Origin of the sequence: Oceanobacillus sp. FSL K6-3682 (assembly GCF_037976165.1) — a bacterium.
Taxonomy (GTDB): Bacteria; Bacillota; Bacilli; order Bacillales; family Amphibacillaceae; genus Oceanobacillus; species Oceanobacillus sojae.
Window position 1 is genome coordinate 4322896 of the sequence record NZ_CP150263.1, and the last position, 115343, is coordinate 4438238.

Below are 115343 nucleotides of genomic sequence, written 5' to 3' on the forward strand. Positions count from 1 at the left end.
AGCCCGCTTGTTAAAAAGACGCGTGGATTACTCCTGTCTGATACAGTACCCATAATAAATTTACTGATTCCGTATGCTAAGGATACAGCAGATAGCGCAATTCCAAGCTCGCCTTTAGAATACCCTTCTTCAATTAATCCAGGCATTGCCAGGGAAAAGTTCTTACGAAGTAAATAGTATGCTGCGTAACCAATAAATATTCCCATAAACACTTGAAAACGGAGTCTCTTATAATGGGAATCAATTTGATCTTCAGGCAGCCTCTCTTTTTCCGGTGCTGGCTTAAACATCTTAAACAAAACAATTTCCTCCTTATGCCTCTTACTTTCTATGTTGAACTCGAACAGTATACACCTAAGTCACAATTTTATGAAGACAAAAAAGGAAAATCCAATTATTATTAATTATTAAATAAATGTAAAATTTTATTTGAAGAAAAAAGGCCTTTTCTTAATGAATTTTCTCCTCTAATATTAGTTCCTTTAGAAAAACTAAAAACCCCTATAATAGATTGACTTTTTTGAATAAATTATCCTTTTACGATTAACAAACTACTGCCTTAATCTTAATGACATCGCCTTCATAATTTGTTACGCTAGTATCTGGAAGAGTTTCAAATTAAATAAGGGGTGTAACACAATGAAGCGAGTTGTTCTTGTTGGAGGTGGATATGGCGGTGTTAAAACGCTGCTTGGCCTTCTTAGCCAAACATTATCCGATAATATACATATAACTGTAATTGACCGTAATCCATTCCGTTCACTGAAAACCGAGTTCTATGCAATTGCTGCTGGAACTTCAGCAGACCATGATGTCCGCGTTGATTTTCCAGATGATTCCCGCATAAAATATATTTTTCGGGAAATCACAAAAATTGATGTGGATAATAAACAGATTATTATTCAAGATGAAGATTCCATTGTTCCCTACGATTATTTGATTATCGGATTAGGCTGCGAGGACAATTATCATGGAATCCCTGGAGCAGAGGAATACACAGAAAGCGTTCAAACCTTTGCGAAAGCAAGAAAAGCTGGTGTTGCAGTAGGGAACTTAAAGGCATATGGAAAAGTATCTGTTATCGGGGCGGGCTTAAGTGGTATTGAGGTTGCTTCTGAAATTCGTGAAAGCAGACCAGACTTAAATATCCGCCTCCTTGACCGGGGAGATACCGTATTAAAAACCCTGGACAGCAAAATCCAGGCTTATGTAGAAAGATGGCTGACAGAAAATAATGTGGATGTGATACATAATTCAACGGTGGAATATGTAGAACATGATGGCGTATGCAATAACGGCGTTTGCTATTTAAATGATGTTACCATTTGGACTGCCGGAGTACAGCCTAATTGGCTTGTGCGTGAGCTTCCATATACTAAAGATCGGCACGGTAAAGTAGTCGTCAATGATTTTTATCAGGTTCCGGAAGATCCTTCTGTATATGTTTTGGGTGATTGTGCTTCCAGTGAATATTCGCCAAGCGCCCAGCTTGCCGGTCTGCAGGGAGAACAAATTGCAGAAATTCTTCTCGCTGTTTTAAACGAAAAGCAGCCGAAGAAGCCGAAACCTCTCAAATTAAAAGGAACTTTAGGTTCCTTAGGAAAATCAGACGGATTTGGAAATATGGCTAAAAAGCCAATGACAGGATTATTGCCGAGACTCGCAAAATCTGGTGTACTATGGTTAAGTAAAAGACATTAAAATAAAGATGCCAAGCTAATTCTCAGCTTGGCATCTTTATTTTATTTATCCAATTCTCTTAACATCTCTTCAATAGCTTTTGCTACACCGTCTTGATCATTTGCCACCGTTTCATAATCGCATAGCTTCTTGATTTTATCAGAGGCGTTGCCCATAGCGACACCACGTCCAGCCATTTCCAGCATACTCGCATCATTCCAGTTATCACCCATTGTCATGACGTCTTCCATTGACCAGTCCTTATCCTCAATATACTTCTGAATAGCTAAACCTTTTTGAGCTTTTGGATGGTTAAATTCAAGATTCGTATCTCCAGAAGAGGTAATCACTGCTCCTGTTTCATCGCGAAGCTTTCTCTTAGCCTCCTCCAGCTGATTTTCCTCAAACGCAAAGGTGAGAATTTTATAGATTTCTACATTCTCATCTTTTAATGCTGTCTGCAAGCTTTCCACAAAGGAAACTTCCTCTAATTGAAATCGCTGTTCTACCATTTCGCGCATTTCTTCCTCGGAAATATCTGGATTAGCTGAACGCATAATATCGATAAGCACATCTAAAAAATGCTCCCTGCTTTCAGAAAGAACTCCTTTATTTGTAAATAACTCTACATACATCCCCAGCTTGCTGCACTCATTGGCAATTCGCGCAGCTACCTGCTTGTCCATAGGAATACTATTTATTTGCTTCCCGTTCTCCAGGTATGTTACAGCTCCATTTAAGCTCACTACCGGACAGGTTATCCCCGCCGCCTGCAGAGGGATATTCGCAGCATGATAGGATCTGCCTGTTGCTACAATAAACTCAATACCTTTCTCCACAGCTATTTTTACTGCTTCCGCATTTGCCTCGCTAATTTCTCCATTTTCATTAAGTAATGTTCCATCCATATCTGATGCAATTAATTTCATTATACCTAACCGCCTTTTCTATAAAATAGAACTTAAAAAAACAAGGAATTCAGGATATTCTCTAAAGGAAATCCTGAAAATAGCTGCTATATTAAAAAGGAAAAAAACAGTACTCTTCTGTCTTATTGCTTTTATTTTCCCATTTCCAGATATTTTTAATCCGTTCTATTTTATTTTTCGTTACAAAATAACAGAGCTCATCAGCAATTGATATGAGCTCCACGTTATTTTATCTCACTTATCTACTATACCTCATTTACTTAAGACGATTCCAATAATTGCTCTGCCTTCGCAATTTGCTCCAGCACACTTTGTTTTGCCGTCCCGCCGGCAGCAGACCTTGCATTAACAACAGTTTCCGGCTTCAACGCTTCATAAATATCCGCTTCAATAACCTCTGAATATTGTTTAAACTCTTTTAAGCTCAGGTCAAGCAGATAAGTTCCTGCTTGAATACAATTTAAAACAACCTGTCCGACAACGGCATGTGATTCACGGAAGGTAAGCCCTTTATTCACCAGATAATCTGCTAAATCAGTGGCATTGGAGTAATCATTCGTAACAGCGTTGTACATACTTTCCTTATTTATTTCCATTGATCCAATCATCCCGGCAAAGAGCTGTAGCGCGCCTTTCAGTGTCTCGTGAGAGTCAAACATCCCCTCTTTATCCTCTTGCATATCTTTATTATATGCCAAAGGCAAGCCCTTTAAGGTAGTCAGCATCCCGATAAGATTGCCGTAAAGACGCCCGGTCTTGCCGCGAACAAGCTCTGCTACATCCGGGTTTTTCTTCTGTGGCATCATGCTGCTTCCTGTTGTATAGGAATCATCCAGCTCAACAAAATTAAATTCTGCGCTTGACCACTGTACCAGTTCTTCACAAAGACGGGACAAATGTGTGCCGATTAAAGAACCGTTGGAAAGGAATTCCACTACAAAATCACGGTCACTTACAGCATCCAGGCTGTTTTCACAAATCCCGTCAAAATCAAGCTGCTCAGCTACAAAACTACGATCAATCGGGAAGGTTGTACCTGCCAGTGCTCCTGCACCTAATGGTGACTTATTTACGCGCTTCAAACTGTCCTCCAGACGTTCCACATCGCGTTGAAACATAAATACGTACGCCATCATATGATGCGCAAATAAAACAGGCTGAGCACGCTGTAAGTGCGTATATCCAGGCATAATGACATCTATGTTTGCTTTTGCCTGCCCAATGAGTGCCTGCTGGACTGTTTTTAATAGTGATTTTAATTCGGAGATAGCTTCCCTTGCATACAGACGCATATCCAAAGCTACCTGGTCGTTTCTGCTGCGTCCGGTATGAAGCTTGCCACCCACTTGTCCAATCTCTTCAATCAGCAGCCGTTCCACATTCATATGAATATCTTCATCTGCCTCAGATAGCTCTGCTTCCCCTGCTTCAATCTTACTGAGAACCTTTTTCAAGCCCTCAGCAATCTGGTCGGCTTCTTGAGCAGGTATGATACCGCATTTTTTCAACATAGCAACATGAGCCAGACTGCCTTTAATATCATATTTTGCTAACTTCTGGTCAAAACGAATCGACGAGGTATACTCGTCGACTAATTCATTCGTTGGTTTTGTAAATCTTCCACCCCATAATTTCACGGATTAACAGCTTCCTTTACCTCTAGTTTTACTTTCTCAATCGATTTCTTTCCCTGAGGACCATTTACTGAAGCATGTACCTGTGTAGGCAGTCCCCATAATTTAATAAATCCTAATGCTGCATCATGGTCAAATGCATCGTCCTTATTGTAAGTTGCTAAGTCAAAGTCATATAAGGAGTTTGCAGACTCTCTTCCGACAACATGTGCATGACCTTTATACAGCTTCACTTTTACTGTACCAGAAACATGCTCCTGTGTCTTCTCAATAAAGGCTTGCAGCGCCTCTGTTAACGGTGAGTACCATAAGCCGTAATAAACAGCCTGCGACAGCTTCTGCTCAACAATCGGTTTAAATTCTGCTACTTCACGAGGCAGAGTTAATGCTTCCAGTTCCTGATGTGCGTTAATCAATGTCATTGCTGCTGGAGCCTCATAAATCTCTCTTGATTTAATTCCAACTAAACGATTTTCCACATGATCAATTCTTCCAACTCCATGTTTTCCAGCAATCTCATTCAAAGTTAAAATTAATTCATCCAAATCTAATTTTTTGCCATCTAATGAAACTGGCTTTCCTTGTTCAAAAGTAATCTGAACTGTTTGAGCTTCATCAGGTGCATCTTCTGGATCCTGCGTTAAATCATAGGCATCCTTTGGCGCCTCTGCCCACGGATCCTCTAAAATACCACATTCGTTACTTCTGCCCCACAGGTTCTGGTCAATACTATATGGACTTTCCTTTTTAATTGGAACTGGAATATTATGTTCCTTTGCATACTCAATTTCTTCTTCCCTGGACATTGCCCATTCACGAACCGGTGCAACAATTTTCAATTCAGGATTTAACGCTGTAAATGCAACATCAAAACGAACCTGGTCATTCCCTTTTCCCGTACAGCCATGCGCTACAGCTACTGCTCCTTCTTCTCCTGCAATATCCACTAGTATTTTTGCGATCAATGGACGGGATAATGCTGAAATTAACGGATATTTTCCTTCGTACAACAGGTTAGCCTGTAATGCCGGCAATACATATTCTTCTGAATAAAGCTTTTTCGCATCAATCACGTACGACTTAATTGCACCAACATCCAGCGCTTTTTGTTTCACGAACTCTAAATCTTTTCCTTCTCCTACATCCAATGCAACTGCAATCACATCATAATTATATTTATCCTGCAGCCACTTTACTGCTACAGATGTATCTAATCCTCCAGAATAAGCTAAAACGATCTTGTCTTTTGCCACTTAAAAAATCCCCTCTCATAAATGTGCTATTATCGAATTATTATGCATGATTATGTATAATAATGCAAGAGGTATTTTGAAATTTATTTATTTTTTCGGGAAAGTCAGCTTTTCCCCTGTCCGCACAAGTAATTCCAAGCTTTTTTATTTGTTTACAGAAACATATAGAGCGGAATAAGTGAGCGTTTGTTCAGAAAAAAATCCTTTTTAGGGCAATAGATTTATGTATATTTTTCTTATTAAGTTATGTTTCATTTTTATATTTGTATTGTTCGGGAAAGTTAAAGTGATTTCCATTTAATACTTTTCCCATAATCACCTGAAGGTTATCCTTTGAAATAATGGGTGCATCCTTTTTTATAACTTCCCATCCTTTCTTCTTATACAAATTTAATGCAGGCTTGTTCTCGATAGCAGTTGTTAATACAGCAGTTCCACAATTCGTATTCGCCAATAATTCATCATGCAGTTTACTTGCAACACCGAGACGTTTATAAGAGTGATTTACTGCCAGCTCCACAAACTCAAAACAATCAGCTAACCAAAAGTCTATTTTATCGTCTGATAATTGATTAGCAATTTTTTCTCTGTAAAATTGTTTGGACAAACTTGTATAGCCATATGCAAAACCAATTAATTTCCCTTTTGCACCCTTGCATTTCAAACCGATAAAACCTTCATAACCGGTATGCTTTCTTATATTTTTCACTGCATTTTCTTTATCTTCCAGCAAAATATTATCCGTTAAAAAAGTCATACAATATAGTTTTGCAATTTTTTCTATATCGGAATCATTGCTGTTGAAGTAATCAATTTCTATGTTTTCTAACATTTTAAATCCCTCTCTTCTTCACTATTATAAATATAACTTTCCGAGCTCCACACTAATACTTAACAATCAAAAAAGACGCCCTGAAAAGAGCGCCTGAATAAGCATTTAAATTTTCTTAACAGCATCGCTTACTGAATCTTCCCCGGTAATTAAATCGAAGCCCTTTCTATACGTGTTTTTCGCTTCCAATACTTCGACAATGACAGCTGCTACATCTTCGCGGGGTATGCTGCCTCGTTCCAGATTTTCACTCGCCTGTACTTTTCCTGTACCCGGTTCATTCTGCAAGCCGCCTGGACGAACGATTGTATAGTCAAGGCCGCTGTGTATCAACGTTTCATCAGCAAAGTGTTTAGCAACCATATATGGTTTAATTGGACTGTCTGCCCAGCTGTCACGATTATGCGCCTGGAATGCACTGACCATAACAAAACGTCTCACATTCGTATTTTTTGCTGCTTCAATTGATTTTACAGCTCCATCTAAATCAATAAGCAATGTTTTATCCAGACCGGTATGGCCGCCAGAGCCTGCTGTAAATACTACTGCATCTGCGCCCTTCAAAGCATCCTCCAAACCGGAAATACTGCCTTCTAAATCTGCTAAAACAGCATGAACTCCATTTGCTTCCAGTTCTTTTTTCTGTTCTTCTTTTCGGACCATTGCCGTAACCTCATGCTGTTCATTGATATGAAGCTGATTAACAAGATGTCTTCCAATTTGTCCATTCGCTCCAATAACAACTACGTTCATTCTTAACAACTCCTCTTCATATAATGCTTCTATTTTAAAATGTTCCCTTCCAGAAAGTATCCAAACTTGTTTTCTATCCGGTTAAGACTTGAGTTGCGCGAAAGCTACTGCATCTCCTTGATCACATGACTTAAATCCATTTTTCTCATAAAAATATCTGGTATTAGGAGCTTCCTCTGTTAACAATACTTTTTGATTGACACCTGCATATTTATTTAACACACTTTGCATTAATTCAGAGCCTATTTTTTGATTATGGTATGCATTTTTTACAAGCAAATCTTGAATATAAATAATAGATAGACCGTCTCCCACCACTCTAATTAATCCAATTAATTCATCTTCATGCCAGGCCGTTAAAACATATAAAGAGTTTTCTACAGACTGCTGCAGCCTATCCACATCTTTTGTGTAAGCAGACCAGCCAACGTCTGTATACAAATCCTCCAAAGGCCTCTGATCCAGCTTTTTCATTTCTTGATAATTAATTTGCATACTATTCACCTTCTTATTTTTAAACTAATCTTATTATAACCTGCAGACCAAAGTATACATAAGATAACGCTTTCCTAATTATATACAGTACGTTTTACCTTTTATATTAAGGGAAGAATGATTATATGCTTAGCAGAAGGTGGGATTAATATGGATTCAGCTAAAAAAGGATTTATTCTGAGCGGAATTATTTATTTTTTCATTTCTATTCTATATGAGCTTTATCCGACAAATTGGCTGGCTTTAATCGAGCTATTGGTTGTGGCATCTTTTATTCTATTATTATTATGGACTTATACCAGTTTCACAACCAGAAGGTATATCCATCTCTTTATAGCATTGGTCATACTTGTGCCAGCTGCATTTAGAATTATTTATAGAATAGTTTCTTAATAGTAAAACTTTATTCAGCGGGCGTTTTTCCCACTGTTCTTGTTAAGGAAATCTTACACCCGATTGCACCGTGATAAATATAAAGAAAACGAGTGATTTTACAAATCATTAAAGACTTTTATAGTTTCCTGGGGCAGAAAATTAGACAGAACAAGATTTTTTCCAAAATAAAGAACCAAGCTAACAAAAATGGATCTATTATAATGAATCCTGCGTTATCCACACGATGTGGATAACTTTAAAAACCCTCTTCTGGAAAGGCCATATAAAATATTCTCTGTCCTTCTATCATACATTGAATTTATCCATTTGAAATACAAAAAAGAATGACCCGGAAAGCCATTCTCATAGAAGTCTTATTCACTTATCCAAATCGTCCAGAGATATAATCTCCTGTGCGCTCATCCGTAGGATTATTGAAAATATGATCTGTTTTATCATATTCAATAATTTCTCCATTCAGGAAGAATGCTGTCTTGTCAGAAATCCGGGCTGCCTGCTGCATATTATGCGTTACAATAACAATGGCATAATCCTTCTTCAATTCCTGTACAAGCTCTTCAATTCGCAGAGTTGATTTCGGATCCAGCGCAGATGTCGGCTCATCCATTAAAATAACATTCGGCTCGACGGCTAAACAGCGGGCAATACATAGACGCTGCTGCTGTCCACCTGATAACCCATACGCATTATCATTAAGACGATCCTTTAATTCATCCCAGATAAATGCGCCACGCAGGCTTTTTTCAACGATCTCATCAAGTATCTTTTTATTTTTAATACCATGGATTTTTGGGCCATAAGCAATATTTTCATAGATTGATTTTGGAAATGGATTTGCTTTTTGAAATACCATTCCCACCTGAGTCCGCAGATCTTCTACACGAAACGATTTATCTAAAATATTTTTTCCTTTATACGTTATCTGACCAGATGTTTTTACAATTGGAACCAGTTCCACCATACGGTTCAATGTCTTCAAATATGTTGACTTTCCGCACCCGGACGGCCCAATAATTGCTGTTACCTCTTTTTCCTTAATATCCATATTAATATTTTTTAAAGCATGTGTTTCTCCATACCATAAATTTAACCCTTTTGTATCATAAACTACTTCTTTTTCCACTTCCGGTTCGCTTCTTTCGTTTTCATTTCTTACAAGTTTCAAGTTAATTGCTTTTGTCATTACAGTACTCATTTAGGATAATCTCCTCTCTTATATTAAATCTCTTTTCATTTATTTAGTAACGCTGCTGAAATTTATTTCGAATCAGGATTGCGATAGAGTTTAGCAAAAATAGCAAAACTAATAGTACAATAATTGTCGCTGCTGCTAAGTTCGCATATTCTGCTACAAGAGAAGCATCAATAGTCCAATAATAAATTTGCATTGGTAATGCCGTAAATGTATCAAAAATACCTTCTGGAAACGGGATTAATAAAGCTGGTATACCAAGAACGGTTAATGGAGCTGTTTCCCCTATTGCACGCGATAATGCTAAAATTGCTCCCGTTAAAATCCCAGGTAATGCTGCCGGCAGAATAATACGACGTACAGTCTGCCATTTTGTTGCTCCCATGCCGTAGGACGCTTCACTCAAGCTACCCGGCACTGCCCGAAGAGCTTCTTGTGCTGCAACAATTACGATTGGAAGCACAAGCAAAGCTAATGTTAACCCGCCAGCTAAAATAACATTTCCAAATTCTAAAGCACGGACAAATAATGTCAGGCCTAATAGTCCGTAAACAATGGATGGAACACCTGCTAAGTTAGAAATATTTGTTGCAATAAAGGATTGAAGTTTTCCTTTCTTTGCATAAAGCTCCAGATAAATTGCTGTCCCTACTCCAATTACCATTGTTACCGGAATAACAACTACCATCAGCCATGCAGTTCCTAGAATTGCTCCCATAATACCCGCTCTGCTTGCATCCGTTGATAGATGGTTCTTTAGAAAGTCAATATTGATATATTCTATTCCCTGCGTAAAAATACGGACAAGTAATACTGCCAGTACAATCAGACCAAATAATGTAGAGGCAAAGAAAAGGCCTTTCCAGCCTGCATTCTTTCGTACACGAGATGACATACGCTTTCCAACCAGTTCTGCATCCATATATTTTGTTGCCATCTTAGTACTCCTCTCTAAATTTACGTGAAATATATTTTGCTAATAGATTCATAATTAATGTGAAAACAAATAACGTTAATGCCACAGCATAAAGACTATAATAAATTGTTGTTCCTGCTGCTGCTTCTCCCCCAGCTACCTCTACAATATAAGCAGTCATTGTCTGCATAGACCCAGTAATGTCAAAGGAGAAATTCTTAGAGCTTCCACTTGCGATAGCTACAATCATCGTTTCCCCTATTGCCCGGGAAATACCAAGCACAAAGGAAGCAATAATTCCTGATAATGCTGCTGGGATAACTACTTTAAATGTTGTCTCCAGCTTCGTTGACCCAAGTGCTAAAGCTCCTTCTCTCATAGAGTTAGGAACAGATGACATCGCATCCTCTGACAGCGAAGCAATCATTGGAATAATCATCACACCCATGATAATTCCCGGACTAAGAATATTTGTCGCTTCAATAGATGGGAAAATCATTCTCAGTAAAGGTGTTACAAATGTAAACGCAAAGAACCCGTAAACAATTGTTGGCACTCCTGCCAGGATCTCCAATAACGGTTTTATCACTCTTCGTACGTTATCAGGAGCATATTCACTTAAATAAATTGCCGACATCATCCCGATTGGCCCAGCTACCAGCATTGCAATAACTGTTGAGATAATCGTTCCATTTAATAAAGGTAATACACCAAATTCAGGGTTTTGGCTTAACGGCTTTAATACCGTTCCTGTAAAGAAATCAAGAATCGGCACATTCCGGAAAAACGCAACTGATTCAGCAAACAAAGTATAAATAATCCCGATTGTTGTAAGAACCGATATGGAAGCAATAATCAATAATAGACCCGGTATCATCCGTTCTAATTGATTAAAAAATTTCCGCTTCTGCTTTTGTTGCTCAATCATTTCACTAACCGACGTACGGTTCTTATTATCTGCAGCCATTATTCAAAAGCCACCTTTCCTCATTAAAAAATAAGAGGAAGATGAGAGGTGAAGCTGCACCACTCATCTATCTTCTTTTCTTATTCTATTCCTTCTAAAGCTTCCAGCTGAGACTGAACTTCCTCATCAGGAATTGGTGCAAATCCAGTCTCACCGGCAATATTATTCGCATTTTCTAAAACATATTTTGCATAATCAAGAACTTGTATTTTTTCCTGTGCATGATTTACATTCAAGTAAGTGAATACCGGACGTGTATAATCTGCATAAGGTCCATCCTCTGCAATGGTATCCAGTGAAGGTTCAACTGCTCCTTCTCCAAAATCAATGGGTACTGCGTTAATCTTATCCTGATTACTTTGATAGTAACCAAATCCGAAGAATCCAATTGCATTCTCATCTTCAGAAACCAGTGTTACTAATGTTGAGTAATCTTGCTGAAGATCAATGCCATTTACTAAGTCTTGTTCTTGTAAAATAGTTTCGTAAAAGAACTCATATGTTCCATGATTTTCATTTGGACCATACGTTTTAATATCTTCATTTGGCCAAGAATCATCAATATCTGACCACTTTGTATATTCACCAAGGAAAATCCCCTGTACCTGCTCCGGAGTTAACTCTGTTGCCCAGTCATTATCTGGATGCGTTACAATTGTCAAACCATCTAATGCAACCTTTAACTCTTGAACCTCGATACCTAATTCATCTGCTTTTGCCTGCTCTTCTTCTTTTATTTCTCTCGATGCATCATTAAAGTCTGTCCCATTTTCAACTAGGAATTTTTGAAAACCGGCACTTGTTCCAGCACGACTTACTTCTATTGAAACGCCCTGCTGCTCATTTAACATATAGTCTTCAGCTAAACGTGCCATTAATGGAAATACAGTACCTGAACCATCAATTGCGATATTTCCTGTCAGTTCTTCTCCATTATCAGATCCAGAATCTCCTGCACTATCTGCATCATCTGAACCACATGCTGTTAAGAAAACTAAAACAGAAACTAAAAAGAATAAAGTAATACGTTTAAAGCTCATCAAAGGGCCCCCTTAAAATTCATCCTATATTTACTGGACATTTCTTCTCTGTCCTTACTTTGAAGTATAGAGAAGAATTATTAATATAGTTTGTTGTTAATGTAAAGAGTATGTAAATTATCTTAAAGAGGGCTTAATAAAGTTAGAAAATCCAACTGAAGAAAAGATATACAGCTGCTACGTTCTACGCTCTTTTGTATGCTTGTCCCGTTTTAAATGAAAAATATCATTTATTTCTTTATTAATATCTTATGCACGGATATTCCATTTATCATTTAAATGGATAAACTTCCGAAATATCTTATATTACCATCTCAGCTTTCACGTTATCATTTTGCTACAACCGCTTGCATTTTATATGACAATTACTTATAATGACGATAATTCACATTTGTTATTTATCAAAAGCGTTGAAGAGGAAAAGTAAGATTCACCTATTTTTTCACAGAGAACTTCGGTAGCTGAAAAGAAGTAAAAATAAGAATCTGAACAATGGTCTCTGAGCTTCGTGCTGAAAGTATCCCTTAGATATAAGTAGGTTCCGGCGAGATTTGGTACTCGTTATCAATACCACAGTATAAAAGCTCCATGCTTTCGTACTTGATGAGGCTGTATGTGTGAGCATACAGTAAAATAAGGTGGTACCACGTAAATTCCAGCCACGTCCTTATCGTTTATTCGATACGGGCGTGGTTTTTTAATTTCTTATTAGAAAAGGAAACCAGCTACTCATCAGCGAAAATAAAGGCTAACATACAGGAGGGTTTTAAATGGGCAGAAATTTAGTAATTCAAACAGACTTTGGTATCAGTGATGGTGCAGTCAGTGCAATGTATGGGGTGGCACTTACTGTAGATTCCAATCTCCGGGTATTTGATCTGACACACAATATCCCGCAATATAACATTTGGGAGGGTTCTTATCGTTTGTATCAAACTTTACCATACTGGCCAGAAGAGACGGTTTTTATTTCTGTAGTCGATCCGGGAGTTGGTACTTCGAGGCTGAGTGTTGTTGTGAAAACGGTGAATAACCAGTATATCGTGACACCAGATAACGGAACACTTACTCATATTAAGAAGGATATCGGCATCAAGGAAGCAAGAATTATCGATGAAAAAACAAATAGGCTGCCCCAATCAGGTGAATCCTATACGTTTCATGGCCGGGATGTTTATGCGTTCACCGGAGCAAGACTGGCATCAAATACAATTACCTTTGAAGAAGTCGGACCGGCTATTGATACAGATGATATTGTCGAATTAACAAAACCGGAGGCATTTATAGAAGATGATATTGTCTACGGTAATATTGATATATTGGATATCCGTTTTGGTAATCTATGGACCAATATCAGCCGAGAGTTATTCCAAAAAATCAATGTTGCACACGGTGATGCTTTTGAAGTTACCATTGCCACTAATCGTCAGCAAGTATATAAAAATATCATGACATATAGACATTCCTTTGCCGAAATTCGGCTTGGTGAGCCTTTACTATATGTGAATTCATTAGATAATTTAGGCGTAGCTATCAACCAGGGTTCCTTTGCCAATGCATATCATGTTGAAACAGGACCTCATTGGCAGATTATTATTCGTAAAGCGTCGAAAACGGATTGATTTTAAATAGATAATAGTATTTTATTCTATGAGGATTTTTTAACAGCAGAGCTTTAAATGATATGAAATATTATTCAAATAAAAAGTGATCCATTGCCGTAAACCGGCTCTGCATCACTTTTATTACGTCTACTATAATGTATCATACACTCTTTCCTGTAATTCCATCTTACCGTCTGTAATCTTATATACTTTATCACAATCATCAATCAGTCGCGTATCATGGGTCACAACAATGGTTGCTGTCTGCTTTTCTTTGGTTATTTCTTTCAGCATATTCATTACCTCAAATGCGCGATCAGAATCGAGGGATGCAGTTGGCTCATCCGCTAAAATGATACTTGGGTTGGTATAAAGTGCTTTGGCAATTGCAACCCGCTGCTTTTCCCCGCCGGATAAGTCCTTCGGAAAGTTACGGGTTAAATGGTCAATTCCCAGTGACTGATAAAGCTCCTTCGCCTCCTCCTTTTGCAGATTCCCTTTCTTTACCTTATCTAGCAGCTGCATCTGCTGTCCGACATTTAAAAAAGGTATGAGATTAGATGCCTGTAATACAAAACCGACTTCCTTCAGCCTTAATGCAGCACGTTTTTTCTCCTTTAAATCCGTCAAAGCTGTTCCATTAATCATTACTTCCCCGTCAGTTGGTGTCTGCAGTCCGCCTGCAATAGTTAAAAATGTACTTTTTCCTGATCCGGAGGGACCAATCACAGCAATTAATTCTCCTTTTTCAGCTTCAAAATCCGTTTCTTTCATTGCTTCCACTTTTGTTCTGCCGGTTCCAAAAGTTTTCTGTACCTTCTTCAATTCTAAAATAGCCATGCTCTCTTACCCTCCTATCGCCTTTAATGGATCAATTCGTACAATGGTCTGTACGGAGATTAATGCTCCAATTACTGACACAACAATCAGGATGATTCCATAAATCAACATTTCGATGTAATTAAAGGCTACCGGTACTGCCGCAGGTAAAAATAAGCCTGTGATTACCGCCAAAAACAGCCCGATCATAACACCAGCTAAAGAAAGTAAAAATGTCTGGGCCACTACAGAGCCGGCCAAGTACCCGGATGATATCCCCTGCGCCTTCATTACCCCAAAAATACTTATCTTCTGAATGGTAAGTACATAAAGAAAAATTGCCAGTACAACAGCCGATATAATAAATAAGAAGTATATCATCAATGTCAGCGTCAAATTTTGTTCTGTATAGCCTGGTAAATTTTCTATAAAAGTTTCTGTATCAATAACCTTTAATGTTTCGTCTGCTTCCACATTATTTAAATTATCTGTACGAATGATGAAGGCATTAATCGCATCACTATCTTCTTCAGCAAATTCCCCGTATTGAAGGGTCTCCAGTGTATCCTGGTCCGTGAACAGTACTGGCGCTGCATTAAACCTTGCTTTATCAGTAAATCCGACAATTTCTAACGTTTCATCTGTAGAAGACAGAGAAAGCTCGTCACCGATTTCAAAGCCGTCTTCTTTTAATGTATCATCAGCTATGACTTCCCCTTCATCCACAAAAGCATTTCCTTCAGTAACATCCGGCATGATAAAGGAAGATGGATCTACTGCAAAAATATATACATTTTCTTTTTTATCCCCGTTACTGGCAATCGCACTCAGCTGAGATAATTCGGTATATTCATCAACGCCGCTCCCATCAAAATCATCCTTGGACAGGATAGATTGCTGCAGCCGCAAATCCGATTCTTCTGTCAGAATAATCCCATCTGCTTCCCATTTATCAACAGCTTCACGGTTTAATTGCTCTAATCCATTTGCCAGCCCTGATAAAAAGAAAACCAGGTAAGAAATAAGCACCAAAACACCAATAACCAATGTAAAACGCAGCTTGTTATTCCTTATTTCGTTCCAAGCTAAAAACATAAATTCACTTCCCTTTGGCTTCATTACAACACAAATACCTTTGCCTATTCCCTTTTTATAGTGTGTTTAACCCGATATCATAAAGATTTAGTTTTCAAGATCTGTTAATTCTTTTAAGTAACCAATAATTTCATCTTTATCCTTTGTACTAAGCTCTTCATATAACAGCTGCTCGGTAAACTCCCAAATATCTTCAAGTTTCCTTTTTAACTGATAAAAAGTGAGAGCATCTTTATTTATATGATAATTTTTATGATATTTCCGATAAATTTTCATAAATTGCTTGAAATACGGCTCACTTGTCAGAAACATCATGTCTGCTTCAGCAGGAGCCAGTTTTAAACCCTCCCAATCGATTACCAACAGGTTCTCTGCCTGCATTAAATTCCAATGATGAAGGTCCGTATGGCACAGCACCCTGTTTAATGAGGCAGATTTCAGTTTTGCTGAGAGCTCTTTTACGTTAGTAATCCACTTGTTTATACGCTCCTGGTTCTCATGCAGAAATAAATGCAATTCTTTTGGAACATGCTCCTCACTGTAATCGAGCACCTTTTCCAATTCTCTTATAAAGGGTACCTCAAAATCTTCTGTCAGGGCTCCTGTTGGAAAAGGGATTTCCTCACCAAATGAATGAAGTGCAGCAATGATATGTGCCAATTCTTCTGTCTGCTGCTCTGTTAAATCCTGTTCACCAATTGTCTTCCCATTAATAAAAGGATACAGTAAATAAATATTTTCCTCATCGTCACATTTGTAGTAGCCTTCCTTTGTCTGCATCGGAACAGGAATTCTACCTTTTAAATTACTGTTATGTTCTATCCATTCGACTATCGGAACATATTGATCAATCAATGCAGTTAATTTTGGTGTCGACGCCCGGTTCTTTTCATATACCTTTAAAAAATAAACAGCTTTACCTGCTTTTATCTCAAAAGCAAGCGATGCCCATCCCCCTTGTTTGGATTGTATTTGTACCGGGTGGACGTCATATTCTTCTTGTAACATGGCAGTAAATTTGTTCATTTCCAAACCTCTTTTCCGAGAATTTTGTCCTCCTATTGTAAATTCAAAAATGGTTTTTCTTTATCAATACGGTCAAAAAACATAATTCCATCCAGATGATCCATCTCATGCTGAACTAGAATAGCGCTATATCCTTTAAAGGCATAGGTATGCTTCTTTCCTTCTATGTCAAAGGCCTGCACCTTTATTTTTTCATAGCGCAGCACATGCCCGCGTATTTCTCTATTTACAGATAGACATCCCTCTCCCTCCGGAAGGTAGATTGTATTTGCAGAATGGCTGATCAGCTTAGGATTAATCAGCTTTAATTCTATTGTTTCACCCTTTTCCGTCTGGTAAAGTGCTGCAAACATTCTTTTGTTGATACCCACTTGATTCGCTGAGAGCCCAGAGCCTGGCCTTAACTTATATTTCCTTGCCAGTTCAGGATTCTGACTGTTTTTTAAATAGGTCAGCATACATTCCAGTTCTGTTTTCGTTTCTTCCGTAACAGGCATGCGCACTGGATCCAGCTGTTTTCTTAAAATAGAAGCTCCTTCTTTTTTAATGTCTTTCATTGTAATACGGTACCCTTTATGGAATTTCGTCATAAATAAACACCTCTTCCAGATTTTTATCCAGCGCTCTGGATATTTTAAATGCCAGCACTAAAGCAGGGTCATATTTATCATTTTCAACACAGTTAATTGTTTGTCTGGAAACGCCGCAAAGAAGAGCCAGCTTTGCTTGAGTTATATTTGATTGCTTCCTTATTTTTTTGATAAAATTTTTCAATGTTCAAGCTCCTTTTGTCAAAAGTATTTGACAAAATTATAGCATTACTCCCTTCATAATGTCCAAAGCCTTGGACATTATGAAATACCCTCCTCCTTTTGGTACATACTAAAATAAGAAGGTTATGCATCTCCCCTTTGCTTTATACCGGAAAATTTTTCGAAGTTGTATGTATCTCCTTCTAATTAAAAGTGTTATCATAGTATATGTTTTCAGAAATACAAATAGGAAACCCTATTTTTGGAGTGATCACATTGAAAGCATGGTTAAAAAACCGGACAAAAAGCCAAATAATTACCGTTTGTTTATTACTGATCGGTTTTATTGCGTCTATGATTTTTATCAATAATAATTATGATTTATATGATAGAACGATTGTTCAAATAACCGATGTGCAGGAAATAAATAGAGAAGATCAGGTTGATACACATGGAAATAAAGACGAGCATGTTACACAGCATATCGTCGGGGAAGTAAAAAATGGACCTGATAAAGGAAATTTAACTGAATTTGACAATGAATATATCCAGTCCCTGGCATTGGATTATGAACTGGCTGCTGGAGACGAGATTTTTCTTGCCCAGGATGGCGAGGCCACTGGTGATATCAAACGGGATAAATATTTCATATTTGTAGCATGGATATTCCTGGCTATTTTATTAGCTGTCGGTAAATCCAGAGGAGCTTTATCTGCACTCAGTCTGCTCGTCAATGCAGTCATCTTATCGGTTGCTTTAGATATTTATATTCAACATCCAAGCATCAGCTTGTCGCTCATTACATTAATCAGTATCATCATTTTTACGGTGCTGTCTTTACTGATGGCAACAGGCTTTAATGAAAAGACCTATACAGCTATTCTCACGACACTGATTGGTACAGGTGTATCTCTGGTTATTGCTTATGTAGCACTACAGTTCACTGCTGAACAGGGCTTACGCTATGAAGAGATGGCATTTCTAACCCGGAATCCGCAAACTATCTTTATGGCAGGACTTTTGATTGGCTCATTAGGAGCCGTCATGGATGTTGCTATTACCTTGTCTGCTTCCATGTTTGAAATGTATGAGAAAAATAATCATATTAGCCTAGAAACATTAAAAAAAGCCGGATATGAAATAGGCAAGGATATTATGGGTACAATGACAAATATTCTATTTTTTGCCTATGTCAGCGGATCGATTCCAATGCTGTTAATTTATTTTAAAAATGCAGCTCCATTCGGTTTTACTGTATCCATGAACCTTTCTCTTGAATTAGCACGTGCTTTAGTTGGCGGAATTGGTATTGTCCTGACTATTCCTATTGCTGTGTATATATCTATTTTCTTCATCCGCAGAAAGCAGGCGAAATTATGAATGTACTCGTATTACTGGCAATCGTATTATTTGCACTAATGGCTTGGGTTGGCGGAATGAAGGGTGTTCGGTCCTTTATCGCACTCTTTATTAACTTTCTCATTGTTCTGATGGCTGTTTTCGTCATGAATGACCCGTCCGGAAATCCGATTATTATTGCGCTTATCGCGGTCGGCTTTATCAGCGCGGTCAGCCTCTTCTTCATTAATCAGGTAAATAATAAAACAATGCTTGCTTTTTTAGCGACGATTGCAACGACGGTTATCTTAATCTTTTTCATTATTATTCTGACCGAACAATCCATGATTTACGGACTCGGAGAAGAAGAGTCTGGCGAAATAACCACGTTCAATGTGCATATCGGTCTTAATTTTGTTCAAATTGCTACAGCAGTTATTCTGATGAGTACCATTGGAGCAATTGTGGATACGGCCATTTCCATTACCTCTCCAATGCGTGAAATTTATGAGCAGAATCCGGAGATTTCCAGAAAAGATTTATTTTTAGCGGGTATCCGGATCGGCCGAGATATCTTAGGGACAAGTACAAATACATTGTTCTTTGCCTTTTTCGGAGGCTATATGGGGCTGTTAATCTGGTTTAAGGATTTGGATTACTCGGTAGGCGATATTATGAATGCGAAAGTGTTTAATGATGAATTGCTGACAATCTTTATTTCCGGTGTCGGAATCGCCCTGGTTATTCCAATTGCCGCTCTGATGAGTGCGTATTATTTGAAGAGAAAAAAGAAGGATATCGTGTTAGAGGATAATGAATAAACAAAAATATAATCTAGTTATAAGAGAGCCTAGCCGCTGCAAAATCAGTGTCTGGGCTTTCTTATATATTTTATATTATAAAAATTGAATTATCCTTCTTGAAAGAAAACTTTCAAAGTCTCTCACTCAAAAGTACCGAAAATCACTACCATTGCCAGAAAATTCATTATGAACAGCAACACTAATCCAGTTTAGGTTACATACGTTTTTTTGTTTAAATGTAAATATTAAATCTATTTATATAGTAAAAACATGATTTTTACATTAGAATAAAAAAAAGACATAAGGGAGGCCAAACTAAATGATTAAAGACTTCAAAGAAAACTTTCAACGTCATGCGATACTCCGTGCAGTTATATTTATATTCATCGGTGCAGCTATTTTTATTAATCCAAATGGATTCTTGCATTTTGTGGGTTATTTGATTGCAGGGTATCTAACTTTACTAGGTGTTATTAAAATATATCAAAGCTACAAATTAAAACAACAGACCGGCACTTATGATATAGGTTTAGCAGGCGGCATTCTTTTAATTGTATTGGCTGCTGTCTTCATTTACTTTGCACCAACACTTTTCTCGATTTTACCGTTTTTATTAGGTTTAGCGATTATCATCAATGGACTAATGCAACTGATTGTAGCCTTGAATATAAAAAGTACTGGCTGGACTATTTTTTGTATTCTCCTCATGGTTGGAGGAGCTGTTCTTGTTTTTAACCCTTTCAAAAGCACGCTTATACTATTTCAAACCTTTGGCGTCATTCTGACATGTATAGGAATCTCTGAAATTGTGGGACATTTTCAAAATAGAAGAAAATAATAGATATTAAAGATGTAACTTATTATTTCTGCTTATATATCTATATTTAGCACTCTTTCTAAAGCCATTGACTTTTCATATATTTCATATTAAGATATAACAACAGTTACATAAGAACTCTTATTGAGAGTGGCGGAGGGACTGGCCCGACGAAGCCCGGCAACCTTTCTAGAATTCGTTCTAAAAAAGGTGCTAAATCCTGCAAAGCGCATTATGCGCTTTGGAAAATAAGAGAGGACGTTTAGTAAATAAACTTTTTCAACCTCTCTAGAGCAAATAGAGAGGTTTTTTATGTAACATTTAAAGAGGTTGTTCAAAAAGTCCAATAAATATAATACGGTGAATTTCTCCGTACTTTTTGAATTCTATTTAAAGTTATTTTAAAAGGGGACATCTTATCATGCAAATAGCTACTATAAAGGGCTCACCAGGCCATTATCAAATTGGTGAAGGTGCTCTGAAACACCTTGCAGAAAACTTGAATGATCTGCATGTGGAACGAATTGCAGTCGTTACCGGCAGAACTGCCTGGGAAAAGGCAAAACCATATCTTTCAGCTGCAATTACAGATAACATAAAAGAGAAAGATATACATTTTGCAGATGGGCATTGTACTGTCGAACGAACCAGCAGACTTGCAAAGATTTATCAGGAACAACAGGTTGATGCTGTCATTGGTATTGGCGGCGGAACAGCTTTAGACATAGCGAAAGCATCCGCTATAAATGCACAAATAAAAAGCATCTTAATCCCAACCATTGCAGCAACTTGTGCAGCATGGACCCCGTTAAGTGTCTTTTATCAGGAAGACGGAGCGCATTCTCATTATACAGAATTTCCTGAGACCAATACATTGGTCATAGTAGAACCGGCAATTATCGCAGAAGCTCCTGTAAAATATTTAAAAGCAGGGATTGGCGATACGTTGGCAAAATTCTATGAAGCCCGTTCTTTAGTGGAAGCCTTCTATCCTGCTGGTACACTTCCAGTCTGGCTGCAAATTTCTCAGTTCGCAGCCCGTTCCTGCAAAGATATTTTGCTTGCTGACAGTAAAGCAGCAATTAAAGCTTGTGAAAATAATCAGGTGACAGATGCACTCATTCGCGTTATTGAAGCCATTATTGCAACAGGTGGTATGGTTGGAGGCTTTGGCGGGAAAGCTGGACGTATTGCCGGTGCACATTCTATTCATAATGGTTTAACAGCAGCACCGCAAATCGCTGATTCCCTTCATGGGGAAATCGTATCCTACGGTATTTTAGCTCAACTTGTCATAGAACAGGATATTGAAGAGCTTCATATGCTCTTGAATTATTATGAAGCATGGGGCTTTCCAACAAGCTTGGCAGACTTCTCCATACAGACAGATGATCAGGAGCTGTTGGAAGCTATTGCGAAGAAGGTTACCCGTGAAGAGGAATCTATTCATTTGATGAAGAAAGAAATCAATGCAGATAAAGTTATTAGTGCATTCTTACAACTTGAAGACTATTCAAAATAAAAATGAAAGTAGGAAGATCTATCATGAAGAAATATTTACTTAGTATTACAGCTTTATTACTCGTTTTCCTTGCTGCCTGCGGCGGAGATGACGAAAGCGGCAGTGAATCAGACTTACTTGAGGATGGTGTACTGACAGTCGGTGTAACAGCCGGGCCGCATGAAGAAATTGTTGAAAAAATAGCTGAAATTGCAGCTGAAGATGATTTAGAGATTAAAACGGTTGTGTTTAGCGATTATGTCATGCCGAATGTTTCTTTAGACGAAGGTGATATTGACATCAGCAGCTTCCAAACAGAACCTTTTATGGACAGTATGGTTGAAGAAAGAGGCTTAGATATTGTTAAAGTAGCAGATACTGTAACTTTCCCGATGGGGGTTTATTCTGAATCTGTTGATTCGCTTGAAGATATTCCAGACGGTGCAACATTAGGTCTTCCTGGAGACCCTACCAACAGCGGACGTGCTTTATTATTATTTGAACAAGCTGGACTTATCAAATTAGAAGAAGGTTTAGGTGTTAACGCAACAGTAAATGATGTTGTTGAAAATCCAAAAAATCTTGAGCTGCTTGAGTTAGATTCTGCGCAAATACCAAGGCAGCTTGGTGAAGTAGATGCAGCGGCAATTAATTCCAATTTTGCAATTGAAGCTGACCTTTCCCCTAAAGATGATTCTATCTTTATTGAGCAAGACTCTACCTTTGTTAACTTAATTGCAACCCGCACAGAAAATAAGGATGATGAAGTAGTTCAGCAATTTATTGATCTTTACCACACAGATGAAGTAAAAGAATTTATTGAAGAAAACTTCGACGGCTCTGTTGTTCCAGGCTGGTAAAATCAAATAATTTAAGTAAGCTGAAGCCTGATTATTACAATATAATCAGGCTTTAAAGTACAACATGGAAAAGGAGAAACATCTTATGAGAATACAGAAAAAAATATATGTGCTCGTATTTATAGCTCTGTTGAGCCTCGTTTTGGCTGCTTGTGCCAGTGAGCCAGATAGTAATACGAATGAATCTGACAGCAACGATTCAGCTGGAGGAACAAAAGGCGGTGATTTAACCATTACCACACCTTCAGATGCTGTTTCACTTGACCCGGCAGCGTCCAATGACACTCCATCCAGTGATGTACAGCGAAACATTTTTGAAACACTCGTTACCCAGGATGAAAACATGGAAGTTCAGCCTTTGCTTGCAGAGGAATGGGAGCAAATCGACGATACTACGTGGGAATTCAAGCTGCGTCAGGATGTTAAATTCCATGACGGCTCTGATTTTAATGCAGATGTTGTGAAAGCAAATATTGACCGTACGCTTGATCCGGATGTAGGATCTCCACGCGCAATTATGTACAATATGATTTCTGAAGTCGAAGTAGTCGATGATTATACTGTTCATTTTAAAACAGAATATCCTTTTGCTGCATTACCGGCTCACCTTGCTCATCCAGGTGGAGTGATGATTTCAAAGGATCAGATTGAAGAAGACTACGCAGCTATGGAAGATGGAGAAGATGCTGGAAATGTTATCAGTGCAAATCCACAGGGCACCGGCCCTTTCAAATACGATGAATGGCAGCCTGGTCAATACGTCCGTTTAGTAAATAATGAAGATTACTGGGGCGAGCCGGCATTGCTTGATTCGGTAACCTTCAAAGTAGTTACTGAAGATTTAACTCGTATTGCAGAGTTACAGACGGGAGACTCTCAGGTTGCGAACGCACTCAGCCCGTCTGATGTAGCTCAAATTGAAGGATCCGATCATTTATCCGTTCAGGCTCAAGACAGTCTGGCTCTATCTTATTTAGGCTTTAATATGGAGAAGGAACCATTTGATGATGTGCGTGTCCGCCAGGCAATAGCAAAAGCAATTGATAAAGAAGAAATTCTTTCCGGTATTTATGATAATGTCGGCATTCCTGCACATACGCCAATTGCATCTAGTGTGTTTGGTTACAGTGACGATGTAAAGGACCATGAGTATAATGTGGAAGAAGCGAAAGAATTACTGGCTGAAGCAGGGCTGGAGAATGGATTCTCCACAACGATTTGGACAAATGATGATCGTCAGCGTATTGATACAGCAACAAATATTCAGGCACAGCTGAAGGAAATTGGTATTAATGCAGAAGTAAGGACTGTAGAATGGGGATCTATGCTTGAACAGACTGCTAACGGTGAGCACGATATGTTTGTCTTTGGCTGGACAACCGTTACCGGCGATGCAGATAATGGCTTATATCCTCTATTCCATTCAGATAATCTAGGTGAATCAGGAAATAGAACTTTTACAGTTGATCCGGAGCTCGATGATTTATTAGACCGGGCCCGTCAGGAAGGCGACCCTGATGAACGATTAGAGCTTTACCGTCAAACACAGGAATTACTGGCTGAAATTACGCCAATGGTTTATATTCACCATCAGCAATATTTATTAGGTGTCGATGACAGTGTAAAGGGATTAACTCAATCACCAACACAGCTTTTAAATTTAAAAGAAGTATCTATCGAACAATAATAGAATCTCCTCTTGCTCCTCAACCGGGGGCGGCAAGGGGAGTTTTTTATTATAAAAAGCTTACATATCCCAAATGAAAAATTTTCTTTAATTCTCTTAATTATCTCTGGAGTTTGTTTGTATCTAGTTTCGAATAAATAATGTACAACCCTATTAATCCTTAACGATATCTAAAAAACCATTAAGTTTTTTTCATTATTCATCTCCTTGTAACTCCTTATTTCTTCCACCATTGCAATACTTCAAAAAAGGAATTCTGTTATATATCTAGAATTTGTTATATAAGCATTTTTTTACTATGATTAAACTAAACTTATCTGAAGATTCTCATCCTGATAAATGAAGGGAATGTGTCCAATTTGATGCTCTATCGTTTACCCATATTGATTCTGACTACAGGAATTGTCTATATATTTATTTCACCATCAGAGCCGTTAGCATTCAGTATTTTCTTTAAGGTAATTCCAATGGTGCTTATTCTGATCTATGCTTTTGAGCAATCACTGCCAAAACGAAAGGCTGTACATTATTGGATTATTGGCGGTATTATATTTTGCCTGATTGGGGATGCAACGTTGCATTGGTTTTTAATCGGCTTAACTGCTTTTTTTGTTGGTCATGTATTCTATACAATCGGCTTTTTAAAAGAATGGCGCTTTTCTTTACCAAGATTTCTTTCTTCTATACCACTTATTCTTTTTGCCTGCTGGATTGGTTATCAGCTTATAAGCAGACTGCAGACTGATGGGGAGACAACCCTTATCATCCCTGTCATCGCTTATATTGGAATCATTACCCTGATGACATTTACGGCTGTAATGACGGGGAACCGCTGGGCTGTTCTAGGAAGTATTTTATTTATCATTTCCGACGGTATGCTTGCCTGGAATATGTTCATATCCAGTTTTGCAGCCGCAAATGAAGTTATTATGCTTACTTACTATAGTGCACAATTTCTTATTGCCCATAGCCTGTTTACCATTGACTCCAAACACAAAGGAGTTGCCTGGTAACAGCTCATGAGAAAAATATGTCTATAAATACGTAAAAAGCCCTTTTGCGAAAACATAATTTCGTAAAAGGACTTTTTAGATTACAGCATAGTATTCCTAAAGCCTCACTTTATATAAATGGCGTTATTTCCGGATGCTTCTGCAGGATATCCACATAATGAATAAGATCATCTGATAATTTATTTAAACGATCAATAACATTTTGATTCGTGATTATATAGTTTGTATAATCCTTTTCTTCAACAAATACATATTTGGGAATTACCCATGCATGCATATAGTGAAGAATCGGTTTTAAATGCTGTTCCGGCACTAAATAGTGCTTCGTTGTGCCCGCAGTTGCTACAATTGCAACCATTTTATTCCGAAAAGCATCGACAGGAAGCAGATCAAAAATATTCTTTAATGTTCCTGGAATAGATGCTTGAAAAACAGGCATTCCGATCAGGATTCCATCAGCCTGCATAATTTTTTCCAATAAGACTTTTGTGTCACCTGTATAATCTTTGTAAGGGCGTCCGTCACTGAATACCACATTGTAGTCCTTTAAATCTAACAGTTCTATATCTACTCCAGTATGTTCTTTTTCCATATACTTTAATACATGGTCCACTGCAACTCTTGTTTTTGAGCCGACCGTTGAACCAGAAATACCAACTATTTTCACGGAGCATCCTCCTATATTATCAATTTATTTCTTTTTGTCCAGGAATGTTTATCTGATTCTTAATCAGTCTATGCAAACATATGGATGCACATTTACTTTGTTCGCCTATAAATAGACTTCTTTATAACGCGAACCTTCTATATTGCTCATATGATTACAAAGGAACATATAAACAGACAGGAATGAAAACGCTTTTTAAAAGCAGTTATTTACCTGTATTATACCTAGTTGACAAATAGAAATACAGTTAGATGCTTATTAGTCTGGAATCCATTGGTACTCTTTTAAATTCACACGCCCGGCAGAACTTACATGAATATCTTCCGCCTCCAAACGGGTGCGCTGCTCCCAATTTGCCTCTTCATTTGGAATTGCCAGCTGGCCTTTTGCATTGATTACACGGTGCCAGGGCAGGTTATGCTTTCTGCTCATTGAATGGAGGATCCGGACAACCTGTCTCGCAGCTCTAGGATTACCGGCCTCTCTGCCTATTTGTCCATAAGTCATAACCTTTCCTGGTGGTATTTGCTGTATTATTTTGATAACCTCATGTGTAAAAGGAGTCATCCTTTATCATTCCTATTCCAATTTTTATCGCAGTACACCGAAAAGAAACTGCTAAATGAAGTTTTACTTTACCTCACATATTTTCGCGGTACACGTTTTCCAATTAAACAAACTGTTTCATAATGAATGGTTTGCATTTGTTTTGCTACAATGTCCAAAGAAACATATCCTTCACTGGGGGCGCCAAAAATGGTAACAATATCATTCTCATGAACATCATCTATGTTCGAAACATCCACCATCGTCTGGTCCATACAGATGCGTCCGACAATCAGACATTCCTTCCCACGAATGGTAACATGCCCCTGGTTGGATAAGAGACGTGATAATCCATCTGCATAGCCGATTGGTAAGGTAGCAATTTTTACTTCTTCCTTTGTTATATAGGTTCTGCCATAGCTGATAGATTGTCCAGCCGGAACAGGCTTAATAAGTACAGGCTTTGTTTTCAAGCTCATCACCTGCTTCAGCGGCAGAATTCCCTTTAAATGAGGCTCCGGATAAAGACCATACAGGCTTACTCCTACACGAACCATATCCAGGTGCATTTCCGTATATGCAATCGTCCCGGCGCTGTTACAGCAATGCTTGATAGGAATTTTGTACCCATTCGCTTCTACTGCCTGATAAATCTGCTGGAATCTTTCAAATTGCTGATACGTATACTCACTTGACTTGCCATTATCCGCCTCCGCAAAATGAGTAAAGATTCCCTCTACTTCTATTTCTTCCTGGTCTAAGGCTTGACATAACTCCAATGCTTCTTCCACTGACCGGATACCAATACGCGTCATTCCTGTATCCACTTTGATGTGAACCTTTGCCTTTTTCTCTAAAGTTTTTGCTGCCTGGCGAATTGCTTCTATTGTTTCCTGCGAATAGACTGTCAGTGTTATATCCTGCTCTATTGCTTTATGGACTGCATAACCCGGTGTATAGCCTAGTATTAATACAGGTGCAATAATCCCTGCTTCTCTTAAGGCCAGTGCTTCATCTAAAAAAGCAACTCCAAGCCAGTCCGCTCCATTAGCTAATGCTTCTTCAGCAATTTCTACAGCTCCGTGACCATATCCATCTGCCTTCACAACAGCCATAAAGCGTGCTTCTTTATGAATATGCTGTTTGAATTGTTTTACATTAAAGGCTAAAGCCTGCAGAGATACTTCCGCCCAAGTATCTCGGAAACTTGTTGTTTTCATGTTTTGCCACCTCGTATTTGTCGTCATTAATTCTATATTTATTCTCTATTTTCAGTTCACAATGTATCAATCTGATTTTATCACTTTCATTCTTTAAAGAGAAATGATGCTGCTTAAAAGGAATATTAAACCTCATAAATGTTTAGTCGCATATGTACCCATTAAAGAAGTGAGCCGTTTCTTATGAAACAGCTCACTTCTTTAATGTTTCTTTAGATGACTTTGTATCTTCCCGATGAACAACATTCCACTTGCCGCCAAACAATTGTATACTTTTTTCTATCTTCTTTATCACTTCATCTGCTCTCTCATAAATGATTCCACGTAAATCATGGACCTGACGCATCAATTTCTCAAGCCATGCCTCCTGTGTATCGATTCTTTCATGGAGCAGCGTGAGTTCTTCTTCTCTTTGTCCCGTCTGATTATAAATTTCTTCTAACTTATTTCCCTGCTCCTCCACTTTTTTTGATATTATTGCATTTACATCCTCTATTTTTTCAAGCTTAACATGAATAGATGCCTGGTTATTCTTAATATCATCTGTCTCTGCCTCAGCCTTCTTTTGAATAGCAAGAACCTGTGCAAGCTGTCCGCTTTCACTCCTTGAATTTTCATCAAGCAAATCTAATCGATCTAATACCTTCTCCTGCACCTGCTGATGATTCTTTCTATTTTTGTCCATCTCCTTTAATCTTTTCGCAATGCGTTCCAGCTGCTGATTTTTTGCAAAAACATCCCGCTGAAGCTGCTGTAATACTTCTGTAGATTCCCTTTGCATTTCCAGCTGTTTTTGTTCTCTCTCACTTGCATGAGCATAAATAAATGTTTCCTGATTAGACGAAGCACCCTTTATATCATCTGCATAAATGCGCTTTTGCCGGTTCAGATATACCATTTTCATCACCTCTAAAATCAGCTTATGCACAAAGAAAAAAATAGGACGAATTTTGGTTATTCGCCTAGTATCATATGATGGACCTGTGATAGAGAAGAATTGAGAAAAATAACTCCTCTTCATTATTAGAATCATCTTCTAACCGCATAATTTTTTTATATTTCATTTTCACTTCTATCAGCATTTTTCTATAAATAAGTTAAAAACCCCAAGTGACATCTCATTCACTCAGAGTTTCCTTCATAGGTTATATTATTGAAAGTGGATAAAACCATATAAGCTCCGAGGAAGATGAGCTAAGGCTTTGGGCGCAGAAGAATCAGCCCGAAGGAAGTTTCTTGTAAAAACTTCGAGCTGCTCATTATATTCCCTTAATTCCGATGGGTGGTACTATGTGTTCGAGCTTTAAACGCATCGATAAACTGTTCCGGTGAAGATTTTATAATGTAGGCATAAACTCCTTTAAGAGTGTGTAAATAAAGCATTCCTTTTTCTTTTTTTCCAGTGAGCCGGTATGAAATATCCATAACATCTTCAATTGAGAATTCCCGGTATCGTGTGACAATCTTATCTTCATAAAGATACATATAACGTTGTTCTTCCGTATCCTTTTGTTCTAATACGCTTACTTGACGGACAACTTTTACATACGGTTGTTTGGCAATAAATTGCATTGTCTCCTCCGTTAATTCATCATTCTATCAGCTTTCCGCAACACGAAGATGATTCTTTCTCCATTGCAGCCATTGGCTTTCTCTCGTTTTCCGCGGTAAAAACTGGCGGATATCCTCTTCATGATAGCCAACTTGCAATCTTTTCGCGTCTACCATAATCGGACTGCGTAAAAGACGGGGATATTCTTGAATAATCTCTAATAACTCCTGCAACGGCAATGCTTCAATATCAAGATCTAAATCTTTATAAATTTTAGAGCGTGTAGAAATAATTTCATCTGTTCCTTCTACTGTCATACGAAGAATATTTTGTAATTCATTGACTGTCAAAGGTTCTCTGATTACATTACGTTCTGTATATTCAATTCCGTTTTTCGTAAACCATTGTTTTGCTTTTCTTGTTGATGAGCATGCTGCACCATAAATTGTTACTGTCATTAATCATACCCCATTTTTATATAGTTTCTTTTCCTAAATCATTAGAAAACTTGACCTTTGCTAAACATTTGGGTAAATACCAAATTATGACCGGGTCATCGCACCCGTCGCACAAATGGAAAAGTTTATACTTGCTTCTTTACCTTTGATAAACCTTTGCTTAACAGGTCCATTTCAATACGAAAATTCTCTATAGCTTTTTCATGAGAAAGATTTCTGGATAGCTGATCCACAATATTTCGAAATGTGACAGATGTTAAAATCTGCATAACATGGAAGAACTCTTGTTTATTATCAATATTTAATTTTTTAAAATCCACCAGATCCTTTACTTGATTCACTGCATCTACCTCTGGCTGTTTCCCTAAGAATAACTCGGTAAATGAATCTTCAATTTCATGCGTGACATTAAGCACGGCATTTTTTAAGAATTGTAAATGCTCCTCTTCAGAAAGCTCGATAAGCATTGTGCGAAAAACCTGATCCATAGAAGCCATCAGATCTCCGTCCTTTTCCTGTAACAGCTTTAAAAAGTATGCCCGGCGCTTATCTGTATGGATCTTTAATAAATAATAAAATGCATCTTCTTTACCGTTAAAATATTGATAAAAACTTCCTCTTGAAACACCTGCAAGCTTTACAATATTCGCAATGGAGGCTTGTGGTAACGGAGCTCTTGCAAATTCTTTTTCTGCTGCTTGCAATAATTTAGCCCTTTTTGAGTCGTTCAAATTAAAAAATGTAGATGTAGGCATATTCTTGCTCCTCCATAAGCTCATGTGACACAATGTCATGTTCTATAATTCTATATTAAGTGACACGATGTCATAAGTCAATTTTTTTCATGACATCGTGTCACTTTTTTTTATAAAATGTGACTATTGTATGGCAGGCAGGAGCCAGGTTTTCTATTAATAAGTGTTTACTATTTCTCTTTCCTGTAAACCTTTTATAAAAAATTTATTCTTACATTCGTTTAACCTCCGACCTAATAATCATATTCCCCGATTCTGCTATTTCATAACCTTAAATATTGAACAAAATATGAGAATTTCAAAAATTAATTTGATTATTTATTTTTCGGTATCGTTATCTGCTTTTTCCTTCAAAATAATACCTTAAAAAAATTGATTTCAAATGATTTATTTTCGTGTATAATTATTTCGAATCTGATAAGAATGGTAGCACTCCTTTATGTTCACACGTGAATATATGCAAAGGATTTTTTATTAGATATCTTTATGTAAAAAGGAGTCTGAAATGGCAAAAAAACCAATTATTCAATTCAATCATGTAATGAAACAATTTGACGATGATGCACCTGTTTTGGATCACGTCAGTTTTGAAATAGAAAAAGGAAAGTTTTATACCCTGCTCGGTCCTTCCGGATGTGGGAAAACAACAATTCTCCGCTTAATTGCCGGATTTACAGAAGCGACCTCAGGCGATATTCTTTTTGAAGGAAAAAAGATTAATCATGTACCAGCCAACAAGCGTCCTATTAATACCGTTTTTCAAGATTACGCCCTGTTCCCCCATCTTAATGTATATGAAAATGTTGCTTTTGGGTTACGGATTAAAAAGGTTAAAAAAGCAGATATGGATGCCAAGGTCAAAGAAGCGCTCAGCTTTGTAAATTTAAAAGGCTATGAAAACCGGGAGATTACGGATATGTCCGGCGGTCAAAAGCAGCGTGTAGCAATTGCCCGCGCCATTGTCAATGAGCCGGCCATTATCCTGCTGGATGAACCGCTCTCGGCACTGGACTTGAAGCTTCGTTATCAAATGCAATATGAATTGCGGGAGCTGCAGAGACGTCTTGGGATTACCTTTATTTTCGTGACACATGACCAGGAGGAAGCTCTTGCTATGTCGGATGAAATCTTTGTATTAAACAAAGGAAAAATTCAGCAAAGCGGCACACCTAACGATATTTATGATGAGCCGATTAACCGGTTTGTTGCAGACTTTATCGGCGAGTCAAATATTATCCGGGCAACAATGATTCAGGATTTTCTGGTCGAATTTGCCGGTAAACAATTTGAATGTGTAGACCAGGGGATGGACCCGAATGAAGCTGTTGAAATTGTCATTCGGCCGGAGGATATGGAAATTACTTCTGTAGAACAGGGAAGCATTCGCGTTACGGTTCAAGCTCAATTATTCCGCGGGGTGCACTATGAAATTACTTGTATGGATGATACCGGCAATGAATGGCTTGTTCAATCGACCAAAAAAGCAACTATCGGCGAGGAAATCGGGCTCCGCTTCACACCTGAGGACATTCATGTTATGCGGTTAAATGAATCAGAGGAAGACTTCGACCGCCGCCTCGATGCCTATAGTGAGGATGAGAACGATGCAAAATAAAACCTTCCGAAATTTGTTTATGCTCCCTTATGCACTGTGGATTATTATATTCGTTATTGCGCCGATTCTTTTGGTTGTTTACTTTTCTTTTTTTGATATTAATGGAAATTTCTCTTTAACAAATTATAAAAACTTTTTTACTGCAACTTATTTGCAAATGACCTTAAACTCGTTTTGGTACGCTTTTTTGATAACCGTTATTTCGCTGCTCATAGCATATCCGACAGCTTATATTCTGACGCGTACCAAGCATAAGCAGCTATGGCTTCTGCTCATTATTGTTCCTTCCTGGATCAATTTATTATTAAAAGCCTATGCCTTCATTGGAATTTTTGGCACGCATGGAGCTGCCAATCGATTTTTAGAGTGGGCCGGAATCGGATCCAGACAGCTCTTATTTACCGATTTCAGCTTTGTATTTGTTGCTGTATATATTTTTATTCCGTTTATGATTCTGCCTATCTTTAATGCCCTGGATAAATTAAATCCCAGCCTGCTTTATGCAGCAAGTGATTTGGGAGCATCTAAATGGACAACATTCCGAAGAGTTATCTTCCCATTGACTCTGGATGGTGTCAAATCAGGCTGCCAGGTTGTTTTTATTCCGGCATTGTCACTATTTATGCTGACACGTCTGATTGCGGGAAATCGGGTCATCACACTGGGTACCGCAATTGAACAGCAGTTTCTCGTGACACAGAACTGGGGAATGGGTGCAACCATCGCCGTCTTTTTAATCATCATCATGGTCGGCTTTATGGCGCTGACTTCGATTAGAAGGAGAGGTGTGTAATATGGAGAAAAAATCTTCTTCGTTCGCAAATCTATTTTTGCTGCTTATCTTTTTTATTTTATACGCACCTATCTTTTACCTGATTTTCTATTCCTTTAACAGCGGCGGTACTATGAGCCATTTTGAAGGATTTACCCTTGATTGGTACCGGGAATTATTGCATGATACCCGGCTGTTAATTATCGTCTTGAATACAGTAGTCATTGCTTTATTATCTGCACTTATTGCTACAATAACAGGTGTACTCGGCGCTATCGGGATACGCTCCTATAAACGGAGACAGACTAGAAATACATTGCTTTCATTAAATAATGTCCTTATTGTCAGTCCTGACGTTATTATGGGAGCAAGCTTTTTGATTCTCTTTACCATGGCGGGGATTCAGCTCGGATTTTATTCTGTTCTTTTATCTCATATTGCATTCAGTATACCGATTGTTGTACTGATGGTTTTGCCGAAGCTGATGGAGATGTCGCCCTCTTTAGAGGATGCAGCGCGCGATTTAGGAGCAAGCCATTGGAATGTTTTGACGAAAGTAACACTGCCCTATATAGCACCAGGAATCTTTGCCGGCTTCTTTATGGCTTTAACGTACTCCCTAGATGATTTTGCAGTGACCTTCTTTGTAACTGGAAATGGATTTTCAACACTGTCTGTAGAAATCTATTCCCTGGCTAGAAGAGGTGTTTCCTTAAACATTAATGCATTATCAACACTGATGTTTGTGATTACTGTGATTTTTGTTGTTGTTTATTATTACCTGGCAAGCCGCTCAGGTACAAAGGGGGCGAGCCTTAGACGATGAAAGCTTTAAACCGTTCGTTTCTGATTATTCTCGTTGTGTCTGTTGTTTTACTCATAGTTATTAACCGTCTGAATGCTGCACAGGGTTTTTCCGGCGACAACACACTTACCGTATATAACTGGGGAGACTATATTGACCCGGATGTCATTCAGCAATTTGAAGAAGAAACAGGAATCACTGTTATTTATGAGACCTTCGATTCCAATGAAGCAATGATGACCAAAATTGAACAGGGCGGCACAACATATGATATCGCAGTTCCTTCTGAATATACTATTGAAAAAATGAAAGAAGAAGACTTGCTCTTTGAGCTGGATCATGATAAAATTCCAAACCTGCAATATATTGATGATCGCTTCTTAAATCTGCCTTTTGATGAGAATAATCGCTATTCAATCCCTTATTTTTGGGGAACAGTAGGCATTATATTCAACCCCGAGCTGCTTCCGGAGGGAATGGAAATAACAGGCTGGCATGATTTATGGGATCCGCGTCTGGAGAACCAGATTCTGCTTGTTGATGGAGCCCGGGAAATTATAGGTATGGGCTTAAACACACTCGGTTATTCTCTGAACGACACAAATCCAGAGCATCTATATGAAACATTGGATCAATTGGAAAAGCTGACTCCTAATATCCGTGCCATCGTCGGGGATGAAAACAAAATGCTGATGGTGAATAATGAAGCCGCAGTGGCAGTCGGCTGGTCCGGGGATGCTGCAGATATTATGTGGGAAAATGAAGCAATGGACTATGTGGTTCCTGAGGAAGGCTCTAATCTTTGGTTTGACAATTTTGTTATTCCCAAAACTGCCAAAAATATCGAAGGTGCACATGAATTTATTAACTTTATGCTGGACCCTGAGATTTCTGCACAGAACACAGAATATGTCAGCTACTCTACGCCGAATAAAGAAGCTTTGAAATATATGCCTGAAGAAATGGTGAACGATGAACGCTTTTACCCGGATGCTGCATTGACGGATAAGCTTGAGGTTTATGAAAATCTCGGGAAGGAAAATCTGGCGTTTTATAATGAGCTGTTTTTACAGTTTAAGATGTATCGGAAGTAATTGATAAATTATTTTGGTGTTTTGATATATCTATTTAACGCTTGATAAAATTGTTCTCATATTCCAACCAAGGCAATGATAACATTTCTGCCATCTTCACCCTGGCCGATTGTATAAGCGATCTCATAATTTTTACGTTAATAATATATGTCGTAACCAAAAATATTAGCTAAATCTCTTTTTTTCAACAACTCCAAAGGGATTTAGCTGAATTTCTTTAAAAGCTTCTTTTAATTTTTTAATAAATTTAACGGCTTGAAAGGGAATAATCAACTCATTCTTTTTTATTGCCTATTTTAAGTTCACTCCCCTATTTTTACTTCTTTGCGTTGCCTCAATTTTTCTATCAATATTTTTAACCCGTTGTTATCTATATCCTTTATATGTACCCAGGCAACTTTATTATTCTCTATGTTCTCCAATATAACTTCCGTGTTTACTTTCACGATATACCTGAAATCGTAATGCTGATGAGTCCCTTCCCCTTTTTTTGGATTGGCAGGAATCGTATGAATATCAATATCTAAAGGGATAAGAGAAACTGCTGCATCCACTTCCCCATCCATTCCTGTTTCTTCTTTCAGCTCTCTGACAGCTGATTCAACCGGTCTTTCATCTGGGTCTACATGACCGCCTGGCTGCAGCCATTTTTTCAAGTTTTGATGAAGCATCATTAACATATAATCAGGATTGGATTCTTTTATTATAATTGCACTTGCAGTGATGTGTCCCGGGAGTGATTTTCTCGAAAAAATATCTGTTTTATTTTCGTTAAGCTGATGAATAAGTGGTGCTAACCTTTCCTGCTCTTCAGGATAAAGAGATAAATAATTTTCTACCTGTTTGTTAATTTCATTTGCAATTACGCTTACCCTCATAAAATCCTCTTGCCATATAAAAAATTATATTGATATCATTTTAACATTCTGAATTCACAAAATAAACATATCGTTCCTGCAGAGATTCAGAAATGCTGATGAATAAAGTAAAAAACACCGTATAAAAGGTCTCCCTCTATACGATGTTTTCTAAATGGAATCAAACCATAATCTTACTCATATCATTCGTAAATGCCACCGGATCTTCAATCGGCAGCCCTTCAATTAACAGCGCCTGGTTATAAAGTAGATTTGTATATAATTCTAATTTATCCTGATCATTTCCCTGTGCTGCTTCGAGTGCTTTAAAAATACTATGATCTACATTAATTTCAAGTACTTTGTCTGCTTTAATCTGCTGGTCATCCGGCATAGCGTTTATAATTTTCTCCATCTCCAAGGAAATCTCTCCATCTGCAGAAAGGACAACCGGATGTGATTTCAGACGTTTGGAGGCTCGTACATCCTTCACTTTATCTCCGAGAACCTCTTTCATTGCTTTGAACAGCTCATTATGGCTTTCCGTTTCTTCCTTCTCTTCCTCTTTATTATCCTCTTCAATACCCAGGTCTCCGCTGGAAACAGAACGGAATTCTTTCTCCTGATATTTCATCAGCATTTTAATTGCGAATTCATCAATCTCATCTGTGAAATAAAGGATTTCATAGCCTTTATCGGCAACAATTTCAGTCTGTGGGAGTTTTTCAATACGCTCATTGGAGTCCCCTGAAGCATAATAAATATATTTTTGGTCCTCCGGCATGCGTGATACATATTCCTCTAAGGTTACCAGCTTCTTTTCCTTCGAAGAGTAGAACAGAAGCAGATCCTGCAGTTCTTCCTTATGCTGGCCAAAATCACTGTACACACCAAATTTAATTTGCTGGCCAAATGCTTTAAAGAATGTTTCATATTTCTCTCTGTCATCGCGCAGCAGGCTGAGCAGCTGTTGTTTTATTTTCTTATGAATATTTTTCGCAATGATTTTCAGCTGACGGTCATGCTGAAGCATTTCCCTGGAAATATTTAAGGACAAGTCTTCTGAATCAACCATCCCTTTCACAAAGCTGAAGTAATCAGGCAGTAAATCTGCACATTTTTCCATAATCAACACACCATTAGAATACAGCTCCAGACCTTTTTCATATTCTCTGGAGTAGTAATTAAAAGGTGCCTGTTCTGGTATAAACAAAATAGCATTATAACGGACGGTACCATCCACATTAATATGGATATGACGTAATGGCTGATCAAATCCGTAATGTTTTTCCTGATAGAAGTTCTGATAGTCCTCATCTGTCAGTTCGCTCTTATTTTTCTTCCAGATTGGAACCATTGTATTGAGCGTCTGTTCTTCAATGACATCTTCATACTCATCTTCTGTACCTTCTTTTAACTTACTTTCAGTAACATCCATTTTAATTGGATAACGGATAAAGTCAGAGTATTTCTTTACGATTTGTTTTAACTTGAATTCATCTAAAAATTCATCATAATTTTCTTCGTCTTCATTTTCTTTTATTTCAAGAATAATCTCTGTTCCAACTTCTTCACGTTCAATTGGTGTAATTGTGTAGCCGTCTGATCCCTGTGAAACCCATTTATACCCTTCTTCACTATCAATTGATTTCGTAAGTACAGTTACTTTATCTGCCACCATAAATGCAGCGTAAAAGCCAACACCAAATTGGCCGATAATATCATGACCATCTTTAATTTCATTTTCAGATTTAAAGGTGTGTGAGCCGCTTTTAGCAATCACCCCAAGGTTATTTTCCAGCTCTTCCTTTGTCATTCCAATCCCCGTATCAATGACTGTCAGTGTACGCTTATCTTTATTTGGAATCAGTTTAATGTAGTAGCTGCTCTGATCAAAAGTTAAAGAATCGTCTGTTAATGCTTTATAATAAATTTTATCAATCGCATCACTTGCATTTGAAATTAATTCACGCAGAAAAACCTCCCGCTGTGAATAGATTGAATTAATTACCATATCTAATAACTTCTGTGATTCTGCTTTAAATTTCCGCTTTGCCATGACATTCCCTCTCCTTTTTCTTTTTTTAGCACTCTTGCACGCAGAGTGCTAAACCTCTATTACATGTAATACCATATTCTATTTTACCTGTCAATATTAGTCGCATATAGCTCCAACAACATGTATAATAGAAAACATATAGAAGAGGAGGGGTCTCGATGCTTCATGAATGGTTAAAAGATTCCAATCATACCGTTATTTTCACTGGTGCAGGAATGTCTACAGAAAGTGGACTGCCTGATTTTCGTTCAACAAACCGAGGAATTTGGAGAAAAAAAGACCCGAGTAAAATCGCAAGCGTAGATGCTTTAAATCATCACGTAGAAGATTTTACCGAATTTTATCGGGAACGTGTTCTTGGTGTAAAGGAATTCGGTCCGCATAAAGGCCATCAAATTCTAGCCGATTGGGAGAAGAATGGACTTATTCAGGCCATCATTACTCAGAATGTAGACGGCTTCCATCAGGATGCAGGCAGCAAACATGTTCATGAGCTTCATGGAACGCTGCAGAAGCTTCATTGCCAAAGCTGCGGAAAAGTTTATGACAGCTCTGCTTATGTAGATGAAGATTACTACTGTTCCTGTGGTGGAATACTCAGACCTTCTATTGTGTTATTTGGAGAAATGCTCCCAGAGGATGCCTTCTCTGCTGCTTTTGAACTTGCAAAGCAGGCTGATTTATTTATTGTACTGGGATCCTCCCTATCCGTAACGCCTGCCAATCAATTTCCGGAAATCGCAAAACAAAATGGTGCAAAGCTCGTCATTGTGAATCAGGAGAAAACACCATTAGATAATTATGCAGATTTAGTTGTATTTGACCGGAAGATTGGAGCTTATTTAGAGGAAACGAATAAATTATTATAAAAAAACAAAAGGCAAGGAAGCGCTCGTCGCCTCCTTGCCTTTCTTAATATAAAAACATAATTTTGTTCTTATGCCATCCATTTTGGCGGTGTATTTTTATCCCAATAGATATCCCCGATGTGATAATGCTTTTGGAACCTGTCTTTATTTAAATGATAATGAAAATTAAAATAATGTCCTTCTAATGGCCGGTTTTCACGACGGACATGAAACTTTACCAATGTTTCATTTGTGTTGTTATTAGAAACATTAAAGATTCGTTCTCCATAGCCTTCTGACGGCTTTTCCGTAATAGCGATATCTTTATATTCCTCAGAATGTTCAACAAGATCTGCAAGTAATGTTTCCATTTGCGGCAAAATAACTGCGGCAAATTCGTTCTCTACTTTATCAGTGATTCTTGGTCCAAACTTTTCCAGACTCAATTCTTTTGCCTCTTTATGCAGATGTTCCAGATAAACTTCCTTTGGATTCCCTACAATATATGATTGGGTGGTTTCCTCAATAACAGATGTTGTTTCTATATCAGATGAAGAAGATAAATTACTGTCGCTCCGTTTATCTGCATCAATTTCTAAAAGGTTAGTCGGTGTATATATCCCCAACGTTAAGATAGTTATAAATACGACTGCTATTCTTCTCCACCAGAGCTTCATCTGCTTCACCCATCTTCCGTATCCGTTTTCTTTATTTTACCATGAATCTATTCATTGTCTATCCAACCATTCTACTTTTTTCAATTTTATAGACAATATTGTTATACCAAACATCCTATTTATACACTATTTCACAAATGGCTTATATCTTATAGGTAATCTCTTTGCCATTAAACCGGCCAGCCTTCACGCTTATACGCCATATCCCAAAACATATATTCATAGCGGCTGGTATTCAGAAAAATAGCTTCTAAATCATTCAGTTCTGTTTTCGTACAGCCTTCAGCAAGTTCATCCAATTTTTCAATCAGCCACTTACCGATGGAACCAAATTCATCCGAGCTGTACATTTTCACCCATTCTCCGTACTGCTCATGCTCCAGCGCACCCGGCTTCTTCGCCAGCTCCAGACCAATTTCGTGATAACTCCAGGCACACGGCAGAATTGCTGCAATCAAAGCTGCTAAAGAGCCCTTCTGCGCTTCTGCAAGCATGTTACTGCTGTAAGCAAGAGTTACAGGACCTGGAACAGTAGATTCCAGTTCATCCCTTGAAATACCAAGATGTTCAGCATACTGACGATGAAGATCCATTTCAAAATTTAACGTTTCGTCCAATGATTTAGCAAACCCGGACATCGTATCTAAATCTTTTGCAAGCACCGTTCCCAACGCAATTACTTTGGAGTACTCTATCAAATACTTGTAATCCTGACACATATAAAATTTAAATGCCTCTATATCGAGTGTTCCATTACCAATCCCTTGTACAAATGGATGCTGATGACTTTTCTCCCAAACCGGGTCTGCTTTCTTGCGAATACGCTCTGAAAATTTCATGTTATAAAAGCTCCTTTTATATATTTTTTATGAACAACGCTATTTCTGTTTTTTTGTATTACACCATTTCAAAATAAACCGCAGTAATGACGCTGTATAGTCTAATAGCTCATCTATATCTATCTGTTCATCGACTGCATGAGCGTGCTTTAATTCTCCTGGGCCATAGCAGACAGTAGGAATACCATAGGCTGCAAGCCATCCCCCATCTGTTACTGTTTCAGACATACGACTGGAAGCTTTCTCACCGAATGCTTCCTGATGACTCTCCTGTAAAAGAGCAAAGGCTGCATGCTCCTCATCTACTGAGAATGATGGGAAAATTTCACCCCGGTCAACAATCATCGATTCGCCCCCCCACTCAAATTCCGGCGGATTGTCTCTCATCCAGACGTCTGCTTCCGCTGTTTTTCGTAAATGCAGCTCAATTTCTTCTGCGACCTGTTCAGCTGTCTCATCCGGATAATAGTGAACGGTAATCCACAGGCGGCATTCATCTGCGATAAATGCGGCATGTCTACCTCCCTCAATAACTGCAGGGTTAATCGTATTCGTGCCCGATGGGAAACCTGGATAAGATTTAGTCACTGCCCAATGGCGCTCCAGCTCCTGCAGGGCAGTAATCAGCTTGTTCATCTTTTCAATCGCACTCGCTCCCTTCATTCCGCCTCCTGCATGAATAAGTTGTCTACGTGTACCATCATGATGCGTGGTTGGGCTTTTCACTATAACCCAGCCCGTAATAACACCGCCCTGTCCATGAATTTCACAATGACTAGTGTCTGCAACAATGGCATAATCTGCTGTATAACCACGCTCACCACATTGCTTCGTTCCTGCTTCGCCAACTTCTTCACCAATGACTGATTGAAGAATGACATCTCCTCCCAGCTCAATCTGATGGTCATGCAAAATTCTCATAGCAAATAAACAAGCTGCCAGTCCACCTTTCATATCCGCTGCGCCACGTCCGTATAATGTACGGTCTTCTACTGTCGGTTGAAATGGCGCATGCTTCCATTTTTCATCCTCTTCAATAGAAGCGACATCGACATGTGCATTAAGAATCAAACTATTATATGCATCAGAAGAAGTTCCTTGTAGACGGCCGACGACATTTGGATCTCCCGGATAAACATCCCATTGTTCTGTTTCAAAACCCATTTTCTTCAAATACTTTGCAATATAAGCCTGGATATCCGCTGTATTTCTTGCAGGCGGCGCCGGTGTCCTGAAGCGAATCAAATCGCTGAGTAGCTCTACCAGCTCTTTCTCCCGGTTCCATACATCCTGAACTATTTTATCCATTAAAATAAACCTCCTTTAAAGCACGCAAAAAAGCCATCTCCCCAGGAAGGAAGATGGCAGAAAGTTTTATTTCATTTGCCTATAGGCATATCCCGCCCACTTCCCTCCGCTAGTACAAACTAGATCAGGTTGGTAAGGGTTAAGGCAGTATATACATGCCTCTCTCAGCTTTATAAGCACCCCTAGTGGATCATTGCGTATTTACTTGTCAGCTTTAGATTACCATAAGGGTTTACAGGCGTAAAGCAGGATTTTATCAAAGATTATTCTGTACCTGTTTGTCTTTTTGCTATTGGGAATCTTTTCTCTCTTATTTTTAATGTCATATGTTTTTATGGGAAAAGCTGTTATAAGTGTTGTTCAATCCTATAGTGGCAATAAAATAGAAACCGAGGCTTTTATTTTCAATAAAGAGCGTGATTATAATGCCGGCCTCCATAGCACAAATTCATACTATTTGCATTTATCCTTTTACGCGGAAGATATAGAAGAAGAAACTTTTATTTCCAAACAAGTATCCTCTCGTATTTTTCCTCAAAATCATGATTTAATAAATATCCGTTATCCTGAAGGCCAGCCTTATAAAGCGTACATATCAGGAACCAAATTCAGTGATTTTATAGGATCTAGTTTTATTATTTACAGCTGTGTTATCATCGTTACCGCTTTATTAATATATGCAGCCATATTAATGCGAAGAAAGAAGAAAACTGGATCTTATTATAAAAAACAGAAAAAGGATTTCTCAAATAAGTAACGAATACATAGTATATACCATTCACAGAAAGGAGCCTCATTTATGCTTATTCAGTCAAAAAAATTATCGCCTGGTGATAAAGTAGCAACTGTCAGCCTTTCCTGGGGAGGAGCTGGTGAACCATCACTGCGTTGGCGCTATGAACAGGGCGTGGAACGCTTAGAATCCGTCTTTGGACTTGAAGTTGTGCCAATGCCCAACAGCTTAAAAGGACAAGCTTACATAGCTGAACACCCCGAGGCACGGGCTGAGGATTTAATGACCGCTTTTCAGGATCCTGAAATCAAAGGGATTATTTCTAATATTGGCGGAGATGATAGTATCCGCCTGCTTCCTTATATTGATTTTGATATTATCCGTAAAAACCCAAAGATTTTTATGGGTTTCTCTGACACGACGATTGTCCATTTATTCTGCTTCCATGCAGGATTATCTTCCTTCTACGGTCCGGCAATTATGACAGACTTTGCAGAAAATGTTGCAATGGATGATTACACAGTGAATGCCATTCAAAACATGCTTTTTAAAGTGGAAGCAGTCGGCAATATCTCTGCACCGGAGAAATGGACAAGTGAATTCCTGGAATGGGATATTTCCAATAAATCCATTGCAAGAACAAGATATCCTGATCGGGGTTATGAACTCCTGCAGGGAAGCGGTATCGCAAAAGGAAACCTTATCGGAGGCTGTATCGAAGTACTTGAATTTGCCAAAGGAACAGAAATCTGGCCACAGCAGGGAGCATGGAAGAATAGCATTCTCTTCTTTGAAACATCCGAGGAGCAGACAGAGCCCGAGTTAATAAAAAGATGGCTTAGAAACTATGCAGCTCAAGGAATACTCCACCAGGCAAATGGAATGATTTTTGCAAAACCTTATGGGGAGGTACATTATGAAGCATATAAGGAAATTATCTTATCTGTTCTAGCAGAAAACGGGCTGGTTGACCTTCCTGTTCTTTATGGTGTTTCTTTTGGACATACTGAACCAAAAACACCTATCCCATATGGAAGATTAGCACAAGTTGATTGCCATCAAGCATCCTTTTCGATTATAGAAGCAGCTGTTACGGATTAAGGACAGCTGCTTTTCTTTAGTTAGAATAGATTTACACCTCTCTCATTATTAAATCAAATAAGACAGTGATATACTATTGATATACTTCCTGTTTAGAAATGTTAGTTAAACGAAGTAATGACTAAGCTCTTCTGAGGCTTCGCGCTCTCTCCATTGCTCTTTTTCCCATAAAGGTTAACAATAAAATTATCCTGATTAGAAGAGTCAAGAGAAAGATTATGCCCTATAACTACTTCCTGCTTCATGCAAATAGGGAATTTGTAGTAAGATAGAATAGAATGGGCACCATCGCTAAAGGCGGATATTAAATAAGCCTTCCAACCATATGCAGGAGGAATTTGAGGTATGCAAAAACTTATTATTCCTGAAGAGGATATTGTGCTTGCTATATGTATGTACATTGCTGAAGAACAGAATATGAATGCAGATGACGTCCAGGTAGAGTTGTTTTATGATGATTACACTGGTTTTTCAGCAGAAATCATAACGCCGTCCGGAAAACAGGAATGGATGACCAAGCAAATTATTACTGCATTAAGAAAATGGATCAAAGAGAATCTTCATGCTGATCCATATGCAGGCTTAAAGCTGGATTTAAACAGACGAAACGGCATTTACGCGCGCCTTCGCAGTGATAGCTAGTTTCTCATAAAAACTTGATAATATTTTTTAAGCTTATTTACATATTTTCAAATGATTCAAGGCCAACAGCCTCTATTCAATTGAATATAGCATTTATTTTAATTTTTTCTTAACAAGTTTTCTTTTGACAAAAAAGAGCAGGAAGGCCTCCTGGCATGTACGTACATATAAAACAGTTAACAACCCTTTTATTTCCTTTGGATAAAAAAATAAAAGGGTTTTCATTTGCCGTTCTTTATTTTTTTCTCTCCTGTTCTGATTCCTCGTACAAGCTCATATACTAAAATATCGAGCAGACAGGAAAGGAGAGATATGTTGGAGTTTATACAGACAGTCGGACAAATTCTCCTTATCAATATTTTATTAAGCGGGGATAATGCTATTGTCATTGCGATGGCGAGCCGAAATCTTCCGGAACATCTTCAAACACGCGCTATCCGCTGGGGAACTTTTGGAGCGATTGCGCTTCGTATCCTCTTTGTTTTTATCATGATTTACTTGCTACAGCTGCCTTTTATTCAACTAATTGGCGGATTTCTCCTATTGTATGTAGCATATAAATTACTGGTTGATAAGCAGGATCAAAGTCAGATGAAGAGCGGGAATTCTTTGCGTGAGGCGATAACAATTATTATTTTTGCAGATGTCATCATGAGTCTGGATAATGTACTGGCCATCGCTGCCATTGCAGACAGCGATTTGCTGCTGGTAATTGCCGGAATCATTTTAAGTATCCCGATTATTTTAACAGCCAGTGAACTCATTCTAAAATTAATCCAGCGCTTCCCAATTATTATTTATATCGGTGCAGGCTTACTTGCTTGGACAGCTGGAAAGATGCTGTTAGAAGAGGCATTTGTACAGCAGCTTTTCGCTTCAATGAAATATGGACAGCTTATCTTCCTCAATATCCTTACTATTTCCATTCTATTTATTGGTAAGTGGCGCAGAAATCAATTAGAAATGACCGTATAAAAAAACCTCTTATGTGACAAAACATCGCATAAGAGGTTTTTTTAGCTGCAGTTTTACAAACTTTGATAGGTTTTTGCTTTTCTAAATAGCACTGTTGTAATAATCAAGCCTATCGCCGCAAAGCTTAGCAGGATAACTTGAATAGAAATATCAGCAGCTGACAATCCAGAAACAAGAGCATATGAAATTGGATCGAATCCATTCATAGCCAGAAAAATAATACTCATGACTCTTCCCATAATATAGTCTTCTGTCTGCTTCTGAGCAGCTGTAAAGAACGGAATAAATACAAACGACATAGAAAATCCAATAAAGAATACAACAACCGTAAGCATTGTTAAATTAGGGACAAGTGCAAAAATAACGTACGATATTAACGCCCCCAATAAGCCGAACAGGGAAGTTCTGCCTTTCCTTTTTATCAGCACGGTACTGAGTACCCCTGTCCCGGCAACCAGACCTATACCCAGACTGGCTTCCATGTAGCTTAGATTAAGCGGTGTTCCTCCATAGCTCTCCACTAAGAAGGGAATCGCAATATGCAGGGTTCCGAATACAAAGAAGTTCAGTGTAATTAAAACCGCTAAGCCTGTCAGCAAAAAGCGTGAATTACGAATATATGCCAGACCTTCTTTGATTTCCTTTATCGGTTTTTGTTTTTCCTGCAGTGCAACAGGGCCTTCATTAATAAAACGCGGATAAATAATTACCGCAGAAAGCAGCGCTAAAATCATTGCCACAAAATAACTTCCGCTGACTCCAACAGATTCCATCAGTATTCCTGCAATAATTGGACCTGCTACAAAGGAAACCTGGTCCACTCCCTGGAATAAGGCATTGGCACGCTGAAGCTGGCTTTTCTCAACAATTTTAGGAATCATCGAGGAACTTGCTGGACCGAAGAAAGCATCCAGCATCCCAAAACCGGCTGCAATCACTAGAAGCAGGCTAAGAGATAATCCATCATTTTTAATGAGGATATATAAAATAAGCAGAAGAACTGCTTGCACAAAATTTGCTAAAAACATAATCGTGGTCTTCTTATAACGGTCTGCCACCACTCCGCCGAAAATCATCATCGCAATTCTCGGAACCGTCGCAGCAATTAATACAAGCCCTAAAGAACTTGCAGATCCGCTCTCGCTGATAACAAACCATGTTGTTGTCGTCAAGAACATACTGAAGCTGACTACGCCAAAGATGCCAGCAACGAACAACAGCACAAATGTACGATTTTTAAATAACGCTTGTCCTTCCATATTATCTTTCCTCCGACTTTTTTACTGGCGAAATAAAGCTATACTGGTAACCGAAAGCTTTATATTTATCTTTTTAGATGACATGCCGCTAAGCATACTCTATAATATGAATCAACGGAACCTACCGACCGTTCGTTTCTAAGAAAATTCTACCCTAGTATAACTATTTTGTCAAAGGAGAATCACACCATGCACACAAAAGAAAAAATTCTAATGGAAGGAATGGAGCTGTTTGCAACGCTCGGTTATAACGGTACTTCCATGACAAAGATTGCTGACCGGGTCGGACTGCAGAAATCCTCGCTCTATGCACACTACAGCAGTAAAGAAGAATTATTTATGGATGTGACGACAAAGATTGCTGCCGACTATGTGCACTTTGTAAAGTCAACCTTTGAAAATGATGGGCAAACAACAGCAGAAAAATTCCATCTCTCCTTTCAAGCACATGTAAAGGATCTGGCAAATCATGACAGCAGCATTGAATTTTATAATCGTTTCTCTTCTTATCCTCCAAAAGGATTTGAGAACAGCATTTTAGGGTTGCTGCGTAATAGTGAGGAGCAGGCAAGAGCTGTATTTAAAGAAAAAATAGAAAAGGCGCAAGAGGCTGGAGACATTACTGATGAAATTTCTCCGGAAGAAGCTGCACATGCTTTTTACGGCTTATTAGATGGGCTGTCCTATGAAACCAGTTATTACAATATAGATATTATTGAACGCCATGGCGAATTTATGTGGAAAGTATTTTGGAGAGGCGTTAAAGCTTAAAAGGAACAAAAGCGCAGAGCGCCTGCTTAAAAACGTAGAGATTGCGCCCCCGGTCTTTGGGGGTGGTTCGACCTTGGTCGAACTTCCTTTACTTTAAACCGATGTTGACTTTCACCCGCGGGCATAAGTGCGGCGGTTTTGATGGGACGAGTAATCGCAAAAGCACTTCGTTGGGGCGAGTAATCGCAGTCCCAGTCCCAACTTTACCTCTGTCTACGCCTGACGGCTTGACAATCACTAAGTCTTCTTTATCGTAGGGCGTGACGTGAAATCTCTAAAGTTTGGCGCTCGGAGCTGGACGCGGCTGTTTTTCTATAAATAGTTATCCACAAGACAATAATTCTATAATTTCCTCTGCAGCTAGAAAAAAGTCAACAGCATCTCGAAGCAGTTGACTTTTTTCTAGCTTTTTAATTTTTACCAATACTCCCCTTAAAACTGATACATTTTAGATTTTAACGGAATTTCAAGACTATCCTGGCAAATAAATCTCTAAAACTTTTTTCAAACTTAGAACATGTTTTAAGTTTCCTTCTGCTTATACTCAATCCCTTTCACCTATGCTACGATAAAACCGTATTATTCGTTGCGCTGTTTCGAGTTTTCTAAAAAATCACTAAACAGATATTCAAATATCAAAATTGTCTCTCCAAAGAAGGTATTCGGCATATATTGAAGATCTCTCAACTGGTTGTACTCATTAATTATAATTGGAAGTGTGGAACACGGTACTGCAGACGAGTTTGCATTTCCAATAAATGAAATGATGTCTATCCCATTTTGACTGGCATTCTTTATTATATCCAGCGCTCTCGGTGTTTCGCCTGATTGAGATATAAATATCAGCAGTACTTCTCCTTGATATGCTTCTGAGAAAAGCTGGAGATGTGTATTTGAAATACTGTTCCAGCCATTTATCAATAATTTCTCATTCATATAATTGGCGATAAGCTGTGCGTAACCCAGGCCGAAAACAACTACTTTTTTGGATTGATATTTTTGAAACAATTTCCGGAAAGCTCTGCTGTATTGCTGGACCATTTCCGTCGATATTGTAAACAAATCACCTTTCATTGTTTCTGTTTTTTGATTTTTCGAAAATATTATATGGTACACCATATCTGTATATCCTTCAAAATGCAGCTTTTTAGCTAAACGAATAATGGTCGATATGGAGGTATTATTATCTTGCGCTGCTTTGCGAATACCAAGCTTACTTAATGGCTCTGGATAATTGACCAGATAAGTTAATAATTTCTTTTCTAAATGATCTAATTGATGCTTGTCGTAAAGATGCTCTATATTCATTGTTTAGTCTCCTATTTAAGCCGATTACAATTTTTATTGTACATTAACAATTCCAGGCTTACAATGCTGCTTCTTACAAGCATTTAGATTTATTGTGCTGCAATAGGCACAGCTTTAATAAGGAACATATTTATGAGACAAGTACCCTGAAAGCAGAACTTTAAGAGGAGGAAATAAAATGCAGAATTTCACAGAAGATCCATGGGCAAGAACCTATACTAGAAACGGGTTTATTTCCGAGGAAATAATATCGAGTTTACAAAAAAGTATCCGCAGAGGAAAAGAAGAAGATGCATGTGCATTTGCGTATGAGCTCTATATCACTTCTCCACAGGCGGAGGACAAGCTATGGAGACGATTAATTGCAATCTCTGTAGAAGACATTGGCATGGGAAACCCCCAAGCAGCTGTCTTAGTTAATAACTTACATGATATGAGTCGAAAATTTGTTTACGCAGATGGCGATCGTCCATTATTCTTCTTCCATGCCATTCGTTATTTATGTGCGTGTGAAAAAGACCGCTCCAGCGACTTATTAAAAAATATTGTTGCTAAAAGCTTTGCAATGGGATATCTTCCAGAAATTCCAGATATCGCTCTTGATAAACATACAACAAGAGGAAAAGAAATGGGACGTGATTCTTTCCACTTCTTAAATGAAGCAAGCAAAGTTATCCCTCAAAAAGAAGTAGATAATGATTACAAAGAACGTTATGAAGCAATTCTCAAGAAATATAACCCGGAAGAGGCTGTAGAGTCCACATTTAAAAACAACTCTTGGCAGTACTAAAGCATAATAAAGCTAGATAAAGCATGCTGTGATTCTAACTAAAGGAGAGATTATTAATGAATATTCTTTTAATTTGTGAAGCAGGTGCATCCACTGGCTATTTAGTTCAAAAAATGCAGGCGTTTATCGCGGAGCATGAAAAGCTAAAGCATAAAGAAATGAACGTGGAAGCAACCTCTGTAAACCAATTGGGACCAACCCTTGAAGCCAAAGATATCGATGTGGTGCTTATCGCTCCGCAAATTCGTTCCAGAGAAGACTCCATTCATGAAGTGTGTGAGCATCATCAAGTAAAGGTGGGCACGATTGATTTAGTCGATTACGGGCGTATAGATGCTCCGGCAATTATTAAATTAGCAATTAAGCTGTACAAAAGCTAGATAATCTTAATAGCAGATACTGCAAAAGAGGCACTTCTCTTGCAGTATCTTATTTCAAAATAAAACGCTTCATAGAGGAGTTGAATGGCGTTGGCCGAGACAGAATCAAGATTTCAACAATCATTACAGAAATACTTATTACCTGTTGCCAAAAAAATAGAAAACCAGGTGCATATTCAAGCAGTTAAAGAAGGCATGATGAGTATCGTACCAATCATTATTATCGGCTCTTTTTGTTTATTATCGATTGCTTTAATGAATATTCTCCCGGAAGGAAACAGTATCGCAGCTTTTATCGGTAATCATCTCGATAAATTTATGCTGCCATTTAATTTCACAATGGGAATCATTTCGCTATACTCTGCATTCTTTATCGCGGAATCGCTGGCAAGAAAATATAAGATGAACTCCATTGAGATTGGAATAACAGCTGTTATCTGTCAATTTATTGTCGGTGCAGAAGTACTAGATGGAGGTTTGGGAACGGCAAACCTTGATGCACAAGGACTGTTTGTCAGTATTATTGTCAGTTTAGGAATTGTAGAAATCACACGCTTTCTAAATAGCAAATCACTTGTTATTCGTCTGCCAAAAGATGTTCCAAGCATTGTTGCTAAGAGCTTTAACAATTTAATTCCCATGGTTATTAACATTGTCGTATTTACAGTAATCTCTATTCTTTCCTTCGAATTTGCCGGCAAGGCATTTCCGCAGGTTATTATGGGCGTTCTCGCTCCCGCAATTCAGAGTATTGACAATATTTTTGCTGTAATGCTGATTCTTTTCTTAACGCAGCTGCTCTGGTTCTTTGGTTTACATGGTGCTGCCATCACTTCCAGTGTCTGGCTGCCAATCGCTACTACCTATATGGCAACGAATGCAAACAACATTGCTGCCGGCGGTGAGGCTGCGCATATCTTTACAATGGGCTTTTACTACAGTATATTATCGGTAACAGGATCGGGAATTACCCTGGGGCTTGTATTCTTAATGATGCGAAGTAAATCAGATACATTGCGTCCAATTGGAAAGGTTGCTTTTATTCCATCTTTATTCGGTATTAATGAGCCAGTAATTTTCGGAACACCGATTGTACTGAATCCATTTTTATTTGTCCCATTTATCTTTGCTCCACCAATTATTGGCGGAATTTCCTACCTTCTCTTCAGCTCTGGTTTGATTGGTTATCCAATTGTAGAGCCGCCTGGATTCTTACCGCCTGGTGTCGGGGCATTTATTATGACGCTTGATTGGAAAGCTGTCATCCTGCCATTTGTAAATATTATTGTGATGGGACTTATCTATTATCCTTTCTTCAAGGCAATGGAAAAAGCTCAATTGATAAAAGAACAAAATGAGAAAGAAATAGAGGAAGATGATGCATTTGATTTCTAAATTGCTTCACACTCTTAAATAATGATTGGAGGACACAGTCCATGGAAGAGAATCAACAAAACGAAACCCCTTCTCTAGAAGCAAGTGCTTTTGAGATTATTGCACTTGCCGGGCAGGCTAAAAGTGATACACTAGTCGCTTTAAAAAAGGTAAAAGTGGACGAGTATGAAGAAGCACGCAAGCTGTTAAAAGAAGCAAATGATCTAATCGTACAAGCATCAAGCGTACATCTGAAACTTCTTTCCAGGCTGTCGGAAAATTCGGAGGAAAATTTGCCCTTTCTGGTTATTCATGCGGAAGACCATTATTCTCAAGCTTCTTACTCTTATGAATTGGTTTCGGAACTATTAGAGATTTTCGAGCAAAAGCTTTCTTCATAACGGCAATAGCAACCATATTAAGCCTGGGGCTTAATATGGTTTTCTTTTATTCAATTTAGTTTCCTTCCATATTAGCTTGTTCCTCTCCTTCATGTATGATATGTTTAACAAAATTAAATGAGGAGATGCTGTTAAAATGATGAAAAAATTTCTTTGTTTTTTTACAGTCATTTTTTTAAGCGCTTGCAATACCTCTAATTCGGAGCAAGAAAACCCAGCTGACGATATAGAACAGCCGGACAATGCATCCAAAGAAACTGTCCAGTCAGGATTGAACCAGCTTGGTTTTGAAACACTCTCCGGATTAGACAAAAATGAGGATGGCAATTTATTTATTTCTCCTATAAGTATTTGGACTGCATTAAATATGACATATCACGGTGCCGGAGGAGAGACAAAAGAAGAAATGGCTGAAGTACTTGGGATAGAGAATATTGATTCTGATGCCTTACTTTCTGCAAACCACGATTTGTTAATGAATCAGGCAGGGGATAATCAGGAACTGGAGCTGTATCTCGCAAATGCCGTCTGGTTCAGGGAAGATATGGAGATTGAATCTGCTTACCAGGAAATGCTGGAAACATCTTATCTTGCACAAGTAGAGCCCCTGACAACAGAAGATGCCATTAATGATTGGGTTGCTGAACAGACAAATGACCGGATAGATAATATGATAGATGAGATTTCACCTAATTTAATTTTATTCTTGCTCAATGCTGTTTACTTTCAAGGTGATTGGACATATCCTTTTGATGAAAGCTTAACAGAGGAACAGGAATTTCATTTAGCAGATGGCTCTTCTATTGAAACACCTACGATGGTATTGTATGAGGAAGAATTAAATTACTCAGAAAACGATGATGTTCAGGTTGTTTCTCTGCCTTATGAGGAGGAAGAAACAATACAAATGCAAATTTTCCTGCCTAATGGGGATAGCAGCTTTACAGATTTCCAGGAAGACTTTTCTTTAGAAAAATGGCAGGAATGGACAGATGATATGGAGAAACAAACAGGAACCGTATTTCTTCCCTCCTTCACACTGGAATATGAATCCATATTAAATGATCTTTTTATTGATCTCGGTATGGAGCAGGCCTTCGACCCAAATTACGCTAATTTTTCTAATATGTTTACGTCAATAGAAGATAAAGGGGCTTATATCGACGAAATTTATCATAAAACATTTATAGACGTTAACGAAGAAGGTACGGAAGCAGCAGGAGCTACCTCTGTTTCTATAGAAGAAACTGCTGCGATTATACAGGATACCTTCCAGATGGATATCAATCGTCCGTTTCTATTCACAATTACTAATACAGAAGAGAATATTATTTTATTTATGGGAAGTATGGAGCAGCCTGTGAATGAAAGTGAATAGAAAAATGTCCATTCGCTGAATAATTTTTAATTCATGTGAATGGACATTTTTTATTCACGAAATTTTCGTGCCATTCGCCACTTGTTCATCTGGACCAAGTAAAACTACATCCCCCTCTCCCTCTACTCCACCAACGACAAGTACCTCTGATTTAAATCCGGCAATTCTGCGCGGCGGAAAATTAACGACTGCAACAATCTGGCGCCCTATCAAACCCTCAGGTGTATAGCGTTTGGTAATTTGTGCCGAGGATTGTTTTTCACCAATCTCTTCTCCAAAATCAATCCGTAATTTAATCGCAGGGACACGTGCCTTTTCGAGCGGTTCTGCGTGTAATACAGTACCTACACGTAAATCAATCTTTAAAAAATCCTCAAACGTTGCCATTCCATAAACCTCCTTATGCAGCAATTTTCAAATTGTTTATATTATATCTATCTTAATGGGGAAGCATACCTGAAAGCAATCAAATAAAGTCAAGTTAATACAATTGCTGCGGTAAATGAAAGTAGCTTTTAAGGTCTTTGTATCTTATTATAACGAAACTTTTCCGCCTGATTATCGTATATCTAATATACATAAATGCAAATATATCCTATAACTCATGGAGGGATTCTATGCTGCAAGTACATATAGATTCTGCAGGCTATCAGCAAAAAAAGCTTTACTTGGAAGATATTAATTTCACCATCAATCCCGGTGAAATTGTCGGTCTTATCGGGGCAAACGGTGCAGGAAAAAGTACCACTATCAAATCTATTATCGGTACCATTGAGTATTTTCACGGAAGCATTGAATTAGAAAAAGAAAAAAAGCTGGCATATATCCCCGAAGAACCCATTCTTTATGATCGGCTTACACTCTGGGAGCATCTACGTCTTGCAGCAACCTCTTATGAAATGACAAAGGATATTTGGGAGTCACGGGCAAAGGATCTTTTAAAAAAATTCTCCCTTACCGGCAAGGAGCATGAGCTGCCTATTCATTTTTCTAAAGGAATGCGGCAAAAAACATTGATTTGTCTCAGCTTTATGACAGAAGCGGATATTTACATTATTGATGAACCATTTATCGGCTTAGATCCAATAGCAACAAAACATCTGATCACCCTGCTGCAACAAGAAAAAGAACGTGGAGCGGCTCTGTTAATGTCTACGCATGTACTTGATTCCGCAGAAAACTATGCGACCGGTTTATTCTTTTAAACGAGGGACACACTATTTTTCAAGGGAAGCTGCAGGAACTGCAGACAGCAACAAATCAACCCGCCGGCACATCTCTATTAGACTGCTTTTATGAATTACTGGAGGAGGGTGTATCATGAAGGAGACCGCACGCATCATATTCTTCAAACGGCTCCGGTCTGATTTTCAAAATTTATGGAAAGCGAATAAGCTCGTAATGGATTGGACATTATTTGTTTATTTATTGATACCCGGAGCCGCTACTGCTGCATTTTTCTATATGGAGTGGCTCGGTGATATACCATTTATTTTAAATCTGATTGGCTGGTACGGCTGGATGATTATATTCGCGATAAGTTTTTTCCTGCATAATATAAAGTTATTCACATACCTGGCAGATCAGCTTTTTCTAAGCAGAAATATTCCCTTACTGCGGTGCATTTCCCAATACGGAATCATCTACTCCATCAGTACTTTGTTAATTATCGCAACATTGCTGTTTCTACCAGCTTTACCTTTTCTATTTAAAATATTTTCTTTATCTCTTCTTTCTTCGGGATATCTCTGGATTTACTATCTCTCGGGAGTAATTGTTGTTACGTTGTGGAAAAAATATGCACAAATACATATTCCATCATTCATTCTACGCATGCTATCTTATCTTACAGCCCTCGTGTTGTGGATAAGTTTATCTCAGATTATTATAACTACTCCTTTCCTGTGGATATTGTGGATAATCATTAGTTTCATAGTTATCATAACCCTGGCTCACACACTCTCTTATAATGGAATGCATTTTTTAAAAATTGCTGAAATGGATGAACAGACTAGAGTCAAATGGGCTAACCTATTGCTTACAAATATCAAACAGCAAGGTTATAAGCTGCCTTCCACAAAACCAATATGGCTTTGGAAAAAATCACAGGTTATGTTTCAAAGGCAAAATAGTGAAATGATTTTTACAGATGCCTATTTTAAATCCTTCTTTCGTAATTTACCAGTTTTGATGCCGCTTGTTCAGCTAACAGGTCTTTTAATTGCTGTGCTGATATTATCAGCACCATACTGGACCGGCTACTTATTTTGGCTTGCTTCCATTTATATCATTGTGGATATCACTAAAACCGGCTGGCTAGGTTTCAGATTCAATTCCTTTATTGAACTCTTCCCTTGGAAAGAAGCTTTACTGCGGAGTTCTCTGGAAACAAGTGTACTACGTTTGAGCTCGCCTATTCTTCTAGTTATCGGGCTCCTGTTTGGATATTTGAAATTTGGTATCTTAGGAATGCTGATTTTTTCTATTATCAGTGTATTACTGGGATTATGTATGATATATTGGCATATCCGCTATGTTCCTGTTAATAAGTTAACGCCAGCCGAATAATTTGGCAGCTTCCTCTGATTTGCAGTAAGCTTAGATCAAGTAATATTTAATGTGAATGGAGATTACCCACATGAAAAGTATATTAATTGTTGATGATGATACCCATATCCTGCAGCTTGTCCATATTCAACTGGAAAAGGAAGGCTTTCACGTTTCTGAAGCAAAGGATGGTGCAGAGGCTTTAGCTATATTAAAAAAGACACCTTGTGATTTAGCTGTTGTTGATGTGATGATGCCGTTTATGAATGGATTTCAACTGACAAAGGAAATTCGCGAAAAATACGATATTCCAATTATATTACTCACAGCCAAAGGGCAAATTGAGGATAAAGAAGAAGGATTTCTTGCGGGAACAGATGACTATTTAGTAAAGCCATTTGAACCCCGTGAGCTCAGTTTTCGTATTAATGCATTATTGCGCCGTTATCAGAAGAAAAAAGATACACATACTATACAATTTGGAGATACAGAAATTAATTTAAACAACTATGAGGTAAAGATTGGGGATAAAACACTTTTACTTCCCTTGAAGGAGTTCGAATTATTAGCACTATTGGCAAGTTATCCACAGCATGTATTTCCTCGTGCACAGCTGATTGAAAAAATATGGGGATCGGATTACGAAGGAGATGAGAGAACTGTAGATGTACATATTAAACGTCTTAGGCAGCGTTTCTCTTCCCTGACTTCTTCATTCTCCATTAAAACTGTCCGCGGCATCGGATACTGTTTGGAGCCGGCAAAATGATGCGGTCACTCTATGTTAAATTCGCTGCAGTCACCATTGGCATTATGTTTCTTAGCGGTGTAGTTGCCTTTCTCATCTCGAACACCTATTATCAACATTCCCTAAAGCCTCAAAATGATGAAAAGAACACCAAAATCGCTTTAGAGATGGCCGCTTTTATTGAAAATAACCCGGAAATCACCATGAGCGACTACTTATCCAATATGGCAGATATAGGTTATCAACTATACCTTGTGGATAACGATGGACGTGAACAATTATTTGGAGCAGAATTCCGGGAAAATAACTTAACAGACAGTGATATACAGAAGGTACTGGATGGAGAAATCTTTCATGGGATGGTCCACTTTCCCAGGCAGACCTTTGTCACAGGCTTCTTTGCGAATGAATTAAAAAATTCTATCGGCGTTCCTGTAACCTACCAAAATTCGGACTATGCATTATTTATCCGGCCTGATATCAAGCTGTTATTTAATGAGATGCATTTATTATTTGGTGTACTCTTTGCTTTAACAATTATTCTTAGTATTTTATTTGTTCTCTTCAGCACAAATTATCTGGTCAAGCCCATTTCCCGGCTTAGCACTGCAACAAAACAGCTTGCTAAAGGAAAACTCCAAGTAAATACCTTACCAACGAAGCGAAAAGATGAATTAGGAGAGTTATCCACAAGCTTTTCACAAATGGCAAAGCAAATTGAGAAAAATGACCGGCTGCGTAAGGAATTTGTTTCAAATATTTCACATGATATTCAATCCCCATTATCAAACATTAAAGGGTATACGAATTTACTCAACGACAAGGAGACTTCAGAAGAAGAAAAGAAACAGTATACCTCAATTATTAACGAAGAGATCAGCCGGCTGTCTATTATGACAGATCAGCTTCTGCTTCTCTCTTCTCTTGATCAGGATCAGCATATTGTGAAAAAGAAGCGGTTTAATATCAGCAGTCAGTTAAAGGATTTACTAACGAGCTATCATTGGTTGATTCAGGAAAAAGAAATCATGCTGAGCTATACACTTCCTGACTTGGAGATTAACGCTGACCCCTCTCTGTTAAATACAGTTTGGGATAACCTGCTGTCCAATGCCTTAAAATATAATCATCCAGCCGGCAGCATCGATATCCAGCTCACTTACACAGAGGGCCACTGCTCCATTTCTTTTACAGACACAGGGATCGGTATATCCAAAGAAGAAACGGAACGTATATTTGATCGTTTTTACCGCGCAGATGCTTCTCGTACCAGAAGTGTAAAAGGAACTGGATTAGGATTATCTATTGTTGCAACGATTGTAGAATTGCATGGCGGAACAATTAGTGTTCAGTCCGATAATATGGCTGGAACTACTTTTATTGCGAAATTGCCTTTAAGAGGATAATAATATGTATTAATGCAGCATCTGACCTTTTTGTCAGATGCTTTTTCTATTTCATTACAAAGAGAAAAAATGTATATTATTTCCATAATATTACATATTTATCTATTTTACTACCTATCATAACAAAAATAAATTTTCCTGATGAGATTCATTTCTTGTTTTAATCAGAAGCTGTCTACTCTGTAGATTGGCGCCTTTTATATGAGGACTGAGACGGATTTCAGTGAATTATGTTTTTATAATTTTATAGCATTCTAAAAATAAACACTTGTCAAAATGAAAAGTTTCTTATAGAATACCTGTATACAAGTGTTCCGAATAAAATGAAAAAGAAATCTTTTATCTTAACTTATCTACATAATCTGCCAAAGATATTTTTAACATTTTATGTAAGCGCTTAAAAATAAAGATATTTAACAGTTAATCTACCACTGTTTATGGAAGGAGAATGGAATATGACAAAATTAAGAACAGCTATTATTGGCTGTGGAAAAGTAGCAGATTTTCATGCAAAAGCATTTGTTAATCTACCTAATTCCGATTTTGTAGCCGTTTGCAATCATCGATTAAAAGGTGCAGAGGACTTTGCTTCAAAATATAATGTAAATGCTTACGATAATGTACATGACATGGTTGAACAGGAAAAAATCGATATTGTCAGTATCTGCACCCCCCATCCGCTGCACGCTCAAGCAGCAGTTGAGGCAATTGAAAGCGGAGCCCATGTATTAATTGAAAAACCTCTGGCATCTTCCCTGAAAGATTGTGATGCAATTTTATCAGCTGCCGAAAAAGCAGGAAAAATAGTAGGGACTGTATCTCAACGCCGCTTTTATCAGTCTTGCATGCGTATAAAGGAAACAATTGATCAAGGAAAAATCGGCAAACCAGTACTTGGAACAGTTCATATGCTTGGCTGGCGTGATGAAACTTACTATCAAAGTGATGCATGGCGCGGAACATGGGACGGAGAAGGCGGTGGAGTTTTGGTAAATCAAGCACCACATCAATTAGACCTTTTATTATGGTATATGGGCGAGGTTGAAGAAGTTTATGGTGTTTGGAGTAACCTGAATCATCCGTACATTGAAGTAGAGGATACAGCAGTAGCAGTTATTAAATTTAAAAACGGCGCTCTTGGGAATGTAGTTGTCAGTAATTCTCAAAACCCTGCATTATATGGAAAAGTTCATATACACGGAGAAAATGGTGCATCAATTGGTGTACAAACAGATGGAGGAGCTATGTTTATTGCCGGCATGTCTTCTATTACAGAGCCTCCTTATAATGATATGTGGACAGTTCCAGGGGAATCCCAAATGTTAGATACATGGAAACAAGAAGACAGCGCATTTTTTAATAACGTGGACTCTATGTATTATTATCACGAATTGCAGATTAAAGACTTTATAGACGCTATTTTTAATAATACCTCCCCTCTTGTAGACGGGTACGAAGGAAGAAAAACAGTAGAGTTGTTTACAGCTATTTATGAGAGCACAAAAGAAAATAAAGTTATTAAATTCCCATTATAAAAGGGTGATTAAAAATGAAAATAGGATATAACGAAGCAACGGCAAAGGACTGCTCTACTTTGGAAAAAGATTTGGAGCTTTGTGAGAAATACGGATTTGATTATATTGAAATACGCTTAGATATGTTAAAGGATTATTTGAAAACGCACACATCAGATGATCTGAAAAAATTCTTTGAAACAAGTCATATCAAGCCTCATGCCATGAATGCCTTATACATTTACGAGGATTTATTCTCAGAGAAGGATGATTCCATCAAGCATAAAGAAGTAATGGATGATTTTTTATTGGGCTGCGAGACAGCACAGGAAATTGGATCAGAATATTTTGTAGTTGTAGCTCCTTTGAACCGTAATCCGGCTGAAGGTCCATACATTGGAGAATGGCCGTCTATTTTTAACAATTGTGTGCGTATTTTAAAAGAACTTGCAGATATAGCAGAAGGATATGGCGTAAAGCTGTGTTTTGAACTCGTCGGCAGCAAGTATTGCTCTGTACGAACAGTAGATCAGGCTTGGGAGATTGTAAAAACAGTAAATAAAAACAATGTTGGTTTAGTGTTTGACGTATTTAATTTATATTTATTTAACAAGCTGGAGGATTTTTCTGTGATGGAAATGGTTGATCCGGAAAAAATCTATGCTATTCACATTAATAATGCTGATGATGCAGCTATGGAAGAATTAACACAAGCTAATAGAAGATTTTGTGATACAGGAGAGATTAATCTAGAGAACTTTTTCCACGTACTGCAGCGCATGAATTATGATGGCATGGTTTCTATAGAAACCTTTCGTCCTGAGTATTGGAACAAAGCGTCTGATTGGGTAATTCAACATGCCTATGAGACTACTCTAAAAACATTGAAACAATTTAAAGCAATTATCTAGTTCTTATTTATAACAGAGGAAGAACCCATTAAATATTTATGTTAGTAGAATATATTAAAATGTAGATAAAATAGGAGATGAAAACATGACGCCAACAGTATTTATTTGTCTGATGATTGTTGCTGTTGCTTTACTTACTTTTATGACTTTGAAATTGAAGATGCATCCAGTTATGACTTTATTTATTATATCCGCCTTCTTAGGAATTGCACTCGGGGACTCTTTATTAGAAACCATGCAGAAAATTAATGAATACTTCGGATCCACATTATCAGGTATCGGGATTACCATTATCTTTGGAGCAATTATAGCTATGGGTATTCAGGATACTGGTGCAGCAACTCGTATTACAAACTTTTTTATTAAACTTTTTAAAGGAAAAAGGCTAGAGCTTGCGCCATCTTTATCAGCATTTGTGATGAGTTTATCCGTTTTTGGAGATATTACAATGGTATTAACATCTCCAATTGCTGCCATATTAGCATTACGAAAGAAAATCAATATGGTTATCATGGCACCATATGTTAACTTGGGGCTGACATTAACACATGGTCTAATTCCACCGACACCAGGTATTTTAGCGGTTGCTATTCTCTTAGGAGCAGATATCGGTCAAGTAATTATTTGGGGATTTGTTATTAGTTTAGTTTCTTTTGTACTTACTTATATTTTAACAAGACCAATTCTGGCAAAAGGAGAGTTTATTCCTCCAAATCCAGAATTTACAGAAGGCTATAAACCAGCTCCAAAAGGGGCAGTTTAAATGAATTATATATTAAAGAGGATAATATCCCTTCTACTTTCTTATCATTTATGCCATTGATTATTCCTTTAATCTTAATTTCAATTGGATCATTTGCAAATATGATTTTTGAAGAAGGTTCTACCGCATATACTGTATTAGCTTCCATTGGGGATAAAACATTCGCATTATTTGTCGGAGTTATTCTCGTTGCCTTATTAGTAATGAAGAGGAAACAAAAAGTCTTGAACAACGCTCAGAAGCATGAATTTGAAGTGCCAAATAATGCCTCTGCATTAGAGATTTCAATGAATAATTGGGTAGTGCGCGCATTGAAAATTGCGATTATTCCTTTAATTATTACAGGTATGGGGGGAGCAATGGGAGGAATTCTGCGAGAAAGTCCCGTGATTGATGAAATTGGAGATTCTATTATTTCAATGAACTTCCCGACACTACTTATTCCATTTGCTCTTGCTGCTATTTTAATGGCCGTAACAGGATCGATGACAATTGCTGCGATGACAGCAGCTGCATTAGTTTATCCAATGCTCGGTGCACTTGGTCTATCTCCAGTTGTTGCAACATTAGCTGTAGGTGCAGGGTCAATGGTATTCTGGCATGTAAATAACAGCGGTTTCTGGATGATGACATCTCTCTTTAACTTTAATACAAGGCAAGGTTTGAAATACTTTACAACTATTAATGGTTTGGGGGGAATTGTAGCTTTTGCTGTTCTTTGCATCATCGCCTTCTTAGGCTGGGCATAGTGTTAGCATGAAACTGGGAACGAAGAAAGAGAAACAGATCACAATGCAAATAAAAGTGATTTGTTTCTCTTTCTTTTTTAATATCAAACGTTTTATATTTTTCCTTCTAGATTCTCATTTGAAAACTCCTGTTCATACTGTGTTCATATTCTCTTTATATACTTCTGGATATACAAAAGATACAGGAGGTTTAAACAAGATGAAAATGGCTTGGAAGGAAATGAAGAAAAATAAATTACGTTATACCATCTTAGGCTCGATTGTTTTCCTAATCAGCCTATTAACTTTTATTATATCAGGACTGGCAAACGGGCTCTCACAGGATAATGCTTCACTGATTAAAAATTTGCCAGATGGAACATTTTATATGGAGGAGGAAGCAGATGAAACCTATAGCTTCTCCAGTCTGTCAGATCAACAGCAGCAAGAAATAATAAAAAAACAGTCTGAAACAGCTTTTTTCTCAATTCAGATGGGAAATTTTATAGATCCCTCAGATAAACAGCGCAGTGTTGCTTACGTATCTGCAACAGACAGTGCATATTTTCAGGAGGTTAATTCCGGTGAAGTAATTTTAGATGCATCTCTTGAGGAAGAAGGAATAGCAGTTGGAGACGAGATAACGAATGAACAATGGGATCAATCATTAACAGTAGCAGGGTTTGTCGATCACGAAAAATATAGCCACTCCCCTGCAGCATTTATAAATCCAGATGATTTTCAAGCATTATTTCATACCGATACAATGCAAATCGCATTTATTGCTGATTCCGCAATACAAAATACAGATGGTGCACCAGCTTTTAAAGGGCTGCAAGCCTTCTCAAATAGTGAATTCTTAAATACCATCCCAAGCTACAGTGCGGAACAAATGTCACTGAATATGATTGTTATTTTTCTTCTGGTTATCAGCGGGATGCTGTTTGCTATCTTCTTCTATATGATTAATGTTCAAAAGCTTGGTATTTACGGTATTTTAAAAGCTATTGGTGTAAAAACAGGCAAGCTGTTTCAAATGATGTGGGCACAGATGTTTATTATCTCTGCTGTCTCTCTGATATTATCTATATCGATCAGTCAAGCATTCCAGTTGATGGCACCAAACGGCATGCCTTTTCACCTAACCTGGCAGGCAACAGGACTGCTTTCTCTCGTTTTTATCATCATTGGATTTATCGGGGCAACATTATCCGGCATTCAAATTAAGCGTGTAGAACCAATACAGGCTATACAACAAGGAGAGATGTAAAATGAGCTTATTTACAATGGAGAACGTTCGAAAAACATTTGCTCATGGAGAAGTAAAAGAGGAGATATTAAAAGGAATTAATATCTCCCTGTCAAAAGGGAAAATTACTGCCCTGACAGGGGCCTCTGGTTCAGGTAAAAGTACATTGCTGACCATTGCTGCCGGATTACAGACACCCTCTGATGGACGGCTTTCCTTTGAGCAGCAGGAGCTGACATCCATGCGAAGTGAAGAACTTCGACAAATCCGAGCAAAAGATTTTGGTTTTATTTTTCAATTTGCACACTTAGTACCCTTTTTAACTGTACAGGAACAGCTGACTCTCATGCTTGAGACTGCTGAATCTCCTCTTTCCAAACAGGCACAGAGAAAGGAAATAAAGCAGGTTTTAGAGCTTGTCGGTATGTGGAAACGAAAAGATGCTTCCCCTTCTTCATTATCAGGAGGAGAGAAGCAGCGTGTTGCGGTAGCAAGAGCAATAATTCACAGCCCTAAGGTGCTTTTTGCTGATGAGCCCACTGCCAGTCTTGATTCAAAAAGATCTAAGGAAGTGATGAAGCTGATCCAAAAGCTTTCTAAAGAGCGGCATATTACCGTTTTAATGGTCACACATGATATGGATATGCTGGATTTTGTGGATGAAGTTATTGAAATGCGTGATGGGAAAATCGTTGACAGGAAAAACACTTGAAGATAAACAGAAATAAGCTATTTTGAAACAAAATAGCTTATTTTCTACTCCTTCACACTATACTCTCTGACTACCTTCATTATTTCCTCATCTACCCAAAGAGCTTCCACCTGATTTTGTACATCATGAAAATTCCTCTCAAAAGCTAAATCCACCATTTTCTTTTCCTTTTTATCAATGGCTTCCACAATCAGCTCATGATTATAGAGAATACGTTCAAAATCTTTTTCATTGGTCATCATCCGGTAACGCATCGATAAAATAATAAGGCATTCTAAGACGGGCTTTAAATTATTCCACAGCATCTTAATATGGTGATGATCAATTGATTGAAGAATTGTTTCATGGAATTCAATATCCAGGAAGGAAAACTGGTCAACATCCTGATATTTAATAGCAATTTTCATCATTTCTATCATTTTTTTTAGCTCTTGAACAAGATTATCCGTCTGCATCTTTAACAGACGTTCAAAGGTAAAGGACTCTATCATTAAGCGGATATCATAAATTTCTTCAATATTTTTTTCAGAGATGCCAACGACAACTGCTCCCATTCTTTCTGGCCGAACAAGATTCTCATTCGCCAGCACACGCAAAGCTTCTCTGACCGGAGAACGACTGACTTGAAATAAAGATCCCAATTGATTCTCCGAAAGAACAGTACCTGCCTTTACTTCACGAGAAATAATCCGCATTCGGAGCTCCGCAACAACTTGTTCCCCTTTTGATTCGTTCATTAGCTTCTTCTTTGGATAAAATGCTTTCATCTTGCATAGCTCCTTTATCTATTTATGAATACTTGTATACCAATATAGTGACATAACCTTCGTATTTTGTAAACGTTTGCTGCTAAAAGTTAGAAATTTTCACTTTTGATCTAAATGTTTGATATTTTTTGGATATTAATAGAAATATTCTTCAAAATAGATTGCCAGGAAGGGACTTCGAGGCTATAATTTTATCATTGAGCTAGTTATTTTAATTGAAAAGAGGAGAATGAATGAGGAAATCGGCACAAATTTTTGCATTATTCTTATTTTTGTTTGTCGTTTTACCTGGAGCTGCTGACGCACAATCAAACAGCTTCCAAAAAAGTCTGGATGTTTATTTAAAAGAAATTAGTATTGAGCGAGGCTTTACAATCACAAAAGAAGATATTGAATTCTCTCTGTCTCTCTATGATTCTTATTTAGAAGAATTTGATACAGTTGAAGATCTAAAAGAGTTCTTAGGAGACGTAATCCGTAAAGATGGAAATAATCTAAAACAGATTTATGATGATTATGATATTGACCAGGCTGCACTTGAAGCAACACTAAATGAATTTGGAGAAACTCTGGAAGATTATGTTTTCTTAGATGACCTCGAGATGAATATCGGATTTTATTTATATATATTAATTCCAAGAGACCCTGATTTTGAGCAAAAGCTGGCAGATTACTTAAAAGAAGCAACGAATATTCGCGGTTTTCAGGTTACTCAAACTCATATCGAAAGTTCTTTAGCTCTTTATGGAAGCAATTTGAATGATTTTAAAACTATCGATGAATTATCCGATTTTTTAGGAGAAATAATCAACAAGGATTTAAGTAATGTTGGTCCTTATTTCGGAATCGATCAAGAAGATATACTTAAACTTATTTCTGATAATGATTTAGATATAAACAATTATGTCTTCTTGGATGATTTATCCTACGATTTAGAAGGAGAATTCATTTGGGAAGATGATGATTTCTTTGATCTAAGCTTTTTCATGCAGGAATTCAATTTAACAGAGGACGAGCTGCTTCGGCTGGAAGAACATATTCTCAGTATTCCTGACATTACAAGCGATGAAACCATTGAGAAATTGTTAAATTTAGCTGACCGAATGATGGCATTTTCTGAATTTGAAACAATTAAGGAACTAACACCGGGGCAAGTCGGTGAATTAATGGCTATCTTCAGGGAATTTCTTGACGTTTTCCAATTACATGCAGAATTTGTACTTGTTACAGATCAGGGAGAAGAAAACCTTTCACTGGAGACACTATTTCATTTAACAAAGCTTGAAAATGCAGATTTAAAGGTTAATATTTACAACCTGCAGGGAGATTTTCTTGCTGATATAATTATTTCCGGGGAAATGGTAGATTCCGATACTGTTATTGATACAGGGAATGCTATTCAAAAAGAGGCCTCAAAAAAATCTGAAACGGTGGTTATTAAAAGAAATGACAAAGAAGCTCCAGATGAAAACGAAGCCTCGTCTAAAGCTGTATCACCAAAAACTGCTGAAGTGAAAGCTGAATCAGAATCACAAGCAGATTTAGAAAAGAAAAAAGAAGAAAAGCTGCCTGATACCGCTTTGAACTATGCTGAGAAAGGTATCTGGGGACTGGCATTTATTATTGCGGGCGGTGCTCTGCTGTTCTTATCAAGAAAAAGAAAGCACGAAGCATAAACCATCTATTTCCCGAAGTTTTATTTACAACGTTTTCTGAGATCTGAGAATCAATCAATAGAGTTCTGAACATGTACATGGTATATTGAAGGAAAGCACACTTGATTGGAAAGGTGGAATTATGAATGTCTATCGTACTGCAGCGTATCTATGAAAAATCGAATGAGACCGGCTATCGAGTTTTAGTTGATTTAGTCTGGCCCAGGGGAATTTCAAAAAAAGAAGCAAAGCTGGATGATTGGGCAAAAGAAGTAACACCTACGCCAGATTTAAGAAAATGGTTTAACCATGATCCTGAAAAATTTGAGGATTTTAAAAAAGCGTATAAAAAAGAATTGCTAAATGATGATGAGAAGATAAAAAAATTATCTGAGCTTCAAGAGCTGCAAAAAAAGCAACGTGTTATCTTATTGTACGCAGCCAAGGATAAGGAGCATAATCATGCTCTGATTTTAAAAGAAGTTATGGAAAGTGACTTGCCTTCCCAAAATAAAGAAAGTTAAAGCTATATTGAGAGAGAACAAAAGCGTACCTGAAATGGGTACGCTTTTGTTTATACATTAAAATTTACAATATACTTATGCAAATCCGTACGATAATAAGCAACAGAATATTCTACCAGCCTGTCACGATCATCATACGAAAAACGCTCACGCTGCAGTAACGGCTGAAGTTCAATTTCCAGCATCTCGGCAATAGACGGCTCTGGAACGGACACACTGAATTCATCTTTAAACCGGAAAAAACGAATCCCCTCCTGATATAGCATATCATACAATGAATTCACAAATACATTCGGGTCGTTTGGCAAATTAATGGATGACGGGATATAATGCCTGAAATGGATATATGGCTCTTCATTTAATGTATAAAGACGCTCCACACAATATGCACCATCTCCTGCTAAAGCGCTGACCTGCGGCATGATATCCTCTACTTTGGTAACCTCGATCAGTTTTTTGCCTAATTGATGACCTTCTCCAATCAGATATTCAGAAAAACGCTGTCCTTTTGAAAGCTTAGAAACAGCTTGGTTAGCAAGTACTGTTGTACCAATACCGCTTCTCTTCTCCACATATCCTTCCTGAGCTAACTGCTCTACCGCCCTGCGAATCGTAATTTTACTTACTTCAAATTCCTTCTCCAGCTCCGGTTCTGAAGGGATTAAACTATTTTTCGGGTACTGCCCGTTGATAATTCTTTCCTTCAGTATATCCTTTACCTGCAAGTATAAAGACCCTTGTCTTAAATTTAGCTTCATTGTAATCTCTACCTTTCTGTATCCAAATCCACTGATCCATCCGATGTCAAAACTTCCGCATAGTGCTGTGTGATGCCCTTTTATAGCTAAGAGAGAATAATTATCCTATAAGCTTTAGTATAAGTATAACTAAAGTTGCCGTTCTGTAAATATTTTTTCGTATTTCTTCTTATTGTATCAGTAATCATAACTACACTAAACTTTGTAGGCAAGAGAAAAAACAAATAATTAAATATGATACCTATCCCGTCACCTGAAACAGAAACTTTAAAAAGACATACGTATCTATCTTCTATACTTCATAGGAATAATGCTTCTCCAGTTCAATGTACTCCCCGCCAAGAAAAACTGCCTGCGGTTTAATCACCTGGTTTGTAATGATTTCATTTCCTAAAGAATCTATCAGTATCTTCGTCTCGTTTTCTACTGTAAAAAAAGTAAATTCTGCACAGGAACCACGATTAAAATTCCCCAGCTCAGGCTGGTTTAAAACATATGCCGGCGTTTCTGTCACTGCACGGATAATGGTTTCCAGTGAATAGCCTAATGTTAAAAATTTAGTTAATGTATCAGCCATACTGTATACCGGTCCGTTTATCTGATTTTCCTCATAAATATCTGTACTGATTGTATCAAAATGTACTCCGGCCTCCTTTGCTTTTTTTGCAATCGGAAACGAAAAGCTTGATTTTCCATGACCGACATCAAGATAGACTCCTCTTCGTACAGCTTCAGCTAGAGCAGCCTCAACCTCCCCATTGTTCTGAAAAATATGATTGGGACTTTTCCCATGATAACAGTGTGTGAGAATATCTCCTTTATTTAACAGCGATAAAATCTCATGCAGCATTGGCGGTGCACTGCCAATATGAACCATCAGCGGTTTATTTAACGTTGTACTGTACCTTGCCGCAAGCTGCAGCGGCTTTAATCCACTATCACCTATAACACTTGCACTCATTCTTGCTTTTAAGCCGATTATAAAGGATGGATAAGCATTTACAGCATTGTTTATTGCATCCCAGGAAACCTCATCTAAATTGGCTAATTCATCTATTCGTTCTAAACCAATCCGTGAAATATTCAGGAATGCAAGCACCCTTGTTCTTGCTGTTTTTGCAATTTGGTAAAATTCCTCTATCGTATTTGCACCGCTGCTCCCAGCATCAACTACAGTTGTGACACCAGTTTGATAACCAATTTTATCAGGTGAGGCGCAATAAGGCTTATACTTCGGAAAAGCGTGTGTATGTAAATCAATCCATCCGGGGGAAGCAAACATTCCTTCTGCATCTAACAGCACTGGATAGAAACCTCCTGCATTTGCAACTATATCTTTTATTCGACTATTTTCTATTAAAATATCTACTTTTTGCCCATTTGTAAGTAATGCATTTTTTATCACTTGTATCATCTTCCATCCCCCTCCGCTCAATGCTAATTCTTATTTCTATATTTCTTTATTTATATTGCTGCTTCATACTTGGAAAATGTTTTAGATACTCCCCAAGTTATAAAGTAAGCAGAAAGGCTGCCACCAAAAAAGAAAAGCACTGCCGGGAATACTTGGAAGATAAAATAACCGGTCAAGCCGATACAAGCTAGTAAAAACACAGTGAGAATCGGATGGACAATAGATACAATCAGCGGCCATTTTAAATATTGCATCGCTTTCAAATCAAAATGGACATAGATTGGAAATAAATAAATTACGAGCATAGTCAATAAAGCAAAGACGATAACGATAGAAAATTGAGCCATCTGATAGACCAATGCGCTCTGTGCACCGAGAATTTGAAATTGAATTGAAAAGAAATATCCAAGCAGAAGCAGAATTATTCCAATACTGTTTGCTTTCCAAAATTCCTTACGATAAACTCCCCAAAATGTTGTAAAAACCGGAATCTCATCCTCGCCTCTCTGCCACTTGCGGACAATAGCAAACATCGCAACAGTTGCAGGCATGATTCCAAAGAAAAGAAGACCTGCAATCGTAAATAGAACCCATAATATATTCAGATAAGCAAGACGGGTTATCCAAATTGCAAATATATAATATCCACGAGCTACTTCTGCCATCATAATCTCTCCTTTTCTTTAAAAATATGGACTGGCATGACCCTGGTTTATTCCTTCACTGATCCGATCAATACACCCTTTACAAAAAAGCGCTGTAAAAACGGGTAAACAATAAGTAACGGCAGTGCTGACACAATAATAACCGCATATTTTACCAGAGAGGCCGTCTTTATTTGATCTGCAAAGGATTGAGCGCTTCCTGCAGCACTGGAAGCACTATCAGCACTTACTTCATTCAGTATGAGAATCTGCCTCAGTATGAGCTGGAGTGGAAACTTATCTTCTGACCTTAAATAAATCAGAGCGTTAAAATATTGATTCCATAATGCGACACCGTGGAACAGTGCCATAACTGCAATAATCGGCATGGATAATGGTAAAACTACTTTGAAAAATAAATAGATATCACTTGCTCCATCAATTTTAGCTGCTTCCACCAGCTGATCAGGTATTGTCTGCTGGAAGAAAGTCCTTGCAACTAAGATAGACCAGGCTCCAACTACGCCAGGGATAACAATTGCCCACATAGTATCCAGCATTTGCAGATTGCGGACAACTAAATACGTAGGGATTAACCCGCCATTAAATAACATGGTGAATAATATAAACCACAGCCAGGCTTTCTTGCCCATTAATTCTTTCCGTGATAACGCATAGGCTGCCGGTAAGAGAACAAACAAGTGAACAATAACACCAACCGCTGTGTAAAGGATTGTATTTTTATATCCTATCCAAATAGCATCATTCTGAAATACACGTTGAAAGCCCTCAAATGTCACATCTACCGGCCATAACCACATCTTTCCTGTATTTACAGCATGGGGATCACTAATCGACGCACTAATCACAAATATTAGTGGATAAATAATGATTAACGTTATAAGCAGGACGAATAGAAAATTGATTCGATCAAACGCTTTATCCGACAAACTGAATTTTGACATCAGGCATCTCCTTCCCTACCATAGGCTGTTCTCACTGACTTTACGTGCAATTTGGTTTACGGTAATTAAAAGGACAATATTAATAGCTGATTCAAATAATCCTACAGCAGCAGCAAAGCTGTATTGACCTTCCAATATACCTGTCTCATACACAAAGGTCTGAATAACATCAGAAGTCTCTGAGTTTAGTGTATTCTGCATCAAGAGCACTTTTTCAAAACCAATTTGCATGAAATTCCCGATATTTAAAATAAATAGAATCACAATTGTCGGCATAATACTTGGAATATTAATTCTCAAAATTCTCTGCATGCGCGTTGCACCATCTACTTTTGCAGCTTCATGCAGTTCCGGATTTACACCTGCCAGCGCAGCCAGATAAATAATCGTACTCCATCCAAGTGTCTGCCATTGGCCTGACCATACAAAGATATGGCGGAACCAGTCTGGGCTTGTTAAAAATGGAATTGAATCTACCCCAAGTGCACGCAGTAAGTGGTTTATTAAACCCGTATTTGGATCCAGAAAAGCTACAAGCATTCCAACAACTACTACAACAGAAATAAAATGTGGTGCGTAAGTTAAAGTCTGTGTCCATTTTTTAAATGCACCATTTCTGAGTTCATTAAATGCCAGAGCTAAAATAATCGGCAGCGGGAACAATACAAGCATATACAGGTTTAAAATGATTGTATTTTTGAGCAGCCTCCAAAAATAATAGGAGCTGAAGAAACGCTCAAAATGTTCAAATCCTACCCATTCACTTCCCCAGATACCAAGTGTCGCAAAATAATCTTTAAAGGCAATCTGCACGCCGTACATCGGAATATAATGAAATATAAAAAAGTACAAAAAGACTGGCATCATGAAAAGGTAAAGCTGCCAGTTACGCTGAAAACTCTTCTTGATTGTGGCCCTTTTACCCCTTTGTATGGATTGGTCTTTTGCCATCTTTCAGTAGACCTCCTTCTTCATATGGAATACTGCAACCAGGTTATGAACATCATCGCAGCAAAATCCTGTTTTCATGTCTTATGTAACCCATACTCATGTTGTATCACATATCTGCTTTCCTATTATTTCCTTTAGAAAAACCAAGAAAATCACTTGGTCTTTAAAATACTGGTGTTCTTGCCGTGGAGAGGTCCGCTACGTGCAGTCAGTTTCCGCGGGCTATCCTCAGCATTTTATACTTTCTTATTCTCTTAAAAAAGAGAGGGCATGAGATATACTGCCCTCTCGATGTGATATTTAGCGGGATGCTTTTAAGGAACACATGCTGATCTCTCGCCCCGCGAAACGAATTATCTACAATTTAGTTAGATTGATAACGATCGTATGCAGCCTGGTAAACCTCCAGTAATTCTTCCATTCCCATCTGCTCAATCGTTTGGACATAGTTATCCCAGCCATCTAAATCTTCATCGCCTGTAATAAATTTGTCGCGCATTTCTTCAACATACTTGTTAATATCTTCACCTGTCGATTGAAGAATACGGTTTTCTTCATCTGTGAAAGTAAATCTTGGCCATACCTCATCAATTACCTGCGGTTCGATTTTTTCAGCGGCTGCCAATGATTGTGGTGCTGTTTCTCCACCTTGGAAGTAATCTTCTTTAATAATTCCGCTGATAGAACCAAGCCATGTTAAATCCTGGGCAATTGCTTGTTCAAATGTCATATCTCCTTCTGGATTTAAGATATGATCGCTATAAACAGCTTCTCCATCTTCCACTTCAAATGTTTCCCCTTCGACTCCCATATAGTAAAGCTCTGCACCTTCATCACCGTAGAAATAATCCATCCATCGTACAGTTGCCTCTGGATTCGGGTTATCACTCGAAATAACCAGGTTAGAAGGATCCCATACAGAGGACGAAAGCTTATTATAAGACTGGTGTCCGTCTGGACCTTCTAAAGCTGCTAAACTATTATACTGAGACCCTATTTCGTCTCCAAATAACTCAATTGGATCATAGAAAATCATACTTCCATACAGATTATCTGATGCATTTGCAAGGAATTGTCCCCACTCAATCGTAAAAATACTCTGATCAATTAATCCTTCTTCATAAAGCATATTAATATATTCCATCATTTCTCTATATTCATCTGTTGTTGCATAGTAACGGACTTGTGATTCATCATTTGGATCTAAGTCCAGGTTTGTATTTGATGGGCCATGATTCATTACTCCAAATGATCCGGAAAGCCATTGAACAAGCTCAACAATTGCTGTTCCGCCATAAGGAATTGTTGATCCATTTCCTGCTGGGTCAAGTTCTTTTACAGCTTTTAAGTATTCATAGAATTCGCCAGTTGTTTCCGGAATATCCATATCCAGCTCATTCAGCCATTCCTCATTAACCCAAGGTCTTGCACTCAGCCGTAAAGAAAGGAAATCCTCTTCAATCAATGCCGGCATAGAATAAATATTGCCATCCGGGAAAGTAATTGCTTTTTCAATTGTCGGGTCAGTTTCCATAAGTGCTTTTAAATTTGGTGCATATTCATCGATTAAGTCATTTAATGCTAAAAAAGAACCTTGGGAACCATAACGTAATAAATCTGTATTCGTCAGCTGTGCTAAAAAGAAAGCATCCGGCAGGTCTCCGCTTCCTAATGCTAAGTTTCGATTTTCCTCTAAAGCATCAGGACTAACCAGATTCCAATTCACATCAATATTTGTTAGATCTCTGTATTCATTCCAAATTAAAATATCATTCCAGTCATTGCCTTCATTCTGTGCGGGCTTGTTCGCAAAGAAGGTGAGCTCTAATTCTTCATCAACAATCGGGAATCCTTCCGCATTGACGTTATCACCGCTTGCTGCTTCTCCTTCTTTACCATCGCTGTCACTGCCATCATCATTGCTGCATGCATATAAAGCGCTTACAAAAACAAGAGTTGCTATTAAGAAAAACAATTTCTTTAACATAATGAACCCCCTTTTTAAGTAGAAAAAATGTAAAACGAGATCCCGCATAATGCGGTGGCTTCTATGTTCACCGTAAGTTGCGGCCGGCTTTAATAGAAGTTTCTTTTACAATCAGATACCTTCTATATTTCACTTTTTAATCTACCACTCCTTTTTCAAATTAATAATCTTAGATGCATATTATTTTGCTTATTCAAAATAGTATCACTATTTTATCAAAGTGTCAACATAACATTATAATGATTAAGATAAATTTTTTGTCTCTTTTTGTAGAACCAGCTCTAAACGCTTTAACATCAATTTATCAAAGGATATCTTAATAGTTATACACCAATGATGCACACAGGTTTTTGAATGATAAATGTATCATTTGTTATTGAATATGTATCGTTCTTTTGATGGAGGACTGTTATATTGTTACTATTCTGATTACAAACAAATAATTGATTATTTATCAATTGATTACTACAAAAATGTCTGGGCCATTCTCCACTTACAGGAATAGAGATCTCTTTTTCCAATCTGCCATTTTCTCTCACATGAAAAAGAGTCAATGAATCTGATCCTCTATTAGAGGTAATCACTTTACCATCAAAGTATTGAATTTCTGCACCATAATTCTTCAAATTATTTACTGTTTCAATTTCCTGAATGCACTGTATAGAAGCTGCCCGATCAACATACTGATATACCAATACACTTGATTGATATTCATTGGCAACATACAGCACTGGCATATCAGGATGAAAAGCGATATGCCTTGGTCCGGCTTTTTCTGGTATTGTAATGCTTTGGGATGGAAACAGACGCATCTGCTTTTCATCCCATTGATAAATATATAATCTACTTTCGCCAATATCTGTCATGATAACAAAAGAAGTCTTTGGAATTTGCCGGACTGTATGTATATGAGAGTCTTGATTATTTGCAGAGGTGAAATCAATATATTCCACCTCTTTCTGCAGATCTCCCTTTTCATCCAAAGCATAAACAACAACGCCGGCTCTTGAATAATTGCTGACAAATAAATAATTTCCGCAGTCACTTACCTCCGCGTAACACGGTCCACCATGCGTCGGTAAACGCCCTTCTTCTTTCAGACGATGATTTTCATCATCCAGTTCATAGCAGACCACTTCTCCATCTTCCACTTCACTGACCGCATACACCCGATTTTTTACCGGATGCTTCGCTAAAAAGGATGGATTAACAATACCGTTCCTCTCTCCCAAACGTTCAATTTCACCAGATTCAGCATGTATTTTTAACCAATGAATACATGCTGAACCACCTTCTCCATAACAGCCGACAAGCACTTCTGTATACTGATTATCCATCTGATTTCCTCCTTATTGAAATACTCATAGCTAAAATTAGAGTAATTTTGACTTTTTAATAAATTGGCAGTACATGGAAGAATACATTAGGTGAAGCCATCCGGTAATAATAACTGCACCAGCCTAAGCCGCTGGATTCCTCTACATTTGGAGAGTAATATAATCTCTCTTGCTCCAGCTCATCAATTTCATCCACATCGCCCTTTATATACTCATTGATTCGTACACAAGCTGTATCTAACCGCTGTAATAATCCTCCATAACGGATATCAATTACTTCCCAGCCAAAAGGTTTGTTTAAGCATAGCCATTGCTTTCGATGAGCAGCTTGAAGTGTCTTCACACGCTCTATTACCTCTGGTATAACTCTCCCGGCAATATCCTGCAGTTTTTCTCTATCGGCTGCATCATAAGCTGCTTTCAATTCGACACCTAAATTTCCTTTTTTCGCAAGGACCCGACAAAGCTTTTCCGGCACATCAAAGAAACCACCCGGGGTCTGCTGATTATATTGTCTGATTTCCTCCGCGAGCTGCTCATAAAACACACCTACGTCCATCTTTTCAACATGCTTATCAAATAAGCCCAGCAGCACATCCTGCCATAATAAGAATTTAGAAGGATTGGTCTGCAATGTATTCCCTTTGTCCACACCCGGCGGCTGATCCATTTTATTCAACGTCAAAAGTGCATCTGGATCAATTCCGGTACAAAACAGAGCACGTTCCTTTACATGATTTACATCTATTTCTGGATGATAGGCATGTTCAGCATAATATTGCAGTCCATAAAGAGCATTGTATACATTGTTCTCATAGCCATCATCTCCCCAAAGTGTCACAAAAACATCTTCAATGCCCTCCTGCTTGCAGACAGTAAGTGCAGGTTCACTGGCAGTCAGGGAAATTTGATAGTTAGGGGCAAATGTATTCCACACCCACATGCCGCCAGCAAATGCCGGCGTACTGCCAAAACGCTTCAATTGCTGCAGCATTCGCTTATAATGCTCTTTATCTGCTTGAGCATACTGCCAATACATATATTGCACATTATCTGGCAGCTGATTAACAATATACTCTGGTAAGTCAGTCGTTTTGTCATAGCTGTCCCCCGTTTCGGAAGCCAGTTTTAAAAACATATCACTCCACATTACAGCATGCAGATGATATTTATCAGTTATCTCCACAATCTTATCCAAATGTGCCTTCATTAAATCAAAGCGGTTTTTAAACCCATTGATATTTAAATATCTGCCACGCCCTACCTCTTCCGCTTCATCCATGCCGATATGAATACGATTGCTCCGGAAAGGCTTTGTTGCTGCAGCAATCATACGGTCCAATAAATTATACGTATCGTCACTCTCTAATAATAAAGCCCCCCGCGTATCCTTATATTTATAAGCTGCATCCCATTTGAGAAACTCCTCTAAATGTGCCAAAGTCTGAATACAAGGAATCAGCTCTATTCCAAATTGATTTGCATAATCATCCAGCTCCCGCAGCTCCTCTTCACTATAGCGCCCGCGCATATAACCAAAATAAGGCTCTTCTTCTACTTCATATGTATCCTCCATATACAGCATAGCTGCATTATGACCCATCACCGCTAATTTCCGGATAAAATCCTTTAAAGTAGACAGCTTCATTGTCATATTACGCGATAGATCAAACATAGGTCCTACACTGGAAAACTGCATCTCCTCCTGAATACTAATCTGTTTATTTCCTTTGTTTAACTCTTCTAAAACTAAACCCAGCGCTCTGAAAAAATGACATGGCTGCTGATAGGTAATTGTTCCGGCTCCTTTATCAAATTCTACGATTAACCCTTTGACATGATTATCCTGCTTGCCCGTCAGCTTTGTTCCTCCTTTTTCCGCAACAGTAAATCCAAAAGCATCCTGTAATTCCTCAATTCCTGAGCGCAGATTTTCCACATCACCCTTAAACAAAATATCCAAATGTCTTCACCCCTTCATAATATATGCTGCTCACTTTAAATCATAACGTTATAATGTATTGCTTTATAAAAAAAGTTCTTCAAAGAGAACAACACTTAAATGATTTCTTTTTAATTTTGAAAACCCTTCCAAATAGTTAATTTCGCCTTTTATTCGTAAACTCCTTCTTTTTCTACAAAAAAATTTTAAATGCCAAATATTATTCCTGTGTTCTTCCGGCAGATGCATTTTTCTGCATAGAAAAAAGCAATGAACTGCGCAATCAGTTCATCGCTTTTTATTTAATCTTTTGCCATCGCAAATTCATGCTCATCTAATTTTTGTTCTTTATTATTGTTATTCAATGCAAAAATCGAGAAGATAACAAATAATACTACAATCGCACCCAGAATATAAAATGTTGTCTCATAGCTGGTCTGGTCATAAATCCAGCCAACTAATGCAGAAAAAACAATAACACCAATTTCACTCGATACCTTAAATCCAATTAGATAAACGGTTGCAGATAGCCGTACATCAAAGTTCGCAGCGATATATTTAAACACTGCAATCAATAGGATTGGTAATTCAACTGCGTGAAGCATTTTCATAAATGAAATACCAAATCCGCCTGTGACCATTGCTGAACCAATGATACGGAATGCCATGATACTTCCTGCCAATACAAGAGAACGCTTAATTCCGACCTTGTTAACGATAAATGGTGCCAGAAATAAGAAGATGGCCTCCACAAATACTTGTGCGGAGTTTAAGATTCCATAAACTGTATTACCATCGGCACCAGCTCCGGAGAACAAGCTTACAAAGTATACTGGGAAGAGCTGCTGGTCATACACTGTATAAATACATACTGTTCCAAACAGATATATAATTAAAAACCAGAATACCTTATTTGAAAATAAAAAGCGGATATCTTTCATAGATATATTAGAAACACTTTTTTCTTCCGTTTTGGAAACTTCCACCTTAAAAAATACGTTAATTAAAAGAAAGATAACTCCTGTTCCTGATGCAATCCAGAAATTAATATGCGGGTTAATGCTCATTAATGCTCCTGCACCGATGGCAGCAACAGCATAGCCTAAGGAACCCCACATCCGTGCTTTCCCAAATTCAAAATCGTATTTACGGCTCAGTTTTTCAGTAAAGGATTCCAAAAATCCTGCCCCGGCAATAAAGCCTGCTCCTAAATAGATAGCGCCGACCGCTGCACCAACATAAAAATTATTTAAAAGTAAAGGTTCATATACATAAACAACAAATGGTGCGATAAAAACCAGTACCACACTCTGTAACCAGACCAGATTTTTCTTCGTGCCCAACTTATCCTGCATATACCCATAAAGAATCATAAAGAATAAAGAAAAGAATGAGTTGAACGAATAAATTGTCCCTACCTGTGCGCCAGTCAATCCAAGACTGTTATTCAGCCAAATTGCATAGAAGGACCACCAGATAGACCACGTAATAAAGAAGAAAAAGAGATAACCGGATGAAAACCAATACTTACTGTTCTTTAAAAAATCCATTTCTATAAGATCCTTTCTTTATATACTGGGGGAGGAGCAGTTTTACTCCACTACCCAGCCGATATTATTTCCAAATAGAATTCAGGTTTGTACATGTTATATTTTCTATCTGCAATGCTTCATTTACAGTGAATATTTCCAGTTGCACTACTGTTCCTTTTGGATAAATCAGATTTGTAGATACGCTCAATCCTTTATTTAAAAATATCTCTACGGATGATCTATCAATAATCGCTTGCAGCTCCTGAACATCCAAGCCATGTAAGCTGCCTTTTATTTCTTCCGGAAAATCCTCTGAAAAGTCGGTTAATCCTTCAGTACGGTAGAGCGTATAGGTGTCTTCTGCTTTATTGAGTTCTAAACAGAATACTTCATCTTGATCTGTAACAAATTTCATGCCCCATTTCGTGCTGGCTGACGTTTTAGAAATCTGTAGATTTACTTGTCCAGTATCACTAATTCCATAGCTTTTTGTTGTATCCGTCTGAATGTCTATATTCTGATAAGATATTACTTCTTTATTGTTATCTGTGATAATCGGTTCTTGCTTTAAGAAAAGATCTCCACCTACTTCATTTAAAGACATCTTCCGCACCAGACTCATTGCACTGCGCCAAGGAGATACAGGAACAACCCCTGCGTACTGCCAATTATTCATCCAGCCAATCCAGTACATGTCTTCTGTATTATCCCAGCTGACTGCCGCGTAAAAGTCTTTTCCTGTGTCTGCCCATTTTAAGGCATCCTCCGATTTTTCATTCGGATGAAATTCTTTTCCATCAAAGCTTCCCGTAAAGTAATAAACTGCCGAACCTCCATTAGGCCCATCATCATTAATGCTTACAATAAGAACCCATTCCTTTTTAGAGCTGTTCTCTACCGGTAAATAAAGCAGGTCTGGACATTCCCAAACACCGATATGGGAAGGATATTCTTTTCCAAATGACGATAGATATGTCCAATCAATTAAATTAGGTGAACCATAAAACTGAATATGGTCTCCACACGCTAATACCATTACCCATTGCTCACTGTCTTCATGCCAGGAAACCTTTGGATCACGAAAATCCTTTATTTTTGTATTTGGAATAACTGGGTTCCCTTCATACTTTGTCCAAGTTCTTCCTTTATCTTTACTGTAGGCGATACTTTGCTGCTGACTCTCGCCATCATGTGTAAATATTGCGACCAATCCTCCGGAACCGTTTTCAAACAAGCCACTTGTATTATTTTTATCTACGACTGCTGATCCGGAGAATATCGTTCCTAATTCATCTGGAGCTAAAGCAATCCCATGTTCTTCCCAATGGTACAGGTCTGTGCTTGTTGCGTGTCCCCAGTGCATATCTGCATGATCATTAGCATTCGGGTTGCGCTGATAAAATAAATGATACTCTCCTTCATAGTAAACAAGGCCGTTCGGGTCATTAATCCAGTTTTCCTTTGGTGTGAAATGAAGCTGTGGTCTATGTTTTTCTTGATATGACATTAAAATCTCCCTCTCTTAAAATTATCTTATATTTATGAAAACCATTGAAAACGGTATCAGTAATTTCTATGTACTATCATCTTATATTTCAGTAAATATGTCAACCGGTTGACATAAATTTTCATAAATTATTTTTAAGTAATAGAAATGTGAAACTTCTGTGAAGAAGCTGCTCACTTTTTGATTGCTTTTTTTGACAGCTTTTCTATTCCCTCCTCTAGTCCTCTTTCAAAATAAGAATCTATCATTCAAATGTGGGTACAGCTTTTTTATAAATAGTTTAATAATCTCCTGACAATTAAAAAAAGATGAATCCGGCAATACTCTCAGCCTTTGATTCATCTCCACTAAAATTATTGTTTTACTGCCAGAGCAATACAGCCCTTGACACCCTGTTCATCATTCAATCCTGGAGCAACAATTAATTCATCTACATTTTCCACTTCAATGTAGCCATTCAATAATTCCATAAATTTTTCACGAATCATTGGGTAGAGCTTTTCCTGTTTCATCACTCCTCCACCGAGAATGATTTTTTCTGGTGAAAGTATAACAAAATAGTCCATTATTGCCTGCGCAAGATAATACGCTTCTATTTCCCAGACATGATCCTGATCAGCCAAGTCTGCTCCTTTTCGGCCATAACGGGCTTCAATTGCCGGTCCTGCAGCCAGCCCCTCTAAACACGTGCCATGACTTGGGCATGCTCCTTCAAATGTATCTTCTGGATGTTTTTTTAATAAAACATGTCCCATTTCTGAATGGTTTTTCCCCTGGAATGGCTTCCCATCTTGAACAAGACCTGCTCCGATACCTGTACCTACTGTTATGTAAAGACAGCTCGAGACATCTTTTCCAATACCATATTCATATTCTCCCATACTAGCAACAACAACATCTGTATTGATTGCTACAGGGACATTAAAGCGTTTTTCAAGCTCTTCCATAAGCGGATAGTAACGCCAAGGAATTTTAGGCGTATTTTCAATCGCACCATAATTATCACTGCCTGCACGCAAATTGATTGGCCCGAAAGCTCCTACTCCTAATTTTTCAATTTTATGCTTCGAAAAGAATTCCTCCACTTTTGCTAATGTCTCTTCCGGTGTTGTTGTTGGGAAAGCAGTTCGATCTAATATAGTGCCGTCCGGATTCCCTACTGCACATACAAACTTTGTTCCACCTGCTTCAATTGCTCCTATCATCTTGGATAACACTCCTATCTCTGTTATATGTTTGATTATTATAGCAGATTTTTCTTACTGCGTTGCTTTTTTATTTTTTCTAAAAGTAGATTGAGAAATATTCTTTCACTTTTATCCCCCTGTTGTTTCTCCTTTCCAAAGGGAAACCGGGAATGTTTTTTCTTTCGTATCATGCGTTTTCCCATCAATCTCCTGAATCAATGTCTCTACAGCATTTTCCGCGATTTGATATGTAGGCTGAATAATCGTCGTTAACTTAGGATAAATGGAACGGATTAGACTTGTCCCATCATAACCGATAATTTTTAAATCCTGCGGTACACGATAACCCAGACTTTCAGCATACTGCATTGTACGGACAGCCAGCAAATCATCACTTGCAAAAATACCATCTACATCTGGACGCTCCTTGAAAAGCTGTTTGATGATATCAATATTACTCTCTAAAAAGGCAACATCAGGAATATGATAGGTTTCCGCAGTTCTTCCAGCCTCCTGCATCACTTTTTCATATGCGTATTGTCTATTATTTGCCGGTGTTTCCAAGCTGGCATCTCCATTAATATGAATAATTTTTTTGCATCCTGCTTTTATCAGCTCTCTGCTCGCCATTTCTCCCCCTTGAAAGTTGTCTGAGCTGACAACATGAATATTCTCTGCTAAATAATGGTCAATTGCAACTGCAGGAAATTGCTGTTTCTTATCTATCAATCCGCGATTATAAGTAACCACAATTACACCATCCACCTGATTGCGACGCAGCATTTCCCAATATTTCTTCTCTTTATCTGCTTCATGAAGACTATTACAGAGCAGAACTTTATAGCCTCTTTCATCACAAATATTTTCAATATAGGCAACTAATTCTCCAAAAAAGGGATTGCTGGTGGAAGGAACAATCACACCGATTAAGTAACTGCGCTTGTTATACAAGGAACGCGCAAGGTCATTGGGGACATAATTGATTTCCTTCATTGCTTCAAACACTTTTTCTTTCGTTTTACTGCTGATATATCCTCTGTCATTTAATACACGGGAAACCGTTGTTGGGGAAACTCCAGCTACCTTCGCAACATCCTGGATTTTAGGTTTCATATAAAATCTTCTCCTTTAAACCCGCTTTCTTTATCTATTCTTAAGCATAAAGGCTTTCTTTAGTGAAGTAAAGAACGGGTATACCGGAAAATATAAAAAGTCTTATAAGGTATAAAAATACTTTATACCTTATAAGACTCCTCTCTGCCGAACTACAACGCTTCTTTCACAGCAGCCGGCAATTCCTCTTCTTTCACTTCATCATACGAAGAAACTTCATCATCCTTATTCACATAGAGCATGAGATATGCTCCTTGACGCAATTCTTTTTGTGCAGAGAATCTAACTTGAATTTCTTCTCCATTTTCTGTATAAGCAGGCTGCTCATACCAATAAGTGTTCATTATCTCCCCTGTATCCAGCTTATCTTCTTCTGCGCTTACTCGTTCACCAACCTGCACATAAACATTGTCTTTTCCTGCTCTGTTAAAGTCTACTGTCATCAAAACAACTACAGCAGCCACAAATAAGACTACTACACCAACCACCAAAGCTACTATTTTCTTCATTTTACCCCTCCTGTGTGACAGTCTGAGTGATTGTTTTATTAAATCCCCTGACTGTGATCACGTAGTATAAAATATAAATCATTGTATAAGCCGCCATCCAAATAATAACCGGCTCCCACAGGTTCATTTGCAATAGATTAGAAAATGCCATCAAGGCAACTGTCCCATGTGTTAATCCCAATATTAGCGGTGCCAGAAAAATGAGACCGACCTGATAACGGATTGTTTTTTTCATTTCCTTTTTAGAAACACCAATTTTATATAAAACAGCATACTTATCCTTATCTTCTTCTGCTTCTGTCATCATTTTAAAGAAGATAATACTGCCAGTAGCCACTAAAAATACTAATCCTAAAAAGCTGCCGACAAATAACATCGCACCGGAAGCCTCAATGGAATCCTGATAGCTTTGCACTGCACTGGAGAATCTTTCTGTTTTAGCTTCCAGCTCTTTAGAAAGTTCTAAATGATCCTTATAGTTGGCAGTCTGTACTGCCTGATAAATGGCATTTTCTCCATCCAATTCTTGAAAAGACGCATCATCAACAACTAAGACTGTTCCCGGTAAGGTAGGAGCATTAAACAATGGTTTTTCATAAAACTGGTCCACTGTTTTTTCGTCATCATCTATTTCAACTGTGCCGACTTTATCCTTCCACCGTTCATCAAAATAAGGGTCAATCATCACTGCCTCATCTTGTTCCAAATCTACGTTTCCAACATCCCAGCCAAGCGCTTCTGTCAATTTCATAAATGTTTCTTCATCAATGACATAATAGGACTGATCATAAGTTTCTCCTGGTACAACAATATCCTTTGCTTCAAAGCTGACAGCATCTTCAACTATTTCCGTATCTATATCTTGTTCCTCCCCTTCCCACATAAAGGAGAAAGGTATATTTTCTTCCACACTTTTTTCTGTATTATAATACGTACCGAATATCGCTCCGCCTGCTGTAATAGTTGTTGCACTTAATGTTGCGATAATCGTTAATGTTTTTGCGTTCCCGCGAATCCGATAAAGAAGCTGGGAAGATGTCATTAGATTAAGCCCTTTCCAAGCCCAACTTTTGCTTTTCTTCAATAGATTTAAAACATAAACAAGAACACTGCTAAATAATAGATATGATCCTAAAACTGTCAAGCCAATAATTACAAGCGGCATCGCCAAGCCAAATATCCGCCAGACAGAAGAAGTCATTAAGTCCTGCAGAGCCAGCCAGTAAGCAGCAGCTAAAGCAATTACTCCAATTATTGCTGAGACGACGCGCGCTTTCGGCTGCGCTTCTCCTTGTTTCTCAGCATGGAATAAATCAATCAGTTTAAACTTATAAATAACTCGATAGCCAAGCAGAGAAGTAACTAAGAAAATAAGGAAGAAAACAATCACTGTCTCAATAACTGCCTGCATCGAAAATGCAAAACCGACAGAAAGAGATAATCCCATTAACTTTAATAAAAGGGATAATAAAGCTTGAGACAACAAGAAGCCTAAACCCACACCCACCACTAAAGCAACCAGTCCGATTACGATATTCTCAAAGAATAGTAAAAAACCGATAGACCGTTTGCGTACACCAAGTAAAGAATAGAGAGCAACTTCTTTCTTTCTTTTTTTCATAAAAAAGGAATTAGAGTACAGAATAAAAATTGCAACAAAAATCATCAGTACAAAGGCTGAAGCGCTCATTACCGCCTGCATTTGTTTCGATGTCTCTGCTAATCCGCTGATATCATCACTATGCTTTAACATCGCAAAGGTAAAATAAATAATAATTGAGAAAATCGTGGAGCCGATATATAATCCATAGCTCTTCATATTTCTGCGAATATTTTTTAATGCTAACTCAAACAAGGTCATTCCCGTCACCGCCTACTTCTGCCAATTCATCTAATATCATCTGGAAAAATTCCTTCCTTGTGCACGTTCCGCGGATAAGCTCCTGCGAAAGACCTCCATCTTTTATAAACAGGATACGCCTGCAAAAGCTCGCTGCATAAGCATCATGAGTTACCATCATAATTGTTGTTTCATGCTCTTTATTCAGACCGCTTAAGCTTTCTAATAAATCTGTAGCTGATTTGGAATCAAGGGCACCTGTCGGCTCATCTGCAAAAATGATCTTTGGGTTCGATACCAGTGCTCGGCAGGAAGCCGTACGCTGCTTTTGACCGCCAGAAATTTGATAAGGATACTTATCCAATAAATCCTCTATACCAAAGGTCCTGGAAATAGTGTTTACCTTTTCTTCAATTTCCTTCGCCGGCTGTTTAGCAATTGCTAATGGCAGCAGGATATTTTCCCGCACTGTTAAAGAATCTAATAAATTATAATCCTGGAAAATAAATCCTAGATGATCCCGGCGGAAATCTGCTAATTTATCCTCTTTCATCTTAGCGATATTGTCTTCTTCCACATAAATATCACCTTTTGTCGGAGTATCGATGGTTGCTAATACATTGAGAAGCGTCGATTTCCCTGCGCCAGAAGGCCCCATAACACCAACAAATTCTCCATGATCAATGGTAAAGGAAATATCTTTTAGCGCTTGAAATGAATTAGCGCCTTTTCCATATATTTTTTCTACATCATTTACTTTTAATAAATGCTCCATTATTTATGCACCTCTTTATATATGCTGTAAACTTTCTATATCTTTACTATAGCCCCCCATCCTTAAACAGCCATCAATACAACCTTACAAAATGTTTAAATCACACTCATAGTTGATGATTTCCTGTTAAGATAGTAATAATTCAACTTTTTAGCCAATAATAAAAACGAATTCACTATACATAAAACAAGAAAGGTGTGGACTTTATATGGAAAAGCCAAAAATATTAATTGTTGATGATGAACAGGATTTATGTCAATTAATGAAAACAGCGCTTCAAAAAGAGGGGATGACGGAAATTGCCACAGCTGGCTCAATCAAAGAAGGATGGCTGCAATTTACTAAATTTGAGCCGGATTTGGCAATATTAGATGTCATGCTCCCAGATGGGGAGGGGTATGATTTATGCCGGAAAATCCGTGAAACATCTCGTATTCCAATCCTGTTTTTGTCCGCTAAATCAGACGAAATAGATAAAATACTCGGACTTGCTATCGGCGGTGATGACTATATTACCAAACCATTCAGTCCAAAAGAGATGGCTTACCGTGTCAAAGCCCAGTTGCGCCGGGCGGGCATTTACACTATGGAAGCAGCAAGCTCTCATGCACCAGCAAAAGCAGATAAAAATATCGGTGTCTTTACAATCAACGGGGATGAAACGGAAATAAGCAAGGATGGGGAGGTCTTAGAGCTGACAGCTAAAGAGGTAGGGTTAATGGCCTGCTTTATGCGCAATCCAAAGCATATTTTAAGCAAGGAAACGTTATTTGAAACCGTATGGGGCGAAGAATTTTATGGAGCTGATAACACTTTAATGGTGCATATCCGCAGACTGCGGGAAAAAATTGAAGAAAACCCGTCAGCCCCTGCTTATATTGTTACTGTAAAAGGACTGGGATATCGTTTTAATCCATAAAACTTTATATCCCGCACAGTTAAGGAGTTATATATTTTTTGAATTTGAAAAAGGAGCAAATACATCATGAAATGGAAACTGACCATCCGCTATCTTATTTCCATTCTTAGTATTGTCTTTATCGTCAGTATTGTTAATACAGTTATTCTGATTGCGTTATTGCTTTCCCAGCATAATGAAGATCCAGAAGATATTATACATGACACAGGGGAAAACTTTACCCGCGCCTTTTATTATAATTTGTCAATCGAAGACGGTGTTCCTGTTGTCTCAGAAAAAGGAAAGGATGCACTGACCCGCTTTGGAGCCTGGCTGCAGATATTGGATGAAAATGGGAATGTTATCTCGGATGAATACGCACCAGAAAGTGCTGCCACACATTATACACCTGTAGAATTAGTTCATAAATACAAATATATGGATAATGATTTGAACACATATTTTATTGGAGAATATGAGGGCTACAGCTATATTGTCGGCGTTCCAGATTCCAAGCAGCAACGGACAATCATTATGGCGGATCCGCAGCAGGTATTCACGTATGCTTCCCAGTTCTTAGGCGCAATTGTTATCGTTGACTTAATTATCGCTTTTATTGTCGGATTTCTGTTCAGTACTGTGCTGACAAAGCCTGTCTCGCGGATAATCGAACGGATCAGCGAACTGAAGGAAAGAAAGTTTCAGCCAAAAAAGATGAAACGGCCCGGAGTCTTTAAGCGTGTATTCGCCAACTTAAATGATGTATCTGAAACCTTGCAGGCACATGAAAATGAACGACAAAAGCTGGAGCAAATGCGCAATGAATGGATCAGCAATGTTTCTCATGATATTAAAACACCGCTCGCATCCATCCGCGGTTATGCGGAACTGCTGCGCAATGACGAAATTTCTCCAGAGGAAAGATTGGAATATGCCGGGGTTATTGAACGCCAATCGCTTTATATGAAAGAGTTGCTGGATGATTTTAATCTGACCATGCGCCTCAGAAACCAGGATATGTCACTTAATCTTCAGGAAACCCGGATAGAAGGCTTTGTCAGAAAAATAATTATTGATTTATTGAATGATCCGCAATTTCAAACACATGAAATTGACTTTAGCAGTAATGCACCTGAGTTAACCTGGGAGATTGACCAGCATTTAATGAAAAGAGCTTTATTAAATTTTATTTTAAATGCCTTAATCCATAATGATGATGATGTAAAAGTGACAGTAGAAGTAGCAGAAAACAGCATTATTATCCGTGATAATGGAAGAGGAATAAAAAAAGAAGAACAGGCACAAATTTTTGACCGTTATTACCGGGGCACCAATACAACATCACGCGGTACAGGTCTTGGATTAGCTATTTCAAGGGATATTATTCAGGCGCATGGCGGCAGGGTAGAGATGAAAAGTGAGGTTGGAAAAGGCACAATGTTTAAAATTATTATAAAGTGATACCTGGAGTAAGGAGGAGCAATATTGTTCCTCCCTGCCCAAAGCGGCTACAGTTTCTTTTTGTTTAAAATAAAAATCGATAGATAGAGAAATAACAAAGATAAGGAAATAGAAATAAGCATTGCAGGCATATAATTGCCTAAGCTGGAAATCCCCTGCAGGAAGTTAATATTTTCACTAGTAAGTGTAATGGGATTATAATGTTTTAATTTATCAAAGATATTCACGATAAATAAAAGGACCACAAACCCTCCTGTCAGCAACAAGCCCTCATAACTGTTTCTGGAGATGGTAGAGGTTAAAAGTATCGCTGTTACTAATAAGATTCCAAAGATCCATAATGGAAGAACTGCCAGAAAAACATGCGGGCTGTTATCATCCGTAAAATAATAAAGCGTATAGACCCAGGTCACAAAAAATGCTAAAAACATACAAAGAGTCCATTGAAGAATTAAATAAATACTTTTACTAATCACGACAGTAGATCGCTTTAATCCTTTTGTAACAAGATTAACCAGCGTACCTTTGCTTACTTCCCCACTCATTGTTCCACTGAACAAAAGCGTAATCACGATTAACCCCATTTGGGTCATGCTTTGATAAAATTGCCCCCAGGAATCCAGAGAGGACGGTTCCGGGATATTCACCGGCAGTGCATCCCCAAAGCTCATCTCGATAATATCCGGTGTTAATATCGCTATCAACGGATTCATAATGCCTAAAATAAGAAAAAAAATCATTAATATAAATAATTTGGATGTACGCCAGCTTTCTAAAAATTCCTTTTTGGAAAAGTAATAGATATTTTTCATTGAATCACCTCCAAAAAGATAGATTCCAGAGAAGGATTCATTTTCCTTAAAGAAATCGGCATCGTTTTTTTAGCTATCAAGCTTTCTAAAAGCGCTGCAGCTGTCTCTGCATAATCTTTATTATAAGAAATAATAACCTGATTCCGTTTGTTTGTCTTCTCAACCTCTGTAATGACTCCTTGCTCTTTTAAAGCATTAAGCTCTGCAGTAAGAGCAGAAAAATTTGCCACTTCATCAAAAAATAATTCTATTTGCGGTTTCGCATAGGTTTGCTTCAACTCTTCTATCGATGAACTTACCTTCAGCTTTCCTTCATCTAAAATTCCTACATAATCGCAGATACGCTCCACATCTCCTAAAATATGAGTAGAAAATAAAATGGTCATTTTCCCTTTTAAAGATGCCAGGAGTTCTAAGAATTCATTTCTTCCCTCAGGGTCTAACGCAGAAGTCGGCTCATCACAAATAAGTAATTCCGGATTATTTAACATTGCCTGCGCAATACCTAACCGCTGTTTCATTCCTCTGGAAAAGCCCTTAATTCTCTTTTTATTTCCTTCCAGACCTACCAGTGCCAGAGTTTCTTTTATTCTCTGTTTTTGTTCTGCTTTTTTTAATCCGGTGATTTCACCACAGAATGTTAAATATTCTTCTGCAGACATGTACGGATAAAATTCTGGAACATCTGATAAATAACCTGTGATTCGGTTCGTTTTTGTGTTTCCAAAGGTTACTTTTTCTCCTCCGACAAATATATCTCCTCTTGTCGTTTCCTCAAGTCCTAAAATCAGCTTCATCGTCGTTGTTTTACCTGCCCCATTTCCTCCTACAAAGCCGAATATGGAACCAGTGGGAACGCCTAAATGAAGTCCGTCCAGAACCTGCTTGGAGCCAAAGCTTTTAGAAACATTCTTTACCTCTATAATATTCATTCATTATCTCCTTTCCCAAACACGAAATAAAAAACAGGACCAATGAGTTGTAGAATCACAACAATAAAAATCCACATACCTTTCGTGCCGAACCGGTAATTTGGATGCTTTATCACATGAACCAGTGCTGTAATCATCAGCGTAAATTGCAGTATAATCAGCGGTATTAATAGTGGTAAATGATCCATTAAAAATGAAATACCATTCATTTTCCTTCCTCACTTTCCAACAGGCGCTTTAACTGCATATTTATCTGCTGAAATCTTTCTTTTTCCTGTAAATTTAAAAATAAAGGATTATCTACAACTGCACTTATAAAATTTTCTTTTACCAGCATAGAGTCTCTTGGCATCTGATTGCCGATATCCAGATTATTAAACCAGTCATCTACTTGATCAAAATAATCGTCACCATGAAGAACTACCGGGAAGCTGATTTCCTTTATTACCTCTGTAAATTCCTCCAGCATAGAGAGTGCCGCATGCCCCTCTTTTATTTGTGCATAACCAAAAGCAGCTGATAATTGAAAATTCATCAAAGCCACCGGATGTAACGGAGCGAGTTCAAAGGTATCTGCAATTGCTTTTCCTCTTTGAACAGTCTCTTTAAATTTATCAGGTGATTCTATTAATAGCTGCAAATAATTTGTAAATGCACTCATTACGATAATAACGTACTGAAATAATGCACTTTGAAGCGTTCCAATTGCCCGATCTGTCTCTCCTTTCATTTGGAAGGCTCCTGAAATTAAGCTTTCCACAGGAAAAATACCAGGAGGATATTCACCAAGAATTTCTAAAACCTGGTCTGCCTCTTTTAACGTAAATAATGAATAGGCTTCCAGCTTAAAAGCCTTTGTAATCAGTTCTGGATCTTTTGCCTGTGTACGGACATGAACAAATAAATCCTTTGCCTCGTTCATATAGCGTTGATTTTTTTCCTCCCCGTCTTCTCCGGGAAGGCGGTCAATATGATTCATGATAAGCAGCCCCATTTGCAGTATAAATGGATAGCAGGAATAATATCTGCGGATAAAACTTCTGATGGAAACTAAGACATCCTCTGCCGGCTTTGTTTCAAAGGCACCCTTTAATGAAGCATATATATGCTGAATCTCTTTTGGATCCAGCTGTGATTCATATCCCAGCAAGGAATCAATACTTACATTAAAATATGCAGCAAGCATGGGAAGAGAGGTGATATCCGGATATGTTTGCCCTGTCTCCCATTTGGAAACAGAAGCCTTGGAAACACCAATAAAATCTGCCAGCTCCTGCTGCGTAATCTTTTTCTCTTTTCTTTTTTCCGTAATAATAGGGCCAATGTTCATTCTCATAGGAACTCTCCTCTCTTCTTTATTGTATGTTTTATCATGAGGCTATACAATGGAGTTATTGTTAACTAATAAAGCGTGAAATCAACTAATACGATACTTCATTTAAATCGCTAAAAAATTACATACAAAAATGCCTGCAGACAAATCTCTGCAGACATTTTTCTTTGCTTTCTCTAGTGACTCACACCACTGCTTTTGTAACCCGTATTTGCCTTCACCTTCACCTCTGCATAACGTTTTATATCCTTTTCCTTCGATAAAAGTGTTCCTAAATATCCGCCCAGGAATCCCAGAGGTACGGATACAAGTGCCGGATTGGTTAGAGGGAAAATTGGCTCCCCTACAAATAATGCTGCACCTTCGATTGGCGAGAAAACACTCGGACTAATCGATACAAGAATTAATGCGGATAATAATCCTGTCAGCATCGCTGTTACTGCCCCTGCAGTATTGAACCTTTTCCAATAAACTGTGTAAATAATAACCGGTAAATTGGCACTTGCCGCAATACAAAAGGCCAGCGAAACAAGGAATGCTACGTTTAAATATTGGGCAAATAACGCTAAAACAATGGACAAAACAGACACAGCCAATGATGCGTAGCGTGCAGCTTTCACTTGTTCCCTCTCTGTCACATTTCCTCTTTTAATAATTTGACCATATAAATCATGGGCAAATGCCGAAGCACCAGAAAGCACAAGTCCTGCCACTACAGCTAAGATCGTTGCAAAAGCAACTGCTGAGATAAAAGCAAACAGGATGTCTCCACCAACAGCCTGCGCAAGCAATGGTGCAGCCATATTGCCGCCCGGATTTGCCGCAATGATAGTATCATGGCCTACAAATGCTGCTGCACCAAAACCTAAGAATAATGTCAGTACATAAAATATTCCAATCACCCATGTTGCGATAACAACAGAGCTTCTTGCTGTTTTTGCATCCCGGACAGTGAAAAAACGCATTAGAATGTGCGGTAATCCTGCCGTCCCAAGTACTAAAGCTAACATAAGCGATATGGTTCCGAGTGGTTCTGTATACTGCAGTCCAGGCATTAAATATGCTTCTCCATGAGCAGTAACAGTTTTAACGTCCGTAAACATTTGTCCAATATTAAAATTAAATTTTAATAAGACGAGAAATGTCATAATGACCATTCCAGCCATCAGAAGAACAGCTTTTACAATTTGTACCCAGCTCGTCGCAATCATCCCGCCAAACAAAACGTAAATTGTCATCATCACACCAACAATCAGCACCGCCATCCAATATTTAATGCCAAATAATAACTGTATCAAGGCTCCTGCTCCTACAAGCTGGGCAATCATATAAAACGTACTGATTGTTATCGTATTCAGTGCAGCCGCTCCCCGAACCTTTCGCGCATCAAAACGGGAATTAATCATATCAGCCAGTGTATATTTACCGAGGTTACGCAACGGTTCAGCTACAAGGAACAGAACAACTAAATAGGCAATCAAAAATCCGATACTGTAGAAAAAACCGTCAAAACCAAATAGTGCAATGGCACCTGCAATTCCCAGAAAAGATGCTGCTGATAAATAGTCACCCGCAATCGCCAGACCGTTCTGCAGCCCGGTGAGTCCTCCGCCGGCAGTATAAAAATCCCCTGCTGTCTGCGTCTTTTTAGCAGCAAAAAAAGTGATAACTAAAGTTAATAAAACAATAGCAAGAAAGAGGATAATAACTGTTGCACTCATTGTTCTTCTCCTCCTTCTTCCATCTCTTTTATAATTTCATCCGCCTGTTTATCAAAGACCGCTGCTTTTTTTACATAGACTGTGCATAAAACCCACGTCATGATAAACTGAGCTAACGCAAACAACCATACCCAGGAAATATCACCGATTACCGGTGTGTTTAAAAAAGTTGTATATGAGGTTAAAACCGGTAGTAAGAAATAAAATACCATGAAAAAGATTGTTAACGGTACAATAAATTTTTTCCGATCATGCATCAGCTTTTTAAAGGATTTGCTTTCCGTTACTTGTACAAAATTAATTTCTTTTGCAGGCTCCTGCTTATATTCTTTTTCTGCACCCATCCGCATCCTCCTCGAAAATCGGAATGAAAAGTTTTTAGACGATATCCCTACGCCAGAGAAACCTTCCAGCTCCATAAAGTAACATTGACCAGCTTCTCTCTTTATGATTCGTTCAGCTCTTCTTACCCTTTCCCTTAACAAGCATTAAAAATTATTATTTTCTAAAGCTCGGCATTCCTCCTTCAACCCTTTGTTAACCCTTTTGTAAACGCTTTCTAAATTATAAAGGAAGATGGATGCGTACGTATGCGAATTTGTTTCAATGGTTTAAAATTACGTTTGAACGGTTGGAATTTTGTCATCAATGGTTAACTGCCAAATAAATCAAAAAGATGCTTTCTTGCTGTACGGCTGACTGGAATCTTCGTCTGATTTTTATCCTGTAATGTGATGTTGCTTGCCCCATTAAACCATGGTGTAATCTCCTGTATATGATTCAAATTAACAAGGTAGCTGCGATGTGTCCTGAAAAAAGCATGACCTTGCAGTTTCTTTTCCAGCTCCTGTAATGACATCCTGCTGTAAATCACCTTGTCCTCTGTGTGAATCTCTAACATCCGCTTATATGGTACAGCATAATAAATCGCATCAGGGGATAAGACAATTGTCCGGTCATCATTATCGATTAAAAGCTTACTTGATGAAGGAATACTTTGTTTTGATAACTGTTTATCTTTACTTTTCAATTGCCGCATCCGCTTGCGGAGACGATTCATTGCCTTTTGAAATCTCTCTGTATCATACGGCTTCAGCATATAGTCAACCGCTTCTATATCGAAAGCTTCGACTGCATAATCATCATATGCAGTTGTAAAAATAAATAATGGTGTTTCTATATAAGCAAGCTCCAATATTTTCTTCGCAGCCTCTATCCCCCGCATACCAGGCATATGCACATCCAAAAAGATAACATCGGGCTCATACTCTTTATACAGTTCTACCAGCTGCTCCCCTGTCTCCGCACTCGGCAGAAGCTTTATGTCTTGTTCCCTTTCCAATAAATATATCAATTCTTCACGTGCCAATTGTTCATCTTCAGCAACCATGGTATGGATTTTCATCATAAAAATCTTCCTTTCTAATCTTCACGATATGGAATAGTAAAATAGACCTCGCTTCCGCCTTCAGACAAATTCCGTACATGTAAGCGGGCTTCTTTACCCAGCAGATTAATTAAGCGCTGGTTGACATTATATAAGCCTGTTCCACCATGCTGCTTTTCTGCCAGTACAGTCTCTCCAGCCTGCTGTAAAATATGATCAGGAAATCCTTGACCATTATCCTGCACACTTATCTTTATCCGCTCATCAAACCGCTCCATCCTCACATCTATTCTTCCTTCCTCTGAAACATGTTCTAACCCGTGCCTGACACTATTTTCAACTAAAGGCTGAATTGATGACGGCGGGATTAACAGGTGAGAGATTCCTTCCGGCTGTAAAAAATATATTTGTAGTCTGCTCGTAAATCGGGTCTGGATAATCTCGATATACGCTTTTACATGCTCTGTTTCTTTTTCCAATGGTACAAGCTGCGTCGATACAAGCTTCAGGTTAAAACGCATAAATTGCGCTAATTGAACTGTTATATGTCTTGCTTTTTCAGGATCTTTCCGAAATAATGCAGCGATCATATGCAGTGTATTAAATAGAAAATGCGGATTAATTTGTGCTTGTAAATTGCTTAACTCTGCATCACGGGTATGCAATTCGAGCCGCTCTGCTTTAATTGTTTTTAATTGATTAGCAATCAGTTGACCAAGCCCCTCAGCCAGCATCAGCTCTACCGGACCAATATGCTGTGGCTTGCGAAAGTATAACTTAATCAGCCCGATGGTTTGCTGCGCTTCCAAAATTGGGATAATAATTACAGCTTCCAATGGACAATTTTTATGCGTACATTGAATTTCTGTCTTAGAGTAAGCAACCAGTGTCTCCTTTGATGCTAATGCCCGTCTGGAAATTTGTGTTGTTAACCGATTGCCGATTTTATGATGATCTCCTCCCAACCCCTTATGCGCCATTACTTCCCTTTCGTCTGTCACTGTAACAGCTGCTAATTTCAAGCGTGCATAGAGCAAATCGGCGAGTCCTTCTGCCTTGCTCTGAAATGATTCCTCCTTTAGAAAAGGCAACGCCTCCTCAGCAATAGTTAATGCCTGTCTCGTTGCAAATGCTGCTTCATTTTCCTGTTCTCTGAGCACAATAGCAATCATTGCTGTAAAAATTGCAATAGCAATACTGTTGGATAATACAACCGGCAAGCCGATAACATTAATCAGCTCAATCATTGTTCTGTCCTGTGAATCAAAAATAAGTAATAAATGCATCAATAATATCGGGGGAAATATGCCGATAAACAGTGCTTTTATCGGTGATATAACACGCTCCTGCGAAAAAAAGCGTGCCGTAAACCCAGCAAGCAGTCCTGTCAGCGGATTCACGAGGCTGTTAGCCACAAAACCGATTCCTCCGAGAAAAAACAAATGTGTCCCGGCAATGATTCCGGCTCCTAAACCAACTGCCGGACCTCCAAGCAGCCCGGCAATTACAATAGCAACCAGACTGGAGCTTACCACCATTTGATCATCTTTTACATTCCAAACGAATTCATTCACCACTGTGAAGTCATTCCCGATTACTACTCCGGTTAATGTGCCCGCAATCCCGAACAAACCAAATACGCACGCATGAATCCCGGCCATTTTAAAGCTGAACTCATTGTAAAGCAGCGACCTGAACCCAGGACTTCGTGTCAAAACAAAGGCAATAACTAATAATAGACCTAAACGTTCGAATAAAACGACTGTCAAATTCATCACGATCGATCTCTCCTTAAGATAATCCCTGTTTGCGCACGAAGATAGAATGATGAAAATGGAATTGCACTTTCTTTTTCCCGTGACAGTACCGTTCCCAGATATGCTCCTAAAAATCCGGCAGGAATCGCAATTATCCCAGGATTATAAAGGGGGATTAAAGGATCGACAGCAATCCAGCCGCCATCCGGATTCATGATATGCGGTCCCAAAAGTAAAAGCAGCAGGGACACTGTTAATCCGGAGATCATTCCGGTAATTGCTCCACTCTGGTTAAAGCGCCGCCAGTAGATGGTAAATAAAAGTACAGGCAAATTACTGGATGCTGCAACAATAAATGTTAAGGAAACGAGGAAGGTTACATTCATATGCCGTAATCCAAGCGCAAGTAAAGTAGATAGAAGCCCGATAAAAAATGCCGTCCAGCGTGCTGCGCGTACACGTTTCCTTTCCGAGGTGTTCCCTTTTTTAATAATATGATAATAAATGTCGTGGGAAAAAGCGGTCGTTGCCGAAATGACCAATCCAGCTACAACGGCGACAATCGTTGTAAATGCTATTGCTGCGATAAAAGCCATTAAAAAATCTCCACCCAGGCTCTCTGCTAATAATGGAGCAGCTAAATTCCCAAACGGATCCAGCTTAACCAGCTCTTCAAATCCAACTAAAGCAACGGCTCCCAATCCTAAAATAAGCGCAATCAAATAAAATGCACCAATAATCCAGCTCGCTGTTAAAAGTGACCTGCGTACCTCTACCGTATTCCGCACTGTAAAAAGCCGGATTAAAATATGCGGAAGTCCTGCAGTACCTAGTATTAAGGCAAGATGAAGGGAAAGCGTTTCCAAAGGATTATTAAATAAATGACCCGGCAATGAAAATTGCTCTCCTAAAGGCGAGCCAAGTGTAACCTGTTCTAATAGGCTTGAAATACTCCAATTAAATCGTGAAAGCACAATAAGTGCGAGTAAAAATGTACCTGATAAAAGCAGCACTGTCTTAACAATTTGCACCCAGGAAGTTGCAAACATCCCTCCAAAAACAACATAAATAGTCATCAATAATCCTATAATTAACACAGAAGCAGAATAATTAATATCAAGCAATAACCTGATTAACAGCCCTGCAGCAACTAATTGTGGAATCATATAAAAAACGGAGATAATTAAAGCTCCAATAGCCATTATTCCCCGCATTTTATAGCTTGGAAAACGTGCGCAAATAACATCTCCTAATGAATATTTTCCTAAATGATGCACCGGTTCAGCAATAAAAAATAAAACAATTAAATAAGAAACTAAAAATCCAATTGCATACAAAAAACCGTCAAAGCCATTAATAGCAATAGTACCAACTATACCCAGAAAGGAAGCTGCGCTGATATAATCCCCTGCAATAGCCATCCCATTTTGAGTACCTGTTAAGCTGCCTGCAGCAATATAAAACTGATTCGTCGTTTTACTTTGTCTCGCCGCCCAATAAGTAATAATCAGGGTACAAACGACAATACAAAGAAAAAAGAGCAGATAGGTAATATTCATAAATTCACCTTCCGTTTTCAAGGTATATGATATTTTAGGAGAGCAGCGTTCAGTTATCAGGGTTATCAAGATATTTTCAAATATGTAAAAATTGTTTAAATTCCATTTTTTAATTACTATAAATTGTATATTATGGGAGGGCAGAAGTAAAGATAAGCTTATCTCAATAAAAAAACGACAATACCCCTTTACCTAGGTCTATCGCCGTTTTCACTTTCCTTTATACCTCTCTCACCTTCACCCCTGCTGACCGTTCATATGGAAACTGACTCCCATCTGGTCCTTCAAACTTTTCACGATTTTTAAAATAACTAAACGCACCTATCGAATCACGATATGCCATACGTTTTAAAATCTGGCTGCTGGTTAACTTCTCGCCATTTGTGCTTTCCAGCTTCAACCCTGCCTGTTTATAACCAAGTGTTCTTCCTTCACATTTCAACTGGGCATATTCCAATGACCATTGAATCAGTGTTGGATGAACCAGATTATAGTATGCCGGACTCTTGAATTTCTTTTGTAATAAGCTTTCCGTTATCAGGGAGACAGTTGTTGATACAGCTAAATCAATCAGGTAAGCCTTCACTCTTTTTTTCGTAATATCGTGCATACTTTTTCCACCTTTTTCTTTTTATCTTATAAAAATACAGAGAGAGTGTCTATTTTAAGCTTTAATTGTTGATAGATTCAAAAAAGAAAATATCTTTCCTTCACGCAGAAGACTATAATCTAAAATTATTTAGTGCTACAATAGGAGATGGAGGTTACTTCAAACTGTTTTTAAAGCCGATTATCGGCTCAACAAAAAAAGGAGTGAAAGTGATGCAGCAAAACCAATTAGAAAAAATGAAAAATGACAAAGGATTTATCGCAGCACTGGATCAAAGTGGAGGAAGTACACCAAAGGCCTTAGCTGCCTATGGAATTCCGGAGGATGCTTATCAGGGTGAAGAAGAAATGTTTGATTTAGTCCACGAAATGCGGACAAGAATTATTACATCGCCTTCCTTTAATTCCGATCAGATTATTGGTGCCATTCTTTTTGAACAGACCATGGATCGTGAAATCGAAGGCAAATATACAGGTGATTATCTCGCTGAAGAAAAAGGCATCGTTCCATTCCTGAAAGTGGACAAAGGGCTCGCAGAAGAAGCAGACGGCGTTCAGCTGATGAAGCCGATTGATAATTTACAGGAGACATTAGACCGAGCAAATGAACGTCATATTTTCGGCACAAAAATGCGCTCTGTGATCAAAGAGGATAACCCGGAAGGCATCAAAAAGGTAGTCGACCAGCAATTTGAAATTGGAAAGCAGATTATTGCAGCTGGGCTGGTTCCTATTATCGAGCCTGAAGTGGACATTAACAGCCCCTCTAAAGAAGATAGTGAAGATATTCTGAAAGCAGAAATTTTAGAGCATTTAAACCAGCTTCATTCCGATCAGCTGGTTATGCTGAAATTAACTATTCCAACGAAAAATAACCTATATAGAGAATTAATTGATCATCCAAATGTTGTCCGTGTTGTTGCATTATCCGGAGGGTATTCCACTGATGACGCAAACGCGAAATTAAAAGACAATAACGGACTTATCGCCAGCTTCTCCAGAGCATTGAGTCAGGACTTAAATGCAAATCAATCTCAGGAAGAATTTGATGCAGCTCTGAAAAAAGCTGTTGATTCTATCTATGAAGCTTCTATTTCTTAATGTTTCAAGCGCAAAGGTTATGAGCAGACTTTACAAAGTCTGCTCATAACCTTTTTTATATCTGAAAAGTCCTCTCTTTACATTCCAAAATTATGAAAATATCAAGCTATCCTTTATGATGGAAATGAAGATTACAATTAGATAAGCTATAATAGATAAAAGCAGATGTTGATTTACGAAAGAAGGTGACGGAATGGATCATAGACTTTTAATTTCTATATGCCACATGTACTACGAGAAGAATATGTCCCAGCAGCAAATCGCTAACTCCACAGGGTTATCACGGATGAAGATATCCAGATCCCTGCAAAAAGCCAAAGACTTAGGAATTGTAAAAATTATTATAGATTACAGCGGTGCCTTTCTGGAGCTGGAAAAAGGGCTGAAAGATAAATACGGCTTAAAAAACGCAATTGTTGTAGATAATCAATCAGGGGAAGACGCAAAGAAACAAGTCCAAAGCGCAGCTGCTCTTTGTTTACAGGACAAACTTTTTAAAGGTGCTACGGTTGCGGTAGGATGGGGAACTACCTTGCGGGAAACCTGTAAATATATGCAGCCATTAAAAACAAAGGATGTTTTATTTGCATCTATCATTGGCGGGCACAGTATCAGTATGCCCCATGTCCACTCTTCTTCTATCGCTTCAGAAATGGCACATAAGACTGAGGGAAAATCTATTTCTATTAATGCACCGGCATTAGTACAAAGCCAGATGGAACGGGAAACCTTCCTGAATGATTCTTCTATCTCAACAGTTATTCAACGGACAGCGGAGGCAGATATTGCTTTCTTTAGTCTTGGCAATCCAATGTTTACTTCCAGCAGTATTCACAAAGTAGAATACTTTTCAAAGAGTGACCTTTCTGAAATGGAAAAAAATAATGCCGTATGCGACCTTGTATCAATCGCTTTCTTAAACAGTGATGGACAAGAGTGCTGCTCCAGTATCAGCAATCGCAGTATCGGTATTGATAAAGAAGCTTTATTCAATATTCCTATAAAAATATGTGTTGTAGAAGGAAAAGAGAAACATGCTTCAACACTCGCAGCATTAAAAGCAGGGTATATTGACATTCTTGTTACGGACAAAGAAACAGCAGAATACTTAGCGAATCATTCTTCTTGATTTCGTTAAAGTAATTTGATTTTGACTCAACAGATTACTTACATAGAGGTTCAATCTTTACATAAAGGTTGAACCTTTTTTTATTTTAATTAAATTATTACTTGAAAAACATTCTTAATGTTGCTATTATAATATCAAGATTTGAACAAAATAACAATAACTGTTCAAATGAACAATTATTAATTTTAATTATAAAATCAGGAGAGGATGATTTTTATATGGAACGCGTTTCATTAGGGAAAGATGTTTCTTTTTCACGCATTGCACTAGGTTTTTGGCGCTTAGCTGATTGGAACTTAACAGATGCAGAGTTAATCCATTTTGTAGAAGAGTGCATGGATCTCGGTATCACCACAATGGATCATGCAGATATTTATGGCAACTATACAGCAGAAGAAATATTTGGGAACGCTTTAAAGAAAAATCCTTCATTAAGAAATAGGATGGAAATTGTTACAAAATGCGGTATCGTTTATAAATCGGAAACTGCTCGCGTTAAATATTATAACTACAGCGAGGAATATATTATCCAGCAGGTAGAAAAATCTATGAAATATATGGGCACAGACTATATTGATACGCTTCTGTTGCATAGACCAAGCCAATTCGTGAACCCGGAAGAAGTAGCTGCCGCATTTGATAAGCTTCATACCAGCGGAAAAGTAAAAACATTCGGAGTTTCTAACCATTTACCTGAGCAATATAGAACACTGAAATCTTATGTAAGCGTTCCCTTAGTAACAAACCAAATCGAATTATCTCCGTTAAACATGGAGAATATCGAAAATGGAACCATGGATGCGGCCCTTCAAGAGAGAATCCATCCTATGATTTGGTCACCCTTAGCAGGTGGAAGAATTTTCACAGGTACAGGAGATGCAGAACAGAGATTGAGAGAGACGCTGGAAATTATCCGTGAAGAGGTTGGAGCAAATGATATTGGTGAAGTAGTATTTACCTGGCTTCTTTCTCACCCGGCGGGATTAATCCCTATTACCGGGTCAGGAGAAATTGATCTCGTTAAGACCCCTGTGAATGCATTAAATTATCAGTTAACTCCAGAGCAATGGTTTATGATTTGGACTGCAGTAAAAGGACATAAGGTTTTATAATAACTTTCATTTTCAAAAGGAGACGATAAACTATGACATTACAAGTTACCAGATTCAAAAGTGGAGATCCTATCACAGTAGAGGGAATTGCAGCAACCGTTGATCATTCTTTGCTGCGCCCCGATATCACTGTTAAAGAATTAATAGAGGGCTGCGAGATTGCAAAAAAATATAATTGTGTTTCTGTTTGTGTCCGCCCTTCTGATTTACCAATCGTATGTGAAGCGCTGGAAGGGACTGATGTTCTTCCTACAACCGTCATTGGCTTCCCGCATGGAACAGCAACAACAGAATCCAAGGCTTTTGAAACAAAGGATGCTATTGAAAAAGGCGCTGTTGAGGTAGATATGGTCATGAATATCGGCCGTTTCTTATCTGAAGAATATGACTATGTGGAAAATGATATTAAAGCTGTTGTAGATGTGGCACATTCTATGGGGGCAAAGGTAAAAGTCATCTTTGAAAATCACTATTTAACACCTGAACAAATCATGAAAGCTTGTGAAATTGCTGAAAGAGCAGGAACTGACTTTGTAAAAACCAGTACTGGCTATGCTCCTACTGGTTCTAAAATAGAAGACTTAAAAACGATGCGCGAGAGTGTTTCAGACCATATAGAGGTCAAATCTGCCGGCGGGGTCAGGGATTTAGACCAAACCTTAGCCGTACTGTCTACAGGCTCTGTTCGTATAGGGACCCGCGGTACAGTGAAAATTTTAGACGAGGCTGCAGAAAGAGTGAAAGCAGGCCAGTTGATTGTAAAAGATAACAACCAGGATTTAGATGGTGGCTATTAAATAGACTGTATCCGTTCGCATCCTGTAACTAATTACAATCAGACCTGTTCAACAGACCCGCCTCAAACATGAATAGAAATTTGTTTCTAATCAGCTTGGGGCGGCAAAACAGAGCACAGCTAACTGAGATTTATAGAACAGCAGTTATGAAACTATGACAAATTTTAATAAACCAAAAGGGGGAAGTAATAATGACGAAAAGAATAATTGCGTATGATCTTGGTACAGGAGGAAATAAAGCATCCCTATATGATCTTGATGGTAATTGTCTGGAGTCTGTCTTTGTAGAATACCCGACCTATTTCCCACATAATAATTGGCATGAACAGAAGCCCGAAGAGTGGTGGAATGCTATTGTCAAAAGCACACAGGTATTAATTGAAAAATCAGGTGTAAATCCAAAGGATATTCATTGTTGCGGTATTTCTGGACATAGTCTGGGAGTTGTTCCTTTAGACAAAGAGAAAAATCTGCTGCGTGAATCTACTCCTATCTGGTCAGATTACCGTGCAGAAAAAGAAGTTGCCGATTTCTTCAGCCGATATGATGAAGAAAAATGGTATATGCTGACTGGAAATGGACTAAAGCCGGCAAACTATGCTGCATTCAAGATTCTTTGGTATAAAAATAATGAGCCTGATATGTATGAAAAGATTGATAAAGTAGTTGGGACAAAAGACTATATTAACTTTAAATTAACCGGAGAAGTTCGGACAGACTATTCCTACGCATCCGGATATGGTGTATATGACCTTGTCGGCTGGCAATATTCTGATGAGCTTTTAGAGGCAACAGGGCTTCCCAAGCATATTTTCCCTGAAATTATTGCTTCAGATGCAGTTGTAGGAACAATTCTTCCAGAGGTTGCAAAAGAAATTGGCTTATCTGAAAATACACAGATTGTTTGCGGCGGCGTAGATAATTCCTGTATGGCGTTAGGAGCGAAAGCATTTAAAGAAGGCAGAATCTATAATTCACAGGGATCTTCTTCCTGGATTGCTATTTCTTCACAAAAACCATTGCTGGACAATGATTCCAGACCTTATATTTTCACACATGTTATTCCAGGCTACTATGCCAATGCTCTATGCTTGGCTGCCGGAGGAACAAGCTTCCGCTGGATCAGAGACCAGTTTGCTCATTCGGAGAAGGAAGAAGCAGAAAAACTGGGAAAAGACCCTTATGATTTAATAACAGAGAAAGCAGCTCAATCTCCAATTGGATCAAGAGGTCTCATTTTTAATCCAAGCCTTGGCGGTGGCCTGCCTATTGATAAAAGCTTGAATATCCAAGGTGGATACATTGGGCTCAGCTCCAACCATACCCAGGCTGATTTATACCGTGCAGCTATGGAAGGGATCACTTTAGGACAGAGAATCTGCCTTGATAAGATTCGTGAACTTACTAATGTAAGCGATGAAATGCTCGTTGTAGGCGGCGGTGCCAGAAGTGAGCTGTGGCGTCAAATCTCCGCTGACGGTTATGATGTTACTATTTTGAAAACAAATGTGGATCAGCAGGCTGCTGCTTTAGGTGCTGCCGCATTGGCTGCTGTTGGGACAGGACTTTGGAATGATTATGAAAAAATTGATGCGATTCATGAGATAGAGCTTGTTATTAAGCCAGATCCAGAGCGCGTTGCGAAATATAACCAGTTATTAGAAAATTTTGTTACTGTCTCAGATACCTTATCTGATTTAGGCGACCTGTTTAAACAAAGAGCAGAAAAACAAGTCTCTGCAGTAAAATGAAAGGGTTAACATTTCTTAGATAATTATTATGTAAGAAAATAAAATTAATCGGGCAGAGAGTAAATTAATGGATTTCCTTCTCCGCCCGATTAGAAATAAAGAATTTAAATAGATAGCCTATTAACCAATCTATCTAGATTATTAATCATCTAAGAGCTTAATATTTTCCACAAGCTATGCATCTTCTTCTCTACCGTTGGGCAGGAAGTATTTTTTCTTATTAACGCAAGCAACTATGCAGATACGAAAGTATTCCTTGTTTCTCATAATACTTTCATCTGCAATGAACTACAGTCTCTTCATTCTTATTTATAAGTTATTTTAGATCAGAATGTATTTTCTAATTTTTTCAAGTTACATTGATCATTTCTCAGACAAGGCAGGCCGATTTTTATTACTTTTATAGCAGAAGGATAAATTTCAATTTTCAGGGAGGAATCAGAATGTCTTTAGTAATGATTTTAGCTGCTTTTGGCGGCGGTGTATTTGGTGCACTTATCGGGGGTACGACAGCCTTTATCTTTACCGGGTTCCTAGGAATGGCCGGCGTTGCTGCAGCTGTAGCAGCCGGCAGTACACTGATCTTAGATCATGTTGCTTTCGGTCCGTTTTTCGGTCCACATGTAGCCTTTGTCGGCGCTGTGGCAGCGGCTGCATATGCAGGCAGAATCAGTAAAAAACGTTTAGAGAATGCTGCATTTCTTACAAATCCAGTCGATGCAAAGACTGTTCTTGGAGATCATGAGGATAAAGAGAAAATTTTTGCTGAAGATGACAGACATGTTGACGGTGCAGATACAACTGTTCCATTGTTTAAAACAACAGATCCAATGGTGCTTATCGTTGGGGGAATATTTGGTATTTTAGGTTATTTAGTTCAATATTTATATGGACCTGTTTTAGATATTCCGATCGATACCATTGCTTTAACCGTTGTTACTTTTGCTATTATTACGCGTTTCTTATTCGGTCATTCCGGTTTAACAGGTATCTTCCCTGCGAATGAAAAACGCTTTCCGTTCTCAGGAAAAATGTTACTTTTCAACGCTATTTGGGGATTTTCATTTGCAGGTCTGGTAGGTTATGCAGCAATTGCCTTAGATATAAACAACATCGGTTTCACCATTAGTGCAGCGTCTCTGATTTTCTTATATTTTGGATTAAAATTTCCTGTCTCCCACCACGTATCCATGGTTGCGGGTTTTGCAGCAATTGCACTGGGAAGTCCGTGGCTGGCAGCCCTATTCGGTCTATTTGCCGTTATCACAGGAGAATATGTACAGCGGCTGTTCAATACACATGTTGATACGCACGTCGATATGCCGGCAATTGTAATCGCAATATGGAGCTTTGTTATTCTAGGGATTGTTGCGCCGTTGGTTTAAAATAAATTAGAAAAATATCGAATCGCTATTGAACTTTTCTTTTAATTTTTAGGTCTATTACTGGTACATAAACCTATCATTTAACGTGGGTGTTTGCAGAGGGAAGATAAAGAGATCCAAGCGAAAATTTTTGTTGCAATGTAACACTTGCTACGTAACAGTTCTTTTTTACAGCATCACTTTATCAGGTCCATCTGCCTAAACATCTTTTTACACAAATTAATCGGATAGAAAGGAAATCATTCTCCTCTCTATCCGATTAGAAATAAAAAGTTTTTAAAAGATGCAATCAATATTTCACTGCATGAATGGATTATTAACGATCAGACAGCTTAAAGTTTTCTACCAGCTGCTGTAGATCTTCTGCAACACTAGTCAGATCTGAAGCTGAGTTTGCAATCTCCTCCATGGAAGCAAGCTGCTGTTGTGTAGATGCAGAAACATTTTCTGTTTCCTGCGATACAGCATCCCCAATGGACCCCACCTCTTCAAATGTATTCGTAAAATGTTTTGTTGTAGCTGCGATTTCTTGAATTCCAGCATTAACCTGCATAATTTGATTTGTTATCGAATCTACATAGCCTGTTATATTCGTGAACGATTTATCTGCATTATTGGCGATACTGATTCCTTTTTCTACTTCATCCGTTGCAGCTTTCATGGCATTTACAGTATTCGTTGTTTCATTTTGAATTGCATTAATCATATCTTTTATCTGTTCTGCAGAATCGGAAGATTTCTCAGCTAATTTCCGAACTTCATCTGCCACAACAGCAAATCCTTTCCCATGCTCTCCCGCTCTTGCTGCTTCTATCGTCGCGTTTAAGGCAAGTAAATTCGTCTGCTCTGATATATCTGTAATAACGTCAATAATATTACTTATCTGAGCCGACTGGTTACCAAGCCCTTGAATATTATTGGACAGTTCATACGTATTTTTCTTGATGTACTCCATTTGATCAATAGTAGTACTTAATGCAGTGTTCCCTTCTTTTACCGCCGTCATCGCATCTGTTGCTGTATCTGAAACCTGATTAGAGCTGGATTCAATATTATAGATGGACTCCGTCATTTCCTGTGCCAGCTTTGAACTGTGTGTAATGCTGGTATTAAGACTATTCATTCCTTCAGCAGCTTCCTGCATGGAGGCAGAAATTTGTTCTGTAGCAGAGGTGTTCTGGTCTGTGCTTGCATTTAGTTCCTCTGCAGAAGAAGCTAAATGATTTGATTTATCTCTAACCTGCTGAATGATCCCATTTAAATTCTCACGCATTTTATTAAACGAAAGCGCTAAAGTCCCTATTTCATCTTTTCGATCTAAATTCACGCTGACACTTAAGTCTCCCTGACTCATTGTATTACTTGCATCAGCTAAATGATTAATAGGTTTAGAAATAGAACGAATGATAAATACAATTAATACCGTACCTAAAATAAGAGCAATAATAATAACAAATACAGTCGTATTTAAAATTGGGCTGACATTTTCAGCTATCTCACTATCAAACATCGTTCCCGCAATTTTCCAGCCTGTTATCTCACTGGTATCAAATGCTAATTGCTTTTGATCACCTTCGAAGCTGTAATTGAATTGCCCTGTCTCCGATTCATATAATTTATCAAAAAATGCTTCTGATGCTTCTGTCCCAGCCTCCATATCAGGATGACTAATATATTTATAATCTCCGTCCAACAGGAATAAATAACCATTTTTACCGATAGTGACTGAATTGATAATATCCGTAAGACTTCCGAGCTCCAGGTTAACCGCAACAACGCCGTTATTATCTGCGGCAGCTTTTGCGATGGTAACCACCACTTGATTAGAGGAGGCAGAAACATATGGATCCGTTACAATGATTTCTCCTTTTTCTTCCATCGCCTGCTGATACCATGGTCTTTCTCTCGGATCATAGTCAGGTGGATTTTGAAATGATGTAGGATAATTCATAAATTCTCCTGTTTCCGTCCCTACATAGGTTTGTTCAAAAGCAACATCCTTAGCATTTTGTATATCTTCTAAAATTTTGCTTGTTGCTGCATCCTTATTATTTTCAATGTCGGTTGTTGAAATGGCTGTCGATAAATATTCAATGTTATCCATCTGATCATTCATAAATTGGTCGATCGTCTGTCGCATAATTTCTACATTTTTCTGAGTAGAATCCAGCATACTATCCTCTATATTAGATTTTGCACTTTGATAGGAAATAGTCCCAATAGCTATGCTAGGTAATAATAATATAATTAAAAATGATACAATTAGCCTATTTCTTAAACTTAATGATTTTGTTTTTTCTCTCTTTCCCAATCTTGTATCCTCCTAGTATGTATATAAATAGTCATAAACTTTATATCGGTCAAAAGTATCATTACTTTAAGAGAGAATCATAAAGTAAAAATAATCAAATAAATAAAATAATTTAAAAATACTGAGTTACCCTTTAGCTGAGGCTTCATTAATTTAATAAGAAATGACCTCCCGTTTTTCTCTGCAAACAAAAAAATTCCTTTCTGTAATCAGAAAGGAATTTTTTTGTTTGTTATTTTAGTTAAACCGTCCAAATAAACATATGGACAATCGTAAGAATAATGCCTCCAACAAGATAAGACAGAAGAATCAACGGAATAACCCACCGGAACCAGGTTGTCCATGGAATTTTAGCAATCGCTAAGGAAGCCATCAAAACTCCGGATGTTGGAGTAATCGCATTTGATATCCCATCACCCAACTGGAATGCCATTACCGCTGTCTGTCTGCTCACTCCCGTAAGATCTGATAATGGTGTCATAATTGGCATTGTTAAAGCAGCCTGTCCACTTCCAGACGGAACTAAAAAGTTAAGAGCACTCTGGAATGCATACATTCCTATTGCAGAAAAAGCAGTAGGAAGCTGGCTTACCAGACTGGATGCAGCAAATAAAATTGTATCAATTGTATTACTTTCCTCTAAAACAACAAGAATTCCATATGCAAAACCGACAACCAGCGCTCCGACAAGAAGCTCTTTACAGCCGTCAATAAAGGAACCGGCAATTTCATTTACACGCAGCTTACCGACAAAGCCGGCGATAATCCCCATAATTAAGAAAAGAGAAGCTATCTCCATAATAAACCAGTCAAAATAGATGACTCCAATTGCTAAAATAATAATTGTGGCTACCAATAATCCAATAATAATAGCTTGTCTGCCAGTCAATTTTGTATAATGTCCATCTAAGGAATCATCAAAATTTCTTTGCTTATCAATCTTGTACATTAGGCTTTTCTCTGGGTTTTTCTTTACTTTTTTCGCATAAATCATGACAAACGCTATACTAAATGTAACAAAGATAGCCCACATCACAAGACGGACACCCATTCCAGAGAATGTCGGTAACTCGGCAATCCCTTGAGCTACTCCAACAGTAAATGGATTCATAAATGAAGCTGTAAATCCTGCACAGGAACCGACAATAACCATCCCTGCACCAACTAAGGAATCAAACCCTAATTTCATCGCTAAAGGCACCAGAATCATAATAAATGGAATTGTCTCCTCTGACATTCCAAATGTTCCCCCGCCTAGAGCAAAGAGTGTCATTACTACAGGAATCAAGTAAATTTCCCGGTTCGCCATTTTCATTGATAAATTCGCAAGTCCTGTTTCAATGGCTTTCGTTGCATTTAAAATTCCAAAAGCTCCGCCGACAATAAAGATAAAGAAAATAATATCAGCGCTTTGTGTCATCCCCTTATGAATCGTTTGAAAGATTTCAAAAAATCCAGTTGGACTTCCTTCTGCTTCATGATATGTATCGTTAATAACAACCGTTCTCTCTGTGTCATTGACAATGGTTGTTTCTCGTTCGTACTCTCCAGCTGGAATAAAGTATGTCAATATTGCTGTAATAATAATCAGTCCAAACATGAGAGCAAAAACATGCGGAAATTCCCATTTTTTCTTTTTCGGCTCTTGTGTACTTCCCGCTGTATTAACATTTTCGCTCATGGTAACATCTCCTTTTTCAGTTTTTGAAAAGCTTTTACAATAAAAAACAGGCAGTTTACAACTTTTAATTAAAGAAATAAACTACCTGTTACGATGAGATACCCTCTCGTTTTTACTTACTGATTTTCAAATTCTTCTTTAATCGCATGTAGTAAATCTTTGTTGACTATAATGTCGTATCCTGTATGTGCCAATGATAGAACTGCATCATGAATCGCTGCTTCTCCATCTGGCGTTATGGTTTTTTCTGCAAATTCTGTTGTGTGGAAAACAAGTCCCGGCTCATTTAAACCGGCATATGGATGAATAGATGGAACAACCTGACTAACATTTCCCATATCCGCAGATCCTGTTGCCGGAACAGCTGGATAAACAGGGTTGGCACTATACGACTTCATATGCCTGGTAAATGTATCTGATAGAGCCTGGTTGGTAATCATATTATCGTAGCTCAGCTCATAGTTGGAAATTTCTACAGAAGCCCCCGTCATCAAGCAGGCTCCTTCAGCAATATTTCTGACCTTCGCGCCCAGCTCATCCACTAATTTCCGCTCATTAGCACGAATGTAAAATTGTGCTGTGGCTTCTGCTGGTACAATTCCCGCTGCTTCTCCGCCTTTTGTAATAATCCCATGAATTCTCACATCATCTGGAACATGTTCACGAAGTGCATTTATTCCATTAAATAATTGAATCACTGCGTCTAATGCATTAATTCCTTTTTCTGGAGACGCTGCTGCATGCGCTGCCTTACCAGTAAAGTCAAATTGAAGAGCATCCATTGCCAGCATCGGACCACTTTCCGAAGATACGTCTGCACCATGCACCATCATTGCTACATCAATATCGTCAAAAGTACCCTGCTCGCTCATCGGTACTTTCGCACCGCTCGTTTCTTCTGCAGGTGTGCCTAAGACAACTACTTTCCCGCCAATTTCATCTACATGCTGACGCAGAATCACCCCTGCTCCAACAGCAAATGTAGCAATTAAATTATGTCCGCAGCCATGTCCAATTCCTGGCAGCGCATCATACTCTGCCAAATAAGCAATAGTTGGCCCCGGCTTACCGCTTGTATACTCTGCACGAAAAGCAGTCGGGCGATCGACGATACCTGTTTCTACTTCAAAATCATAGGATTTTAAATATTTAACCAGTAACTTCATGGATTCAAATTCCTGATCTCCCAGTTCTGGATTTTCATATAATTGATTACTGATTTGAATCAGCTCATTCTGAATAGCTTCATAGTTTTTTTCTAATGACATTTGCTGATAAACCTCCTAATTCTGATATATCATTCTATCATAAATGTATTTTTATACTAAATTCATGCAAATTTATGCGTTGTTTTGAATTATAACATAGATTATTTAAGAATGGGAGAAGCATCACATCAGCTAAATTTATATTATATATTACCCCAAAACAAAAAAGTTAAGCGACTTATTCTAGACCAGCCGCTTAACTCTTTCTAAATATATTAATATTAAAAAATGGAGCTCATTTCTTTCCCTTTTTTTCTATCTTCCTCTGATAAAGGTTTCTTCAAAAATCCTAAAATACAACAGGTAATAATGGAACCTAATAAAATACATCCAATATACAATAAAGGTTTATTACTTGCTATCGGTATTACAAAAATACCTCCATGTGGCGCCTTTAAAGAGATATCCAGTGCCATACAGATGCCTCCACCTATAGCGGCTCCAATAATATTCGCTGGTATAACTCTTAAAGGATCTGCTGCAGCAAACGGTATGGCTCCTTCTGTGATAAAGCTGGCCCCAAGTACATAACTGGCTTTTCCTGCTTCTCTTTCCGGGCCGGTAAATCTATTTTTAAAAATCGTCGTTGCCAAAGCAATTCCAATTGGTGGAACCATTCCACCAACCATTAATGCAGCTGAAGGCTCAAAAATATTAGCTGCAAACATCGCTAAACCAAAAGCAGACGCAGTTTTATTGATGGGGCCTCCCATATCAGAAGCCATCATTCCTGCCAGCAGAGCACCCAGAATAGCAGCATTAACTCCTGTTAAACCTCTTAACCAGCCCTCTAAAAATTCATTTAGTGCTGACATCGGGGTATTTAAAACGAAAAACATAAAAGCTCCGACGATTAATGTACTTAGTAAAGGTACAACTAATATAGAAATCAATCCTTGGAATGATTTCGAAACTTTTCTCATAGACTTGGCAATAAATTTTGCAGCAAAGCCCCCTACAAAACCGGCGATCATTCCTCCAAGGAATCCCGCATCTCCTATATTCGCCATCATTCCACCAATCATTGCAGGTGCTAATCCCAGTTTACCTGCAATACTATAGCCAATGAATCCTGCTAAAATCGGAACCATTAATGCAAAGGCAGCGTCTCCTCCAACCTGGCTAAAGAAATGAGCAAATATGTTATACTGCTCACTTTCAGGGTCTGCGGCATAAATTCCAAACATAAAGGATATCGCTATAAATATTCCGCCTACAACCACGAATGGAATCATGTAAGAAACACCGCTCATAATATGTTTATAAAATTGCAGGCCGCCTTTTTCTTCAGAAGCTTCTTCTTTCTCTTCTTTTACTTCTGCAGAATCTCTGTTTATCTCTTTTATATTATAAGATAGCGCCTGATCAATTAGTTCGTCAGCGTGATTAATCGCTTTTTTCACAGGTACATCTACATATTTCTTCCCTTTGAATCCAGATGTGTCCACGTTCACGTCATGTGCAACCACAATAGCATCTGCATTTTGAATATCTTTGGCAGTCAACCTGTTTTCAGGACCATTTGCACCATTTGTTTGTATTTTTGCTTTCATTCCCCGTTTTCGGGCTGCCTCTTTTAACGCCTCTGCCGCCATATACGTATGTGCAATCCCTGTCATACACCCTGTAATTCCAATTAAATATTTATCGCTGTCATTTTTTTCTATATTTTCACTCTTTTTTTGTTTCTCATATTCCTCTATAACACTAACAATTTCATCGGTAGACAGAGCAACCAGCAGCTTCGCTCTAAAGGTTTCATCCATCAGGAAAGTTGAAAGTCTGGATAACAATTCCAGATGATCATCAGAAGCATTCTCAGGTGCTGCAATCATAAATATAAGATTAGTATGCTGCCCTCCATAATCAATTCCTTCTAATGTTCTTCCAAATATAATAGCAGGCTTTGAGATTGTTTTGCTTTTAGCATGAGGAATCGCAACACTATACCCAACAGCTGTAGAAATTTCACTTTCTCTTTTATAGATAGCCTGCTTAAATTCTTCCGGATTACTAGTAAGCTTGTTGTCAGCTAATCTTCCCACTAATTCATTGATCACTTCATCCTGATTTTTTCCTTTTAAATTTAAAATAATATTTTCTTTTGTGAGAATATCAATAAATTCCATTGCTCTCCCTCGCTCTGCCATTTATTTAAAATAAAGATGCGCATGATTTGTTGAATTAAATAAATCCATTTTTTTCTTTACCACTTCTTTTGCTGCGTTACGAGCACTCGGCATAATTACATCCGGTTCATATGCACCTTGATTTTCCGTTAAAAAGCTGCGCATTTCTTGGAAGAAGGCATTTTTCATATCGGTTGAAAGATTAATTTTTGAAACCCCGTGAAGATAGGTCTGCGAAATTTCCTCATCTTTATTGTCACTTCCTCCATGAAGAACCAAGGGAATATTAACTTGCTGATGAATTTCTTGAAGTAAATCTAATTTTAATTCTGGTTTACCAGCATGTTTATATTGCCCATGAGAAGTTCCAATAGCAACAGCCAGCGTATCGACTCCAGTCTCCTCAACAAATATCTTTGCATCCTGAGGATCGGTATATAAGATTTCGTCTGCACCGCCTTCTGAGCTGTTATCATTCGATCCGATAGTTCCTAATTCCGCCTCTACAGATACATTGACAGCATGCGCCAGCTGCACCACTTCTTTCGTAATCGCTATATTGTCTTCAAAGGAAGCATGAGAAGCATCTATCATCACAGAGGTAAAACCATTTCTAATAGCCCGCATGACATCTTGAACAGAAGCCCCGTGGTCTAAATGAATAGCTACCGGTATAGAGGTGCGCTGACAAATCTCTCTTACGTAAGCTGTAAATTCATCTCCCAGCAGTTCAATTTCGTTTGGATGAATCTGTATAATAGCAGGTGCATTCTTTTCTTCCGCCGCCTCAATCACTACTCTTACAAACTCACTATTGGCCACATTATAAGACCCTACTGCAAACTGATTTTCATATGCTGTTTTTAATAAATCTTTCATATTTAATAACATCATCATCACTCCTCATTTAAATTTGATTCCAACAATGTATGAATTCTTCCTTTGTTTCCATTTGAACTAGCTTCATAACATCTTTTATATTTTTCGTTTTCTGGAAAAATTCCGTAAAAATATATTCATTTCTTTCCACATCATCAGATGGTAAATAAATAATAATCAATTGAACCAGTTCATTTCCCCATTCAATCGCTTTCTGATTTATTCCAATAATGACTTCTTCTTTATATTCCTGCATTTCAAAATAGGGATGCGGAATAGCTACTAAATTCCCGATAGAGGTATAAGACATTTTTTCTCTTTTCATAACCGCTTCAATAAACTGTCCCCGTTGATTGCTTTGTAGAAGATTTTGGATCGCTTGCTCCGGGTTATTTTCGTTTATCCAAAAAATATTGGCACGTTCTATGATAGAGTTTTGAGATTCAAGAAAAAATCGGATCTTTTTTATTTCCCCATTATGAAGCCCGTTTTGAATCATAATAATGTCTTTTTTGGTCTTTGGAGTAAACGCTAAATCGATGCCGATATACAAACAATTTTCATGAAAAGTATAATCCTGAGAGCATTTCTCTATTTTATAAATTTCCAATTCATTAAAATAGGTTGCTATTTTGGATGAGAGCAGCTTTGTACGCTCATAATTTCTGCTATATAAAATGATTGTCTTTATTCTTTTCTTATCCTGAGCTTCGAAAATATTTTGAATATGATAAGCTAAATAAGCTATTTCACTGTCATGAATTTCAACATTAAATTCCTTTTCAATCTTCAATGCAATATTCGAAGCAATGCTAAATGAGAAAAAATACTCTGATTTCGTTTCCTTTACAAAAGGATTATAAATAAGCAGGTTATGGGATACCGGGTAAATAATTCGATAAATATGATTCAAAATATTACTTTTAAATTTCTTTTGAGAATAGGTTGGTACTTGGTAAGCTTGCTCTATATTCAATAAAATCTGCTCAATTTTCTTTACAGTCTGCAAATCTTTGTTTTCTACTCCAGGTTCTTCTAAATCTAAGTGCAGCGACATTAAATAATTGGTTAAGTAAATACGTTCACTTTCTGAAGCGATTACATATTGAAGAATGCCGTTACAAAAAGCACTTGCCACTTCAAATTCTTTAAAATCTTTAAAATCCATTTCCTCACTTAATTCAATAACAACATGATTGCCGCTTTCAATTCGTGAGATCATAATAATCAATTGGACTGACATTTTTTTATACATTAAAAATTCTAAGTTTAAGTCATATTTTATATTAATTTCCTCTACCAGGTTTAAAATGCTTTCTATTACATCCTCATCAACCCAATTACAGAAGTTCTTTGTTAAAAAGTCTTTATAGACCTCCTTCTTTATAGAAATAGAAGTGAAAAGATTCTCCAGTAAAACACGTTTTTGTATTTCTGTGCCCACCAGCATAATACCTTTAAATACCTTTGTATCTATTGAAACATCAATCCCCAGCTTATCCATATTCATTGTCAATTTCTGAATTCTGCTGCGAATGGTTTGAGGTGAATAAAAGAATTTATCCGCAATTTCATCGTAAGTAGTATAATCATCTCTAGTCATCAGAAATTGAACAATTTCAAAATCCAGCAATGTCTCTTCCAGCTCTGCTTCATTAACTATCAGCATATTTATATCTTCCGTTTGAAGCTTATAGCCTTCTGAGGAAGAGACAATAGAAATTTGATTAGACTTCTCATTAATCTCCTTGATATAATTTCGAATCGTTCGATCTGTCACCCCAATAGCCTCAGCAATTTGGACAGCAGGGACATACTCCTGTTCCTGATTTGATAGAAAGTTAATTAGTTGATTGTGTTTCTTACTCACCTTAATCCCAACCTTCCTATGCATCTAATTTATAATATAATTTAAGCAATCGCTATATTAGGTAAATTTCCTCCCCTATAGGAAATTTATTCTGTAGGCGCTTTCATACAGAAATGGATTTTGTTAGGATTTCATTATATTAAATATATTTACATATAAGAGAAAAATTCTAATATAAAAGAGATACTCTTTTGTATTTTATTTCCCATAATCCGAACCAGTCAGATACATAAGAAAAGCCAAGCCCCTGTAGAAAAGACTCGGCTTTTTTCTTATGTGTTTTTTCCTTACATGAATAAATAAAAGCTGCGTTCTCAGCTTTATTTCATGTATAATAAACGTTATTCTGAATTATTCAAAAGGAGATTTACACCAATGCCAATTTCTGCTTTCCTCACATTTGTTTTTATCAGCAGTTTTACACCTGGCCCAAATAATTTTATGGCTATTTCTTTTGCAAATCGCTATGGGTTTCGAAATACGCTTTCCTTTTGTATTGGTGTTGGCTCAGGTTTCTGTCTGATTGCTTTAATTTGCAGTTTTTTTAATCGGGCTTTAATTGAAATTTTGCCTTTCATTGAAACACCATTAAAATTTTTGGGTGTTTTCTACATGTTATACCTTGCCTTTAAAACATTCACCAGTTCAGGAAACAGCGGAGAGCCTCCCACAAAAGCACATAAGAATTTATTTGTCGTCGGCACATTGATGCAATTTATTAATCCAAAAGCAATTTTATATGGTATTGCAGTTGTATCTACGTTCCTGCTGCCTTATTACAGCTCCTATTCAAGCTATATACTCTTTTGCCTTTTTCTTGGCATTGTAGGTATTTTCAGTTCTGTTACTTGGAGCTTATTTGGCTCAGTACTTCAAAATTTTTTATCCCG

General features: G+C 38.0%; 107 protein-coding genes, 1 pseudogene, 2 riboswitches and 1 other annotated feature (2 of these 111 only partly in view). Of the genes and pseudogenes, 45 read left to right on the forward strand and 63 right to left on the reverse strand.

What is annotated here, in order from left to right; genetic code table 11:
• Window positions 1–299, reverse strand: the 5' end (the start) of a protein-coding gene (gene glpT, locus MHH51_RS20955; protein WP_339283420.1) for a glycerol-3-phosphate transporter. The gene continues 1054 nt to the left of window position 1, outside the view; the window shows 299 of its 1353 coding nt (coding positions 1–299); it begins with the start codon at window positions 297–299; the stop codon falls past the left edge of the window.
• A 340-nt stretch (window positions 300–639) separates the two neighbouring features.
• Between glpT and MHH51_RS20960 the strand changes: the two genes are divergently transcribed.
• Complete coding sequence (locus tag MHH51_RS20960) at window positions 640–1701, forward strand: FAD-dependent oxidoreductase (protein ID WP_339283422.1); 1062 nt, start codon at window positions 640–642, stop codon at window positions 1699–1701.
• A gap of 41 nt (window positions 1702–1742) precedes the next feature.
• Here MHH51_RS20960 and MHH51_RS20965 read toward each other — a convergent pair whose 3' ends face one another.
• From MHH51_RS20965 to MHH51_RS20990, 6 genes are all read right to left on the reverse strand, one after another.
• The gene (locus MHH51_RS20965; RefSeq protein WP_147211786.1) at window positions 1743–2609 is read right to left on the reverse strand and encodes a Cof-type HAD-IIB family hydrolase; all 867 of its coding nucleotides are present in this window, start codon (window positions 2607–2609) and stop codon (window positions 1743–1745) included.
• A gap of 260 nt (window positions 2610–2869) precedes the next feature.
• A complete protein-coding gene (gene argH / locus MHH51_RS20970; protein WP_147211785.1) occupies window positions 2870–4246 on the reverse strand; it encodes an argininosuccinate lyase in 1377 nt (458 codons plus the stop codon).
• Complete coding sequence (locus MHH51_RS20975; RefSeq protein ID WP_147211784.1) at window positions 4243–5496, reverse strand: argininosuccinate synthase; 1254 nt, start codon at window positions 5494–5496, stop codon at window positions 4243–4245. The genes argH and MHH51_RS20975 overlap by 4 nt, the downstream gene beginning before the upstream one ends.
• A gap of 244 nt (window positions 5497–5740) precedes the next feature.
• Complete coding sequence (locus MHH51_RS20980) at window positions 5741–6328, reverse strand: GNAT family N-acetyltransferase (RefSeq protein WP_339283426.1); 588 nt, start codon at window positions 6326–6328, stop codon at window positions 5741–5743.
• Between the two features lie 105 nt (window positions 6329–6433).
• On the reverse strand, window positions 6434–7081 hold the full coding sequence (locus MHH51_RS20985; protein WP_147211781.1) for an SDR family oxidoreductase: 648 nt from the start codon (window positions 7079–7081) through the stop codon (window positions 6434–6436).
• Window positions 7082–7162: 81 nt separating this feature from the next.
• On the reverse strand, window positions 7163–7576 hold the full coding sequence (locus MHH51_RS20990; RefSeq protein WP_156985212.1) for a GNAT family N-acetyltransferase: 414 nt from the start codon (window positions 7574–7576) through the stop codon (window positions 7163–7165).
• A gap of 150 nt (window positions 7577–7726) precedes the next feature.
• Here MHH51_RS20990 and MHH51_RS20995 point away from each other — a divergent pair, with 150 nt between their 5' ends.
• Window positions 7727–7969 carry a hypothetical protein gene (locus tag MHH51_RS20995; protein WP_147211779.1) on the forward strand — a complete coding sequence of 81 codons (243 nt, stop codon included), beginning with the start codon at window positions 7727–7729 and terminating at the stop codon, window positions 7967–7969.
• Window positions 7970–8333: 364 nt separating this feature from the next.
• Here MHH51_RS20995 and pstB read toward each other — a convergent pair whose 3' ends face one another.
• The 4 genes from pstB to MHH51_RS21015 all read right to left on the reverse strand — a co-directional run bounded on the left by pstB (window position 8334) and on the right by MHH51_RS21015 (window position 12087).
• Window positions 8334–9167, reverse strand: a complete 834-nt coding sequence (gene pstB / locus MHH51_RS21000) for a phosphate ABC transporter ATP-binding protein PstB (protein WP_147211778.1) — start codon at window positions 9165–9167, stop codon at window positions 8334–8336.
• A gap of 43 nt (window positions 9168–9210) precedes the next feature.
• On the reverse strand, window positions 9211–10101 hold the full coding sequence (gene pstA, locus MHH51_RS21005; RefSeq protein ID WP_147211777.1) for a phosphate ABC transporter permease PstA: 891 nt from the start codon (window positions 10099–10101) through the stop codon (window positions 9211–9213).
• A gap of 1 nt (window position 10102) precedes the next feature.
• Window positions 10103–11047: a phosphate ABC transporter permease subunit PstC gene (gene pstC / locus MHH51_RS21010; protein ID WP_339283427.1), complete on the reverse strand. Its 945-nt coding sequence runs from the start codon at window positions 11045–11047 to the stop codon at window positions 10103–10105.
• 80 nt (window positions 11048–11127) lie between these two features.
• Window positions 11128–12087 carry a PstS family phosphate ABC transporter substrate-binding protein gene (locus MHH51_RS21015; RefSeq protein ID WP_339283428.1) on the reverse strand — a complete coding sequence of 320 codons (960 nt, stop codon included), beginning with the start codon at window positions 12085–12087 and terminating at the stop codon, window positions 11128–11130.
• A 401-nt stretch (window positions 12088–12488) separates the two neighbouring features.
• Window positions 12489–12759 (forward strand) — a binding site (T-box leader).
• Between the two features lie 98 nt (window positions 12760–12857).
• On the opposite strand from MHH51_RS21015, the gene MHH51_RS21020 reads away from it, so the two are divergent.
• Entirely contained in the window at window positions 12858–13709 is an 852-nt protein-coding gene (locus tag MHH51_RS21020) for an S-adenosyl-l-methionine hydroxide adenosyltransferase family protein (RefSeq protein ID WP_156985215.1), read from the forward strand.
• Between the two features lie 132 nt (window positions 13710–13841).
• On the opposite strand, the gene MHH51_RS21025 is transcribed toward MHH51_RS21020, so the two are convergent.
• The 5 genes from MHH51_RS21025 to MHH51_RS21045 form a co-directional block, all read right to left on the reverse strand.
• A complete protein-coding gene (locus MHH51_RS21025; protein ID WP_339283430.1) occupies window positions 13842–14531 on the reverse strand; it encodes an ABC transporter ATP-binding protein in 690 nt (229 codons plus the stop codon).
• A gap of 6 nt (window positions 14532–14537) precedes the next feature.
• On the reverse strand, window positions 14538–15605 hold the full coding sequence (locus MHH51_RS21030) for an ABC transporter permease (RefSeq protein ID WP_339283431.1): 1068 nt from the start codon (window positions 15603–15605) through the stop codon (window positions 14538–14540).
• A gap of 87 nt (window positions 15606–15692) precedes the next feature.
• Window positions 15693–16631, reverse strand: a complete 939-nt coding sequence (locus tag MHH51_RS21035) for an aminoglycoside phosphotransferase family protein (protein ID WP_339283433.1) — start codon at window positions 16629–16631, stop codon at window positions 15693–15695.
• 32 nt (window positions 16632–16663) lie between these two features.
• Window positions 16664–17221, reverse strand: a complete 558-nt coding sequence (gene def, locus MHH51_RS21040) for a peptide deformylase (RefSeq protein ID WP_339283434.1) — start codon at window positions 17219–17221, stop codon at window positions 16664–16666.
• Complete coding sequence (locus MHH51_RS21045) at window positions 17205–17405, reverse strand: helix-turn-helix transcriptional regulator (RefSeq protein WP_147211769.1); 201 nt, start codon at window positions 17403–17405, stop codon at window positions 17205–17207. The genes def and MHH51_RS21045 overlap by 17 nt, the downstream gene beginning before the upstream one ends.
• Before the next feature lie 254 nt (window positions 17406–17659).
• On the opposite strand from MHH51_RS21045, the gene MHH51_RS21050 reads away from it, so the two are divergent.
• The 7 genes from MHH51_RS21050 (at window position 17660) to MHH51_RS21080 (ending at window position 25402) form a co-directional block, all read left to right on the forward strand.
• Window positions 17660–18763, forward strand: coding sequence for a YibE/F family protein (locus MHH51_RS21050; protein WP_339283436.1), 1104 nt, complete (start codon window positions 17660–17662; stop codon window positions 18761–18763).
• Entirely contained in the window at window positions 18760–19542 is a 783-nt protein-coding gene (locus tag MHH51_RS21055) for a YibE/F family protein (protein WP_339283438.1), read from the forward strand. The genes MHH51_RS21050 and MHH51_RS21055 overlap by 4 nt, the downstream gene beginning before the upstream one ends.
• A gap of 301 nt (window positions 19543–19843) precedes the next feature.
• Window positions 19844–20362 (forward strand): DUF308 domain-containing protein, encoded by a 519-nt coding sequence (locus tag MHH51_RS21060; RefSeq protein ID WP_147211766.1) that lies wholly within the window; start codon window positions 19844–19846, stop codon window positions 20360–20362.
• Window positions 20363–20479: 117 nt separating this feature from the next.
• A riboswitch (SAM riboswitch) is annotated at window positions 20480–20596 on the forward strand.
• Between the two features lie 166 nt (window positions 20597–20762).
• Window positions 20763–21863 carry an iron-containing alcohol dehydrogenase family protein gene (locus tag MHH51_RS21065; protein WP_339283441.1) on the forward strand — a complete coding sequence of 367 codons (1101 nt, stop codon included), beginning with the start codon at window positions 20763–20765 and terminating at the stop codon, window positions 21861–21863.
• 23 nt (window positions 21864–21886) lie between these two features.
• On the forward strand, window positions 21887–22702 hold the full coding sequence (locus tag MHH51_RS21070) for a MetQ/NlpA family ABC transporter substrate-binding protein (RefSeq protein ID WP_147211764.1): 816 nt from the start codon (window positions 21887–21889) through the stop codon (window positions 22700–22702).
• 85 nt (window positions 22703–22787) lie between these two features.
• The gene (locus MHH51_RS21075; protein WP_339283443.1) at window positions 22788–24389 is read left to right on the forward strand and encodes a glutathione ABC transporter substrate-binding protein; all 1602 of its coding nucleotides are present in this window, start codon (window positions 22788–22790) and stop codon (window positions 24387–24389) included.
• Between the two features lie 362 nt (window positions 24390–24751).
• Entirely contained in the window at window positions 24752–25402 is a 651-nt protein-coding gene (locus MHH51_RS21080; protein ID WP_339286335.1) for a lysoplasmalogenase, read from the forward strand.
• 109 nt (window positions 25403–25511) lie between these two features.
• On the opposite strand, the gene MHH51_RS21085 is transcribed toward MHH51_RS21080, so the two are convergent.
• The 7 genes from MHH51_RS21085 to MHH51_RS21115 form a co-directional block, all read right to left on the reverse strand.
• Window positions 25512–26069, reverse strand: a complete 558-nt coding sequence (locus tag MHH51_RS21085) for an NADPH-dependent FMN reductase (protein ID WP_147211762.1) — start codon at window positions 26067–26069, stop codon at window positions 25512–25514.
• Between the two features lie 258 nt (window positions 26070–26327).
• Window positions 26328–26636, reverse strand: a complete 309-nt coding sequence (locus MHH51_RS21090; RefSeq protein ID WP_339283445.1) for an MGMT family protein — start codon at window positions 26634–26636, stop codon at window positions 26328–26330.
• A gap of 68 nt (window positions 26637–26704) precedes the next feature.
• Window positions 26705–27835 carry an alanine racemase gene (alr, locus tag MHH51_RS21095; RefSeq protein WP_339283446.1) on the reverse strand — a complete coding sequence of 377 codons (1131 nt, stop codon included), beginning with the start codon at window positions 27833–27835 and terminating at the stop codon, window positions 26705–26707.
• 193 nt (window positions 27836–28028) lie between these two features.
• The gene (locus MHH51_RS21100; protein ID WP_156985222.1) at window positions 28029–28733 is read right to left on the reverse strand and encodes a hypothetical protein; all 705 of its coding nucleotides are present in this window, start codon (window positions 28731–28733) and stop codon (window positions 28029–28031) included.
• Window positions 28734–29104: 371 nt separating this feature from the next.
• Entirely contained in the window at window positions 29105–29407 is a 303-nt protein-coding gene (locus MHH51_RS21105; protein ID WP_156985223.1) for a hypothetical protein, read from the reverse strand.
• Window positions 29408–29434: 27 nt separating this feature from the next.
• Window positions 29435–29845 (reverse strand): Spx/MgsR family RNA polymerase-binding regulatory protein, encoded by a 411-nt coding sequence (locus tag MHH51_RS21110; RefSeq protein WP_147211757.1) that lies wholly within the window; start codon window positions 29843–29845, stop codon window positions 29435–29437.
• 125 nt (window positions 29846–29970) lie between these two features.
• Window positions 29971–30600, reverse strand: a complete 630-nt coding sequence (locus tag MHH51_RS21115) for a TetR/AcrR family transcriptional regulator (protein ID WP_147211756.1) — start codon at window positions 30598–30600, stop codon at window positions 29971–29973.
• 505 nt (window positions 30601–31105) lie between these two features.
• On the opposite strand from MHH51_RS21115, the gene MHH51_RS21120 reads away from it, so the two are divergent.
• Genes MHH51_RS21120 through MHH51_RS21135 form a run of 4 tightly spaced genes read left to right on the forward strand, consistent with a single transcriptional unit; the run spans window position 31106 to window position 34886 of the window.
• Complete coding sequence (locus tag MHH51_RS21120) at window positions 31106–32215, forward strand: ABC transporter ATP-binding protein (RefSeq protein ID WP_147211755.1); 1110 nt, start codon at window positions 31106–31108, stop codon at window positions 32213–32215.
• A complete protein-coding gene (locus tag MHH51_RS21125; RefSeq protein WP_147211754.1) occupies window positions 32205–33008 on the forward strand; it encodes an ABC transporter permease in 804 nt (267 codons plus the stop codon). The genes MHH51_RS21120 and MHH51_RS21125 overlap by 11 nt, the downstream gene beginning before the upstream one ends.
• Window position 33009: 1 nt before the next feature.
• On the forward strand, window positions 33010–33813 hold the full coding sequence (locus MHH51_RS21130) for an ABC transporter permease (protein ID WP_339283447.1): 804 nt from the start codon (window positions 33010–33012) through the stop codon (window positions 33811–33813).
• Window positions 33810–34886 carry an ABC transporter substrate-binding protein gene (locus tag MHH51_RS21135; protein WP_339283449.1) on the forward strand — a complete coding sequence of 359 codons (1077 nt, stop codon included), beginning with the start codon at window positions 33810–33812 and terminating at the stop codon, window positions 34884–34886. The genes MHH51_RS21130 and MHH51_RS21135 overlap by 4 nt, the downstream gene beginning before the upstream one ends.
• Before the next feature lie 302 nt (window positions 34887–35188).
• Here MHH51_RS21135 and MHH51_RS21140 read toward each other — a convergent pair whose 3' ends face one another.
• Both MHH51_RS21140 and htpG read right to left on the reverse strand, forming a co-directional pair.
• Window positions 35189–35764, reverse strand: coding sequence for an NUDIX domain-containing protein (locus MHH51_RS21140; protein WP_339283450.1), 576 nt, complete (start codon window positions 35762–35764; stop codon window positions 35189–35191).
• Between the two features lie 160 nt (window positions 35765–35924).
• Window positions 35925–37802, reverse strand: a complete 1878-nt coding sequence (htpG, locus tag MHH51_RS21145; RefSeq protein ID WP_339283452.1) for a molecular chaperone HtpG — start codon at window positions 37800–37802, stop codon at window positions 35925–35927.
• Between the two features lie 158 nt (window positions 37803–37960).
• On the opposite strand from htpG, the gene MHH51_RS21150 reads away from it, so the two are divergent.
• A complete protein-coding gene (locus MHH51_RS21150) occupies window positions 37961–38671 on the forward strand; it encodes an NAD-dependent protein deacylase (protein ID WP_147211749.1) in 711 nt (236 codons plus the stop codon).
• 68 nt (window positions 38672–38739) lie between these two features.
• Here MHH51_RS21150 and MHH51_RS21155 read toward each other — a convergent pair whose 3' ends face one another.
• The 3 genes from MHH51_RS21155 to MHH51_RS21165 form a co-directional block, all read right to left on the reverse strand.
• Window positions 38740–39327, reverse strand: a complete 588-nt coding sequence (locus MHH51_RS21155) for a YpjP family protein (RefSeq protein WP_147211748.1) — start codon at window positions 39325–39327, stop codon at window positions 38740–38742.
• 170 nt (window positions 39328–39497) lie between these two features.
• Window positions 39498–40166, reverse strand: a complete 669-nt coding sequence (gene tenA, locus MHH51_RS21160) for a thiaminase II (RefSeq protein WP_339283454.1) — start codon at window positions 40164–40166, stop codon at window positions 39498–39500.
• 39 nt (window positions 40167–40205) lie between these two features.
• Complete coding sequence (locus tag MHH51_RS21165) at window positions 40206–41474, reverse strand: acetylornithine deacetylase (RefSeq protein ID WP_339283456.1); 1269 nt, start codon at window positions 41472–41474, stop codon at window positions 40206–40208.
• A gap of 84 nt (window positions 41475–41558) precedes the next feature.
• A riboswitch (TPP riboswitch) is annotated at window positions 41559–41668 on the reverse strand.
• A gap of 605 nt (window positions 41669–42273) precedes the next feature.
• Here MHH51_RS21165 and MHH51_RS21170 point away from each other — a divergent pair.
• The 3 genes from MHH51_RS21170 (at window position 42274) to MHH51_RS21180 (ending at window position 44925) form a co-directional block, all read left to right on the forward strand.
• Complete coding sequence (locus MHH51_RS21170) at window positions 42274–43308, forward strand: S66 peptidase family protein (protein WP_339283458.1); 1035 nt, start codon at window positions 42274–42276, stop codon at window positions 43306–43308.
• A 345-nt stretch (window positions 43309–43653) separates the two neighbouring features.
• Window positions 43654–43950: a DUF2653 family protein gene (locus tag MHH51_RS21175; RefSeq protein WP_147211743.1), complete on the forward strand. Its 297-nt coding sequence runs from the start codon at window positions 43654–43656 to the stop codon at window positions 43948–43950.
• 312 nt (window positions 43951–44262) lie between these two features.
• A complete protein-coding gene (locus tag MHH51_RS21180) occupies window positions 44263–44925 on the forward strand; it encodes a TerC family protein (RefSeq protein WP_246145202.1) in 663 nt (220 codons plus the stop codon).
• A gap of 53 nt (window positions 44926–44978) precedes the next feature.
• Here the strand turns inward: MHH51_RS21180 and MHH51_RS21185 are convergent, their stop codons facing one another.
• Window positions 44979–46184, reverse strand: a complete 1206-nt coding sequence (locus MHH51_RS21185) for an MFS transporter (protein WP_339283459.1) — start codon at window positions 46182–46184, stop codon at window positions 44979–44981.
• 189 nt (window positions 46185–46373) lie between these two features.
• Here MHH51_RS21185 and MHH51_RS21190 point away from each other — a divergent pair, with 189 nt between their 5' ends.
• Window positions 46374–46955 carry a TetR/AcrR family transcriptional regulator gene (locus MHH51_RS21190; RefSeq protein ID WP_339283461.1) on the forward strand — a complete coding sequence of 194 codons (582 nt, stop codon included), beginning with the start codon at window positions 46374–46376 and terminating at the stop codon, window positions 46953–46955.
• Window positions 46956–47534: 579 nt separating this feature from the next.
• Here MHH51_RS21190 and MHH51_RS21195 read toward each other — a convergent pair.
• Entirely contained in the window at window positions 47535–48263 is a 729-nt protein-coding gene (locus MHH51_RS21195) for an SIS domain-containing protein (protein WP_147211740.1), read from the reverse strand.
• A gap of 178 nt (window positions 48264–48441) precedes the next feature.
• Between MHH51_RS21195 and MHH51_RS21200 the strand changes: the two genes are divergently transcribed.
• From MHH51_RS21200 to MHH51_RS21220, 5 genes are all read left to right on the forward strand, one after another.
• Window positions 48442–49053 (forward strand): hypothetical protein, encoded by a 612-nt coding sequence (locus MHH51_RS21200; RefSeq protein WP_147211739.1) that lies wholly within the window; start codon window positions 48442–48444, stop codon window positions 49051–49053.
• 56 nt (window positions 49054–49109) lie between these two features.
• Entirely contained in the window at window positions 49110–49433 is a 324-nt protein-coding gene (locus tag MHH51_RS21205) for a PTS sugar transporter subunit IIB (protein WP_156985233.1), read from the forward strand.
• Between the two features lie 90 nt (window positions 49434–49523).
• The gene (locus MHH51_RS21210) at window positions 49524–50828 is read left to right on the forward strand and encodes a PTS transporter subunit EIIC (protein WP_339283464.1); all 1305 of its coding nucleotides are present in this window, start codon (window positions 49524–49526) and stop codon (window positions 50826–50828) included.
• A gap of 41 nt (window positions 50829–50869) precedes the next feature.
• A complete protein-coding gene (locus MHH51_RS21215) occupies window positions 50870–51208 on the forward strand; it encodes a PTS lactose/cellobiose transporter subunit IIA (RefSeq protein ID WP_147211736.1) in 339 nt (112 codons plus the stop codon).
• Window positions 51209–51344: 136 nt separating this feature from the next.
• A complete protein-coding gene (locus MHH51_RS21220; protein ID WP_339283467.1) occupies window positions 51345–52586 on the forward strand; it encodes a serpin family protein in 1242 nt (413 codons plus the stop codon).
• Between the two features lie 54 nt (window positions 52587–52640).
• On the opposite strand, the gene csaA is transcribed toward MHH51_RS21220, so the two are convergent.
• Entirely contained in the window at window positions 52641–52973 is a 333-nt protein-coding gene (csaA, locus tag MHH51_RS21225) for a chaperone CsaA (protein ID WP_147211734.1), read from the reverse strand.
• 230 nt (window positions 52974–53203) lie between these two features.
• On the opposite strand from csaA, the pseudogene MHH51_RS21230 reads away from it, so the two are divergent.
• The 10 genes and pseudogenes from MHH51_RS21230 (at window position 53204) to MHH51_RS21275 (ending at window position 63164) form a co-directional block, all read left to right on the forward strand.
• Window positions 53204–53910 (forward strand): annotated as a pseudogene (locus MHH51_RS21230) (ABC transporter ATP-binding protein).
• Window positions 53907–55154: an ABC transporter permease gene (locus tag MHH51_RS21235; RefSeq protein ID WP_339283469.1), complete on the forward strand. Its 1248-nt coding sequence runs from the start codon at window positions 53907–53909 to the stop codon at window positions 55152–55154. Before MHH51_RS21230 ends, MHH51_RS21235 begins: the two are co-directional and overlap by 4 nt.
• A gap of 70 nt (window positions 55155–55224) precedes the next feature.
• Window positions 55225–55902, forward strand: coding sequence for a response regulator transcription factor (locus MHH51_RS21240; protein ID WP_339283471.1), 678 nt, complete (start codon window positions 55225–55227; stop codon window positions 55900–55902).
• A complete protein-coding gene (locus MHH51_RS21245; protein ID WP_339283473.1) occupies window positions 55899–57287 on the forward strand; it encodes a HAMP domain-containing sensor histidine kinase in 1389 nt (462 codons plus the stop codon). The genes MHH51_RS21240 and MHH51_RS21245 overlap by 4 nt, the downstream gene beginning before the upstream one ends.
• A 455-nt stretch (window positions 57288–57742) precedes the next feature.
• The gene (locus tag MHH51_RS21250; protein ID WP_339283474.1) at window positions 57743–58822 is read left to right on the forward strand and encodes a Gfo/Idh/MocA family oxidoreductase; all 1080 of its coding nucleotides are present in this window, start codon (window positions 57743–57745) and stop codon (window positions 58820–58822) included.
• 14 nt (window positions 58823–58836) lie between these two features.
• Complete coding sequence (locus MHH51_RS21255; protein ID WP_339283476.1) at window positions 58837–59712, forward strand: sugar phosphate isomerase/epimerase family protein; 876 nt, start codon at window positions 58837–58839, stop codon at window positions 59710–59712.
• Window positions 59713–59797: 85 nt separating this feature from the next.
• Complete coding sequence (locus MHH51_RS21260; RefSeq protein WP_339283478.1) at window positions 59798–60475, forward strand: hypothetical protein; 678 nt, start codon at window positions 59798–59800, stop codon at window positions 60473–60475.
• A gap of 11 nt (window positions 60476–60486) precedes the next feature.
• Window positions 60487–61224, forward strand: coding sequence for a hypothetical protein (locus MHH51_RS21265; protein WP_339286336.1), 738 nt, complete (start codon window positions 60487–60489; stop codon window positions 61222–61224).
• A gap of 199 nt (window positions 61225–61423) precedes the next feature.
• Complete coding sequence (locus MHH51_RS21270; protein WP_339283479.1) at window positions 61424–62473, forward strand: ABC transporter permease; 1050 nt, start codon at window positions 61424–61426, stop codon at window positions 62471–62473.
• A gap of 1 nt (window position 62474) precedes the next feature.
• Window positions 62475–63164 carry an ABC transporter ATP-binding protein gene (locus MHH51_RS21275; RefSeq protein WP_339283480.1) on the forward strand — a complete coding sequence of 230 codons (690 nt, stop codon included), beginning with the start codon at window positions 62475–62477 and terminating at the stop codon, window positions 63162–63164.
• Window positions 63165–63208: 44 nt separating this feature from the next.
• Here MHH51_RS21275 and MHH51_RS21280 read toward each other — a convergent pair whose 3' ends face one another.
• On the reverse strand, window positions 63209–63931 hold the full coding sequence (locus MHH51_RS21280; RefSeq protein ID WP_339283482.1) for a GntR family transcriptional regulator: 723 nt from the start codon (window positions 63929–63931) through the stop codon (window positions 63209–63211).
• 233 nt (window positions 63932–64164) lie between these two features.
• On the opposite strand from MHH51_RS21280, the gene MHH51_RS21285 reads away from it, so the two are divergent.
• Window positions 64165–65607 carry a processed acidic surface protein gene (locus tag MHH51_RS21285; protein WP_339283484.1) on the forward strand — a complete coding sequence of 481 codons (1443 nt, stop codon included), beginning with the start codon at window positions 64165–64167 and terminating at the stop codon, window positions 65605–65607.
• Window positions 65608–65732: 125 nt separating this feature from the next.
• Window positions 65733–66110, forward strand: coding sequence for a DUF488 family protein (locus tag MHH51_RS21290; protein ID WP_147211725.1), 378 nt, complete (start codon window positions 65733–65735; stop codon window positions 66108–66110).
• Window positions 66111–66160: 50 nt separating this feature from the next.
• Here the strand turns inward: MHH51_RS21290 and MHH51_RS21295 are convergent, their stop codons facing one another.
• From MHH51_RS21295 to MHH51_RS21365, 15 genes are all read right to left on the reverse strand, one after another.
• Window positions 66161–66868: a GntR family transcriptional regulator gene (locus tag MHH51_RS21295; protein ID WP_156985243.1), complete on the reverse strand. Its 708-nt coding sequence runs from the start codon at window positions 66866–66868 to the stop codon at window positions 66161–66163.
• Window positions 66869–67160: 292 nt separating this feature from the next.
• Complete coding sequence (locus MHH51_RS21300; RefSeq protein WP_339283485.1) at window positions 67161–68282, reverse strand: amidohydrolase/deacetylase family metallohydrolase; 1122 nt, start codon at window positions 68280–68282, stop codon at window positions 67161–67163.
• 50 nt (window positions 68283–68332) lie between these two features.
• The gene (locus MHH51_RS21305) at window positions 68333–68947 is read right to left on the reverse strand and encodes a DUF624 domain-containing protein (RefSeq protein WP_147211815.1); all 615 of its coding nucleotides are present in this window, start codon (window positions 68945–68947) and stop codon (window positions 68333–68335) included.
• 47 nt (window positions 68948–68994) lie between these two features.
• Complete coding sequence (locus MHH51_RS21310) at window positions 68995–69891, reverse strand: carbohydrate ABC transporter permease (RefSeq protein ID WP_147211722.1); 897 nt, start codon at window positions 69889–69891, stop codon at window positions 68995–68997.
• Between the two features lie 15 nt (window positions 69892–69906).
• On the reverse strand, window positions 69907–70842 hold the full coding sequence (locus MHH51_RS21315; RefSeq protein WP_156985245.1) for an ABC transporter permease subunit: 936 nt from the start codon (window positions 70840–70842) through the stop codon (window positions 69907–69909).
• A gap of 364 nt (window positions 70843–71206) precedes the next feature.
• Window positions 71207–72829 (reverse strand): extracellular solute-binding protein, encoded by a 1623-nt coding sequence (locus MHH51_RS21320; RefSeq protein ID WP_339283488.1) that lies wholly within the window; start codon window positions 72827–72829, stop codon window positions 71207–71209.
• A 323-nt stretch (window positions 72830–73152) separates the two neighbouring features.
• The gene (locus MHH51_RS21325) at window positions 73153–74166 is read right to left on the reverse strand and encodes a beta-propeller fold lactonase family protein (protein WP_147211720.1); all 1014 of its coding nucleotides are present in this window, start codon (window positions 74164–74166) and stop codon (window positions 73153–73155) included.
• Between the two features lie 55 nt (window positions 74167–74221).
• Window positions 74222–76129, reverse strand: a complete 1908-nt coding sequence (locus tag MHH51_RS21330) for a beta-N-acetylhexosaminidase (RefSeq protein WP_339283489.1) — start codon at window positions 76127–76129, stop codon at window positions 74222–74224.
• A gap of 281 nt (window positions 76130–76410) precedes the next feature.
• Entirely contained in the window at window positions 76411–77658 is a 1248-nt protein-coding gene (locus tag MHH51_RS21335; protein ID WP_147211718.1) for an oligosaccharide MFS transporter, read from the reverse strand.
• Between the two features lie 64 nt (window positions 77659–77722).
• On the reverse strand, window positions 77723–79147 hold the full coding sequence (locus tag MHH51_RS21340; protein WP_339283490.1) for a glycoside hydrolase family 32 protein: 1425 nt from the start codon (window positions 79145–79147) through the stop codon (window positions 77723–77725).
• A gap of 353 nt (window positions 79148–79500) precedes the next feature.
• The gene (locus MHH51_RS21345) at window positions 79501–80352 is read right to left on the reverse strand and encodes an ROK family protein (protein WP_147211716.1); all 852 of its coding nucleotides are present in this window, start codon (window positions 80350–80352) and stop codon (window positions 79501–79503) included.
• Between the two features lie 111 nt (window positions 80353–80463).
• Complete coding sequence (locus MHH51_RS21350; protein WP_339283491.1) at window positions 80464–81447, reverse strand: LacI family DNA-binding transcriptional regulator; 984 nt, start codon at window positions 81445–81447, stop codon at window positions 80464–80466.
• 152 nt (window positions 81448–81599) lie between these two features.
• Window positions 81600–81956, reverse strand: a complete 357-nt coding sequence (locus tag MHH51_RS21355; protein ID WP_339283492.1) for a YxeA family protein — start codon at window positions 81954–81956, stop codon at window positions 81600–81602.
• A gap of 1 nt (window position 81957) precedes the next feature.
• On the reverse strand, window positions 81958–83817 hold the full coding sequence (locus MHH51_RS21360) for an ABC transporter permease (protein WP_339283493.1): 1860 nt from the start codon (window positions 83815–83817) through the stop codon (window positions 81958–81960).
• Window positions 83804–84571, reverse strand: a complete 768-nt coding sequence (locus MHH51_RS21365) for an ABC transporter ATP-binding protein (RefSeq protein WP_147211712.1) — start codon at window positions 84569–84571, stop codon at window positions 83804–83806. The genes MHH51_RS21360 and MHH51_RS21365 overlap by 14 nt, the downstream gene beginning before the upstream one ends.
• Window positions 84572–84779: 208 nt before the next feature.
• Here MHH51_RS21365 and MHH51_RS21370 point away from each other — a divergent pair, with 208 nt between their 5' ends.
• The gene (locus tag MHH51_RS21370; RefSeq protein WP_147211711.1) at window positions 84780–85490 is read left to right on the forward strand and encodes a response regulator transcription factor; all 711 of its coding nucleotides are present in this window, start codon (window positions 84780–84782) and stop codon (window positions 85488–85490) included.
• Window positions 85491–85556: 66 nt separating this feature from the next.
• Window positions 85557–86930 carry a HAMP domain-containing sensor histidine kinase gene (locus MHH51_RS21375; RefSeq protein WP_339283494.1) on the forward strand — a complete coding sequence of 458 codons (1374 nt, stop codon included), beginning with the start codon at window positions 85557–85559 and terminating at the stop codon, window positions 86928–86930.
• A gap of 47 nt (window positions 86931–86977) precedes the next feature.
• Here the strand turns inward: MHH51_RS21375 and MHH51_RS21380 are convergent, their stop codons facing one another.
• The 10 genes from MHH51_RS21380 to MHH51_RS21425 form a co-directional block, all read right to left on the reverse strand.
• On the reverse strand, window positions 86978–87742 hold the full coding sequence (locus MHH51_RS21380) for an ABC transporter permease subunit (protein ID WP_339283495.1): 765 nt from the start codon (window positions 87740–87742) through the stop codon (window positions 86978–86980).
• The gene (locus tag MHH51_RS21385; protein WP_339283496.1) at window positions 87739–88674 is read right to left on the reverse strand and encodes an ABC transporter ATP-binding protein; all 936 of its coding nucleotides are present in this window, start codon (window positions 88672–88674) and stop codon (window positions 87739–87741) included. The genes MHH51_RS21380 and MHH51_RS21385 overlap by 4 nt, the downstream gene beginning before the upstream one ends.
• Window positions 88671–88883: a PLD nuclease N-terminal domain-containing protein gene (locus MHH51_RS21390; protein WP_147211707.1), complete on the reverse strand. Its 213-nt coding sequence runs from the start codon at window positions 88881–88883 to the stop codon at window positions 88671–88673. The genes MHH51_RS21385 and MHH51_RS21390 overlap by 4 nt, the downstream gene beginning before the upstream one ends.
• Complete coding sequence (locus MHH51_RS21395) at window positions 88880–90010, reverse strand: helix-turn-helix transcriptional regulator (RefSeq protein WP_339283497.1); 1131 nt, start codon at window positions 90008–90010, stop codon at window positions 88880–88882. Before MHH51_RS21395 ends, MHH51_RS21390 begins: the two co-directional genes overlap by 4 nt.
• 173 nt (window positions 90011–90183) lie before the next feature.
• Complete coding sequence (locus tag MHH51_RS21400) at window positions 90184–91728, reverse strand: sodium/solute symporter (RefSeq protein ID WP_147211705.1); 1545 nt, start codon at window positions 91726–91728, stop codon at window positions 90184–90186.
• Window positions 91725–92078, reverse strand: a complete 354-nt coding sequence (locus MHH51_RS21405; RefSeq protein ID WP_339283499.1) for a DUF485 domain-containing protein — start codon at window positions 92076–92078, stop codon at window positions 91725–91727. The genes MHH51_RS21400 and MHH51_RS21405 overlap by 4 nt, the downstream gene beginning before the upstream one ends.
• A gap of 302 nt (window positions 92079–92380) precedes the next feature.
• Window positions 92381–93136 (reverse strand): LytTR family DNA-binding domain-containing protein, encoded by a 756-nt coding sequence (locus MHH51_RS21410; protein WP_307725853.1) that lies wholly within the window; start codon window positions 93134–93136, stop codon window positions 92381–92383.
• A 14-nt stretch (window positions 93137–93150) separates the two neighbouring features.
• A complete protein-coding gene (locus MHH51_RS21415) occupies window positions 93151–94890 on the reverse strand; it encodes a LytS/YhcK type 5TM receptor domain-containing protein (protein WP_147211812.1) in 1740 nt (579 codons plus the stop codon).
• A complete protein-coding gene (locus MHH51_RS21420) occupies window positions 94890–96431 on the reverse strand; it encodes a cation acetate symporter (protein WP_222595744.1) in 1542 nt (513 codons plus the stop codon). The genes MHH51_RS21415 and MHH51_RS21420 overlap by 1 nt, the downstream gene beginning before the upstream one ends.
• Before the next feature lie 220 nt (window positions 96432–96651).
• Window positions 96652–97041 (reverse strand): RDD family protein, encoded by a 390-nt coding sequence (locus MHH51_RS21425; RefSeq protein WP_339283502.1) that lies wholly within the window; start codon window positions 97039–97041, stop codon window positions 96652–96654.
• Between the two features lie 212 nt (window positions 97042–97253).
• On the opposite strand from MHH51_RS21425, the gene MHH51_RS21430 reads away from it, so the two are divergent.
• The 6 genes from MHH51_RS21430 (at window position 97254) to MHH51_RS21455 (ending at window position 104315) form a co-directional block, all read left to right on the forward strand.
• The gene (locus tag MHH51_RS21430; protein WP_147211810.1) at window positions 97254–98141 is read left to right on the forward strand and encodes a fructose bisphosphate aldolase; all 888 of its coding nucleotides are present in this window, start codon (window positions 97254–97256) and stop codon (window positions 98139–98141) included.
• A 193-nt stretch (window positions 98142–98334) separates the two neighbouring features.
• Window positions 98335–99270, forward strand: a complete 936-nt coding sequence (locus tag MHH51_RS21435) for a sugar-binding transcriptional regulator (protein ID WP_339283504.1) — start codon at window positions 98335–98337, stop codon at window positions 99268–99270.
• A gap of 218 nt (window positions 99271–99488) precedes the next feature.
• Window positions 99489–100382 carry an aldo/keto reductase gene (locus tag MHH51_RS21440; RefSeq protein ID WP_339283506.1) on the forward strand — a complete coding sequence of 298 codons (894 nt, stop codon included), beginning with the start codon at window positions 99489–99491 and terminating at the stop codon, window positions 100380–100382.
• Between the two features lie 32 nt (window positions 100383–100414).
• Window positions 100415–101179 (forward strand): deoxyribose-phosphate aldolase, encoded by a 765-nt coding sequence (gene deoC, locus MHH51_RS21445; RefSeq protein ID WP_339283508.1) that lies wholly within the window; start codon window positions 100415–100417, stop codon window positions 101177–101179.
• 191 nt (window positions 101180–101370) lie between these two features.
• A complete protein-coding gene (locus MHH51_RS21450) occupies window positions 101371–102930 on the forward strand; it encodes an FGGY-family carbohydrate kinase (protein ID WP_339283509.1) in 1560 nt (519 codons plus the stop codon).
• Between the two features lie 443 nt (window positions 102931–103373).
• Window positions 103374–104315 carry a hypothetical protein gene (locus MHH51_RS21455; protein WP_339283510.1) on the forward strand — a complete coding sequence of 314 codons (942 nt, stop codon included), beginning with the start codon at window positions 103374–103376 and terminating at the stop codon, window positions 104313–104315.
• Window positions 104316–104631: 316 nt separating this feature from the next.
• Here MHH51_RS21455 and MHH51_RS21460 read toward each other — a convergent pair whose 3' ends face one another.
• The 6 genes from MHH51_RS21460 to MHH51_RS21485 all read right to left on the reverse strand — a co-directional run bounded on the left by MHH51_RS21460 (window position 104632) and on the right by MHH51_RS21485 (window position 114453).
• On the reverse strand, window positions 104632–106626 hold the full coding sequence (locus MHH51_RS21460) for a methyl-accepting chemotaxis protein (protein WP_339283511.1): 1995 nt from the start codon (window positions 106624–106626) through the stop codon (window positions 104632–104634).
• Window positions 106627–106867: 241 nt separating this feature from the next.
• Window positions 106868–108307 (reverse strand): YfcC family protein, encoded by a 1440-nt coding sequence (locus MHH51_RS21465; RefSeq protein ID WP_147211820.1) that lies wholly within the window; start codon window positions 108305–108307, stop codon window positions 106868–106870.
• Window positions 108308–108423: 116 nt separating this feature from the next.
• Window positions 108424–109575: a M20 family metallopeptidase gene (locus MHH51_RS21470; RefSeq protein WP_147211821.1), complete on the reverse strand. Its 1152-nt coding sequence runs from the start codon at window positions 109573–109575 to the stop codon at window positions 108424–108426.
• Between the two features lie 221 nt (window positions 109576–109796).
• Complete coding sequence (locus MHH51_RS21475; protein WP_339283513.1) at window positions 109797–111704, reverse strand: fructose-specific PTS transporter subunit EIIC; 1908 nt, start codon at window positions 111702–111704, stop codon at window positions 109797–109799.
• A 21-nt stretch (window positions 111705–111725) separates the two neighbouring features.
• Window positions 111726–112595: a ketose-bisphosphate aldolase gene (locus MHH51_RS21480; protein WP_147211822.1), complete on the reverse strand. Its 870-nt coding sequence runs from the start codon at window positions 112593–112595 to the stop codon at window positions 111726–111728.
• Between the two features lie 16 nt (window positions 112596–112611).
• Window positions 112612–114453 carry a PRD domain-containing protein gene (locus tag MHH51_RS21485; protein ID WP_339283515.1) on the reverse strand — a complete coding sequence of 614 codons (1842 nt, stop codon included), beginning with the start codon at window positions 114451–114453 and terminating at the stop codon, window positions 112612–112614.
• A gap of 375 nt (window positions 114454–114828) precedes the next feature.
• On the opposite strand from MHH51_RS21485, the gene MHH51_RS21490 reads away from it, so the two are divergent.
• Window positions 114829–115343: the 5' portion of a LysE family transporter gene (locus MHH51_RS21490; RefSeq protein WP_147211824.1), read on the forward strand. It continues 73 nt past the right edge of the window; 515 of the gene's 588 nt are visible here — the first part of the coding sequence; the start codon lies at window positions 114829–114831; its stop codon lies beyond the right edge, outside the window.

Bases quoted from the DNA above. Each gene is read 5' to 3' on its own strand.
- MHH51_RS20960 (WP_339283422.1), top strand. From the start codon at position 640: ATGAAGCGAGTTGTTCTTGTTGGAGGTGGATATGGCGGTGTTAAAACG.
- MHH51_RS20965 (WP_147211786.1), bottom strand. From the start codon at position 2,609: ATGAAATTAATTGCATCAGATATGGATGGAACATTACTTAATGAAAAT.
- MHH51_RS20980 (WP_339283426.1), bottom strand. From the start codon at position 6,328: ATGTTAGAAAACATAGAAATTGATTACTTCAACAGCAATGATTCCGAT.
- MHH51_RS20985 (WP_147211781.1), bottom strand. From the start codon at position 7,081: ATGAACGTAGTTGTTATTGGAGCGAATGGACAAATTGGAAGACATCTT.
- MHH51_RS20990 (WP_156985212.1), bottom strand. From the start codon at position 7,576: ATGCAAATTAATTATCAAGAAATGAAAAAGCTGGATCAGAGGCCTTTG.
- MHH51_RS20995 (WP_147211779.1), top strand. From the start codon at position 7,727: ATGGATTCAGCTAAAAAAGGATTTATTCTGAGCGGAATTATTTATTTT.
- pstB (WP_147211778.1), bottom strand. From the start codon at position 9,167: ATGAGTACTGTAATGACAAAAGCAATTAACTTGAAACTTGTAAGAAAT.
- pstA (WP_147211777.1), bottom strand. From the start codon at position 10,101: ATGGCAACAAAATATATGGATGCAGAACTGGTTGGAAAGCGTATGTCA.
- pstC (WP_339283427.1), bottom strand. From the start codon at position 11,047: ATGGCTGCAGATAATAAGAACCGTACGTCGGTTAGTGAAATGATTGAG.
- MHH51_RS21015 (WP_339283428.1), bottom strand. From the start codon at position 12,087: ATGAGCTTTAAACGTATTACTTTATTCTTTTTAGTTTCTGTTTTAGTT.
- MHH51_RS21020 (WP_156985215.1), top strand. From the start codon at position 12,858: ATGGGCAGAAATTTAGTAATTCAAACAGACTTTGGTATCAGTGATGGT.
- MHH51_RS21025 (WP_339283430.1), bottom strand. From the start codon at position 14,531: ATGGCTATTTTAGAATTGAAGAAGGTACAGAAAACTTTTGGAACCGGC.
- MHH51_RS21030 (WP_339283431.1), bottom strand. From the start codon at position 15,605: ATGTTTTTAGCTTGGAACGAAATAAGGAATAACAAGCTGCGTTTTACA.
- MHH51_RS21035 (WP_339283433.1), bottom strand. From the start codon at position 16,631: ATGAACAAATTTACTGCCATGTTACAAGAAGAATATGACGTCCACCCG.
- def (WP_339283434.1), bottom strand. From the start codon at position 17,221: ATGACGAAATTCCATAAAGGGTACCGTATTACAATGAAAGACATTAAA.
- MHH51_RS21055 (WP_339283438.1), top strand. From the start codon at position 18,760: ATGAATGTACTCGTATTACTGGCAATCGTATTATTTGCACTAATGGCT.
- MHH51_RS21060 (WP_147211766.1), top strand. From the start codon at position 19,844: ATGATTAAAGACTTCAAAGAAAACTTTCAACGTCATGCGATACTCCGT.
- MHH51_RS21065 (WP_339283441.1), top strand. From the start codon at position 20,763: ATGCAAATAGCTACTATAAAGGGCTCACCAGGCCATTATCAAATTGGT.
- MHH51_RS21070 (WP_147211764.1), top strand. From the start codon at position 21,887: ATGAAGAAATATTTACTTAGTATTACAGCTTTATTACTCGTTTTCCTT.
- MHH51_RS21075 (WP_339283443.1), top strand. From the start codon at position 22,788: ATGAGAATACAGAAAAAAATATATGTGCTCGTATTTATAGCTCTGTTG.
- MHH51_RS21080 (WP_339286335.1), top strand. From the start codon at position 24,752: ATGCTCTATCGTTTACCCATATTGATTCTGACTACAGGAATTGTCTAT.
- MHH51_RS21090 (WP_339283445.1), bottom strand. From the start codon at position 26,636: ATGACTCCTTTTACACATGAGGTTATCAAAATAATACAGCAAATACCA.
- alr (WP_339283446.1), bottom strand. From the start codon at position 27,835: ATGAAAACAACAAGTTTCCGAGATACTTGGGCGGAAGTATCTCTGCAG.
- MHH51_RS21100 (WP_156985222.1), bottom strand. From the start codon at position 28,733: ATGGTATATCTGAACCGGCAAAAGCGCATTTATGCAGATGATATAAAG.
- MHH51_RS21105 (WP_156985223.1), bottom strand. From the start codon at position 29,407: ATGCAATTTATTGCCAAACAACCGTATGTAAAAGTTGTCCGTCAAGTA.
- MHH51_RS21110 (WP_147211757.1), bottom strand. From the start codon at position 29,845: ATGACAGTAACAATTTATGGTGCAGCATGCTCATCAACAAGAAAAGCA.
- MHH51_RS21115 (WP_147211756.1), bottom strand. From the start codon at position 30,600: ATGCCTACATCTACATTTTTTAATTTGAACGACTCAAAAAGGGCTAAA.
- MHH51_RS21120 (WP_147211755.1), top strand. From the start codon at position 31,106: ATGGCAAAAAAACCAATTATTCAATTCAATCATGTAATGAAACAATTT.
- MHH51_RS21125 (WP_147211754.1), top strand. From the start codon at position 32,205: ATGCAAAATAAAACCTTCCGAAATTTGTTTATGCTCCCTTATGCACTG.
- MHH51_RS21130 (WP_339283447.1), top strand. From the start codon at position 33,010: ATGGAGAAAAAATCTTCTTCGTTCGCAAATCTATTTTTGCTGCTTATC.
- MHH51_RS21135 (WP_339283449.1), top strand. From the start codon at position 33,810: ATGAAAGCTTTAAACCGTTCGTTTCTGATTATTCTCGTTGTGTCTGTT.
- MHH51_RS21140 (WP_339283450.1), bottom strand. From the start codon at position 35,764: ATGAGGGTAAGCGTAATTGCAAATGAAATTAACAAACAGGTAGAAAAT.
- htpG (WP_339283452.1), bottom strand. From the start codon at position 37,802: ATGGCAAAGCGGAAATTTAAAGCAGAATCACAGAAGTTATTAGATATG.
- MHH51_RS21150 (WP_147211749.1), top strand. From the start codon at position 37,961: ATGCTTCATGAATGGTTAAAAGATTCCAATCATACCGTTATTTTCACT.
- MHH51_RS21155 (WP_147211748.1), bottom strand. From the start codon at position 39,327: ATGAAGCTCTGGTGGAGAAGAATAGCAGTCGTATTTATAACTATCTTA.
- tenA (WP_339283454.1), bottom strand. From the start codon at position 40,166: ATGAAATTTTCAGAGCGTATTCGCAAGAAAGCAGACCCGGTTTGGGAG.
- MHH51_RS21165 (WP_339283456.1), bottom strand. From the start codon at position 41,474: ATGGATAAAATAGTTCAGGATGTATGGAACCGGGAGAAAGAGCTGGTA.
- MHH51_RS21170 (WP_339283458.1), top strand. From the start codon at position 42,274: ATGCTTATTCAGTCAAAAAAATTATCGCCTGGTGATAAAGTAGCAACT.
- MHH51_RS21175 (WP_147211743.1), top strand. From the start codon at position 43,654: ATGCAAAAACTTATTATTCCTGAAGAGGATATTGTGCTTGCTATATGT.
- MHH51_RS21180 (WP_246145202.1), top strand. From the start codon at position 44,263: ATGTTGGAGTTTATACAGACAGTCGGACAAATTCTCCTTATCAATATT.
- MHH51_RS21185 (WP_339283459.1), bottom strand. From the start codon at position 46,184: ATGGAAGGACAAGCGTTATTTAAAAATCGTACATTTGTGCTGTTGTTC.
- MHH51_RS21190 (WP_339283461.1), top strand. From the start codon at position 46,374: ATGCACACAAAAGAAAAAATTCTAATGGAAGGAATGGAGCTGTTTGCA.
- MHH51_RS21195 (WP_147211740.1), bottom strand. From the start codon at position 48,263: ATGAATATAGAGCATCTTTACGACAAGCATCAATTAGATCATTTAGAA.
- MHH51_RS21200 (WP_147211739.1), top strand. From the start codon at position 48,442: ATGCAGAATTTCACAGAAGATCCATGGGCAAGAACCTATACTAGAAAC.
- MHH51_RS21205 (WP_156985233.1), top strand. From the start codon at position 49,110: ATGAATATTCTTTTAATTTGTGAAGCAGGTGCATCCACTGGCTATTTA.
- MHH51_RS21215 (WP_147211736.1), top strand. From the start codon at position 50,870: ATGGAAGAGAATCAACAAAACGAAACCCCTTCTCTAGAAGCAAGTGCT.
- MHH51_RS21220 (WP_339283467.1), top strand. From the start codon at position 51,345: ATGATGAAAAAATTTCTTTGTTTTTTTACAGTCATTTTTTTAAGCGCT.
- csaA (WP_147211734.1), bottom strand. From the start codon at position 52,973: ATGGCAACGTTTGAGGATTTTTTAAAGATTGATTTACGTGTAGGTACT.
- MHH51_RS21235 (WP_339283469.1), top strand. From the start codon at position 53,907: ATGAAGGAGACCGCACGCATCATATTCTTCAAACGGCTCCGGTCTGAT.
- MHH51_RS21240 (WP_339283471.1), top strand. From the start codon at position 55,225: ATGAAAAGTATATTAATTGTTGATGATGATACCCATATCCTGCAGCTT.
- MHH51_RS21245 (WP_339283473.1), top strand. From the start codon at position 55,899: ATGATGCGGTCACTCTATGTTAAATTCGCTGCAGTCACCATTGGCATT.
- MHH51_RS21250 (WP_339283474.1), top strand. From the start codon at position 57,743: ATGACAAAATTAAGAACAGCTATTATTGGCTGTGGAAAAGTAGCAGAT.
- MHH51_RS21255 (WP_339283476.1), top strand. From the start codon at position 58,837: ATGAAAATAGGATATAACGAAGCAACGGCAAAGGACTGCTCTACTTTG.
- MHH51_RS21260 (WP_339283478.1), top strand. From the start codon at position 59,798: ATGACGCCAACAGTATTTATTTGTCTGATGATTGTTGCTGTTGCTTTA.
- MHH51_RS21270 (WP_339283479.1), top strand. From the start codon at position 61,424: ATGAAAATGGCTTGGAAGGAAATGAAGAAAAATAAATTACGTTATACC.
- MHH51_RS21275 (WP_339283480.1), top strand. From the start codon at position 62,475: ATGAGCTTATTTACAATGGAGAACGTTCGAAAAACATTTGCTCATGGA.
- MHH51_RS21280 (WP_339283482.1), bottom strand. From the start codon at position 63,931: ATGAAAGCATTTTATCCAAAGAAGAAGCTAATGAACGAATCAAAAGGG.
- MHH51_RS21285 (WP_339283484.1), top strand. From the start codon at position 64,165: ATGAGGAAATCGGCACAAATTTTTGCATTATTCTTATTTTTGTTTGTC.
- MHH51_RS21290 (WP_147211725.1), top strand. From the start codon at position 65,733: ATGTCTATCGTACTGCAGCGTATCTATGAAAAATCGAATGAGACCGGC.
- MHH51_RS21295 (WP_156985243.1), bottom strand. From the start codon at position 66,868: ATGAAGCTAAATTTAAGACAAGGGTCTTTATACTTGCAGGTAAAGGAT.
- MHH51_RS21300 (WP_339283485.1), bottom strand. From the start codon at position 68,282: ATGATACAAGTGATAAAAAATGCATTACTTACAAATGGGCAAAAAGTA.
- MHH51_RS21305 (WP_147211815.1), bottom strand. From the start codon at position 68,947: ATGGCAGAAGTAGCTCGTGGATATTATATATTTGCAATTTGGATAACC.
- MHH51_RS21310 (WP_147211722.1), bottom strand. From the start codon at position 69,891: ATGTCAAAATTCAGTTTGTCGGATAAAGCGTTTGATCGAATCAATTTT.
- MHH51_RS21315 (WP_156985245.1), bottom strand. From the start codon at position 70,842: ATGGCAAAAGACCAATCCATACAAAGGGGTAAAAGGGCCACAATCAAG.
- MHH51_RS21320 (WP_339283488.1), bottom strand. From the start codon at position 72,829: ATGTTAAAGAAATTGTTTTTCTTAATAGCAACTCTTGTTTTTGTAAGC.
- MHH51_RS21325 (WP_147211720.1), bottom strand. From the start codon at position 74,166: ATGGATAATCAGTATACAGAAGTGCTTGTCGGCTGTTATGGAGAAGGT.
- MHH51_RS21335 (WP_147211718.1), bottom strand. From the start codon at position 77,658: ATGGATTTTTTAAAGAACAGTAAGTATTGGTTTTCATCCGGTTATCTC.
- MHH51_RS21340 (WP_339283490.1), bottom strand. From the start codon at position 79,147: ATGTCATATCAAGAAAAACATAGACCACAGCTTCATTTCACACCAAAG.
- MHH51_RS21345 (WP_147211716.1), bottom strand. From the start codon at position 80,352: ATGATAGGAGCAATTGAAGCAGGTGGAACAAAGTTTGTATGTGCAGTA.
- MHH51_RS21350 (WP_339283491.1), bottom strand. From the start codon at position 81,447: ATGAAACCTAAAATCCAGGATGTTGCGAAGGTAGCTGGAGTTTCCCCA.
- MHH51_RS21355 (WP_339283492.1), bottom strand. From the start codon at position 81,956: ATGAAGAAAATAGTAGCTTTGGTGGTTGGTGTAGTAGTCTTATTTGTG.
- MHH51_RS21360 (WP_339283493.1), bottom strand. From the start codon at position 83,817: ATGACCTTGTTTGAGTTAGCATTAAAAAATATTCGCAGAAATATGAAG.
- MHH51_RS21365 (WP_147211712.1), bottom strand. From the start codon at position 84,571: ATGGAGCATTTATTAAAAGTAAATGATGTAGAAAAAATATATGGAAAA.
- MHH51_RS21370 (WP_147211711.1), top strand. From the start codon at position 84,780: ATGGAAAAGCCAAAAATATTAATTGTTGATGATGAACAGGATTTATGT.
- MHH51_RS21375 (WP_339283494.1), top strand. From the start codon at position 85,557: ATGAAATGGAAACTGACCATCCGCTATCTTATTTCCATTCTTAGTATT.
- MHH51_RS21380 (WP_339283495.1), bottom strand. From the start codon at position 87,742: ATGAAAAATATCTATTACTTTTCCAAAAAGGAATTTTTAGAAAGCTGG.
- MHH51_RS21385 (WP_339283496.1), bottom strand. From the start codon at position 88,674: ATGAATATTATAGAGGTAAAGAATGTTTCTAAAAGCTTTGGCTCCAAG.
- MHH51_RS21390 (WP_147211707.1), bottom strand. From the start codon at position 88,883: ATGAATGGTATTTCATTTTTAATGGATCATTTACCACTATTAATACCG.
- MHH51_RS21395 (WP_339283497.1), bottom strand. From the start codon at position 90,010: ATGAGAATGAACATTGGCCCTATTATTACGGAAAAAAGAAAAGAGAAA.
- MHH51_RS21400 (WP_147211705.1), bottom strand. From the start codon at position 91,728: ATGAGTGCAACAGTTATTATCCTCTTTCTTGCTATTGTTTTATTAACT.
- MHH51_RS21405 (WP_339283499.1), bottom strand. From the start codon at position 92,078: ATGCGGATGGGTGCAGAAAAAGAATATAAGCAGGAGCCTGCAAAAGAA.
- MHH51_RS21410 (WP_307725853.1), bottom strand. From the start codon at position 93,136: ATGATGAAAATCCATACCATGGTTGCTGAAGATGAACAATTGGCACGT.
- MHH51_RS21415 (WP_147211812.1), bottom strand. From the start codon at position 94,890: ATGAATTTGACAGTCGTTTTATTCGAACGTTTAGGTCTATTATTAGTT.
- MHH51_RS21420 (WP_222595744.1), bottom strand. From the start codon at position 96,431: ATGAATATTACCTATCTGCTCTTTTTTCTTTGTATTGTCGTTTGTACC.
- MHH51_RS21425 (WP_339283502.1), bottom strand. From the start codon at position 97,041: ATGCACGATATTACGAAAAAAAGAGTGAAGGCTTACCTGATTGATTTA.
- MHH51_RS21430 (WP_147211810.1), top strand. From the start codon at position 97,254: ATGCAGCAAAACCAATTAGAAAAAATGAAAAATGACAAAGGATTTATC.
- MHH51_RS21435 (WP_339283504.1), top strand. From the start codon at position 98,335: ATGGATCATAGACTTTTAATTTCTATATGCCACATGTACTACGAGAAG.
- MHH51_RS21440 (WP_339283506.1), top strand. From the start codon at position 99,489: ATGGAACGCGTTTCATTAGGGAAAGATGTTTCTTTTTCACGCATTGCA.
- deoC (WP_339283508.1), top strand. From the start codon at position 100,415: ATGACATTACAAGTTACCAGATTCAAAAGTGGAGATCCTATCACAGTA.
- MHH51_RS21450 (WP_339283509.1), top strand. From the start codon at position 101,371: ATGACGAAAAGAATAATTGCGTATGATCTTGGTACAGGAGGAAATAAA.
- MHH51_RS21455 (WP_339283510.1), top strand. From the start codon at position 103,374: ATGTCTTTAGTAATGATTTTAGCTGCTTTTGGCGGCGGTGTATTTGGT.
- MHH51_RS21465 (WP_147211820.1), bottom strand. From the start codon at position 108,307: ATGAGCGAAAATGTTAATACAGCGGGAAGTACACAAGAGCCGAAAAAG.
- MHH51_RS21470 (WP_147211821.1), bottom strand. From the start codon at position 109,575: ATGTCATTAGAAAAAAACTATGAAGCTATTCAGAATGAGCTGATTCAA.
- MHH51_RS21475 (WP_339283513.1), bottom strand. From the start codon at position 111,704: ATGGAATTTATTGATATTCTCACAAAAGAAAATATTATTTTAAATTTA.
- MHH51_RS21480 (WP_147211822.1), bottom strand. From the start codon at position 112,595: ATGTTATTAAATATGAAAGATTTATTAAAAACAGCATATGAAAATCAG.